The organism is Prosthecobacter fluviatilis, assembly GCF_055388355.1.
In genome coordinates this window covers 3,962,402-4,076,811 of sequence record NZ_AP043782.1, presented here as the reverse complement: position 1 = coordinate 4,076,811, position 114,410 = coordinate 3,962,402, and the positions used below count along the sequence as shown (strand labels likewise).

Sequence of the window (114,410 nt, the reverse complement as noted above, 5' to 3'; positions counted from 1 at the left end):
ACGAAGAGGACGGGATCTCCTTTGCTGCGGCACTGTACGCCCTGGTAGACGCTGGGGATGAAGCCGCTGCCCCAGCAGCCCTGGCCGCCGCTGGGCTGCGTACCGCTGGAGATGAGGGCGACGAAGCCGGGGAGGTCCTGATTTTCTGTGCCGAGGCCGTAGGTGGCCCAGGCGCCCATGGAGGGGCGGCCCTGGCGTGCGTGGCCGGTGAAGAGGAGCAGCTCTGCGGGGGCGTGATTGAACTGGTCCGTGTTCATGGAGCGGACCATGCAGATCTCGTCGGCGATGGTGTGAAAATTGGGGCAGGCGTCGCTCATCCACATGCCGGCCTTGCCGTAGCGGGCAAAGGTGCGCGGAGTGCCCATGAGCTTGGGGACGCCGGTGGTGAAGGCGAAGCGACGGCCTTTGAGGATGGAGTCGGGGCAGTCCTGGCCGCTGCGTTTCACCAGCTCGGGCTTGTAGTCAAAGAGGTCCAGGTGGGGTGGCGCACCTGACATGTGGAGGTAGATGACGCGCTTGGCCTTGGGAGCGAAGTGGGTCTTTTTGGGGATGAGCGGATTGTCCGCGACCATGGCGGCCCCGGCCTTCTGCTGCATGGCATGCATGGCGATGGCCCCGAGGCTGAACTGGCCCGCGTGGCCGAGAAACTGGCGGCGGGTTTTGAGCTGGAGCGAGTCGTGGAGGATGGGGTTCATGCGTGCGTGTCAAAGATACGCACGGAGGTGCAGCTCCTTTGCCAGCCGAGCAGGATTTACCATGCCTACCAGCGGTAGGAGGCGTAGGCCATGGCATTGTGCAGGTTGGCGGCTCCGTCGAGCATGTGCCCCTGATAGTTCAGGCCGAAGGCCCAGCCGCGGTTCAGGCTGAGCATGACACCTGCGCCGAGGCCGAGGCCGTTCTGCGACGCGCCGCCAGTGCTGGTGCGGGTGACGACGCCCGGCACGCCGGCGAGAGCCACATTGGCGGCGCTGGTGTCATTGAGATATTGTTTGTCCCAGGAGAGGCGTACCTGAGGAATGATGACGCCCCAGCCGCGATCAAACTGTGCGCTGCCCTGCCAGCCCACCCGGCCCTGCATGGTGTCTGAGCGCTGGCGGTCCACGGTCACGGCACCGGGGCCGTTCTCGGTGTAGGGATTGGTGTTGGCGTGGGCGTAGTTGACACCGACAAAAGGGCCATGAGTGAAGCGGCCGGAGGTGAAGTTGTGGCCTGTGTTGAACTGCACGGTGTGCACGGTGCTGTCCGGGCTGGAGAGTGCGGCGGCGCGCATGACCCTGTTGTCCAGCATGGTGGCGGCGTAGAGGAGGTCCAGGTAGGTGCCGCCGCGCTGATAGGTGGCATAGCTGGCGAGGGTGAGGCCGTCGGTATTGATGGAGGCGATGCCGCCAGACACGCGGGTCTGAGCAGTAAGCGCGCCCAGGCCAGCGCCGAGGGAAAGATGATCGGTGAGGGTCAGCTCCATGCCCAGGGTGCCGCCGTAGGTGTTGCTGCGGAGGGAAGAAGCGCTGCTGAGGCCGGCGTAGCCATAGTCGAAGGAGGAAAAGATGCGGAGCTGACCTGCGCGAGCACCGGTGGTGAGACCGACGATGCGGGGCGGCGAGCCGGGGCCGTCGCCTTCGCCAAGCACCACCTGCTCATCTTCCCCAGCGAGATCCACCAGCACGGTGTTTTGACTGGCGTTGCCGCCCTGGCCGGAGCGAGCACGGAAGAGGCGCATGGCGAAGTCTTCCAGCAAGGCGCTGGTGCTCTGGAGGGCGAGGCTTTGCAGGCTCTGCGCGGTGAGCACCGCATCTGGCGGCACCACGGGCACCACCAAGACCGCCTTGATGCCTTCGAGCAGGTATTTCACGGCGTCGGTGCCGCTCTGCGCCGCCCAGGTGCTGCCGTTGTTTGACGAGGTGAGGAGAGAGGTGCCGCTAACGCTGGAGTAGATGCCGCCGGCGTCGGTGGTGCCGTCTGCGATGTTTCGGAACAGGATGCCCGGCGGGCCTACATTGTTCAGAGGATCGGTGAGGGAAAGGACCACCCAGTAGGTGGTGTTGGCAGCCAGTGAGACGGCGGCGGGAAGGTCATTGCTGAAGTCCTGAAAGGTGCCCTCGGTAAAGCCCACCCGAATCTGCAGGCTGCCCACGAGTGTGTCCGGCGCGGAGCTGGCGGAGGTGAAAAATTCTGCCGTCAGGTAGCGGCCGCCGCCGTCATTGTTGCTCGCCTGCACGGTGAGAAAGAGGTCTGAGTAAGCGTCTGCGCCGGTGGTAAAGTCCCAGGCAATCCGCTGCGACTGGTCGTATAGATCCACATTGGGCAGCTGGTTGGGCTGACCATAGTTTGAGATCAAGGTATCAAAGACCTGTGCTCGGCTGGAACCGCCCAGGACAAGGACAGTGGCGGCAACGATGGCGGGGATGCGATCAAACAGCATGGATGAGATGTATAGAAAAGATGGGGGGAGCGATTCTATAATTCCGGGAGTTGTGACTGTTCAAGTCCAACTCACGGGGCCTGCACAAAGCGGCGCTTTTTTCACCTCCTCATCAAAAACTCATCCAGATTCATGACCACGTTTGCCACGGCGGTCCAGGCGGCGAGTTCAGGGATGTCGGCACCTTTCGGTGCCGCACCCAGAGGCTCGGTGGCCATCTTGGTGGCGTCGGGGAGGTCGGCGCGGTAGGTGGTGAGGGATTCTTCGTAGAGCCTGGTGAGTGCAGCGGATTCATGCGCGGCGGGGGCGCGGGAGAGGCAGAGCTTGAAGAGGAGGGCGAGTCGCTCGGGGGTGGTTTTGGCCTCGGCGACGAGGCGGCGGGCCATGGCCTGATTTGTCTCGATGAAGACGGGGTCGTTCAGCGTGACGAAGGCCTGAAGCGGGGTGTTGGTGCGGCTGCGGCGGATCATGCAGACTTCGCGGTTGCCGGCATCAAAGGTGGTGAAGCTGGCGTAGGGGCTGTTGCGGCGGACTTCGGTGTAGAGGCTGCGACGGTGAGCGTCTTCGCCGGGGCTGACGGTCCAGTCATTGCTGCGGCCAAAGGCGGTGGTGAGGCCGAGATTGGGCGTCATGGGGCGCACGGGCGGGCCGAACATCTTGGGACTGAGGAGGCCGCTGACAGCGAGGGCCTGATCGCGCAGCAGCTCGCCGGTGGGGCGGAAGCGCGGGCCGCGTGCGAGGAAGCGGTTGTCGGGGTCGCGCTCGTTGAGCTCGGGCGTGCTCTTGGAGGTCTGCTGGTAGGCGGCGGTGGTGAGGAGGAGCTTGAGCATGTGCTTGAGGTCCCAGCCGCTGTCCATGAGCTCGGCGGCGAGCCAGTCGAGCAGCTCGGGGTGCACGGGAAGGTCTCCCTGGCTGCCGAACTCCTCGCTGCTGCGGACGATGCCGGTGCCGAAGATGCTTTCCCAGAGGCGGTTCACCGTGACGCGTGCGGTGAGGGGATTGTCGCGGCTGACGATCCATTTGGCCATGGTGAGGCGGTTGCGCGGAGCGTCTTTGGGCAGGGGATTGAAGACAGCGGGGGTGGCCTCGGTGACTTCATCTCCGAGCGCCTGCCAGTTGCCACGGAGCTGGATCTTGGTGATGCGGCGCTGCTTGGGGTCGAGATCGCGCATGATGGGCACGGTGACGGGCTTGATGGCGGCGAGCTCTTTCTGGATCGCGGCAAGGCGGGTGCGCGGTGTGGCGGAGGCTTTGGAGATGTTGCGCACAAAGTAGTCCACCACGGTGTGCTGCTGCGCGGGGGTGCGCTTGTCCTTGGGCTGGGCGAGGGCGGCGACGACCTCCTGCGGGACCTTGGCGGCCTGCTGCACGCGGGCGTCTCCGGTGTAGCCGAGGCGGAAACTGCCGAGGGTGTGCTGCTTGAACTCGCTTTTCTGCGCGAGGGTGATGCGCAGGCGCGCGCCCTGCGGAATCATGACGGGAGTGGCGGCGAGGAGGGTGAGGGTGTGGGGCTTGTCGGTGGCTCCGGCGACGGCCCAGCCCTGCTGCTTTTTGTCCTTGGGCTTGAGGATGGAGCTGGCGGTGAAGCCGGCCTGCTCATAGTCCGCCAGCGCGGTGGTGAAGGTGACGGCCACGGGGCCGCTGGTGGCGAAGGTCTTGTCTTTGTCCGGCGCAGGGGTGGGGTCGCTTTTCCAGAGGGTCTGGCGTTTGTCATCAAGGAGGAGCACGCGGAAGCCATCGAGGCGCTTGCCGGTGCCGCCGTCGGTGCGGTTCCAAACGACGACGCGGTCCACGGGCTTGGATTCTTTGAGATCGACCTCCCACCAGGGGTCGTTGTCGGTGCCGGCGGTGTGGGCCACGCTGCCTTTGGCGTAATCACCTTCGGTGCCGCCGTCGTTGGCGCGGCGGGCGGCGGCATCGGTGTAGGTGCTGCTCTGCGAAGCCTTGCCGGAGGGGGCGATGTTTTGACTGCCGCTGAAGACCTGCACCTCGGCGAGCTGGAGCATCTTTTTCTGCCCGGGCAGTTCGACGCGCACATAGCGGGCCTGAGGAGGGGGAGCGGCATCGGCGCGGACGATTTCCGCCTTCACGTCGGTGAGGACGAAGTTGCCGAAACCAGCGGCTGGCAGGGTCTCGATGCGCAGGGCGCTGAGCTTGTCGCCGGTGGCGGGGAGTTCGACGGTGTAGGTATCGGTGTCGGTGTTTTTGGGGATGGAGACGGTACCGTCGGCAGCGATGGCAGCGGTCTGTTTTGACTGCGTACTCACCTTCGCGGGCGGCGGTGTCTGCCAGCCGAGATCGCGGGCAAAGCCCTGGTCCCAGACGTCGAGACCGGCGAGCCATTCGGGTGCTGGGGAGGAGAGCTGCTTTTCCAGCGAATCGATCTCGTGTTTCAGGCTGGCGCGTTTCTGGGCGAGTTCCGGGGTCTCAAAGCTGTGCAGTGGCACCTCGTCTTTCTTGTCGCTGTCGGCGCTTTGATTGAGGAAGGCGTAGAACTGGAAGTATTCCTTGATGGTGATGGGGTCGTATTTGTGGGTGTGGCACTGGGCGCAGGCCATGGTGGTGCCCATCCAGACGGCGAAGGTGGTGTTGACGCGGTCGATGATGGCGGCATTGCGAAACTCCTCGTCGTCCGTGCCGCCTTCGTTTTGCGTCATGGTGTTGCGATGGAAGGCGGTGGCGATGAGCTGATCGTCGGTGGGCTTGGGGAGGAGATCGCCGGCGAGCTGCTCGATGGTGAACTGATCGAAGGGCATGTTGGCATTCAGCGCACGGATGACCCAGTCGCGGTAGGCCCAGATCTCGCGTGGCTGGTCGCTGGGGTAACCGGAGCTGTCGGCGTAGCGGGCGAGGTCGAGCCACTGGCGGGCCCAGTGCTCGCCGTAGGCGGGACGGGAGAGGTAGTGGTCAACGATCTTGTCCTGCGGCTGGGAGGAAAGCGCCTCCAGCTCTGCGGGTGTGGGTGGCAGGCCGGTGAGGTCCAGCGCGGTGCGGCGGATGAGCGTGGCCTTGTCTGCCTGCGGGGAGGATTTGAGGCCCTCCTGCGCGAGCCGCTGCTGCAGGAAGGCATCGACCGGATTGGCGGGGCCGGCGGGCACGGCAGGTTTCACCACTTTTTCATAACTCCAGTGGTTTCCCCAGGGCGCGCCCTGTTTGATCCACTCGGTGAGCAGTGCGATCTGCTGAGGTGGGATGGTCTTGTGCTGCTTGGGCGGGGGCATGACCTCGTCCGGGTCCTTGCTGAGGATGCGCTGCAGGAGGGCGCTCTGCTCGGGCTTGCCAGGGACGACGGCGGTGGTGCCGTCGTTGTTTTTCTTGGCGCTGGCTTCGTCGTCGAGGCGGAGTCCGGCCTCGCGCTTCTTTTCATCCGGGCCGTGGCAGAAGAAGCAGTTCTCGCTGAGGATGGGGCGGATCTCCCGGGAGAAGTGGATGGGACGCGGGGTCTGCTGCGCAGAGGCGGTGGCTGCGGCGGCGAGAAGAACGATGAAGGGAACGCGGGTCACGCTGTGAGATACGCCACAGGTGCGCCATTCTTGATGCACAGCGGCATTCTCCATGCAGGGAGCGGAGGGTTTTCAGGCGCAGCCCCGGTTACGGACTGCTGCTGCCGTCCATCCGGTACTGAAGATCGGAGTCGTTCAGGGCGAGAAAACGCATGGCCCCGGTGATTTCGGCGTCGCGCATGCTGGGGATCTTGAAAACGCGGCCGCTGAAGACTCCGCTGCTGGGGGTGGTGCCATCGCACAGGTTGACGATGGTGGCGTGTTCATCTCCCGGCACGATGAAATCGGCGCCGGCGGCGCTGGCCATGGCGGCGACACTGGCGATTTCCTGAGCGTTGCGCTTGTCCTTCTGGTCTTCAGCGCCCTGCCGCGCACTGCCCATGGACATGATGGCGATGCTCATGACGATGGACAGAATGATGATGGTGATCAGCAACTCCATGAGGCTCATGCCGGGAGCGGAAGGGCATGATTTACAGGATTTGGAGACCTTGGTTGTCATTGTTCGCCCTGAATTATTCTAAATATTACTTTATTTATGGTATTTTTACAACTTTTTCTTGCCAACGGCCTTAACCACCGTCTGCAGAAAGCTGATTTCCAGCGGGATGCCCGCCCCTTCAACGCCAAGAGGGCAAACCCCGGCTTTACCTTCTGCCAGCGCCCGCTACCATGCGCGCCCTTTTCCCCAGCCAAATCATGTCCGCCGTTCCCACCGCCGCCCAGATCCGCCAGAGCTTCCTCGATTTCTTCAAGGAGAAGCAGCACACCATCGTGCCCAGTGACAACGTGGGCTACACCAGCCGCGACGGAGCGCGCATCTTTACCAATGCGGGGATGAACCAGTTTGTGCCGATCTTCCTCGGCGAGCGCAGCGCGGACGTGGACACCTGGCCGGGCGTGCTGCACAAAGGCCTGCCCACCCGTGCGGCGGACACTCAAAAATGCATCCGCGCCGGCGGCAAGCACAACGACCTGGAGGACGTGGGCCTGGACACCTACCACCACACGCTCTTTGAGATGCTGGGGAACTGGAGCTTTGGTGACTACTTCAAAAAGGAGGCCATCTCCTGGGCCTGGGAGCTCGTCATCGAGCGCTGGAAATTTCCGCCGACCCGCGTGTATGCCACGATCTACCAGCCGGACAAGTCCAAGGGCGACCCGGCCGAGCGCGACCAGGAGGCCTGGGACATCTGGGCGGAGAAGTTCCGCAGCATCGGACTCGATCCCGAGATCCACATCGTCAACGGCAACAAGAAGGACAACTTCTGGATGATGGGCGACACGGGCCCCTGCGGACCGTGCACGGAGATCCACATCGACCTGACCCCCGGACCGCGCGATCTCGACGAAGAACGCCAGAAAGCCGGTGCGAAGCTGGTGAACGGCAGCGACGCGAGCTGCATCGAGATCTGGAACAACGTGTTCATTCAGTACAACGCGACGCCTGAAGGCACCTTTGAGCCGCTGCCCGCGAAGCATGTGGACACCGGCATGGGCTTTGAGCGCGTGTGCTCGATCATCCAGGGCACGAAGGGTTTTACTGATTTTGAAAACGCCAAGATCAGCAACTACGACACGGATGTGTTCAAGCCGATCTTTGACGAGCTGACGAAGCTGAGCGGCAAAGTGTACCAGAGCACGCTGCCAAAGGCCAATGAGCAGGGCCACGTGGTGCCGGTGACGGAGCAGGAGAAGACGGATGTGGCCTTCCGCGTCATCGCCGACCATCTGCGCACGCTTTCCTTTGCAATTGCCGATGGCATCCAGCCCGGCAACAGCGACCGCAACTACACGCTGCGCCGCATCCTGCGCCGCGCGGTGAAGTATGGCCGCACGCTGGAGTTTAAAGAGCCGTTCTTCTTCAAGCTGGTGGATGTGCTGGCGGCGCAGATGGGTGATGTGTTCCCCGAAGTGCGCGCGAAGAAGGAACAGATCAAGAGCGTGCTGAAACTGGAGGAGGAGAGCTTTAACCGGACGCTGGATCGTGGGATAGAGAAGTTTGATGGCTATGTCGGCAATCTTGCGGTGCAGAGCATTGCTCCCGATGATGACTCATTCGAAGGTGGTTTAAATCGTGTTCTTGCATTGGAGCAAGGTGCGGACGTGCGAAACTGGCAAGCTGTCGTCAAATGGATCGTGTCGATGTCCCCTAATTGGTCCGCCTCTGAGGTTCCGCCAATTGCTGGAGACTTCGCTTTCCAGCTTTATGATACTTTTGGTTTCCCAATCGACCTCACCGAACTTCTCGCCCGCGAGCGCGGCTTGACCGTTGACACCGCAGGCTTCAACAAGCTCATGGAAGAGCAGAAGGAGCGCGCCCGCGAAGCTGGCAAGAAGAACAAGCAGGTTGTCTCCGTGTCTGAGATCGAGACGAAGGCTCCGACGAAGTTTATTGGCTATGACCAGCTCGAAGCCGACGTGCGCGTGCTCGAAGTCGTTGAGATGAAGGACAAGACGGCCGTGGTGCTGGATGTCTCCACCTGCTACGCGGAGATGGGCGGCCAGATTGGCGATGCGGGTCAGTTGATTCTCGGTGCGAACACTTATCCCATCAGTGCCACGACCAAGGTGGGCAACACCTGGCTGCACTTCCTGGAAGGCGATGAAGCACCTGCCGTCGATGCCACGGTGAAACTCATCGTGGATGCACCGCGTCGTCATGCCATTGAGCGCCACCACACGGTGACGCATATTCTTCATTGGGCGCTGCATGAAGTGGTGAGCAAGGACGCCACGCAGAAGGGCTCCTCCGTCACTCCGGACAAGCTGACGTTTGACTTTAACAGCGGTGCGCTGACTGCACAGCAGATCAGCGACATCGAGCGTCTGGTGAATGAGCGCATCGTGGCCAACGAACCGGTGTCCTGGACCGAAGTGCCGTACGTGGAAGCGAAGGCGAACAGCGGCATCATGGCCCTCTTCGGCGAGAAGTATGGCGACCTGGTGCGCGTGGTGCAGATCGGCGGCCAGCGCAACAAGCTGGACGGCTGGAGCATGGAGCTGTGCGGCGGCACGCACACGCGGAGCACGGGCGAGATCGGCCTCTTCCGCCTGGTGGGCGAAAGCGCCGTGGCCGCCGGGGTGCGCCGTATCGAAGCGATCGCCGGACTGGAAGCCTACAATGCCGCACGCGCTGATGCGGAGCTGCTGAAGCTGCTGGCCGGCAAGGTGAGCGCGCAGGGCGCTGCGGATCTGGAGAAGAAGCTGGACCAGATCCTGACCCAGCAGAAGGAACTGGAAAAGGCCTTCAAAGCCGCGCAGCAGCGCGAAGCCTCCACGAAGGCCCGGGAACTGATGGCCAAAGCCGTGATCAACAACGCGATCGTGGTGAACCTGGGCGATGTGGATGCGGACTATGCGGTGGGCGTGGCCGAGGCGCTGAAGGCCTCGTTCAACGGCATCGTGGTGCTGGGAGCCACGGGTGGCGGCAGCGTGGCGCTGATCGCGAGCGTGGCGAAGGAGCACCAGGGCAAGGTGCAGGCCGGGAAGATCATCCAGAGCATCGCGCCGATCGTGGGCGGCAAGGGCGGCGGCAAGCCGGACTTTGCCCGCGGCGGCGGCAAGGATGTGACGAAGGTGGACGCGGCGCTGACCGAGGCGCGGAAGCTGGTGGGAGCGTAGCGGTTTCCAAGCCGGAGAGGCATTCGCAGCCGGTGGGAGTGGACGGAAAGGCTGTGTGAAGACGTTTTCACACGGCCTGAACGGTGCGCGTACTGTGCGGAAGCGGCTGATGCCATGCGGGTCTGATGTTGCGCAGGCAGGGGGCTGCTTTTATGAGTGCCGCCATGGGAAAAGGAACGAAGAACCGGCTGCTGGAGACGGCCCAGGCCTGCACGGCCTACCTGCGTGAGCAGCATGGCGACAAGCTGGGGCTGGTGATGGAGTTCATCGCGGAGATCGAAGGCCGGGATGAAGATTCGACGCGGTGGAACCAGTTCAGCGATGTCAGGCGCAACCGCGCGGAGATGCTGCAACGCGTGGAGGCGGCGTTTCAGGCGTGGCTGGCGGGGGGCTGAAAGCGGCCTTGTCCCGCAGAACAAGGAGCCGCTCTGCAGCAACCGGCCTCTCCGGTGGCCGATGACCTTGGGCGTTGCGGAGCTCTTCCTTGTGGCACAGCAACAAGGCTACTTTTTCCGGCAGCAGCGCACCAGCCACGTCAGGGTCAGCGTGGTGGCGGCACCGGTGGCGTCTGCGATGAGGTCGCGCATGGTTTCGCGGACGCTGAACTGGATGCGCGTGTGGAAAAAGACATCTGAGAAGAGCTCTGCGAACTCCCAGAAGAGACCGACGGTGCAGGCGAGCGCAAAGGTGAAGAGGTAGCGGGCGAAGGGGGTGAGGCTGCCCAGCCAGTGCGCGAAGCAGTCGAGCGCATGCCAGAGAAAGAAGCCGATGGCAACCCCGCCGCTGTAATGCATGAGGAAGTCGAGCCGCTGACGCCAGGATGTGTGCTGGATTTCGTGATGGAAGATGAGAACCACCAGAGGTGCCCAGCCGGCGCGCAGGAGCAGGCTGGGCAGCGGCTTCATACGGGCTTCCAGTTCACCTTGGCGAGCTGCTCGCGGCCGTTGCGGTCATGATACTTCACGTGGCCGTGCTCCATGCCGTATTCGTGGACGCACTTGGTGACCTTGACGTCATAGCAGCAGTATTCGGCGATCTTGGCGACCTCTCCCTGCTGCCACCACTTGAGGGCGTCGAGGCCGTCTGCGGTCTTGCCCATGCCGAGGGTGGCGGCGGCGACGGCGTCGAGCTTGATGCGGTGGCCGAGGATTTTTTCGAGGTCGATGAGGAGATCGAGGCTGTGAGGGAGGTCGGAGGGGTCAAAGAGAAGGTCGTAGCCTTTGAGCACCTCGTAGTCGAAGCCGATGTGATTGAAGCCGACGACGAGGTCGGCCTCCTTGAGCTGACGGACAAGGAGGGGTGTCTCGTCCTGGGTGTAGATGCTGTACTCTCCGCGGCCTGTGCTGTAGGTGCAGGCGACGGAGATGCCCATCTTATGCTTGTTGCCCCAGCCGCCGACGTCGTTCGCCGTGCGCCGTGTTTCGAGGTCGAAATAAACAATGTCTCCAGCCATGATCGCGAGGGCGCAGCAGAGGCTTAGCCGATGCGATAGACGATGCGCGCCTTGTCCATGTCGTAAGGCGACATCTCGATCTTCACCGCGTCGCCGATGACGAGACGGATGAATTTCTTGCGCATCTTGCCGGAGATGTGGGCGAGCACTTCGTGACCGTTGCGAAGCTTGACGCGGAACATGGTGCCGGCGAGAACGGCGGCGATGGTGCCTTCGAGCTCGATGGCCTCCTCCTTCTGCTTTCCGGTTTCCTCCGGCTCAGGCGGGCGCGGAGGTGGTGCTGCGTAGCGGGGCGGGCCGCCGCGTGACGGGCCGCGATTGGGTGGGCCGCCGCGTGACGGGCCGCGATTGGAGGGGCCACTGCGTGATGGGCCGCGATTAGGGGGACGTGACATGCAAAAAAAAGTAGGGCGTGAGGATGCTGCCAGCAGGCGGGATTACAAGAGTAATTTTGTGCCGTGACCGGCAGGAAAGCAAAGCGGGCGGATTTCGGGCAGACAAAAATCTCGCCGCCCTGCGTCCTGTCCGTGAAACTCCCCTCGTATGCCCGCCGCCCCGACACTGCCCGAACTCTACGATGCCCACGCGGCGGGCCTGTTTCATTATTTCACCAGTTTCACCGGCAACGAGGCGGATGCGAAGGACCTGCTGCAGGAGTTTTTCATCAAACTGGCACGTCAGACCATCCCGGCGGGCATCGCCAACCTGCGCGCCTGGCTGCTGCGGCTGGCGCACCACCACGCCATCGACTGGCTGCGGCGGCACCGCGTGCGGCGGGACGCCGAGGAGGCCGCTCCGGTGGAGGTCTTTGCCACGCACGCGGACCCGGACCAGGCGGAGCTGGCACGGAGGCTGACACGTGCGCTGGCCCTGCTGCCTCTGGAGCAGCGCAGCGTGGCCCAGCTCAAGCTCTGGGACGGCCTGACCTTTGAAGAAATCGCGGAGGTGCAGGGCATCCCGCTGAACACGGCGGCCAGCCGCTACCGCTATGCGCTGGAGAAGCTGCGCAGCGAACTGCGACCGCTGTACGATGAACTGAAACCGTCATGAAAACGAATCGCGATGCTTTTGAAAACGACCTGAGCGCCCTGCGGCGGCGCACTCTGCCTGCGGAGTGGCGGGAGGAAATGCTGCAGGCTGCCGTGCAGAAACCACGGGGGATGCGCACACCGCGCTGGCTGCTGGCCTGCTGGGGGCTGGCCTGGACGGCCACGCTGGCGATGCACTGCACCATGCCCGGGGAGCAGGAGGCAGCGCAGGCGTCCAGCCCGAGTGAAGCCACACCCCCCAGGCTTTGGCAGGAGCGTGCCGCCGCCATAGAGGCCCTGCTGGCCGCCAACTGATTCTCTCCTTCATCTGCCCCTCCCTTCCACCCCATACCATCTCCTACCATGATCCGCCGTCTTCTTTCCAGCCGCTTTATCCGCATCCTCCTCTGGATGTTCATCACCCTCGTCACCGTCCTCGTCCTCCTCTATGTCTGGACAAACTGGAGCGGCCGCCGCCGCTGGGCCGCGACGACGGCCATGCTCGAACGCGAAGGCGAAACCCTCGACTTCCGCAAGCTGCTGCCCGAGACCCCGCCGCCGGCGCAAAACCTGCTGGCCATCGAGCCGCTGGACGGCATCACCGAAGCTGTTGATCACGATGAAGCCAAGGGGGCACCGGGCGCGAAACGCAAAGCCCTGGCAGAGATGAAGCTGAATTCCGTGGCCCCGCACTCGCGCGGCGTGGAGACCGGCAGCGGAACGGACATGCAGAGGTGGGCCACCTACCTGCGCGAGTCGAAGTTTCTCGATCTCCCCGCGGAGCCCGCCACCATCCCCGAGCCCGGTGCGGCGGTGCTGAAGGCGCTGGATGCCCGGTTTCCCGTGCTGAGGCAGCTTGCGGCTCTGGCCCCGCAGCGCAGCCAGGCCATGTTCACACCGGGAATGCGTGAGCGTGAGCTGCCGGAAATGCTCTTCGCGCTGGCCCTGCGGCACTACGCCGGTGCGCAAAATCTCGCACGCCTTCTCTGCCTGCGCGCACGCGCCGCCATGGATGCGAAGCTGGGGGCGGAGGCCATGCGCAGCCTGCTGGCCGCGGAGAAGATCGCCATCGCCTGCGAGTCAGAGCCCCTGCTAATCGGCTGCCTTGTGGGCTTCGCTGCGGAGACGATGGTGAATGAGAGCCTGTGGGAAGGCCTGCGCCAGAGGCTCTTTACGGACGCGGAACTGCAGACGCTGCAAAGCCTGATCGGCTCCCATGATCTGGACAAGGTCCTGCTGCAGGCATTCCGCGGGGAGCGTGCCTGCGCGGTGAGCTCCCTGGGCTGGATGCAGAACGCTTCGGGCAGCAGAAAAACCATGCCCTCAAAGGAGTTCCCTGAGTTTGCCAATGAGATCTTCGGTCTCTCATTGCGCCGGATCAAGATTGTGCCGGACGGATTGTTCCACCACTGGATGAGCGTCATCGCGGAAATGGAATGGAAGTACGCGGTTCGCCCTCTGCGCGACGGGGGAATCAGGGAGGCTCTCAAGGAGGGCGGCGCCATGAAGGCGGAACTGGATGCCCACGAAAGCAGGCCGGACTACTACCTGCCCCGCATGGCGCTGCCGGCCTTCTCCACGGTATGCGCCAATGCCGCGATGGTGCAGGCGCGCCAGCGCCAGGTGCTGACGGCCATCGCGCTGGAGCGCTTCTTTCTGAAGCATGGGAAGTACCCCGCCACGCTGCGCGAGCTGGTGCCGGAATGGATCCCGGCCGTACCGCCGGACCCGCTGAATGGCAGGGAAATGAACTACCACACCACGGCCGCAGGGCGCTACACGCTGTGGTGCGTGGGCATCGACGGCAAAGATGACGAAGGCCAGGTGAACAAGAACGGCGTGGCCATGAGAAGCCAAGCCTACCTGGGCGACTGGACCTGGAGCTACGAACCGGTGAAGACGGATGCCAAAAAGTAGCTGTGGAGCGCAGAATTGATTCCGCAGCACTCCGCAATCGCACACAGTTCCGAAACTTTCCTGCCGCTCTTTCTTTCTCTCAGCCGAGGTCTTCGTACTGGCAAAGTTCTCCATGCAAGTTCCGCCCGCTGAGCGCAGGCGACCTGCTGCGGAATCAATTCCGCGCTCCGAAGGCGCTTAATCAAAATCCAGCCCGAGATCGAGCGCGCGGCTGGAGTGGGTGAGAGCGCCGACGGAGATGGCGTTGATGCCGGTGGCGGCGACGTCCTTGATGGTGTCGAGGGTGATGCCGCCGCTGGCCTCCAGCCAGAACCTGCCGTTCACGAGTTTCACGGCCTGGCGCAGCTTTTCGGGGCCCATGTTGTCGAGCAGGAGCATGTCCACGCCTTCGAGGGTGAGGAAGCCGGCGACCTGGTCCAAGGTGTCTGCCTCAAGCTGGATGCGGACGCCGGGGCGATCGGTGCGGAGCCTGTGAATGGCGGCCTGGAGGGCGGTAAGGTCGCTGCAGGCGGCGAGGTGGTTGTCCTTGACCATGGCGTGGTCGTAGAGGCCCATGCGGTGGTTGGTGCCGCCGCCGTGCTTTACGGCGGCTTTTTCGAGCAGACGCCAGCCGGGGGTGGTCTTGCGGGTGTCCCACACCTGCACGGGGTGGGGCTGCACGGCCTGCACGTAGCGCTGCGTCTGGGCGGCGACGCCGCAGAGGCGCTGCAGGAAATTCAACGCGGTGCGCTCTGCGGTGAGCAGGGAGCGGGTGCTGCCGGCGACTTTCATGAGGACGCTGCCGCGCACGAAGGGGCTGCCGTCAGGGATGCAGACCTCCACTTCGAGGGCGGGGTCGATTTCTTTGAAGACGGTGACGGCGATTTCAGCACCAGAGACGATGCCGGGCTCGCGGGCGACGATCTCGGCCCGGGAGCGGGAGTCTGCAGGAATGAAGTAGAGGGAGGTGACGTCTCCGGTGCCGACATCTTCGGCGATGGCGGCGCGGATCAGGGCTAAAACAGAGGGTTCCATGGATGTGCGGAGGATAGGCCGGAGCGGAGAGGTTTCCAGTACGGGGAAAAACAGGTTGCCAAATTGTAGGAACTCTCCATCTTCCATGCCCCTCGCCCCCGGCCGGACTGTTTGAAGGCCTTGCGCAGCGCGGATTTAGGAGTGTGTCATGAGCAACATCATCGAAAAGATCAATCAAGAGCAGTTGAAGAAGGAAGTCGCCGCTTTCACCGTGGGTGACAGCGTCAAGGTCCACACCCGAGTCGTGGAAGGTGACAAAGAGCGTATCCAGATCTTCGCTGGCATCGTGATCGCCCGCAAAGGCCACGGAATCAACGAAGCTTTCACCGTCCGCAAGATCTCCTACGGCGAAGGCGTGGAGCGTGTGTTCCCGCTGCACAGCCCGAAGGTGGCCAAGGTGGAAGTGACAAAGTCCGGCCGCGTGCGCCGCGCCCGCCTGCACTACCTGCGCAAACGCCAGGGCAAGGAAGCGATGTCCGTGAAGGAGCAGACGCAGAACGAAGGCTGATTTTAACCGTGTGTGTTTTCCAAAGAGGGAGGGCTGAAAAAGCCCTCCCTTTTTTGTGCCTGCGTGCATCTCTGCGGGGGCTGCCAGTGTACCTCCAAGCGGCCTGCAGGTGCGCCTGCGCCGGGCCTTTTCGGCAGGCAATCGGGAGAAAAAAACCCCGGGCTCTGAAGAACCCGGGGCTGGCTGATTCGAATGCTGGGAACTGCGGTTACTTTTTCTTCTTCTTGCCGCCGCCAAGGAGGGTGAGCAGAAGCACGAGGGCGACCACGCCGACGCCGATGAGGATCATGTTCATCATGCTCATGCCCTCTTCCTCAGCAGGAGCCGCCGGGGCTGCTGCCTGAGGCTGCGGGTAGCCGGGCTGCTGGGGCTGGCCATAACCAGGCTGGCCGGGCTGCTGTGGATAGCCAGGCTGCTGAGGCTGACCATAACCAGGCTGACCGGGCTGCTGCGGATAGCCAGGCTGCTGCGGCACGGCACCGGGCTGCTGGGCTGGGTAGCCGGGCTGTGCGGGAGGCATGGCCCCTGGTGCCGGGGCAGCTCCTGGAGCGACGGCTCCCGGAGTGGTGCCTGCGGCGGCGGCGGCGAGTGCGGCGGCCACTTTGTCATCCATACCCGGCTGACCTGTGCCACCGATGGCGGAGGAACCGCCAGCGGCACCGGCGGCGGCTGGCTGGGTCTGCTGCGGCGTGCTGACCTGCTGGGCAAAGTAGGCATGACGGGCGCGGTAGTTGGTGAAGACGGCGCGGTAGAACTCCTTGGTCTTTTCGTCAGCGGCACCGGCGGCGGCTTCGCCTTCCATGATGGCCTCTCCCATCTTGGTGAGCGCCTCCTTGTCCTTGCCGGCCTTGGCGTCTGCACGGATCATGCGTGCAATGATCTCGTTGACCTTGGAGATGACACCCACATCGAGGCCCGAGAGGTATTCCTTTTCTTCAGCGACGGTTTTGCTGAGGGTCTTCAGGCTCTCGAGATCATACTTGTAGGGGGTGTACCATTTGCTGTTCTTGCGCTCCTGCTCGTAGGTGGTTCTCCAGTTTTCCTTTTCGCGCTTGATGGCGTCATTCACGCGCGTGAGATCGGGCTCGATGAGCTTTTTGAGCCCTTCCTCACGAATTCTCTGCAGGGCGGGCTGCTCCTGGATCATCTGCCCGAGCTGCTTGTCATACTTGGTGAGGACGTCGAGGATCTCCGTGACGGCCTTGGGGTAGTAAACGGAGGCGGTGTTGCCGCTCTTGGGGTCGACGAGCTTGTCGAACTCCTTGAGGGCGCCGGTGTAGTCCTTGGCCTGGATCTTCTCAAGCATGGCCGAACGGATCGTGTAGGCCTTGATGTTGAGGCTTTCGGCCTTGGCCTCTTCACGGGTGAGCCATTTGCCTTCGAGCTTGGCGCCGCCGGCGACGACTTTTTCCTTCTCCTCCTGAACCTCCTTGATGCGGGCTTCGATCTCAGCGGCTTCCTTGGTGCCGGGATAGCGGTTCACGAAGGGGCGCAGCTGGTCCTGGATGAGCTGCTCGTACTTTTCCGCCGTCATCAGGTCCGGTGTGGGGAAGGACTTGCGGATTTCGAGGATCTCGACCTCTTCGGGCTTCTGCTTGAGGATACCGCCTTCGGCGATGTCGCTGCGAGGGATGTCCTTTTCATCCATGATCTTGGGCGTCAGGTGATAACGCATGCGGATGGAGGTGGGCGTCTCGGAGAGAATGTTGCCTTCCAGCTTCTTGCCGTCTTTAAGGGTCACGATGTCGGCATGCAAAAAGCCGGCGCTGCTGGCAAGGGCTAGGAAGACACACTGGTAGCGGCTCAATTTCATGGGGATACGGGGTGGGATGAAGGTACGGGCGATGGTGGCAGGCACGCGGCAATTTTCGCGGGTTTTGAGAAATAACTCAAAACGGCACCACGAGTAAAGAACGAAGCTGATTTTCCTCCGTACGCAGGGTGAGGCGGGACTAGCTGGCGCGGCGTTTGAGCAGGATGCGCTTGAAGCGCGCGGCGCCGTCCTGGCTGACGCTCATGACCTCGGGGTCATTCACAAAAACATTGTGGATGATGCGGCGGTAGTAGCTGTTCATGGGCGGGAGGTCGGCGCTCTGGCCGGTGGCGCGCACCTTGTCGCCGAGCTCCTTCGCGCGGGCGACCATCTTGTCCTCGCGCATGGAGCGGTAAAACTCGACGTCCACGCGGACGCGCGGGGCGTCCTTGATGTGGCGCTGAAGCACGCGGTTGACGAGGTACTGGATGTCTTCGAGCGTCTCCCCGCGACGGCCGATGAGGGCGTCGGAGTCGTCCGTGAGCACCTGGAGCGTGGGGCCGTCGGGGCCGTTGTCTTCCTCGATCTGCACCACAAACCCGAGGTAACCGAGCATGGTGTCGAGAATGTGGTGGGCGTGTTCGAGGGGAGTCATGGCACTGCTACGCGGGTTCTGATTTAAGCGTCATGCGGGGGAAATGACGAATGAATAAATCCGAATGAGGGAAGAATGACAAATGACGGAGGCAGAGGCTGGAACACTGCGCGAGTGTGCCAGCCTTTTGCAACAGCTTGAGAGACCGGTCTTGCCGCGCTGAGCAGGACGGGGCGGGATGGCAGCCGCCGCCAGTTATTTCCTAGCCCCCGAGGCGTGGCGGCTTGGGGCCTTTTTTCTTGTCCTTGGCGGGGGCGCCGGTGTTGAAGAAGGGGTTTTGCGCTGTGGCGGCGGCTGCTGCAGGCTTGTGCGCCACTTTCTCCAGCTTGGGCTCGGGCATGTAGAGCTTCATGATGCGGGTCTGGAAGATGCTGAAGATGTTCTGCGTGGACCAGTAGAGGGCGAGGGCGGCGGCAAAGTCGTAGCTGATCCACAGGAAGAACAGGGGCATGAGCATGAAGATGCGCTGCTGGGTCTTGTCCACGGTGGCGGGCTGGGGGGTGAGCTTCATCTGCGCGACCATGGTGAGGCCCATGATGAGGGGCAGAGGATTGATGCTAATGCCAAGGAAATGGCCCTGGGTGTCTGCGGCGGCGAGGTCCTGCACCCACCAGAAGGACTGGCCGCGGAGCTCCGCCGCCACCTCCAGCACGCTGTAGAGACCGATGAAGATGGGGAACTGGAGGAAGAGCGGGAGACAGCCGCCGAGGGGATTGACGCCGTAGTCCTTGTACAGCTTCATGGTCTCGAGCTGCTGCTGCTGCGGATTGTCCTTGTACTTTTCCTGCAGCTCCTTCATGAGCGGGCCGAGGAGGCCCATGCGCTTCATGGTCATGGTGGACTTGGCATGGATGGGCCAGAGGCAGAGACGGACGAAGATGGTGAGGAGGATGACGGCGAGACCCCAACTGCCGCTGATGTCGTGCATCCAGCGCATGACCTTGGAGAGGGCGATGCTGACGATCTTGAAGTAGCCGTAGAACATCGCGTAGCTGCGCTGGTGACCGATGCGGCTGAGGCGGTCGTATTCCTTGGGACCAAGGTAGATCTGATAATGCTCGGTGACGGAGGCGCCGGGCGCGAGATCCACCACCGGCAGGCTCATGGCGGCGTCATAGGCGAAGTCTTCGATGTCCGCCTTGCCGATGTTGGCGGCGTCGATGGGCTGGGCGAGCTTGCGGCGGGAGGACCAGAACTTGGCCGGGGCATCCTTCTCGGCCATGCGGGAGAGGATGTGGGTGTAGAAGCGGGTCATCACGCCTCCGTAGCGCAGCGCATTGTAGGAGTGGCGGTACTCGGTGGGGGCCTCGCTGAAGAAGCCTTTGCCGAAGTATTTGGAAAGCTCATAGGCGGCGTCTCCGGCGTTGTTCCAGAAGAAGCCGTCGTAGCGGCCGTCGTCATGCTTGAGGGCGGTGGCGGCGCCAGCGTAGAGGTAGTACTCCTCGGAGCGATGCTGGGCGGTGCCGGTGTTTTTGAGGGTGATCTTGAGGTCAACGAGGTGCTCGTCCCCCTCGGCGCCTTCGGTCAGGGTGTAGGTCTTGGTGACGACGATGCCCTCGGAGGTGGTGCCTTCAAAGGTGGCGCTTTTGTCGCTCTTTGCGGTGAGCTTGTAAGCGATGGAGTCCATGCCTGCGGCCTCGCGCCGAAGGGCGCCGACGGGTTCGAGGCCATTCTTGTTGAGGAGGACGCGGTCCGTGCCAGCCAGGGCTGCACGGGCGATGCCGCCGCCTTTGGAGGTGAGCTCATAGGTGACGGTGCCGACTTTGAGGGAGTGGGTCTCCTCCGGGGTTTCGACAGGTGCGGGAGCCGCAGGGGCGGCACCGGTGGCGGGCGCTGCCGCAGGCGTGGCTGCGGCGGGTGCTGCGACGGCCTTTTTGGCGGCCTCTTCCTGCTTTTTGCGCGCCGCCTCGGCCTGCGCCAGCTTCTGGTTTTCCTGCACGTAGTACAGGTTTACACCCGCGAGAATGACGCAGAGTGTCACGATGATCCAGCTTTTACGGTCCATGAAAAATTGAGCTTTGGGTGAGAGAGGGGGTTTGGAAGCGCGCTTCTGGGTCAGGCCGAAGACGCGGGGCGGGGATCAATGACGAGCAATCCCGGGTTTGCGATTACAGTGTCTGAAAATATTCGTCATTCGGGATTTCGTGGGGGCGTCATTTCTTGGCGGGCACCGGATCATGCCCATGACCACCCCAGGGGTGGCAGCGGCCGATGCGGCAGAGGCCCAGCCAGGAGCCGCGAAGCACGCCGTGGGTTTCCACGGCTTCGAGGAAATAGCGCGAGCAGGTCGGAGTGTAGCGGCATCCGGAGCCGGGACCGCCAATGGCGTGAATGACGGGGGAGATAAACACTTGATAGCCGCGGATGAAAATTCGGATGATCCATTTCATGGCGCGGGTGGGGCAGGAGGCTTCCGAGAGATCAGGTTCATGCGCCGCGCCAGCCGCAGCCAGTCGTTTTCCAGTTCAGCCAGCGTGGCCTGAGGGGCACGCCAGCGGGCGATGATCACCATCTGCCAGCCCGGGGAGATCTCCGCCTGATGGGCGCGCACGATCTCGCGCAGCAGCCGACGGATGCGGTTCCTTGTCACAGCATTGCCCAGCCTGCCCCCGGTGATGAGGCCAAACTGGAACCCTTCGAGCTCCTCCACAGGCAATGCCCCGAGCACCAGATACTTTCCAGCCTGGCTGACTCCCTGGGACTTCACGCGCGCGAAATCACGCGCGAGCTTCATCCGCAGGTTTGAGGGAAGGCGCATGGGCAGGAGCGCGCCGCAGCGGGACTAGGAGTGCTGCTGGGTGTGACGCTTGAAGTGGACCTCAACGCCCTTGGGCAGGAGGCGCTTGCGTCCGGCGCGGCGACGGCGGCGCAGGATGTCGCGGCCATTCGCGGTCTTCGTGCGGGCGCGGAATCCAAACTGCTGCTTGCGCGTGCGCTTGGAAGGCTGGTAGGTCCTGAATGTCTTTGGCATGGGCTTGTGGGGTGGTGAAAGTGGGAAGCAGTGGATTCAGACCGGACAAATCACGGCCTCCCCTTGAAAAGGGGGCGCGAAACTAGCGGGAGTCTTCGATTTGTCAATCATGCGATGATTTCCAGTAAACTTCGGTTTTCTCAGCGTTACATTTTACCTCATGAACCGCCACCTCCTCGCCAGCCTCTTTCTGCCCCTCGCTCTCAGCGCCGCCGACACCCCCGCAGCCCTCCCGCTGTGGCCCAAGGGCGCCCCGGGCTCGGAGGCACGCACCGCCGAGCCGGAGACGGTCGAGGGCAGCAATGTGTGCAACGTGCACAACCCCTCGATCACCCCCTTTGTGCCGGCGGCAGACAAGGCCACGGGCACGGCTGTGATCATCTGCCCCGGCGGAGGCCACTCCAAGCTCTGCCTGGGCCATGAAGGATACGCGCTGGGAGAGTGGTTCCGGGACCACGGCATCGCTGCCTTTGTGCTGAAGTACCGTCTGGCGCGGGAGAAAGGCAGCACCTACACGATCCAAGAACATGCGATGGCGGATGCCCGCCGCGCCATCCGTACGGTGCGCGCCCGTGCGGCGGAGTGGCACATCCAGCCGGACCGCATCGGCATTCTGGGCTTTTCCGCAGGTGGAGAGCTGGCGGCGTTTGCCGCCATGACGAACGACCCCGGGAACAAGGAGTCTGCCGACGCCATCGAGCAGCAGAGCAGCCGTCCGGACTTTCAGGCGCTTATTTATCCCGGCACGTCGGGACTGTTTGATGCGAAAAAGGGCATGCCGCCGCTCTTCATCGCCGCCGGTTACAGCGACCGTCAGGACATCTCCGAGGGCATGGCCACGCTGTATCTGAAATACAAGACAGCGGGCGTGAAGGCGGAGCTGCACCTCTTTGCCAACGCCGGCCACGGCTTTGGCTACAAACACGATGCCAAACCCACCGCCGCCTCCCGCTGGCCCACGCGGTTTACGGAGTGGCTCACGGACAGCGGGCTGCTGAAGGAAAAGTAAGGGCCAGGCGGGCATGCCAGGCGGAAGAGGCTAATGCCCCTGGCATTCGGTTCGTTAGGTGTGCGTCAAAGCGGAAGGCTTCCCAAGGCTTTCTTCAGTCTCAGCGGCTCCCCACCTCACACCTTTCATGCGCCACGGCATTCGCTCGGTTCTCCTGCTCATGGCGCCATGGCTTGGGTGGCTGAGCACGCCGGCCGCAGAGCCTGAGGCCAGCGTGCCCAGGGGCATTTTGGTTCTCGATGACTGCGACGAGGCATACCAGGGCAAAGAAAAATACGAGGACCATCTGACCTTTGTCACTGCCGCCGGAAAGCCGGGCTTTCAGGTGACCGGCATCAACATGTGCGAATCGGTGGGCAGCCAGCATGTGATCGCGGCCGATGTGCAGCGCCAGTGCGTCTGGGTGTCTGAGAACGTGGGCGGCTGCATCAAGCGGTATGACCTGCATGGCAAGGTGACCGCCACCATAGCTGCGAAGGGCTGCGGGGCCATCGCGGTGCATCCTGAGACCGGCCATGTGTGGGCCCTTGTGTCCGAGACCGGCGACTTCACCCGGAGCAGGACGGTGGTGTTTGACGAAAAGGGAACGGAACGGATGTCCTACGACGCCAGCGGCGTTGACATCGTCCATAGCGGCAGAGACAACGCATTTTGGGTCGTGGGAAACCAGCTGCAGAAGATCTATGCCACCGACGGCTTTGTGGATTTTTCCCAGCGTATCACGCCCTGGTGCGGTGTCAGCGTGGATGTGGATCCGCAAACCGGAGCCGTCTGGGTCGCGACCCGGGAGCACCCCAACGTGGAGGGCAGCAGCAACCAGCTGCTGAAGTTTGACCGTGCCGGCAACAAGATTGCCGAGACAGCGCTGGGTGAAAAAGACCCCACGAAGGTGTCAGTGGCCCCGCAGGATGGCAGCGTCTGGGTGGCCTGCTTCCAAGATGAGCTGAAGCAATACTCCTCCGAGGGGAAGCCTCTCATGAAATGCGCTGTGCACGCGGTGTCGGTGCAGACCGTTCGTTCCGGAGATGTGTGGGCCATGACCAAGACGGACATCCGCAAACTGAACGCCAGGGGAGAAACACTCGTGAAGATCGACCTTGCTGGCAAAACCAGCCAGGGATGGATGGGTGTTTGGGAATGAAAGCCCGGGCCTCAGCCAGGGGCGGTCGCAGCCAGCGCAGGGACTGAGGGCACAGCCGAGGTGAATCGATCCTTTCTGTGATCGGGTGAGAGCCTGCCAGCAGGCCGTGGCTCCCGTGACTCCTCCGGCGCGATGAGGATGGAGGGAGAGCTTCGGGAGACGGTCACAGTCACATGCTCACCCTCCGAAACATGGATGCCGATCTGGCAATGGCTGGCCGCCATGAAGGTGCGCTGAAATGACTGTGGAGAGGCCGGCCAGTCTGCCGCAATGTCTTCGACTGCGGGCTGCGAGAGTGCGGAAGCCAGGCTTCCTGATCGCGTCGAAAGGAAATTCTCCTTCGTGGGCAGACAGTGTGACTCCAGCAACCAACGGCGCACCTCCTCCCGCGAAGCCCGAAAACGAAACGTCAGCACGCTTTTCAACTGCCGCTCCGGGTGCATGTCACCAAGGCCAAAGGGCTGCGCTCCGGCGGGCAGGTCTGCAAGGAGGCCGACCCTCTTCAACGCAGACCACTGCTTTGCCAGCGCGGGGTTCATCCGGATCTCGGCATCGGCCAGCTGCCGGCTTTGAGCCTGGGTGGAAGGTGCGGCAGCAGTATTTTTTCGCGAGGATTTCACCTTCACCTTGAAGACGGCTGAGGACTCCAGGGGCGTTATCTCGATCTCGCAGCCGTCCTTCGCCGTGTGCCTCCTGGTCTTTTGCGCATCGCCGCCCAGCCAGCTGAGATCTCCGTTTTCTCCAAAAGATTTGCGCAGCCAGTCTGCAACTTCCTGGCGCAGCAAATAGAAGTACACAGTGGTGTCGCCCGAACCGTCCAGGAAAGCGACTCTGCCGCCAGGAACCTCGGCCAGGCCCGCACTCGTGCGCACGGCATCCCACACATTTGAGCGGGGATCTCTCAGTCTCGAACGGGCAGCCTTCACCGCTTCCTGAGTCGTCATGTTTTTATCCTTCCAAACCAGAAGGCCCAGCATCTCGAATTTCACGCGCTTCCCGTCAGCCAGCATGGATGGCACGGGGCATGTCCATTCGAGAGGGTCCTCAAAGGAAACAGCCAGCACCTTGTCACGAAATTCAAGAGCCTGGGTGACTCCCGAGGCGGTGCCACTCAGCATCACCTGGCCGCTTTTTACAAACATTTGATCCAGGTGAAAGCCTGTCTCAGCGCTTGGCCTGATGCGCTCGATCGCAACGCGCAATGCACCGGCCATGGAATCAAACTGGCCCTGTTTCGATTTTTCATGGAGGCCGCCGACTTCAGCTCCTGCTGGCAGCACCTGCCCAGAACCATCCGCTGGCAGTGCCAGCGCCTCCTCCACGATGCGTTTGGCGATGGGGCCGCAGTCACCGCCGCCGGTCTTGGCCCCGTTTTTGACGATGGCAAAGGCAAGCTGCGGGTTTTCAAACGGCGCAAAGCCGATAAACCAGCCCAGATTGTCCTCCACGCGCTGCTTGTCCGCGTTGATGCGCCAGTTCTGCGAGGTGCCGGTTTTTCCGGCGATGATGACCTTGTCGCTCCGGGCCAGGCGGCCGGTGCCGGAGCCGCCGTTCACGGCGAGGCGCATGCCTTCGCGCAGCGGCTCCACATCAGCGGCGCTCATCACGCCCTGGGTCAGGTCCTCACGCCATGGGCCCGCTTCCTTCTGTTTGATGATGCCGGGCTGCGGCACCCTGCCGCCATTCCCCACCGTGGCCGCCAGCACCGCCATCTGCAGCGGCGTGGACAGCATGTAGCCCTGGCCGATGGACGCATTCGCCGTATGTCTGGCGGTCCACTTTTCCTGCGGATGATGCTGTTTCATCCAGGAAGGGCCATACAAGATGCCCTCATCTTCTTCATCCACGATTCCATAGGCGCTGTCGAAACCGACCTTGCGGCCCATGCTCTCGATCTGCTCTATGCCCACGGCATTGCCAAGCCGGTACCAGTAGCAGTTGCAGCTCACGGCCAGCGAGTCGCTCATGCCCAGCATTCCATGCCCGCCGCCGTTCTGCTCGTGGATCCAGCACTTCATGACACTGTTTCCATAGGTCACGGAGCCGGTGCAGCTGTATTTTTGCCCGCCCATGCCCGCTGCGCAGCCTGCAAGGCCGGTGAGCAATTTGAAGGTGGAGCCCGGAGCGAAGCCTCTGAGGCTGCGGTTGAGCAGAGGGACATCCAGATCGCTCAAATATCTGTCCCAATTCTCCTGGGTGATCGCTGGAACAAAAAGATTTGGATCAAACGAGGGCAGCGAGACGGCGGCCAGGATTTCTCCGGTGCGGGGGTCCAGCACGACTGCGGCGCCACGTGTGACACCCGCTTCTTTCATGGCCCGGTGCGCAAGAGACTGAATGCGCATGTCGAGCGTGAGAGCCACGTCCCTGCCCGCCGTGAGCGCGGCATCCTGCTGCTTTTCCAAGCCCGCGCCTCCCTCAAGCAGCGCGTGCTTTTCACCGGAGCTGCGGACATAGCCGATCATGTGCGCCGCCTGCGCCTTGAACGGATACACACGCACTTTCTCCTTTGAGCTTTCCGCCAGCACCACGCCGTTGCGGTCCAAAATGCGTCCGCGCTGGAGGGAGCCTTCAATGGCGTGAAGCATGGCCACAGGCAGGGTGAAGAGCAGGGCGCCACTGATCAGCACGACCAGCCAGCGCAGGGTGAGTCCCTCACGCCGGCAAGCGGGGTCGAGGATGGCTTTGACGCGTGTCTCCACGGGAGCGCAGCGGGTGATCGTCAATGCGCAGAGCGAAAGGCCCGGGGCGATGCGGTTGTGGCGGCTGAGGTCCAGCAAGGCCTGCGCGTAGTCGCTGGCACGTACGCCCTGGCGCAGCACGGCATCATCGCACGCGCGTTCCTGGTCGGCGCGGAGCTGGCGCAGGGTCAGCCAGGCCAGAGGATTGAACCAGTGCAGGGCCTTGACCCATTGGGCGAGCCAGAGAGCGAAGGGATCGCCACGCTGCAAATGGGCCAGCTCGTGGAGCAGGACGCCGCGCTGCTTTTCATGAGGCCATGTGTCAAAGCCCTGTGGCAGGAGCAGGCGGGGCCTGAAGACGCCCCAGACCATGGGCACGGAATCGGCGGGGCCGATGAGCAGGCGCGGACTGCGCCGCAGCCCCAGCTCACGCGCTGACTGCTCCAGCATGGAGCATGCACCTGGGTGCAGAGAAGACTCCAGACGCCGCAGCCGCCACGCACTGAGCGCGAGGCGCAGCAGCAGCAGGCCTGCGACAAGCATCCAGGCCATGGGCAACACCTCTACCACATCCTGCCATGAAATATTCCAAGAAATGGCGTGTGGGGCCGGTGCCTGCACAGGCAGGGCGGGACCGGCGGCAGGCGTGGTGGCTGGGCTGCCTTCTGCCGGCATGGCGGCCTCGGCATTGATGCTGAACTGTGGCGGCTCCATCACCGGCCACTCCATTTCTCCCGAAGCCTGGGGCAGCACGCGCCATGCGGGGAGGAGTCCCATGGCCAGCGGCAGCAGGGCCAGCGTGGCGACGGTGGTCATCCACAGGGCATAGCGCTGCGCGGCGGCCAGCCTGCGCAGCATGAGGCCGAGCAGCAGCGCCACGAGCAGAACCGCCGCGCTTTTCATGGCGGTGTGGGAGAGGAAATCGAGAAGAGGACTTGTGTTCATGGCAGGATCAGCGGCCTTCGCGTTTGGCTTCGTCGATGAGTTTCTGGATGCGCTGCGCCTGCTCGTCTGTGAGGGCGGCGTCCTTGCGGGTGAGGTGGGCGGCCAGGGCCTCGTCAACGGCACCGCCAAAGAAGGTGTCCAGCACCTGCCTGAGGGCGCTGAGTCCCGCGCGGGCTTTGGACTGTGCGGGGGCGTAGATGACCTCGCGGCCTTCCTTGCGCAGGCGCTTGACGTGCCCTTTCTCCTCCAGGATGTGCATGAGGCGGCGCACGGCCATGTCTGTGGGCGGTTCAGGGAGACGGGCCTGCACCGTGGCCACCGTGGCGCTGCCCTCGGCGTGCAGGACGTTCATGATCTGGCGCTCGCGGCGTGAAAGCTGGGATGAGTCGGACATTTCGTTATATTTTTAACGAATGAGGTCCGGCAATGCAAGATGAAACGTGAAATTTTTAGCGAATGATGTGATGCCGTGACGGAGACCACCCGGGTTAGCGCGGGCAATCCAGCCCACGAAGCCAACGCTCGTTTCGGGCAAGATTGCCCGAGCTACTTCCCCTGCTTCTTCCGCTTCTCCTTCCTGCCTTCCTTGCGTTTTTCCTCGCCGTTCCAACGCTGGTCCTCCCAGCGTGGGGGCTGCATGGTGGCGTTCCACTGGTCGAAGAGCTTTTGCAGGGCCTGAGCTTTCGCGGGCTCCGTGGCGGTGAGGTCGGTCTGCTCGCCGGGGTCGGTGCGCAGATTGACGAGCATGGGCTGCATGTCCTTGCCGGCTTTGACGAGCTTCCAGTCTCCCTGACGCACGGCCTGCTGGACGCCAAAGCGGAAGTAGAGCTCGCGCGGGGCGAGGTGGTCGGTCTTGCCCTCCAGCAGGGGGAGGAGGTTCACACCGTCGAGCGGGATGCTGGTGCTGGCGCCTGCAGCGGCGAGGGCGGTGGGCAGCACATCGAGCTGGATCACGGGCTCGTCGCTCACACGAGCTGCGGGGATGCGGCCCTTCCAGGCAGCGAGCCAGGAGACGCGGATGCCGCCCTCCCACACGAACCACTTGTGCCCGCGCAGGCCGCCCATCTCGGCGTTTTGATAGGCGCCGCCGTTGTCGCTGAGGAGGAAGATGAGGGTGTTTTCCTCCAGCTTGAGCTCACGCAGCCTGGCCATGACGGTGCCGACGGCTTCGTCCGCCTCGGCGGCGAGCGCGGCGTAGGGGGCGTCGTGCTTGGAGAGGTGCTTGAACTTCTCCAGCCACTTTTCCGAGGCGACGTGCGGGGAATGCACGGCGTTGAAGGACATGAGGAGGAACCAGGGCCTGTCGCGGTTTGACTCGATGAAGGCCGCCGACTCCCGCGCATACACGGGGGAGGTGACGGGTTCTCCAGGCATCTCCTGGACGAGGTCTTTGCCACGGTAAAAGGAGGGGCCTTTGCCTTCGCCGAGATTTCCCACCGTGCCCATGGCGTAGTCAAAGCCGCGTGCGGCCGGCATGAACTCGGCGCTGGTGTCTCCGAGGTGCCATTTGCCGATGATGCCGGTGGTGTAGCCGGCGGATTTGAGATGCTGGGCGATGGTGGTCTCGCTGAGGAGGAGTTCGCGGCCTGCCCTGGTGGGGTTGGCGTCATGACCGGTGCGGGCCTGATAGCGGCCGGTGATGAGGCCGACGCGGCCGGGAGAGCATACGCAGCCTGAGGAGTAGCCCTGGGTGAAGCGCACGCCGCCTGCGGCGAGCGCATCCATGTGGGGCGTGGGGGCCATCTTTCCGCCGTAGGCGCCTGGCTGCGCCCAGCCCATGTCATCGAGATAAAAGATGAGGATGTTGGGCCGGCTGGCCTCCGCCGCCGTGGCGGAGAGAGGGGCGAGGATGGAGAGGAGAAACAGCGGCAGGAGTGCGGAGAACTTCATGTGAGCGCTCTCCGAACGACGAGGCGGGCAGAATGTATCAGCGGATCACGCTTTGGCGGAGCGGAGGCGGAGGTGAGCGGCCTGAGTCACGGCGGCGGCCAGCTCATCGAGCTGCTCGCGGTCGGTGAGTTTCTGGTTGTGGGCGTCCTGGACGTAGATGGCGTCAATGGCGACGCCTTTTTCGGTGCTGATGCGTGCGTGGGTGACGTTGTGCCCGAGGCAGCCGATGGCCATGAAGATGTCATACAAAAGCCCCAGACGGTCCACGAGCTGGAGCTCCAGCACGGTCTGGTCGGGGGAGAGGTTGTTGTTGACGTAGATGCGCTGCGGGATTTCGGCGCCGATCTCATCGAGCATGGTGATGGACTTGCCGAGCTTCTGGGTGATGGCTTCGCTGAAGTCGAACATCTGCCCGCTGAAGGCCTTGCGGACGGACTCCTCGATGCGGTTGCGGGCGCTTTTGGTGGTGACGGCGGCGAAGTTGGTGTTGCAGACGCGGAAGGTGTCGAGCACGAGGTGGTCGGCGCGCTGGTAGAGGTCTGCGCTGAGGATGTTGATGCTTTCGGCGGCGAGGGCGCCGGAGATGCGCGCGAGGAGCAGGTGGCGGTCCCAGCAGACGACGGTGAGCTCGCTGTAGCCCTGGTCCACGTGGTCCACCCAGGCCATGACGGGGAGGAGACCGGCGGCGGCCTCCTCGCGGATGAGCTGCTCAAAGAACTGGCGGAACTGGCGGAGGTGGGTGGCGATGAGGTCGGCCTCGCGGAAATTGAAGTAGGAGGGCGGCATGTGGCGGAAGTGGGCGTCCACCTCCGCCTCGTAGCCGGAGCCGAGCAGGCGCTGGACCTGCTTTTGGAGGTCCTCCAGAGGGACCTGCACCTGGCGCATGAAGTCCGCCGGTGCATTCATGAAGCGCAGGGCGCTGTGGTAGAGCTGGCGGATGGAGGCCTCCTTGTAGCCGGACCAGCTCTTGTCGCTGGTGCCTTTGGAGTCCGCGTAGGTCATGAGGAGCAGGGTGTCCAGATTTTCCTTGGTGCGGACGATGTTGACGAAGTCCTCGATGACCTGAGGATCATCGAGGCTTTTCGTGGTGGCGGTGCGGTACATCAGGAGGTGGTTGTCCACCAGGAAGAGGAGCAGGCGGCGGCGCTCCCCTTTGACCTGGAGGCGGCGGGCCACGGCGGCGGCGAGGGTGGTGCTTTCGTCGCTGTGCGTCTTTTTGTTGGCGGCGCGTCCGGCGTCGTGCAGGAGGAGGGCGAGGTAGAGCACGTAGGGCTGCTGGAGATCGTGAAAGAGCTGCTGGAAGAGCTCCACGCCCTTGAGGCTGGGGTCGCTGAGCTCGTCGAGCTTGTCGAGGGTGCGGAGGGTGTGCTCGTCTGCGGTGTAGAGGTGGAAGAACTCATGCTGCACCAGGGTGGTGAGCGCGCCAAACTCGGGCATGTAGCGGCCGAGGAAGCCCACGCGGTGCATCTGCCGGAGGGTGCGGGCGGCATCTCCCTTGTTGGAAAGGATGGTCTCGAAGGTCTCGCGGTTGGCCTTGCTGTAGCGGAAGCTGGTGTCCACGAGGCGGAAGTTGTCCTGGATGAGCTGGAAGAGGTCCGGGCTGAGGCGGAGGTGGCGCTGCTGAGTGTGGAGGAAGAGGCGCATGAGGCGCTCCGGGTCATCCTTGAAAATGGAGGGGCCGTCGGCGTAAACGCGCTCGTGCTTGCGCTGGAAGCCGTCAAAGCTCTCCTGCTGCTTTTCCGCCTTGCGGCGTGCCATGAAGTTCATGAGCTTGCCCTTGCTGCTGGTCTCCAGCGCCTGGAGGTGGAAGCGGTCCATGACCTCGTTGCTGCGCTGGAGGATGTCGCGGGTGGCGGTGTAATACTCGTGCATCAGCGCCTCGATGCGGCGGAGGATGCGCTTGTGGCGGTAGCCGAGATTGGTGGCCACGGGGCCCTGGAGGCGGAGCGTGAGCAGGTCCTCGGCGCGCTTTTCGGTGTAGTGCATCTCATTGCGCACCCGGAGGATGAAGTCGTAGCCCTGCTCGACCTCCTTCCAGCCAGCCTTGGAGATGAGGCCGAGATTCACGAGATCCTTCGGGTTCAGCGTGCGGTGGCGGGCGTAGGTCATCCAGATGAGGTTCTGGTAGTCGCGGAGGCCGCCGCAGCCGTTTTTCACATGCGGCTCCTGCACGAAGGGGGTGTTTTCGTAGCGGGTGTGGCGTGTGTTCAGGTCGATCTGCCGCAGCCTGAGGAAGTCCGCCTCCTGGCCGTCCATGCACTCCTTGTCAAAACGCGCGCGGAATTCCTCATAGGCCTGCTTCTGGCCGGTGATGAAGCGGGCCTCCATGAGGGCGGTCTTGGTCTCCATGTTGTCGTTGGCGAGCTTGATGCATTCGCCCACGGAGCGGGAGCCGTGGCCCACCTTGAACTTGAGATCGTAGAAGTAGAGGAGGTAGTCGCGGATGAGCTGGACCACGTCAGTGGAGACCTTGCCGCTGTTTCCGGGAAACATGAAGGTGAGGTCCACATCGCTGCCGGGGCTCATGACGCGGCGGCCATAACCGCCATGGGCGATCACGCTGACGTTGAGCTTGGCACGGGCTGCGGCCGGGAGGGCGGCCACGCTTTCATCCCAGAGGATGCGCACCAGGAGGTCGATCATGTCCGAGCGCATGCGGCAGATCTCCGCGCCGCTGAAGCTGCCGGTGCGGTGGCGCTGCTTGATGCGCTGCTCCTTGATCTTGAGGAAGCGCCTGGCCTGGCGCAGGGTCTCGGCGCGCCCACGCGGCAGTTTGTCCTCAGGCGGGAAAAATTTCTGCGCGCTCTTGTTCAGGTGGCGCAGGTAGTCGCGTTCGGTCATCGCAGCGGAGGTCAGTAGGTGATCAAAGAGTGAACCGGACCGGGGCCGCTGACCTTTTCCCGCCCGCCGAGGAAGGCCAGCTCAATGAAGAAGGTGCTGCCAAGCACCCTGCCGCCCGCCTGGCCGATGAGATGCAGGGCGGCTGCGGCGGTGCCGCCGGTGGCGAGCAGATCGTCCGCGAGCAGGACCGTTTCCCCGGGGGTGATGGCGTCGAGGTGCATCTCGACGGAATTCGTGCCGTATTCAAGAGCGTAATCAACGCCCCGTGTCTGCCAGGGGAGCTTGCCCTTCTTGCGCACCGGAATGAAGCCCGCGCCGAGGCGTGCGGCGATGAGCGCGCCAAAGATGAAGCCGCGCGCGTCGATGCCGACCACCTTGTCCACCTTGGTGATGCCGGTGGCCTCGATCATGCCATCAATCGTCTGTGCGAGGAGGGCGGGATTGGCCAGCACGGGGGTGATGTCCTTGAAGAGAATGCCAGGTTTGGGGAAATCCGGCACGTCGCGGATCGTGCGACGGATGCTGTCGAGGGTGTCTGGGGCCATGCCCTGCGATCATGGAGGAGATGCGCGGATGCGCAAGCGATGGGAACATTGCGCCCGGAATTGCCTTCACCCTTGCAGAAACGCCGTAAGCCCGCGAGTATCCGCCCCCCGATCCGATGCCGTCCTCCCAGCAACTGCTTCTAGCCGCCACGCTCCTGTTTGTGAGCGCGGTCGTGCAGGCATTGCTGGCGCTGAAGGCGGGAGCCTGGAGGCAGGGGCGGGCGCAGTTTGTGCTGATGGCGCTGGGATTTGCGCTGCAGACGGGCTTCATCTACCTGCGCGGGGAGGAGGTGCGGCAGTGCCCCATCCGCAGCCTGCCGGACATCCTGGTCTTCATCGCATGGAGCATCGTGCTGCTCTATTTTCTCGTGGGGCCGGCTTTCCGGCTTTCGCTGCTGGGGGTCTTCACGGCGCCGCTGGTCACCCTGATGCAGGGGATGGCGTTTGGGAACGGCTTCGCGCCCTACCCGCCGAAGGGGCCCATCAATGCGCTGGTGGAGCTGCACATCGCGCTGGCGCTGATCTCTTACGCGGCCTTTGCCCTGGCGTGCATCACCGGGGTGATGTACCTGATCCAGGAGCGGCTGCTGAAGCGCCATCAGATCGGCGGACTGTTTTACCAACTGCCGCCCATTCAGGGGCTGGCGCAGGCCATCCAGCGCCTGGTGCGGCTGGGACTGCTGCTGCTGAGCATCGCGCTGGGCATCTCCTTTGCGCTGCACCTGCCGATGACGAAGACCGGGCACGTGGTCTTCGCGTGGACGGTGTGGGGGCTGTATGCGGTGATCTCCTTTCTGATGTGGAAACACTTCACCTCGCCCCGCCGGACGGCCTGGCTGGCGGTCGTCGGCTTCATCCTGCCGTTCATTTCCCTGTGGATCGTGACACATGCCTGAGCCGACGGACAAGCGCAGCGGCCTCGTCTGTGTGGGCCTGAACTACAAAACCACCCCGGTGGAGGTGCGTGAGCGCCTGGCCTTTCCCGAGACGCAGGTGCCGGACGCCGTGCAGCAGGTGAGCGGGCTGCCGGGATTTGAGGAATGCGTGGTGCTGAGCACCTGCAACCGTGTGGAGCTCTATGCCACCCATGGGCTGGCCAGCGGCAAGGACGGCCACGCTGCGCTGCGCGACTACCTGGTGCGCCGCTTTGAGCTGCAGCCCGAGCATGCCGAGGCGCTGGTGCTGTACAACCTCGACTCCGCCGAGGCGGCGCGGCATCTCTTCCGCGTGGTGAGCGGCCTGGACTCCATGGTGCTGGGAGAGACGGAAATCTTTGGCCAGGTGAAGGCGGCGTACAAGCTGGCGCTGGACACCGGCACGACCAGCCGCGCGCTGAACAAGCTCTTTCAGCAGGCCTTCACCGTGGGCAAAAAGGTGCGCAACGAGACCACCATCCAGCGCGGCTCCACAAGCGTGGGCAGCGTGGCGGTGGACCTGGCGGAAAAGGTGCACGACCTCAAGGAATGCCGTGTCATGCTGGTGGGCGCCGGGGAAATGAGCCGCACCTGCGCGCAGAGCCTGCTCTCGCGTGGCGCCAAGAGCATCATCGTCTCCAACCGCAGCTACGACAAGGCCGTGGAGCTGGCCACGGAGATGAAGGGCACCGCGATGAAATTCGACGAATGGGAGAACGCCCTGCATGAGGTGGACGTGATCATTTCGAGCACCAGCGCGCCGCATTTCGTCATCAAGCCCGAGCAGATCGAGCAGGTGATGCGCAAGCGCCGCTGGGAGCCGCTGCTGATCATCGACATCGCCGTGCCGCGAGATGTGGACCCGGCGGTGAACAACATCGAGGGCGTGTATCTCTACGACATCGACGCCCTGCAGGCCATCGCTGACGAAGGCCGCCGCGAGCGCGAGCGGCAGCTGGCCTCCTGCGAACGAATCATTGAAGAGCAGCTGGAAAAATACGGCTTTCTCACCCCTCCTGGGCACTCCCAGCAAAGCTTTCTCGTTTCATGAGCATCTCCAAAATCATCCTCGGCACCCGTGGCAGCGAACTGGCCCTGACACAGACCACCATGGTCACCGCCGCGCTGCAGTCCGCGCACCCGCACCTGCAGATCGAGCGCCAGATCATCCAAACCAGCGGTGACAAGCGTCAGGATCTGCGTTTTTCCGAGTTCAGCGATGTGGCGCAGGTGGACAAGGGCATCTTCATCAAGGAGCTGGAAATCGCGCTGGCAGACAAGCAGATCGACGCCGCCGTGCACAGCCTCAAGGACGTGCCCAGCGACCTCGCCGCCGGATTCACCATCGCCGCCGTGCTCCCGCGTGCGGCCATTGAGGACGTGCTCGTTAGCGCGCATCCCTACACGCTCGAAACGCTGCCCCAGGGTGCGCGTGTGGGCACCAGCAGCGTGCGCCGTGCCGCGCAGCTCAAGTTTCTGCGCCCGGATGTGGAGATCGTGGAGATCCGTGGCAACGTGCCCACGCGTGTGAAGAAGGTGCTGGGAGAAAACGCGCTGGATGCCGTGCTGCTGGCCGCCGCCGGCCTGCTGCGCCTGGGCCTGCTGAATGCGAACCTGAGCCGCATCCACATCGACACGCACACGCTCTACGGTCTGGTGCTCGACCCCGTGAAATTTCTCCCCGCCGCCGGGCAGGGCGCCATCGCCATCGAATGCCGCGCGGGAGATGAGGCCGCCATCGCCGCGATCCGTGCGCTGAACGATGCCGAAACGGAAGCCCGTATCACCGCTGAGCGCGAGTTTTTGAAGATCCTCGGCGCCGGCTGCCAGACCCCCGTGGGTGCGCATACGTGGATCGCCGAAGGGGAGCTGCACATGAGCGTGCGCGTCTTCAACGAAGCCGATCTTTCCCTGCCGCCTGTGGAGCGCGAGGCCAAGCGCCCCGTGGCTGAGGCTGCGCAGCTCGCGAAGGACCTGGCGGGGATGCTGCCGTAAAGCGCCACCCCATGCTGTGAAGAAGGCGCAGCCGCAGCGTGCGATTCGCGGCCCGTTTTGTAATCCGCCGTGATGGCTGAATAGATCCTGAGGACCTGCGTCGGACTCAGTGACTATGAAAACGAAATTGCTGCTTTTCTGCACCGCCGTGCTTGCCCTGGGCTCGCTGAGCTCCTGTGTCGATCCCTACTGTGGAGGCGGCTATGGTTACGGCTACGGCCGCTCCTACTACCGCCCGTCATACCACAGCGGCTACGGCTACTCGCGGTACAGCCATGGCTATCGCCCACATTCTTACGGCCACGGTTACGGTCACGGGAGCCACCACGGCGGCTATGGAGGCGGGCATCACCACTGAGCCCCCTAGCCAGAACCTCCGCACTCCGCGATCCGCCGGGAGATGAAGGCGCGCTCCACGGGAAGGGTGGCGAGCTTGTGGGCCTGCCTGAAATCGGCGAGCGCAGTCTCGGTCTGGCCGAGCTCGGCTGCGAAGGTGCCACGGATGGCGTGGTAGAGATGGGAGATCTCCAGCAGGCTGCGCTGCCTGATGCTCTGAAGGGCATCTAGCCCGGCCTGCGGGCCATGCACACGCGCCACGGCCACGGCGCGGTTCATGGCGGTGACTGGAGAGCCGGTGATGGCGAGGAGCTGATCGTAGAGATGCAAGATGCGCGGCCAGTCGGTGGAGGAAGCCGTGGCCGCCAGGCAATGCGTGGCGGCGATGCTGGCCTCGATGTGATACACGCTGAGCACGCCACCCTGCGAGGCCTGGTGCAGGCAGGCAATGCCGCGCCGGATCATGGCCTGATCCCAGGCCGAGCGGTCCTGCTCATGCAGGCGCAGGAGGTGCCCCGCATCATCGGTGCGCGTGTGCAGGCGTGCGGCATTGAGCAGCAGGAGCGAAAGAAGGGCGAGGGCGCGTGGCTCCTGGGTGGAGGGATGCTCGGTAACCAGCGTGAGAAGCCGGATGGCCTCGTGGCAGAGGTCATCGCGCACGAGGCGGTCGCCGGTGGAGGCTTTGTAGCCTTCATTGAAAAGCAGGTAGAGGGTGTGCAGCACACCGCCTAGGCGTGCGGAGAGCTCCGCCGGCTCCGGCACGGCAAAGGGGAGCGCGAGCTCGCGGATGCGCTGCCGTGCGCGCACCAGGCGCTTGGCCACTGCGGCCTCGCTGGTGAGGAAGGCGGCGGCGATCTCGGCAGGGCTGAAGCCGCAGAGCGTGCGCAACGCCAGCGCCGTCTGCGCCTCTGCTGCGAGCTCAGGATGAAAGCAGACGAACATCATGCGGAGTGTGTCGTCGGCAAAGGTTTCGTGCTTCATGTCTTGGGCCGGTGAGGCAAGCCAGCGCGCCTGCTCCGCGGCGATGCCGTCCTGCTTTTCGTTCCAGAGCTGCTCACGCTGCAGGGCATTGAGCGCGAGGTTCTTCGCCACCTGCGTGAGCCATGCGGCGGGATTTTCAGGCACGCCACGGTATGACCAGGTCTGCAGCGCGCGCAGCAGGGCCTCCTGCACCACATCCTCCGCCAGCTGCAGCCGGTGTGTACCGAGGCGCGCGGTGAGCGTGGCGACCACCTTCGCGCCTTCGTGGCGAAAGAAGTGGGCGGCCACCTCACCTGCACTGGTGCCCTGCCGGCTCATGGCTCAGTCACAGGTGAGCGCGGCGATGCGGCGGACCTCCAGGCTGCCACCGTTGCCAAACATGGGAGATGACTCGGCAATGCGCACGGCTTCGTCCATCGATGCCACATTGAGGATGAAGAAGCCGCCCACGGACTCCTTGGATTCAGCGGCGATGCCGTCTGACACGAGGCCGGGACCGGAGACGATTTTTCCCTCCGGGGTCAGCGGCTGTGCGGCGCTGAAGATGCCTTTTTGGGTGAGGTCATCGATCCAGTCATAGACCGTCTTCATGTGGGCCTGCATTTCTTCGGCGGAGTGTCCGGCGCTGCATGAGCAGCCGCGGACGAGAAACATGTACTGATGGGTGGGTTCGGTTTTCATGGGTCTGAGCAGATGGGGCGAAGTTTGAGCGAGGATTTGTGGCGCAGGTGTTTCAGCAGCAGCTTCGCTGCGCAAATGATCCATGCGCTGATGCAAAGCACGGTGAGGGAGCGCATGAGGATGTGTGCTGAAGCGTAGGACATCGTGAAGCCGGTGCCGAGCGCCACATACGCCGCGAGGCACATGGGGCACTTGGGCATCAGAGCGAGCACCGTGCCCGGGAGCAGCCAGCCGGCAACTTTTCTCATGCGCCCAGCAGGTCTCGTGCTCTGACAGCAGCGCCGGAAGCTCATGCTCTGGCCTCCTCAGAGCGGCAGCCGCATTTGGAGGTTGTGCCAGAGTCATAGCGGTCGTGGTGGCGCACCCACTGCATGGTCCATTCGAGGCTGTCCTCGTCACGGCCTTTCGGCACCAGATCGAGAATGCGGTAGGTGCCCATCATGAGCTCCACGCCACGGCCATACACCGAGTAGGTGTGGTAGATGGTGCCATCGGTCTCCTTTTGGAAAACGCTGATGCCAGGCGCCTCCGTGCTGCCAAAGGGCTGCGCGGTGTAGTTGTAGTCCACCTTGCCGCTCTCCACCTCCTGCTCCGTGAACGAGACGTGGAAGTCGTGGTTGAAGTCGCTGCCGTGGGAGGACACCCAGCCGAAGCTCCAGCCCATGCGTTTCTTGAAGGACTCGATCTCCGCCAGCGGCGCACGGGAGACGGCCAGCATCGTGACATCTCGCGCGGCCAGGTGCGGCAGCATGCCGTCGGTGTGGTCGGCCATGTAGGAGCAGCTGGGGCAGCCCTCCTCCCAGCCGGGCCCGAGCATGAAGTGCTGGATGACGAGCTGGCTCTTTCCGCAGAAGAGATCCGCCAGCGAAACGCGGCCACCGCTGCTTTCGAACCGATAGTCCTTGTCGATCTTCACCCAGGGGAGGGCGCGACGCTTGGCGCTGATGGCGTCCATCTGCCGGGTGAGCTGCTTTTCCTCCGCGAGGAGCGCCTTCCGGGCTTCAAGCCATTCGGCCCGCGATGCGATGGTGTGTTTCGTTTTCATGGTCGTTGGTGGTGGGGGAGTGTGCGTGTTCGTTTTTGGTTTGTCCCGGTCTGCTGCAGCGTTCCGTTCAATGACACGACCAACGAACCCGCCCGCCGAGGACAGGGGAGGACAAGATTTATGAAAATGTTTTCCTGAGGCCGTGGCGGATGGCGACCATGTGATCAAAGACGGCCACGCCTGGAAGCGCTGACAGCTCCAGAAGACACTGCCTCACCGAAACAGCCTGGGCGCAAACTCCGTGAGATAATTGCGCCACACGGGCCACGAGTGATCTCCCGGTGTTTCATGCCATTCGTGATTCACGCCGGTGGTCTTGAGTTTTTCGATGAGCTGGTGGTTGCGCTCGAGCAGGAAATCTTTCTCTCCGCAGGCGATCCAGAGAAGCTTGAGTCTGGCGTTGGTGCCGGTGGCGTCATCGAGGGCGGGTTTGATCTCATTTTCATCCACCGCGCCGCTGAAGGAGCCGATCCAGGCGAAGCGGTCGAGGCTGGTCATGCCGATGCTGAGGGCCTGCCAGCCGCCCATGCTGAGGCCGGCGAGGGCGCGCTGCGAGGGGTCTTTGGAGACACGGTAGTGACTTTCCACGAGGGGGACGGCATCGGTGAAGAGTTCGTTTTTAAACGCAGCGAGCGAGAGGGCGCGGCGGTCGGCCATGTCACGCGGCACCTGGCCGAGGGGGTGGCCGTCGATCATGAGGATGATCATGGGCCTGGCTTTGCCGGCGGCGATGAGGTTGTCGAGGATCCAGTGCGCCTTGCCGTGCTGCACCCAGGTCTCGTGGCGGTCGCCGGAGCCGTGCTGCAGGACGAAGAGCGGGTACTCCTTCTGTGTGCCTGCTTCATAGCCGGGCGGGGTGTACACCCAGGCGCTGCGCTGCTTGTTGAGGGCTTTGGAAAGGTAGGTGTGCTGGTGCACGGTGCCGTGGGGCACGTCCTGAAAGTCCCAGGGATTGGGCGGTGTGCCGGGAATGTGCAGGATGCTGGAGGTGGGGCTGCGCTGCGGCTTTTGCGCGGGATTGGCGGGGTCGATCATCGTAAGGCCGTCAACCATGAAGCTGTACTCCCAGACACCTGCGGGGACAGCCGGCAGGGTGAGGGTCCAGAGTCCTTCGGCGTCTTTGGTCAGTTCGGCGGGTTCCTTGTTCCACTGGCCACGCAGGGCCACACTTTGGACTTTCGGCGCGCGCAGGCGGAAGGTGACGCTGTGATTTTCCAGCACTTCGGGCGAAATGACCGGCCCGTTTTTCTGCTGTGCGAGGGCGGTGCTGGCAGTGACAAAGACAAAGGCGAGACCGGGAAGGAGCTTCATGGTGAGGCGATGCTGGCATGAAGGGCGGCGGATGGGAAGCGTGAATGCAGCGCCGGGGTGGGCCGGGAGGAGGCATTATTTTTGAATGCTGCCGACGGGGTGGCGTCGAATTCAGGTGAACCCAATGCGATTATGAAAACAAAACTCCTTTTCCTCCTCATAGCGATCCTCTCGCTGGGGTCGCTCAGTTCGTGCTATTACGGCGGCTACGGGTACGGCTACAACTACTACCGGCCGTGGTACTACGGCGGCGGGTACGGCATTTACAACAACTACTACGGCAGGCCGGGCTACGCCTATGGCGGATACCGCGGGCCTCTGTACAGCCACGCCCACCCCGGCTTTGGCGGCTTCCATGGCGGCGGCATCAGCGGCCATTACGGCAGTTTTGGCGGCCACATGGGAGGCTTTCACGGGGGCGGCTTTGGCGGTCACCACCACTAACCAAAATCGGCGGACGACCTAGGGCGCCAAAGTTGTATTTTCTGACTCACCTGTCATTGCTTGCTGTGCCTGAAGAGATCCGGATGGATCTCATGCGAACCACTGCCCCCATGAAAACCAAACTGCTTGCTCTCCTGACGGTCGTTCTTTCTCTCAGCACCTTCAGTGCGTGCATGACTACCCCGAGCAGGAACGATGATGATGGTCCTCGTGTTCGCCGCAGCTTGGGTGGTTATCGTGGAGGCGGCCAGGGGGGAGGCTTTGGCGGGAACTTCGGCGGCTTCTAGAACGTGATGTCTGAGATGGCTCTCCGGAGAATGATCTCCGGGCCGCCGTGCAGCTATTCCAGCTCCTGCTTTGCGAGAGTGTGCGCAAAGGGGCTGGTGGAGGCGAGGTTGTACTGACGGATGGCGGTGGCCCAGAAGGGGGCCAGCTCATGGTCGGCGGCGCTCCAGATGCTGTAGTGCAGATTGGTGACGGTGTCGGTGTCGTGCATGAGCGCCTTGAGCTCCTGGGCATTGAGCGTCTGAGGCCCCTGGGTGATGAGCCTGTGGCTGATCTCCTTGAGGTAGGCGGATGACACCTCGATGGTGCGGCGGCGGCGCAGCAGGCTGACGTGGAGGCCGTTCACGTAGGGGTCCAGGCAGACCTGCATGAGGCCGTAGTGGCGCTCCAGCTCCGGGGGGAGCTGGCTGCGGTCTTTGATCTCCTCCAGATTTTGCTGCATGGTCTTCAGCACGGTGGGCGGCTCGTGCTCCTCCGGTGTGAGGAAGAGGCCGAGGCGCCGCCCGCTGCGACCGCTGGAAACGAGGGCGGCCACGAGGATGGAGATGACCAGGGAGAAGAGGATGGGGCTGATCCAGATGAGGAAGGCCTTGGAGACAAACCAGCCGACCACCGCCCAGGCGAGGCCGAGCAGCGTGACGCTGAGGAAGGTGAAGAGGATCTCGCTCCAGTTCAGGCCGCCATCAATTTTGCGGCGCTGGGTGACCCAGCTGACGCTTTTGCCGATGAGCGTGTACACCACGAAGCGCGAATGGAAAATCATGAGCACCGGAGCCATGAGGGTGAAGACCACGGTGTCGAGGAGGCTGCTGAAGAAGGTGAGGAAGCGCAGCCGGAGCGGCTTGAACATGCGGCCGGTGATGACTTCATCCAGCAGGATGACGGTCTTGGGCAGGAAGATGAGCATGGCGGTGACGGCCAGAAGAATGTGCTCGGCCAGGATGGCCTGCGGCTGCACGTGCGGCGTGCGGGTGGCGGCCAGGAAGGTGGCCAGCACCAGGAAGAAGAACCACAGCAGCGAGCTGACGTAGCTGAGGATGCCGTGGAGGAAATTGATGCGGCTCATCGGGTGCCAGCCTTTGGCAAAGAGCAGCCACAGGTGCTGCATGTTGCCCTGGCACCAGCGGCGGTCGCGCTTGAGCATGTCCACCAGCGTGGGGGGGCCTTCCTCATAGCTGCCGCGCGTGGTGGGCAGCAGGCGCACGGCGTAGCCGGCTTTGCGCATGAGCGCGGCCTCGACGAAGTCATGGCTGAGGATGTGGCCGCCGAAGGGGGCGTTTGCAGGCAGGGGCGGCAGCGCGCAGTGCTCGATGAAGGGTGCGAGGCGCAGGATGGCGTTGTGCCCCCAGAAATTGGCCTCGCCACACTGCCAGTAGTCGAGCCCGGCCATGAAGGGCGGGCCATAGAGGGCCTGGGCAAACTGCATGACGCGCCCGAGCAGCGTGTCTGCGGCGATCTGCTTCGGAAACGTCTGCACGATGCCGATGCCGGGATTCTTTTCCATGATGCGCACCATGTTGGTGAGCAGTGCGCCGGACATGAGGCTGTCCGCGTCGAGCACGACCATGTAGCGGTAGCGTTTGCCCCAGCGGCGGCAGAAGTCGGAGACGTTGCCGCTCTTGCGGTTGATCTGCTTGCGGCGGCGGCGGTAGAAGATGCGGCCGAAGGCCTTGAGCTGGCGGCAGAGCTCCAGCCAGGCGGTCTCCTCCTCGATCCACTGGCTGGCCTTGTCGGAGTCGCTGAGGATGAAAAAGTCAAAGTGCTTGGACTGCCCGGTGGCCTCCAGGGAGAGGTAGATGGAGCGCAGGCCCTCATAGACGCGCGTCACATCCTCATTGAAGACGGGCATGATGATGGCGGTGCTGGCCGTGATGGGCTGCTCGAAGTCATCCGCGCTGAGGGAGAGCCAGAGATTGAGCGGGTCCGGCTTGGGGCGGTTCATCAGCCACACGCCAAAGAGCGCGGTCCAGAAGCCGACATTGAGCTGGTAATACAGGGGGATGAAGACCAGCAGCAGGCCCCATTCGGAAAGGCGCATGCCGTTTTCCGAGAGGAAGATGTAGGAAAGCCAGGCGCCCACGATGGTGCCGAGGCCGACGAGGGAGAAAAAGGTGGCGCGGCGTGTGCGTGATACGTGCTTGGGCGGCATGCCGGCGGTCATCGCAATGTTCGCGGTCTGGCTGCCAACGGGGGTGCTCATCCGAAGAGGGAGTAAAGGTAGCCCAAGACGCTGCCGACAATGATGACGAGCACCGAGTAGCGCAGGATGGGATGACGGCCGAGGCGGTCAAAGGTGTCGTCGGCCACGTCGGTGAACATGCCGAGGTCGATGTCACGCGGGGTCATCTTGCTGACCTGCATGCCGGGGCCGGAGGTACGGATGGCGGAGCGCATGGCCTCGGCCATGTCTTCGGGCATGTTCTTCTCGTCCAGAAAGAACTGCGGCCAGCGCGAAGGGCCGCCGGCGAGGTGGAAGCCGAGGCGGCCCGTGGCCTCGAGCTGAGCTTCGTTGAGATTGAGGTCGCTGTAGATGGAGCCGAGCCACTCGCGCAGCATCACCCGGGCCTGCTCGATGGAGTGAGCCGTGGGCGTGCGCGTGGGATCCTTCGCATGGGCCTTGGCCGCGTTGCGCAGGGTTTCGAGAATGAGCTGCGTGCGGCGGATGCGGTTGTGAAGCTGATACGAGCGGAAATAATCCGCGAGGCGTGCATACGCCTCGTTCCATTCTTCCTCGGTGCCTGTCGCGGGGGCAAACTGAATGTTGACTGCTTCCATGGAGGTTCAAATCCGAACCGCATGGAGAATGCGCAGTTTTGATGCCGTGGAAAGCCCGGGATTGCGGTTTCCGCATTTTTGATCTTGTCAGCGCCAGGAGGCAGGCAACCGGGCAGAATGAATGCCTCCGCAACGCCCTACGCGATGACTTCCTGGATCAGGCGGCCGCCGTTGACGATGTCCACCGGACGCACGTTTTCGACGACGATGCGCTTGCTGGCGTTGATACCGAGCAGGCGGTACATCGTGCGGGCGAGGTCTTCGGGGCCGACGGGGTTTTCATCGGGCTCGCCGCCGAGGGCGTCGGACTTGCCATAGACGAAGCCTTTCTTCACGCCGCCACCGGCCATGGCCACGGAGAAGACGCGCGGGTAGTGGTCGCGGCCGTTGGTGCTGTTGATGCGCGGGGTGCGGCCAAACTCGGAGCTGACGAGCACGAGCGTGGTGTCGAGCATGCCGCGCTCATCGAGGTCTTTGATGAGGCGTGCAAAGGCCACGTCAAACTGCGGGGCCTGGCTTTCAAAGGCGCTCTTGATGTTGGAGTGGTGGTCCCAGCTGCCGAAGTTGACAGAGACCATGCGCACGCCTGCCTCGACGAGACGGCGGGAGAGCAGGAAGCGCTGGCCTGCGGCGTTGCGGCCGTACTCGTCGCGCAGCTTGTCGGGCTCGGCGTTGAGATTGAAGGCTTCGCGGGCCTTGTCAGAGCTGATGAGCTTGTAGGCGGCCTGGTAGAAATTGTCCATGGCGCTGAGGCCGTCGGATTTCTCCGTGGTACGGAAGTGCTCGTCCACGGCGGAGAGGAGATTGCGGCGGCGGTCAAAACGCTTCGCATCAACATCCTTTGGCGAGGCGAGATCGCGCACAGTGAAGCCTCTGTCCGCCGGATCGCTGCCGAGGGCAAAGGGGCCGTAGGCGCTGCTCATGTAGCCGCTGCCCTGGTCGGGCGCGATCATGTTGGGGACGGCGACGTAGGGCGGCAGGTTGTTGCGCGGCCCCTGCTCGTGCGAGATGATGGAGCCGAAGCTGGGGAATTTGATGGCCGGGCTGGGACGGTAGCCGGTGAACATGTTGTGCGTGCCGCGCTCGTGGGCCGCCTCCCCATGCGTGACGGAGCGGATGAGCGTGATCTTGTCGAGGATCTTGGCGATGTTGACAAACTGACCGCCGACGTACTCGCCGGTGGAGCCTTTCACCGGACTGAAAGGCCCGCGGTAATCGGGCGAGGCAAAGGGCTTGGGATCCCAGGACTCATGCTGCGCCATGCCGCCGGGGAGATAGATATGGATGATGGAGGTGGCGATGGGCTTGTAGCTTTCCACCGCCGGCATGGCCAGATCCGCCGCCTGCAGCTTGAGCAGATTGGGCAGGGTGAGGCCCAGCCCGGCCATGGCACCCACCTGCAAGAAGTCACGCCGACCCTGAGGGGTGGTGAAAAGGTTGCTGTGATTGCCGGAGCAGAGACGGTGCATTTTCATGGGACGGATGAGGTGAGTTAACACCCGAACCTACCACGGGAGAGAGGGGCATGTTGCGCCCGCAGGCCACTCTGCCAAGACAGGCGCAATGATGCGCAAGGGAGGCGCAAGGGGTGGGGAAACCCCCGCTCACTCCCACCCGCGCAGCTTCACATGCACCTGGGCCACGCGGCCCATGTAGTGGTCCATGGAGAAATCCTTCGCGGCTTTGAGCATGTGCGCCTTTGCCTTCTCGTTGTCCCCCGTGGCTTCATAGTAGAGGCCGAGGTAGAGGTGGGCGTAGCAGCGGTGATTGCGCAGGCGTTCGCCTTCACCCTCCTCGGCGGCTTTCAGCACGGCCTCCTCGCTGCCTTTGCCGGCGAAAAGTTCGTGCACCTGCTTCATGGGGATGCGGCTGTCGCCTTCGATGGGGATGAAGACCTTGCGTGCCGCCTCCACGCCCTCTCCTTTGGCGATGCAGAGGAAGTGCCACGCGGCGTTTTCCACGTCGTTGCCGTTCACCGTCTGGTGCACTTCAAACTGCTCGCGTCCGCCTTTGAAATCGCCCGCATAGTAGAGCGAGAGCCCGCGCTGCCAGAGCTGCGGCTTGGAATCCGGCACCAGCGCGATGAGCTTGTCGAACGCCGCCACGGATTCCTTTGGCTTTGCGGCAAAGAAGAAGTCCACGCCCTGGCGGAAGAGCTCGTTGGGCGTGTCTTCGGCGCGGAGCAGCGATGGAAGAACAAGGGCGGTGATGAGGGCTAGCAGAGGCTTCATGGGGATTTACAGAACATGACACAAGACGTCATGAACTCATGCAACCATGCAGACGGACGCAAGATGTCATCCGTGCCACATCAGGGGCGGCGGCGCCTCACCGCACAAAGCGCCAGCCCCATCAGCACCAGCACCGCGCGGCCGGGCTCCGGCACGACGACGTAGATGCGGCCGTCGGTGGCGAACTGGCTGACATCCCACTGCAGGCCGCCGGCCAGGGCGGGGAGAAGGCTGATGTCGGTGAAGTTCACGCTGCGGTTTCCGGTGGTGACGACATTCCAGTCCACCAGCTGGAACCAGGTGCCTTCGGTCCAGGTGGTGGAAAGGGTGCCGGTGTTGTTGCTGAGGGTGAGCGTGCCGCCGAGGGTGATCTGCTCATTGGAGAGGAACTTGAGGGTGTCGCTGTTGCTCGCACTGCCGGAGCCGAGGGTCACGCTGAAGAGATTGAAGCTCAGCGTGCCGCTGCTGGTGAGGCCGCCGTAGATGTCCAGGCGCTGGGCGGCGGTCTGCGTGCTGGTGCCGGGAGCGAGGGTGCCACCGACATTGACCAGATTCAGGGTGCCGGCCACGCCGACGATGCCATTGCCTGCCAGGGTGCCGCCGCTGTTCACAGTAAAGCCGCCACTGCCGAGAGTGGCGGTGCTCTGGCCGGTGTTGCCGGAGCCAACCTGCAGCACGCCGCCATTCACCACAGTGCCACCGGTGAAAGTGCTGACGCCGGTGAGCACCTGCGTGCCGGTGCCGGTCTTGACCAGCGCGAGTTTTGCGCCTGTGGCACCGTCTCCGGTGTAGGTGGACTCGTTCATGGAGGCGTTGCCCGCTGGCAGTGCGCCGTAGTCGCGCAGCACGCCGGCGAAGTTCCCATTCGCACCACCATTCCCCACCGTCAGGGTGGCGGTGGTGCCGGCGCGGTTGTTCTGCACAAAGTGGTTGGTGGCGCTGCTGCCGTTGAGCGCGCCGATGCTTTGGCTGGTGCCAAAGAGATCGAGGATGCCAATGTTTGCTGCCGTGGTGAAGTTGAAGTCATTGCTGCCTGCGCCCAGGGTGCCGCTGGCGGAACCGTCTGACATGCGAATGATGCCGCGGATGAGGTTCACCGCGCCGGTGAAGTCGTTGGCGGAGTTGGTCAGCGTGAGCACGCTGTAGCGGTCGGTGGGCGTGGTGTTGTTGTAGTTGTAAGTGCCGGTGCTGCCCTGGTATTCAAAGCCGCCCGCACCCGTGAGCTTGCCGGTGATCTTGATGTCGCGGCTGACGCCGCTGCTGTTGAAGCGGTTGGCGGCGATGGCGTTGTTGTCCATCAGCGTCACCTGCCCGGCGAGGGTGAAGGTGCGTGGCACGAGGCCGTTGGTGGGCTCGCCTTCATACTGCACGATGCCGCCATTGAGCGTGATCTTCTTGGTGATGGTGCCGGAGCTGCTGTAGCGCCGCAGCTCACCACGGAACAGCGTGGCGCCAGGCTTGCTGGCCTCGACGATGATGCTGTAGTTGTCGTCGCCGAAGTAGGTGCTGTCCGCATAGACGTGGGCCTGCTCGATGTAGATGTCCCGCACGTTCTGCGCGTTTCCTGCGGTGCTGACCGCCCAGCTCAGGCCGTTGGCGTTGACGAAGGTGATGTTGTAGCCGTTGGCATTGATGGCCGTGATGCCCCAGCGCGCTCCGGTGCTCAGGTAGCGGCCGGCAAAGGTGGTGTCTCCCGTCATGGTGATGAGGCTGAAGGGGGACGATGTCATGCTGGCAGCGCCCGAGGAGACCACCGCGCCGACGTAGCCGCCTGCGATGGTGCCGGAGGAATCTGCAACGCCCTTCCCTTCCACCAGCAGGTTGTACTTCACGGAGCTGTAGTTGCTGGCGTCCGCCCAGTTCACATCCAGCGTGGCACCGTTCTTGACGGTGATCTGCGAGCCGTTGGCTCCAAAAGGATTGGTGGCGTTCACAGCGGTGGCACCGCTTTTCAGAATACCAGCCTCTACCACGGTGCCGCCGGTGTAGCTGCTGCCTGCGGCCACGGTGAGGATGCCGGTACCCAGCTTGGTCAGGCCGCTGCTGCCGCTCAGCGCGGTGTCCAGCGTCACATTGAAGCCGTTCGTGTCCAGCCTCGCCATGTACCCGTAGTTAAGCGGGGCAAACAGGCTGGAATAGCCGCCGGTGATGGCCGCACCGTACCTGAGGGTGCCACCTTCAAACACCACCTTGCTGGTGCCAAAGGCGGCAGTCGTCGTCGCGAGCACCGTGCCCCCCTGCAGGCGGGTGACACCGCTATAGGTGTTGGCACCGCGCAGCTCCAGCACGCCGTCGCCAGTCTTGATCAGGCCACCGGTGACAGTGCCGGTCACATAGCTGCCTACGGTGCCGATGATGATGCCGTTCACCACGATGGGGGAGGTGGCGTCTGCATACCACTCCTTCTCGGTGCCGGTGAGGTCCACGGTGAGGCCGCTGCCCAAGGTGAACGTGGTGCCGCTGGTGTTGGACACCACGCGGTTCGTGCCGCTCAGGGTGAGCACGCTGCCGTTGGCAGAGTCAATCGTGGTGATGGTGCCGGTGGCGGACTGGAAAAGACTGCTGGCGGAGATGTTTTCGACCACACTGAGGGAGTTCGACGCACCGTTGCTGAAGACAGCGTTGGCACCTGTGACCCACTCCTGCAGCGAGACACCTGCGACGCCAGCATCATCCCAGGCGAGGTAACCTGGGGTCGTCTTCCACTCGGCGGTTCCGGTGAAGGAATCTGCGGGGTCGAACACTAGAGTCGGGGTGGCGGCTTTGGCGACGACGTAGATGCGGCCTTCAGTGGCGAGGCGGGAGAAATCCCACTGCACGAGTCCGCTGTTCAACGCGGGCAGCACCCAGCTGGCGGTGTTGTCCAGTGCCACGCTGCGGTTGCCCAAAGCAACATTGCCAAAATCAAACAACTGGAACCAGGTGCCCGCCGCCCAGGTGGTGGAGTCTCCCGCGCCCGCCTTGACGGTGATGTTGAGCACGCCGGTGCTGCCGAGGCTGAAAGAGGAACCTGCGAGAAAGGTGAGGAAGTCGCTGTTGGCCAGGCTGCCGGAGCCGCTGCTGGCGCCCCAGAGGTCAAAGGAAAGCGTGCCGGCCACATTCAGCGTGCCGTCCACGGTGAGGTACTGCAGCCCGGTCTGGGTGGAGGTGCCGACGCTGAGGGTGCCGCCCGAGGCGATGGTGCTGGTGAGTCCGGCGAAGCCGACGATGCCGTTGCCCTGCAGCATGCCGCCATTGTTCACGGTGAAGGAGCCAAAGCCCAAGCGTGCGGTGCTCTGCCCGGTGGCACCGGTGCCGATCTGCAAGGAGCCGCCGTTGATGGTGGTGCCACCGGTGTAGGTGCTCACATTGGTCAGCACCTGCTGGCCCGCGCCGGTCTTCACGAGGGCGAGTCTGGCGTTCGTGGCACCTTCGTTGGTGATGGCCGTGTTGTCTGCGGGCAGTGCGGCGTAGTCACGCAGCACGCCGGCAAAGCTGCCGCTGGCGCCGCCACTCCCCACGGTGAGGGTGGAGGTGGTGTTCTGCCGGTTGTTCTGGACAAAATGGAAGGTGGCGCTGGCACCGTTCAACGCGCCGATGCTCTGGCTGGTGCCAAACAAGTCGAGGATGGCCGGGGCGGTGGTGGTGTTGAAGCTGAAGTCATTGCTGCCGCCGCCGAGCTTGCCGCTGGCGGTGCCGTCGGACATGCGGATGACGCCGCTGTCCAGCTTGATGGTGCCGGTGAAGTTGTTGGTGCTGTTGGTGAGGTACAGCACGCTGTAGCGATTGATGGTGGCGGAGGTGGTGTAGGTGGGGTCCCAGTCCGTGAGCGCAGCGGTGGCACCGATGTAGCGGAAACCGCCTGAGCCGGTGATCTGGCCGGTCACCTTGGCATCACGCACGGAATAGGTGGCGGAGATGCGGTTGTCAGCCAGCGCCGAGACATTCAGCGTCATCTGGCCGCTCAGCGTGAAGGTGGAAACCGCACCGTAGTCGATCTTCACCCCGCTGGAACCCTGATAACCCTCCAGCGCCACCAGGCCGCCGGTGATGACGGTCTTCTTGGCCACCGTGCGGGTGCCCAGCCAGTTCCCCAGCTCGCCCCAGATGGTGGTCGAGCCCAGCGTGTTGGCATTGATGTAAATGGAAAAATTGTTGTCGCCGAAGTTGTCCTGGTCCGCCCACAGGCGGCCCTGCTCCAGGCGGATGTCTCCCACATACACGTTGTTGGCGGCGGCTCCGCGCCAGCTTACGGCGTTGCCGTTCACAATCGTGAGCGTGTAATACTGGTTGGCGATGACATTGCCGCCGGAGTCGCGCACGCGGGCGTCGATGTTGGCCGGCACACCATAGCGCGTGCCGGTGGTGCCAAGTCGGCCGGAGATGGTGGTGTCTCCGGTGAGGAGCATGCTGCTGAAGGCTGTGGAGGTGTTGTTGTAGCTGCCGGAGGAGGTGAGCGCACCGACGTAGCCGCCGAAGACGGTGCCAGAGGTGTCCGCCACGCCCTTGCCCTCGATGGTGAGCTGATACGTTGAGGCGTAGTTGGCGGCGTTGGTCCAGTTGAGGTCCAGCGTGGCGCCGTTTTTCACGGTGATCATGCTGCCATTGGCACCAAACGGATTGGCCCCCGTGCCCGCACCGCTGCTCAGGATGCCCGCCTCCACTGTGGTGCCGCCGGTGTAGGTGCTGCCTGCCGTCGTGGTGAGGATGCCGCTGCCCTGCTTGACCAGGCCGCCGGTGCCGGTGATCGCACTGCCGAGGGTGATGCTGAAGCCGTTGGTGTCGAGAATAGCGGCGCTGCCAGAGAGCGCGGCAAACTGGGTGGAAAGGCCGCCGGTGATGGCCGCGCCGTAGCGCAGCGTGCCGCCCTGAAACGTCAGCGTGCTGGTGCCCAGCGCGGTGGCATTTCCCACCTGCAGCACGCCGGCGCTGAGATAGGTGGCGCCGGAGTAATTGTTCGCTGCATTGAGCTGCAACACGCCTGCGCCTTCCTTGATCAGCCCGCCGCTCAGCGCGCCGCTGAGCGTGGCATTGACGATGATGTTGGAGCCGCTCGCTGCATTCCACCTTTGCGCCGCTCCTCCGGTGGCCGGGTTCTGCTGGATGGTGAGGCCGGAGGCAAAGGTGAGGTCTGCCCCGCTGCTGTTGGCCACCACCGGATTCGCACCGCCACCGGAAAGCGTGAGCGTCTGGCCGCTGCCGCCGATGGTCGTCTTCGTCCCGGCTCCGGACTGGCTGATGGATGCTGCATTGATGGCCTCGGTCAGCGTGACCAGATTGGCGGCGTTGCCATTGGAAAACTCGGCGCTGCTGGTGGAGATCCACACGCTGGGCGTGCCGGAATCTGTCCAGGCCTGCTCAGAGGTGTTCCAGTTGGCTGTGCCGTCCAAGTCTGCATATACCAGCACCGCCGCAGGTGCGGCGGTTTGGGCAAGCAGAAGGCTGGAGGCGGAGAATGCGAGGACGAGGCGACGAAGACGCGAAACGACGGACATGGGGGCTTTTTCGGAATGCGCGGGGGACGCGCAGTGGGGGAGGGGACTTTCGCCATAGTCCTTCCAACCCGGGTGTTCAACCTTGTTTGAAAACGCAGGAAATTCCCTGTGGCGGCTTCCGCTACGAGGCGTTTCTCCACTCCTTTATCCCGACCTTTTCACCACCATGCCAGCGGCAGCGGGAGGATGAGCGCCACGTCTGCCAGCACACGGTAGGCTTCCACGGAATAGCGTCGGCGCGCAGCCTGCACCACGGAGTGCAGCAGCACCGCGCCGAGGGCTGCGCGTGCGGGGCCAAACAACGAGTGCTGCAGCAGGCCCAGCTCAACACCCCAGAGCACCGCCAGCACAAAGCCCAGCGTGCCCAGCACCAGCCGTGCATGCCTGTGCTCGTCCTGCAGCCCGGCCTCGCGGCAGGTGATGCCATGCAGATTGCACCCAAAGAGAAGCGTCAGCAGCAGGCACTCCAGCACGGGCTCGGCGATGGTCTCCGGCATGGCGAAAAAGCGCGTGCTGGTGGTGCAGCCCATGGCAAAGAGCAGCGCGGCCGTGAGCTCCTTGGGCAGCACATTGCCCATGCGGATGTCGAGCTGCCGCAGAAAAGACAGGACCATCACCCCCAGCACCAAGAGGCTCAGCGTGAACTTGGTTCCGCTGGAGATCGGCATGCGGGAGAGGAGCAGGACGCCGCCCAGCCCGGCACAGGATACAAACACATCCCGCGAGACCCGGCTGCCCTGCGCGGACCACGAGGCCAGGTAGAGCGCCACAAGAAGCGCCAGCGCCAGCGCCTGCCACAGCACGCCCTGGGGAATGACGCAGAGAGCCATCCACCCCAAAAGCAGCAGCGCCGGCGGAATGACACCCAGCAGCAGCACACGGCGGTGGCGGTGGTAAAAGGCATGCCGCACATCCAGCTCGGCGACATTTTTCACCGCCAGGGTGTCCAGCGTGCGGTCCAGCAGGTAAACCACCCAGCAGGCGAGCGCCAGGCCTGCGCCCAGCAGCGGCGTGAGACGGATGCCATGCGCATGCGCGAGCGCCGCCTGCCACAGCACCGCCACGACGGGCGCCTCCAGGCTCAGCACATGCGGCCACAGCCACCAGGGCGTGCGCCGGACGTCTGCGGGTTCGCGGGCTGGAGTTTCGGCAGTCAAGGCCTCCCCTGTAGTGCGCAGCAGCCAAAGTGAAAAGGGAAAACCGACCGCACCCACAGGACCTGCGCCAAACTTTATGCTTGGCAGCTTAAACTTCGCGCTGCATCCGAAGTGGAGTTGCGGTGCCGATGGCACGCGGCACTTTGCACCCACCCCCTTTCATGATAGGCGACGACTACTTCGAACTGCGCTCACGCATCGGCACAGACCTCCTGGCTCTGACGGCCGCCCTGCGTGAATCCGGTGGCGACCCCGAATCTGCGGCGATCCTGGACAACCTCATCGCGAGCCTCAAGGAGCCGTTCGTTTTCGTCGTCGTCGGCGAGGTCAATGTGGGCAAGTCCACCTTTCTCAATGCGCTCTTCGGCCAGGATTTCTCCAGCACGGGCGTCGTGCCCACGACGGGCAAGATCCTCTTCTTCCGCCATGGCGAAGAGCACAGCGTCCAGCCCGTGACGCCCACGCTCGACGAGGTGTATGCCCCGGTCGATTTCCTGCGCGACTTCCACATCGTGGACACCCCGGGCACCAACTCCGTGGAAAACGAGCACCAGCTCATCACGGAGCGTTTTGTGCCCATCGCTGACCTCGTGATCTTCGTCTTCTCGGCGATGAACCCCTGGGGCGCCTCTGCGTGGCAGTTCCTGGAAAAAGTCCACCGGGACTGGATGCGCCACGTCATCTTCGTGCTCCAGCAGAGCGACCTGCGCAGCCCGGAGGAGATCCAGGTCATCACGGACTACATGGGCCAGCTAACACGCCAGCGCTTTGGCCGCGACTTCCCGCTCTTTGCGGTCTCCGCGAAGAAGGCCTTCCTCGCACGCGATGCCGGCATCGAGCGCGAGCGCCTGCTCCAGGACAGCGGCTTTCACGACCTGGAGGCGCACATCTCCTCCATCGTGCGCCACAACGCCGCACGCCTCAACAAGCTGGCCAGCACCATGCGCCTGGCGCGCCAGATCCTGAGCGACATGCGCGAGCGCCACGTGGCCAGCATGCACCAGGCGAAGCGCAGGACCGTGGTGCTGCAGGAGCTGCAGACCGAGCGCGAGATGCAGGTGGACCGCACGCTGAAAAAAATCCTCCCTGCGCTGGATGCCACCGAGCGCGACTACCACGAGTCCGTGCTGCGTGTGGCCGGCCTGGCCAATGACGCCCTGACCACACGCAAGGCCTTTCAGCGCAAAGACGCCGATGACGAGAGTGAAAACAGCGCCCGGCCGCAAAGCCTGGACCACCGCCTCTTTCAGGAGCTGCAGCACCGCACCGGCGACCGCTGGCGCCAGGTCTCCCTGGTGCTGGAGGAGGATGTGCACCAGTTCGAGCGCTACCTCTACGCCCAGGGCCGCGGCACCCTCTTTCCCCCAGACGTCTCCCTCCCCGCCCACGACTACGGCGAGGAGGAGAGCGAGCTGCGCCGCCGCTTTGGCACCCATGTGGACTCCTCGCTGCGCCGCTTTGTCATCGGGCTGAAGCTGGATGAAGACATCGAGCCCGGGCTGGAGAGCGCCCGCGTGACCGCGCGCTGGCTGCCCCGGCTGGTCGTCCCCGTCATTCTCGGCACCGCCCTGTGCGGCTGGCTGGATGACCTGACCAGCGCGGGCATCGCCCTCGGTGCCGGGCTGCTGCTCATGGCCGTGGTGTACCTCCTCACCCAGGTGAGGCTGGCCACCGCCCGCAACGCCATCCTGGACAAGCTGGAGGAGTCCTCCGCCAAGCTGCGCGAGATGCTCTCCAAGCAGGTGACCGAAGACGTGACGAACAGCTTCACCAAATTTCTCGACACGCTCAACCCCGCCCAGGCCAGCGCCGCGCAGCTGGAGCACGAGCAGGCCGCGCACGTCGCGCGCCTGCAGCAGCTCTCGGACTCCTTCAGCGTGATCGAAGAGCAGATCCGCGTCCTCATGCCCGCCGGCGGAAAGTAGAGGAAAGGGGAAGCTGGCAGTTGTTGACGATAGCTGGCGGTTGTTGGCAATGGTTTCCCAGCAGAGCAGGAAGACTGGTGCGTCCGTGGATCGGTGAATCAGTAGCCAGTGAGCCCGCGCTGAAGTAAATTCGGCCGTGCCGTCGGCTACCTCCTATGATGTGCCGTAGCGGTCCTGTCAGACCTATCCGCCCCACTCAACGCCCCCCGTATCTCCCCAAACGCGCCTCCCCCTCCTCAGCGTCTCCGGCCCTCCAAACAACCGCCAACCACAGCAAACCATCGCCAACCACAGCCAACTCTCCGCCTCGGAGCTCAAAGCCGCCCTCATCGCCGAGGCCCGCGCCTTGGGCTTTGACGACTGCCGCATCGCCCCTGCGCAGCCGGCGGCGCATCGTGCGCTGTTTGAGCAGTGGATCGCCGCCGGCAAGCACGGCGACATGGCCTGGCTGGCCCGCACCCCCGAGCGCCGCACCGACCCCACGCTCGTACTCCCCGGCGCCAAGAGCGTCATCGTCCTCGCGCTCAACTACTACCAAGGCGGCACCGCGTACCCCTCCGGCAAACAACCGCAAACCACTGCCAACAACCGCCAACAACCGCAAACTCCGTATAGGATCGCCCGCTACGCCTGGAACAACGACTACCACGACCTCATCCAGGACAAACTCCGCACCTTGAGTGACTTCCTCACCGCCCACGGCGGCACCCAGCGCCCCTATGTGGACACCGGCCCCGTCCTCGAGCGCGACTTCGCCAGCCTCGCCGGCCTCGGCTGGGGTGGGAAAAGCACCATGCAGATCCACCGCCACCTGGGCACCTGGTTCTTCCTGGCGGACATCCTCACCACGCTGGAGCTCCCGCCGGACAGCCCCGGCCCCGACCGCTGCGGCACCTGCACGCGCTGCATCGTCGCCTGCCCCACCCAGGCCATCACCGCCCCACGCAGCCTGGACGCGCGCCGCTGCATCTCCTACCTCACCATCGAGAGCAAAGGCGCCATCCCGCTGGAATTCCGCCGCGCCATCGGAGACCGCATCTATGGCTGCGACTCCTGCCTCGATGCCTGCCCCTGGAACCGCCACGCCCAGGCCTCCCACGAAGCCACCTTCCAAGCCCGCGCCAGCATCTTTGCGCACACCCTGCGCGACTTCCTCTCCCTCACCGACGAGACCTTCCGCGCCCTCTTTGCCAAATCCCCCATCAAGCGCATCAAACGCCCCGCCTTCCTCCGCAACGTCTGCGTTGCCCTCGGCAACACCGGCGGGCCCGAGGACCTGCCCGCGCTGGAGAAAGCAGCGGGGGATGAGAACCCGCTGATCTCCGAACACGCGGCGTGGGCCATCGCGGAGATCATGGCGCGCGCGGAAGCCAGCGGCCAAGCCGTTGGCCATGGTTTGCCGTAGTTGGCGGTGGTTCTCCAGAGCCTAACCAGTGCCGTAGCCGCCCTCCCTGAAACGAACGCCCCGGCGTCTCCGTCTCAGGCTCTCTGGCAGCCATCGCCAACCACAGCCAACCATCGCAAACGCGCCACAGGCGCCCCCATCCTTGACAGCCCTCCCGTCCCTGCTACCATCGCCTGCTCTCGACATCGAGAACGGCGAGGTAGCAAAGTGGTAATGCACTGGTCTGCAAAACCGGTATGCGCGGGTTCAATTCCCGCCCTCGCCTCCACCAACCTTCTCAAAAGGTTGCACAAGTCTCCCACGAAGCTCTGGCAAAAGTGCGCACCATGATCTAACTCTCTCGCCTCACTTGGTGATATGAGCAATGCCTACACCGTGCTTTGGAACAGCGACCGCATCAGGATCGCCCGGAAGCACGACCTCATCGGCAGGAGCATCGACTTTCTCTTTGGCGGCCCTCACACCACCCAGCCCAGTTTCATCCGCGCCGGGGTCAAGGCCGGAGAGATCATCTATCCCGTGGCGGTTCGAGACGGCGCCCTTCACATCCTCTCCCAGATACGCGTCAGGGCCATCCTCACGGTCGATGACTTCATCGCCGAGCACCCCGATCTCTATCCTCCCGAGGAGCGTCAGGGGCGGCGGGCTTTCGAGATCCTCGACCTCGGCGTCCAGCTCCACCCCTGGCTGCGCGCCCTCAACTGGACCGGTTCAGATCACGTCCTGCTCGCAGAGCGCTCCACCCCCTTCAGCCTCGAAACCGTCCTCCCCTCCGAGATGCTCACGCGCATGACCCTCCGTTTCAACAAAGTCGAAAGGCCCGTCAGCGGCGTGGCGGACGGACGCCTCACCACCACCGTCGGCCTCCAGGGCCTGTTTCGCCTGTCCTTCTCTTCCGCCGCGGACTTTGCCAGTCTGTATCAGGCGTGACCCCGAACAGAGAAAGGGGAAATGGGTGAGGGTGCAAAGTAGTGAAGCCAAGAAACCGAGTCTAACCCATGGCGACCGAAACTGAATACGATAAGGCCTTTGAAGAATTACTCGAGACCACTGCAACCTTGCTTCATTGGTCGCAGACTCTCAAAGAGCGGAGTATTTCTCGGACAGTTGTCCTCTTCTCGACGCTACTGCTCGAGGCGGCGGCCAACTGTTGCCTGATGTCGTTGAAGTTGCCCTCCGCATTGTACAACGATTTAGACAAGCTCCCCACAATGTCGAAGTTTGACTTCTACTTGTTTACCAGAAGCGGTGGAAAACGGGCCATCGATCGGAGGGCTAAATATGCACAGGACGCAGCGGACTTGAAGGTGCTTCGAGATTGCACAGTACACCCAAAGCGGTCACGGGTTGTATGGACTGACATCACCGACACCGAGCAACATGGAGAGAAGGATGTGACAAGCAGATTGAAAATTTCCCGAGCAATGGATGGTTGGACTATACAGGATGCCCTGACTTGTTTCAGAGTTGCTAATACTTTCCTCGAACACTTCTTTTTGGTCGATTGTAAGCTTACCCAGCGGGAGACGAAGGTTATTTTGCTTGCCCCTATCGTTGAATCAGAACCGGTGACAGAAATATACTGGCACCCTGACTCTGACTCACTCGCGTATGCAGCGAGGACTTGGAAGATTCCACTGCGATACGTGGGAATACGTCCTCGATAAGCATGTTGCGGTACATAAAAAATGCAGGCAATGACTCCTGATTAGGGCCAAGATGGATATAACTAATTCAATACCGGCGTGAATAAGATGCCAGGCATGAATGGCACTTGATTAAGGGCAGGATTCGTTTTTTGGCAGGTTCATTTACAGGCATATGTATTAAAATTTTTGTGTAACATTATTTGAACATTCCAACGATGCTTGAACTCCACTTCACATGGCTGTTCAAACTTCTTTCCTCCCTCATTTCCCTCACCTGCTTCAGGGCAGGGCCAAGCCTTCCCTGGCCAGCCTGCTTGCCCGGGGCATCGAGCACTTCCGCCACCTCTCCTTGCCCGATCTTTCCGCCCTGATCGGTCCCTTCTTCCCTCAGGATTTCTTCTCCAGTGCTCCTGATTCCAAACCACTTCGAGAGTCCATTTACACCCCCACCACCCTCTTCTGGGCCTTTCTTTTCCAAGTGCTCAACCCGGGCATGGCCTGCCAGGGCGTCGTCGCCAAAGTCCGTGCCTGGCTCATCAACCGTCCGCTCGATCCCAAGCGTCCTTCCCTGAGAACCGGGGCTTTTTGCCAGGCGCGTTGCGCTCTGAGCCTTCCGTTTGTCCAGGCTGCCTGCGAGGCTCTGCGCTCCAAACTCACCGCACAGGCACCCTCAGCCTGGCTGTGGTGCGGACGTGAGGTCAAAGTGCTTGATGGCACGAGTTGCTCGATGCCTGACACCACCAGGAACCAGGAGCGCTGGCCGCAGCCCCCTGCTCAGAAGCCGGGTTGCGGCTTTCCGGTTGCCTCCATGCTGGGTGTCTTCTGCCTCTCGACGGGTGCCTGGCTGGGCCACGCGCTGGGCAGGTGGTGCCGTCATGACCTGGGCCTCTGGCAGCAGGTGAGCCATCTGCTCAAACAGGGCGATGTGCTCCTCGGCGACGCCGGCTTCTGCGCCTGGGCGCTCATGGCCGAGCTCAAGGCGCGTGGCGTTGACACCGTCCTGCGCCTGCATCAGGCACGCCCCAAGGACCTGGGAAAAGGCCGCTCTTTGGGCGGCCATCAATGCCTGCAGAGCTGGCACAAGCCCAAACATCGACCTGGCAAGTGCCCGTGGGATGCCCGGCAGTGGGAGGCGCTGCCGGAGCAGCTCGAAGTGCGCATCATCAAGGTGCCCATTGAGCGCAAAGGCTTCCGTACCCATTGCGTGTGGATCGCCACCACGCTGGTCGATGCCAAAGGGTATGGCGTGGAGCAGATCGCCGAACTCTACCACCGCCGCTGGAGCATCGAGCTGTTTTTTCGGGACATCAAAACGACGATGAAAATGGATGTGCTGCGCTGCAAGACTCCCGACATGATCGAGAAGGAGATCCTCATGCATGCCTGCGCCTACAACGCCATCCGGCTGCTCATCCTGCACAGCGCCAGCGCGCACGGCCGTGAGCTTGGGCGGGTCAGCTTCAAAGGCGCGCTTGACGTGCTGCGCGAATGGCTGCCGCGTGCCGCACTCTATGCTGACAAGCCTCGCAAACTGGAACAGTGGCGGGATGAATTGCTCAAAGCCATCGCCTCAGTGATGAACCCCCAACGCACCGGACGACGCGAACCCAGGGCCAAGAAACGACGCCCCAAAACCCATCAGCTGCTGACGCAGCCGCGCCGCGAGTTTCAGGAAATCCCCCACCGCGACAAGTATCGAAAGGCGGCTTAATCAAGTGCCATTCATGCCTGGCATTTTATACGGGGGCTGCTCGTCAACGCATTCCAACAACAAAACCATCCATGCGCTACATGCGAACTGTAAGTCGTTCGCCAAACTCCATGTCCCTAATGATGCAACAGAAGCCGCTCCTCGTTGGTCCATGGCGAGGCACCTACTTTTACGATGATGCTGAGATGCGCCTACATGCACCGGCGGGCGTGGACTTTGAGCTGAACCTGACCCAGACACGCTGGCAGCACTTTTGGGGCCGCTTCAGCGGGCATGTCAATGACATCTCGTATCCAGGTGTTCCGGGCGAGGGCAATATCCGAGGGCGGTGTGCCGGCCGCAAAGTGAGGTTCACGAAGCTGCTGCCTGAACTTCATCTGACCTGTGACGAGGGGATGATGTCCATCCAAGATTTTCGGGCCGCTCATGACCTCCCGTGGCAGCGCCCCGAGGCACACCCGCCCATTTACTATGACGGCACGGTGGCCGAAGATGGGAGCATCACAGGGACTTGGCTGCTCAAGGCTGCGACGCTTCGATTGGACTCCCATGGCTCCAAGATTTCATGTCCTCGAACCACCGGAACATTCCAGATGAGGAGAGCATGAAGTTTTACACTATATAGGCACGGTTAGCCCTCTAAAATATGGAATACACCGAATTCGAGTCCTTCATCGACCAAGCGACCAAATACCTCAAGTCAACCAACGAGAAGAACAAGCGCTTGTTTGGTATCGGTGATTACGCCAGCTATGAGTATGACCTGTTTCGAAACGAGATTTGGTGGAGCGACCGCAATGAACCGAAGGTTCGGGCGAAGGTCACGATTGTCGGATCGATTTCTACGAAGTCCGGCACTTGGTTATGGTCCTGGGCGAATCCACATTTCAAGGATGTGGAGATTGGACCCATTCATGCGGTCCGGGACTTCGGAGAGAAAGAAGGCATCACTAAGCTTATTGAACAGAGGTGGTCGGCAGAGGAAATCGATGGTTGGGAGATGACCTCGGTTTCAGCAAGGCTGCTTGAAGCACAAGGCGCGTATAGGTCGCCAAGTGCCAGTGGAGGTTTGTTCCTGCTCTACGATGGACTCGAGTTTATACCGGACGAAGAGAAGCAAGATTATCGCCCTCTCAAACGACCGGCAGAACAAGGTGCTGATAGCAGCTCCCACCCGCAATGAAGAAGCAGCGTCCCATCCATTCACCATCGCCAGCCTGTCCTCTTTACTTCGGGTCCGTCTTCCGTTCATTCCGTAGGCACTCAGTTCTGGAATCTCTACGTTCTCCGAGTCTCTGCGTGTCCTCTGTAGCTTTAGCAAAGAAGGAAGCTTTAGCGAAGGGGGCGGTGCAAATGAGCAAGAGGCCAAGCATTCAGCCCACTCCCGTCATATGGATAGCATGCCTCAGGGGCTCACACACACCGGAATCCCCGCTCAATACCCATGCGCAAACTGGATGTCGAGCGTCTGCATGTAGGTGTGCAGACCCGCATCCTGCACCGGCAGAACGATGGCGTCCTCGTCGCTTTCGTTGTGATGGGAGTGCCACCAGCCGGGCGGCGTCACGAAGGCGCCACCGGCCACCCAGTTGGCGCGGACGGGGTCAATGATGTTGCCATCGGCATCCAGATCGCGGCCGATCATGGTGTAAACACCCTCCGTGGCCTTCACGGCGAAATCGAGGGCGATGGAGTTGTGCCGGTGCGCCTTCTGTTTGCTCTTCGCAGGCAGCAGATTGTACAGCGACCACATGGAGTGCGTCAGCGTCTTCGTCTGCGGGCAGTCAGGATTCGCCAGCAGGATGCCGTTGCGGTTCTTGTCCTTCCCCTCGTTCTCCTTTCGCACCTTCTCCAGCTCGCTGGTCAGCAGCTCACGGGAGAAATACAGCGGCCGGAACCTCGGGCGGGTGGGCCTGGCACCCAGGAAATCCATCAGCGGCTGGTCGTTCACCCAGTAGAAAGCGCTGTCCTCACTCGCGCAGTGCCGGATCTCGCCGGTCACAGGCAGCGCAAACAAATCGCCCGTTTTCCAGCTCAGCTTCCTGCCATCGATCACGCTGAAACCCGCGCCGCGAATCACATAAAAGACCTGGCTGCTGGCATGGCAGGAGGTGGCCAGCTCCTCACCTGGGGCGATGTGCACGAAATGGGCCAGAAGATTCGGCCCGGTGGCAGGGTGGCTCGTCTGCAGCTTCTGGGACAGATCCAGCGGAATGATCTTGCTCTCGGCGAGGTGATGCATCGAGGGCGGAAACACCTCAATGCCGATCTTGGGCATGCGCGGATTCGCCGCGCTGCCATACTCGAAGAACAAGCCGTGCTTTTCCCATTCTTGGTTGCAGGTCGGGGCGGAGTCTGAGGGGGTGGCAGTCATGGCGTTGGGCTGGGTGTCAGGCGAAGTATAGGCAGCATGGAAGCGGCAAGGGAAGCCATTTTGTCGGTCGCGGCTCGTGCCTGGTGCCAGCCACTCACGTGCGAAAGCCGGTCCCGGCACGTTGGCCGCTGTCTTTGAGTGCCTGTGTCAGCCACTGCGCAGCCGATGCACCCGGCCCCTCAAGCTCAATCGCCTGCCGATCCCATGCTCTCCTCCGCCTCAGAGCAGGGTGATGCCATGGCGCTGGCAGAGTGCGCCGGCAGTCTCCGGATTGAAGCGGCCGCTGCGCGAGAGCTCGTCTGCCTCGCGGAAGAAATGCTCGTGGCCCCCTGGCGTGGCGGCGGAGATGAACTCTGTTTCGGCCGCAGAGCGGTTCGCAAACGCATGGGGCAGGCCCGAGGGGATGTGAATCGTGTCTCCCGGCAGGAGCTCCAGCTGCTCATCCGCGCGCTGCACGGTCAGGCGGCCGCGCAGCACGTGGAAGTGCTCGGTTTCCACATGCGTGTGAGGCGGGGCACCGGTGCCGGGAGGACAGACGATGCGCGCCAGGGAGAACACGCCGGCTGTCTGCGCCGCGCCGCCGAGCACGGTGACCTGGGTGCCGAAGACGTCGAGCGCCGGGGTGTCCTGGGCGCGGAGGAGCATGGATGAGGGAGGGGAGGTTTCGGTGCTCATGGTAGATGGTCAGAAAGACTGACTATATTGACAGTTTCTCTGACTAATGTCAAGCTGGCATTGCCTTCATGAGCCTTTCCCCCACTTCTTTTCCCGAGCAGGCGCGCACGCTGGGCGCCCTGCTGCGCCTGCCGTATCAGCGGCTTTCGAAACGTCTCTATGCAGAGATGGCGGCGGGCGGGTTTGGGGAGATCCGGCCCTCCCACAGCGTGGTGTTCCGCCACCTGGCCCCGGAAGGCTCGCGGCTGACCGATCTCGCCGAAGTCTCAGGCCTGACCAAGCAGAGCATGGCCTATCTGGTGGAGCATCTGGCGAAACATGACTATGTGACGGTGGGTGCAGATCCGGTGGACCGGCGTGCCAAACGGGTGCTGCTGACCCGGCGCGGAGAGGTCTTCATGAAGGCCCTGCTCGCAGCCAGCACGCGCCTGGAGGAGGAGCTGGGGAAAAAAATCGGCCGCAGCAAGCTCCAAACCCTGCGCAGCGCCCTGGCCGAGCTGGACGAAGCGATCCTGACGCTGCCCGAAGAGCCGGAATGATGACGGGCAGCATCTGCGATTGAAACTGTTCCAAAGAACAGCTATCCATGCGGCATGCCTGCTCCCTGCCGACGCTTTGCTTTCACCTCCACTGGGCTGTGCTGCCGACGGTGTGGCTGCGGGCGGAAAGGCGTGGAAAGAGCGGCGGCGCGGAGGGCGGAGACGTAGAGACCCACGGCACCCATGATGGACGTCACGCGCAAACTCGAAATCCTGGCCGATGCGGCGAAGTATGATGCTTCGTGCGCGAGCAGCGGCGCGGCGCGGAAGGATTCCCGGGGCAGCCAGGGCGTGGGCTCGACGGGAGGCATGGGCATCTGCCACTCCTACACCCCCGACGGGCGCTGCGTCTCGCTGATGAAGGTGCTCATGACGAACGCCTGCCTGTACGACTGCCACTACTGCATCAACCGGCGGTCCAGCAACGTGGCGCGGGCGCGCTTCACCCCGGACGAGGTGGTGCAGCTGACGCTGGACTTTTACAAGAGGAACTACATCGAGGGCCTCTTTCTCAGCAGCGGCATCATCCGCAGCGCGGACTACACCATGGAGCTCGTGATCGAGGTGGCACGGAAGCTCCGGGAGGAGCACCAGTTCCGCGGCTACATCCACCTCAAGACCATCCCGGAGGCCTCGCAGGCGCTCATCGCGCTGGCGGGGCGCTATGCGGACCGCATCAGCATCAATGTGGAGCTCCCGAGCCAGCAGAGCCTGAACACCCTGGCCCCGGAGAAAAACCTCGCGCGCACGGAGGAGGCGATGGGACATATCCGGGGAAAGATCGAGGAGCGCCATGCCGAAAAGCGCCGCCCCAACGCGCCCCGGCCTCCGCCTTTTGCGACCGGCCAGAGCACCCAGATGCTGGTGGGGGCCGATGCGTCCACCGATGCCACCATCCTGGGCTGTGCGGACAAGCTCTACACCGCGCACCGCCTGCGCCGCGTCTATTACTCGGCCTTCAGCCCCATCCCGGAGCCCTCCAGCATCCTGCCGCTGAAGGCCCCGCCGCTGATCCGCGAGCACCGCCTCTACCAGGCTGACTGGCTGCTGCGCTTTTACGAGTTCAAGGTGGAGGAGATCGCCTCCGCAGAGGCTCCGCAGCTGGATCTGGCGCTGGACCCCAAGCTCTCCTGGGCGCTGCGGAACCGGGCCAGCTTCCCTGTGGATGTGAACCGTGCCCCGCGCGAGATGCTGCTGCGCATCCCCGGCCTGGGCGTGCGGAATGTGGAGCGCATCCTGGCGGCACGGCGCTACACGCGGCTGCGGCTGGCCGACCTGGTACGCCTGCGGCTGCAGATGAAAAAGATCCTGCCCTTCATCGTCGCAGCGGACCACCACCCGGCCCGCCTCGGGCTGGACAGCGACTCCCTGCGCGCGCGCTTCCTGCCACCGCCCGAGCAGCTTGAGATCAACTTTGGCGCTCCGCCCGCACCGACCCCCGGCGACCTCCTTTCGGCGAGATCGGGGGAGCTCTGATGCCAGCCCATGCGCACCATCGTCATCGAGCCCGAGTATGAAGCCTGGCGCAGCACCGCCCGCCAGCTGCTGGCCCAGCGGGTGCCTCCCGAGGACGTGCTGTGGGTGGACGACGCGCAGGAGTCCCCGCTGTTTGCCCAGGAGGAGCCTGCCCTCATGCACCCACCGGGCGCACAGGCCATCAAAGTGCCGCCCGCCTTTCTCGACCTGGCCCGCAGCGCCGCTGCGCACACCGATGCAAGGCGCTGGGCCATGCTGTACCGCGTGCTCTGGCGGCTCACCGTCGGGGCGGAGCGCCACGTCCTCTCCATGCCCACCGACCCCGACATGCGCCAGCTCCAGGACTGGTGCAAAGCGGTGGGGCGGGACATCCACAAGATGCACGCCTTTGTGCGCTTCCGTCTTGTGGGCACCTCGGCGGCCACGGGACGCGAGCAGTTCGTGGCGTGGTTTGAGCCCGAGCACCGCATCGTGCGGCTGGCCACGCCGTTTTTTGAGAAGCGCTTTGCCGGCATGGACTGGTCCATTCTCACTCCCTATGAGTGCGCGCACTGGGATGGCACGCGGCTGCATTTCACCGCAGGAGTGCCGCGCAGCAGCGCTCCGGATGAAGACGCGCAGGACGAGCTGTGGCGCACCTACTACCGCAGCATCTTCAATCCCGCCCGCGTCAAGATCAGCGCGATGCAGTCGGAGATGCCCAAGAAATACTGGAAAAACCTGCCCGAGGCCTCGCTGATTGCCGATCTGATCGCAGGCAGCGCCCAGCGCGTGCAGGGCATGCTGGAAACTGAGGAGCGCGGTGTGAAGCCCGCCCCCAACAATGCCTACCTGAAGTCCCTGCACGCCATGAACCAGCAGCAGGAAGCCGCCGCCACCCCGGACTCCGACGTGCCATGAAAGGCGTGAAAAAGCAGCACCTGCCCAGCAAGCCCTGCCTCACCTGCGGCCGCCCCTTCACCTGGCGCAAGAAGTGGGAAAAGGTCTGGGACGAGGTGAAATACTGCAGCGACCGCTGCCGACGTGACAGGCCGGGCAGCAAGGGCTGATACCGTGCCGGAGCTGCGCCGCACGCAGGCCACCGAGGAGGCGGGATGGACGAGCGGGGCTCCCGCGTCAAAGCAGCTTGGGCATCATGGCGATGGCCATCAGCACCTTGGAGAGTTTCATGCCCAGGCGGATGGCGATGGCTTCGGGTGATTTGCCCCGGGCGAGGAGGCTCTGGATCTCCTTCTCTCTGGGGGTGAGGCTGGTTTTATGGCTCATGCAGGTGCTGACAATGCCGCCGCCGTCCGCGTTCATTGGCTGGCTTTTGGCCCCGACTTCCTTCGAGTAAAGAAAAAATGCGTTCACCACGAACTGCTGGCGTGGGTTCTGCGAGGGGGTATCGTGCTGCCCTGCCAGTTTGAGCAGGGCTCCTTTACCCTTTTTTCTTACCTACACATGTGCGGAATCGTTGGATACATCGGCAATCGTCAGGCCAGCTCCATCCTTTTGGACGGGCTGCGTCGTCTGGAATATCGCGGCTATGACTCGGCGGGCATGGCCCTGAACGGTGGCGGCGAAAATCTCCGGATCTTGAAACGCGCCGGCCGGATCGACAATCTGCGCCAGGCAGTCACGGAGGCCAACCCGCTGGGCACCATGGGCATCTCGCACACCCGCTGGGCCACCCACGGACCCGCTACGGATGTGAACGCCCACCCGCACCCGGACCAGAACGGCAAGCTGGTGCTGGTACACAACGGGGTGATCGAAAACTACCAGACGCTGCGCGACCAGCTGACGGCGAAAGGCCACACCTTCCTCTCGCAGACAGACACCGAGGTGCTCTCCCACCTGGTGGGCACCTACTTCGACGAGTCCAAGGAGCCGGACGGCACGCTGCGCCTGGTGAATGCCGTGAAGGCCGCCCTGGCCCGTGTGAAGGGCACCTACGGCATCGCCGTCATGCACGCAGACCTGCCCGGCGTGATCGTCGGCGCCCGCCTCGGCAGCCCGCTCATCGTCGGCCTGGGGGACCATGAGCACTTCCTGGCCAGTGATGTTTCGGCTGTGGTGGCCCACACGCGCGATGTCGTTTACCTCAACGACTACGACATCGTCACCATCACCAAGGACCGCTACGACGTGCAGTCCCACCAGGGTGTGCCGGCGGAGGTGAAGGTGAGCCGTGTGGAGTTCAGCGCGGATGACGCGGAGAAGGGTGAGTTCCCACACTTCATGCTCAAGGAGATCTACGAGCAGCCGAATTCCCTGCGCAATGCGATGCGCGGCCGCCTTTCGCGCGATGAGTGCACCGCCATCATGGGCGGGCTGAACATGAGCCCGAAGGAGCTGGTGCAGATCGACCGCATCATCCTCGCCGGGTGCGGCACCGCCTACCACGCCGCGATGGTGGGCGAGTACCTCATCGAGTCCCTGGCCCGCGTGCCCACGGAGGTGGAGATCGCTTCCGAATTCCGCTACCGCAACGTGCCCGCGAACAAGAACACGCTGCAGTTTGTGATGAGCCAGAGCGGCGAGACGATCGACACCCTGGCCGCCATGCGTGAGGGCCAGCGCAAGGGGATCCGCTGCCTCGGCATCGTGAACACCGTGGGCAGCACGATCGCCCGCGAGAGCGACGGCGGCGTGTACATCCACGCCGGGCCGGAGATCGGCGTGGCCGCGACGAAGACTTTCACCTCCCAGGTCACCATCCTCACGCTGCTGAGCCTGCTGCTGGGCCGCATCCACCACCTTTCCAGCGTGGACGGGCTGGAGATGATCGACGAGCTGGAGGCGCTGCCGGACAAGATCGTGCAGATCCTCAAGCAGGCGGACAAGATCAAGGCCATCGCTGAAAAGCACTGCCACGCCGAGGGCATGCTCTTCATGGGCCGCCAGATGAACTACCCCGTGGCGCTGGAAGGCGCGCTGAAGATGAAGGAGATCAGCTACATCTACGCGAGCGGCCACCCGAGCGCGGAGCTGAAGCACGGCGTCATCGCCCTGGTGAAGCCGGACATGCCCTCCGTCTTCATCGCCCCGGACGACGCCGTCTTCGACAAAAACGTGAGCAACATCGAGGAAGTGCGTGCCCGCAAAGGCCCGGTGATCGCCGTCACTACGGAAGGCCGCACCGAGCTGGAGCGCATCACCGATGACGTCATCTACGTGCCGGACTGCCCGTCCTACCTGACGCCGATCCTGAACGTCGTTCCGCTGCAGCTCCTGTCCTACTACACCGCCGTTGCGCGTGGTTGTGATGTGGATAAACCGAGAAATCTGGCCAAAAGTGTTACAGTGGAGTAAAATAATGGTGTTAGCTCCCACCTATGCCCGCTCTCCCACCCCGCTCCCGCCGTACGATTTGCCTCGTAGCGCTGGGGTTGTGCCTGGGTGGGGTGGCCTCAGGGGCGGATGAGCCAGCGCAGGAAGAAGCCGTAACGGCCATTATTCTGAGAAACCAGACACCGGCGGATTTTCTCGACGCGATCGGCCAGCGCACCAAGGCGCGCTGGCGGCTGCTGTTTCGCCCGCCGCCGCCTACCCCGCCGACAGACCGCGGGCGTGCGTCCCTGATTCTCGGCAGCCTGATGGCGGACAGCTTTCTCATCTGGCAGGCGGGGGACTCCCAGCAGTTCCGCAACAACAACCAGGAAGTGCTCAGCTACTGCCGCACGCTGGGTCTGGGGGAGAAACTGCTGCCCCGCCTGATGGCCCAGGGCAAAATGGCTGAAAGCGACGAGTGGAAAGAGCTGCGCAACGAGATCGTGGACAGCCACCAGGTGCTGATCCGCCTGCTGCACGAGCAGAAGGATGACGACCTGGCGGTGATGATCGATCTCGGCCTCTGGCTGCGGCTGCTGGAGATTGTCTCCACGGTGGTCGTGGAAAATGCCACCTCCGAGGTACGGCCGCTATGCATCGGCTCGCCCGTGATCCTCCAGGAGATCCGCGATGACTTCAACCGCCTCGGCATGCCCAAGCATGAAGAGCCGATGATCAAGCACATCGGAGTTGCGATTGAGGAAATCAGCAGCCTTTGGCGCAGCACCACCCCGGGCACGCCCACGGCGGAGCAGGTCACCAAAACCCATGAGAAGTTCAAGGAGATCATGCAGGTGATGGTGGAGAAGCAGCCGTAGAACGGCCTGGTGGTGCAAAGAACCGTCGTCTTCGTTCATCGTCACGCACTCGCTTCGAAGCGAGCCGCTCAGAAAATGACGAATGAGTAAATCCGAATGACGAACCCCGAAGGCTGACACAAGTTCATAGCCACCCGGGAGCAAGCAGCCTCACCACCGTGAGACCTGCATTCCACCTTAGTTATTCGGATTTACTGATTCGTCACTGTGCAAACCATCCTCATCATCGGTCAGGGGCTCGCAGGCACAGCGCTGGCCTGGCATCTATGGGAACGTGGTGTGCCTTTTCTTGTCGTGGATCGCGATGAGCCGGTCACATGCTCGAAGGTGGCGGCGGGGCTGATCACCCCCATCACCGGGATGCGCTTGACGGTGAGCTGGCGTTATACAATGTTTTACCGTGAAGCGCTGATTTTTTACCGCCGCTGTGGCCAGCGGTTGGGCCAGCGCTTTTTCTTCCCACGCGGCTACGTGCGGCTGCTGAAAAGCGAGGCTGAAATGGCCAAATGGCAGAAGCGCCGGTGCGACCCGGACATGCAGCCTTTTCTCCACCCGCAGCCACCGAAGCTGGATGCGGAGGTCATTCACAGCCCGGAAAACGGCTTCCAGCAGCGCCATGCCGCCTGGCTGGACACCCCCGCGTACCTGCGTGCCAGCCGTGATTTCTTCGCCTCGCTCGATGCCTGGGTGAAAGCCGACGTGCAGCCCGCCGATGTGCGGGATGACGGCACCGGCGTGGAGTGGCAGGGGCGGCGCTTTTCCCACGTCATCTGGGCACAGGGCTGGAGCGCGGAAAAGCACCCGCTTTTCAGCTGGGTGCCTTTTCAGTCTGCACGCGGCACCATCCTCACGGTGCAGGCTGAGATGCAGGGAGAGCGGCGTATCCTCAACCGCAGCTGCTGGCTCCTTCCCCGGCCAGATGGCAGCCTGCGCGCCGGATCGACCTACGAATGGAAGTTTGAGGATGCCAACATCCCCGACCCCGCCCAGGTGGCACAGCTCGAGGCGAATCTGCACAGTCTGCTCAAGGTGCCGGCTGCCATCACCGCCGCACAGACTGCCGTGCGGCCCATCATCAAGAACCAGCAGGCGCTCATGGGCACCCACCCCTCGCATCCACGCGTGGCCTTCCTCAACGGCTTAGGCTCCAAGGGCTCGCTGCGCAGCCCCTGGCTGGCGCGGCACCTCATCGAGCACCTGCTGGACGCAAAACCTCTGGACCCCGAGCTGGACCTGCAGCGCAACGGGGTGTGAGGGGAGGTCTTTGGCCCCCGCCTTCACGTCCCGCAAAAGGTCTGGTACTCGCCCGGTGCAAGCCCCGATGGCTGGCGGTACTCCGCCTGTCCCTCGCGGTCCTCATAAGGCCGTGCCAGCACCTCCAGCAGGCGCTGCATCACACTCAGGTCCGCGCGCTCAGCCGCAGCCGAGAGGGCCCCCTCCACCTGATGATTGCGTGGAATGACGGCCGGATTGTGCGTACGCATCTGCTCAGCCACTGCCTCCATGGACTGGGGCTGCTGTCTCAGCCGGGCCTGCCACCGTGCATGCCACTCCGCGAAAGCCGCATCGTTGTACAACATTGTATTACCCGACTGGCTCAGCTCGCGGAATGTGTTGGTGAAATCCGCTTTTTGATCGCGCATCCATGTCAGCAGGCTTTCGATCAGGGCGCGGTCCTCCGGCTCCTCGGTGAAGAGCCCCAGCTTGGCGCGCATGCCGGAGAGCCAGCGCTGCTCAAACATCGTTTTAAAGGCCGCGATCTCCGCATTGGCCACCTCCACGGCCTGCTTTTCATCCGCATGCAGCAGGGGTAGCAGAGCCTCCGCCAGGCGGGCCAGATTCCACTGCGCGATCTGCGGCTGGCTGCCGTAGGCGTAGCGCCCGTGGCGGTCGATGCTGCTGAACACAGTGGCGGGGTCAAAGGCATCCATGAAAGCGCAGGGGCCATAGTCGATGGTCTCGCCGCTGAGCGCCATGTTGTCCGTGTTCATCACCCCATGGATAAAGCCCACGCACTGCCATTGGGCGATGAGCGCAGCCTGACGCTGCATCGCCGCGCGGAGCAGGGCCAGGCCAGGTTCGTCCGTCTCGGCGCAGTCCGGGTAGTGCCGCCGGAGGGTGTACTCTGCCAGGGCGCGCAGCGCCTCCTTGTCCCTGTGAGCCGCCGCCCACTCAAAGGTACCCACGCGAATGTGGCTGGCGGCGATGCGGGTGAGCACCGCGCCCGGCTGCACCTCCTGGCGCCAGACTTTCTCCCCCGTGGCCGCCACCGCGAGACTGCGCGTGGTGGGGATGCCCAGCGCGTGCATGGCCTCGCTGATGATGTATTCACGCAGCATGGGCCCCAGTGCCGCACGACCGTCCCCACGCCGTGAGAAAGGCGTGGGCCCGGAGCCTTTGAGCTGAACGTCGAAGCGCCCGCCCGAGGGCGTCACCTGCTCTCCCAGCAGGATGGCACGGCCATCGCCGAGGCCGGTGAAGTTTCCGTACTGATGCCCGGCATAGGCCTGCGCCAGCGGCTTTGCGCCCTCCGGCAGTTCATTGCCAGCAAAGACCGCCGCCTGCTCTGCGAGCACGGCCCCGTTGAGCCCCAGCTCCTTTGCCAGCGCGTGATTGAACACCACCATGCGCGGCCCCTTCACCGGCGTGGGGCCGAGGTGCTCGTAAAACAGCGCGGGGAGCTTGGCATAGGTGTGCTCCAGGTGCCAGCCAGCCAGACCGGGCGCGGAGACGGAGGATGAAATCACAGACTCAGACATGCAGGGAATACGCCCCCCATGCGTCATGCGGGGCGGCAAGTCCAATGCTCATGGAGGGCTGGCAGGCCATGAGTGCCGGGGACGTCCCCACATCCCGCATGCAAAAGGCGGATTCCTGCTGCAAAGAAGCGCACCTGACCGCCCATGACACCCGCCCCCCACAAACCCCACCTCGCCAGCCCCAATGGCGGCCTGCCCTCCTCCGTGCTGTGGGCCCAGCTCATGCTGAAGGACCGCCTGCAGCCGGGAGATGTGGTGATCGACGCGACGATGGGCAACGGGCATGACACGCTTTTCCTCACGCAATGCGTAAGCCCCGGCGGCCATGTGTATGCCTTTGATGTGCAGGCGCCCGCACTGGTGGAAACGGCGAAGCGTGTGCCGGCGGAGATGACCACCCTCATTCACTCCGGCCATGAAACCATGCGCGAGCACGTGCCGGCGGAGCTGCATGGGAAAATCAGCGCCATCATGTTCAATCTGGGCTACCTGCCAGGCACGGATAAGACGCTGATCACGCGCACTGAGACGACGATGATAGCGGTACAGGCCGCGCTGGAGCTGCTGCGGCCGGGGGGGCTGCTGACCATCGCCGTGTACCCCGGGCATGAAGGCGGGGCCGAGGAGGGGCGCAGCATCGCCGCGTGGGCTGCGGGGCTGGAGTCGCGCCGCAACGAGGTGCAGCACCTGCGCCCGATCAACCGGTCCGCCTCGCCACCGGAGCTGTGGGTGGTGTGGAAGAGGGGATGAGGTACGATGGGCACTCGTCAGAGGCACAGCAAACACCCTGGTGCAGGCCCAATTCCAAACCGATAGACAAAAAACGTCAGGCTGCTGGGGCGGCATGGCGGGTTGACTCGCAAGCCGTGGGTGTTGGCGGAGCGCTGATCGACAGGCAGGAGTGCCTGTCGTACTTCCGAACTGCGACATCGCCGGCAGAGCATCAATGTCTGCCTATCTTCCTTTTCCTCTTCCTCCTCCCGGAAGGCTGCAAACCAAGGGAGGAGAAGGATTCTCCGCACCACAGACGCAGCCGAAGAAAAGTATAGATACGTTTGTGTGGCATGGGCACTCCCTGGCCCGAGGTACTTGCAGAAACGTACTTCACGGCCTAGCTGAACGCCACGCGCCATGGCCAACCTCGACTACCTCAGCATCCTCTCCGTGGCCGTGCCGGTGTATCTCACGATGGGGGCCGGGGCGCTGGCACGACGCACGGGGCTGCTGAAGCCGGAGGCGGACACCAGCCTCATGAAGCTCTCGGTGATGATGCTGACGCCCGCGCTCATCATCGAGCGCGTGGTGGGAAACCCGGCCGTGATGCGCCTGCCGCCGGTACTGGTGGCCGCAGGGCTGGGCTATGCGCTGGTGGCGCTAGGAATCGCCTTCACGTATTTCGTGGCGCCGCTGGTGGGGCTGAAAAAAGGCGAAGGCCGCCGCACCTTCAGCGTGGCCTGCGGGCTGCAGAATTACGGCTTTGTGGCCATCCCGATTGTGACGGCCCTGTTTCCAGACAAGGGAACGCTGGGAGTGCTCTTCACCTTCACGCTGGGGGTGGAGCTGGCCTGCTGGACGGCCGGGGTGGGCCTGCTGACGGGGCTGGACAAGGCACCCTGGCGGCTGGCGCTGAATGCGCCGGTGCTCACCATCCTGACCTCCCTCCTGCTGAACTTCACCGGTCTGCATGCGCATGTGCCGCAGGTGGCGCACAACACCTTCACCATGCTAGGTGCCTGCGCGGTGCCGCTGGCGGTGCTGCTGATCGGCGCGTCCATCGCCGATCTTTGGGGACAGGGGGCCATGCAGTGGAAGGTGGCCATCGTGAGCCCGATCCTGCGCCTGGGCATCATCCCCGTGGCCTTTCTGCTGGCGGCCTACCACCTGCCCATCAGCCTGGAGCTGAAACGAGTGATCGTGGTGCAGGCGGCCATGCCTTCGGCGGTGTTTAACATCATGATCGCACGCCTCTACGGCGGCCATGCCTCCACCGCCGTGCAGGTCGTCATAGCCACCACCGTCGTGAGCTGCATCTCCACGCCTCTCGTCATCGCCTGGGGTCTGAAACTCGTCGGCGCATGAATCTTCCCTGGTATCTGCTCTTCCCGCTCGGCTCCGCCATCGGCTACGCGATCGCTTCCTTGCTGCTGAAAAAGGCGCTGGTGGAGGGCGCGCACCCGATGGCGTGCTTTCACATCAACAACTGGACAAGCACGCTGGCGTTTTTTCCGCTCGTCTTCTTTGAGACGCAGCCTGTCTCCTGGGATCTCTGGTATGTGCCTGTCGGCCTGGGAGTGCTGTTTTTCACGGGCGGGTGGTTTACCTTCATCGCAATGCAGCGCGGGGATGTGTCGCTGGTGACGCCGGTGCTGGGGTCCAAGGTGGTGTTTGTGGCGCTGGGAGCCAGCCTCTTCATCGCGGGCAGCATGAAGCCGCTGATGTGGGTGGCGGCCATCATCACCACGGGCGGCATCTTTCTCATGAGCGCCACGGATTTCAAAACGCCGAAGGGCGCGCGCCTCGCGGGGCCGGTGGTGATGGCGCTGATCAGCGCGGCGCTCTACGCCTTTGCGGATGTGTTTCTGCAAAAATGGGCCCCCACTTTTGGTCCGAAGACTTTTCTTGCCCTCATGTCCGGCACGACCGGGGTGCTCTCGCTGCTGTCGATGACGCTGCTGCCCAAACGCCCGCCGATTCCCTGGAACCGCGCCACGCAGTGGTCGCTCGGCGGCAGCGCGCTGATCGCCGCGCAGTCGATGACGCTGGGTCTCTCGCTGGCGTATTTCAATGACGCCGTGGGTGTGAACGTGGTGTATGCCACGCGTGGCATGTGGAGCCTGGCGGTGGTGGCCGTGCTGGGGCCGCTGCTGGGAAATCGCGAGCGGCATGAGTCTGGCAAAGCCTACGGCATCCGTGTCGTGGCCGCGCTGCTGATGATGGCGGGGGTGATTTGTGCGGTGATCTCGCGGATGCAAAAGTAGCCCAGTTCCTGCGGAACGGGGAAGTTGTTGCAAACACCAACGCTTTGAAAATTTGCGCGATATGAATGCTGCGGAGCGCTCCCTTGTTGCAAGCAACAAGGCTACTTTCATTCCGCTCCAAGGCAGCCTTCGGAAATGATTTGATCACTTTTGCGCCGGGTTGTGTCTAAATTGCCGTTGTTCACCCTCAAACCCCCTGAATCTCATGCAAACGTCACTGCGCCTTCTGCTGGTCGTGTGGCTGGCAGTCTGGACAGGCACTCCGCTGATTGCGGCCACCACGTCCGGCACCAAGAAAAAGCAAGCCACTGCCGGGCAGAGCACTGCTGCAAAGAAGTCGGGGACGGAGAGCGATGCCACTCCCGCGAAGTCCACTGCGGCGAAAACCGACGCCAAGGACAAGGATGCCGCCAAAGCCAAGGCGGATGATGACGAAGCCGCCGCCACGCCGACGCATGCGCTGGTCTCCACGCTCAGCATCGAGGACATCCGCGGCTTTGAACAATATCCGAAACAGATCCAGAGCCTGGTGCAGAGCTGCCTCGCTCTCACGCATTTGGAGCTGGGCTACCTCTACGGCTCTCATGAGCCGAGCAAGGGCGGCATGGACTGCTCCGGCACCATTTATCATGTGCTGCACTTCCAGGGACTGAAGGACGTGCCGCGACAGTCTGATGAGATGTGCAACTGGGTGGACAAAAAATCGCAGCTCCACCTCACGCCCACGGCCACCAGTTTTGACAACGAGGAGTTCGCCGCGCTCAAGCCCGGCGACCTGCTTTTCTGGACCAGCCCCACCGAGACCACGCGCAAGCTGCCTGTGACCCACGTGATGGTGTATCTGGGCAAGCTCAAGAAGACCGGCAAGCGCATTGTCTTCGGCTCCAGCGACGGCCGCAGCTACATGGGCGAGCGCCGCAGCGGCGTGAGCGTCTTTGACTTCAGCCTGCCCCAACCCGGCAGCACCAAGCACTTCTACGCCTACGGGCCGTCTCCGGGACTGCTGCCGCCTGAGCCCAAGCCCATCGAGCCTGAGCGGCCGGTGATCGCGGCAGTGACACCAGCGGCTGTGACCAAGGAGATGCCGGTGGTGAAAGAGACTGCCGTGGTCAAAGAAGCATCGCCCCCAAAAGTGGTTGCATCTGTGACTCCGAAGACGTCTGCACCGAAGGACTCGCCAGTCGCTGCGACCAAAGAACCGGCTGAGCCCAAGGAAGAAGTGCGCAAGGCTGTGGCCGTCACCACCGACACACCGCTGGAATCTACGGCGAAGAAAACTGCCGTCGTAGAGAGCAAGGCCGACGCTCCCGCCAAGACCTCCACCACCTCCAAACCCAAAGCTGCGACGACCAAGAAACGCAGCACCACGGTGGCGACCTCAACCACCCGCCGTCGCACACCTGGGGCTCCGCCGAAGAGTGCCTTCGAGCAGAGAGTGGACCGCGCGGTGAGTTCGGTGAGAAGGTTTTTTCAGCAGTGAGAGTTACGAATAACCTGGATGCCATAAAAGTCCGAGTTAGAGCCGTCAGCAAACCAGCCAATAGGCTGCCGAGCGGAAACATCTGGACCAACCCATGAGGAATCATGACGAACTTCGTCCCTGCCAAGCCAGCGCTGCGTCGCGGCGTCGTACGTGCCCCGAGTCGCGTACCACAACTCCGCTTCAGCAGCCTGTGCATCAGTGAGGAGGTAAAGCCGATAATAGTAGTGACGACCAAGCTCATCCATGTCGTGGAATACGAACCATGCCTTTTGGCCATCATACTCTGCCAACCCATGCAATGGACCATCCCACCAGTCGAAATGCCAGAGGAAGTGCACCCGCGTCTCGTCTAATCGAGAGAGCATATCGAGTCCGTGCGGAATAGGTTGTTGGTTTTCGTTCACGAGATGGATGGTGATGCCTAAGCTTCAAACAGTGCTAAAGTCTGAGTCAGGGGAGACAGAAGCATCATGCACCACGCTGACCACACGGCCGCGAACAGCTTGTGCTTTGACCCAGCCGTTGATCTTTCCCAGGTTATTGCCGATCAGAAACTCGTCGCCGCGAATCTCCCGCACCAGATGCAGCAGGTAGCTGCGCTGCCACTGCACGAGCACCACGTCATCGACCTTCACCTCACGCGCATCCACCGGAGACAGCGTGACCAGATCTCCGCTCTCAATCCGGCCCCGCATGGAGCCGCCTTGAGGGCGAATGTGCGCGTCCTGTCCGGCGGACAGTTGTTCGAGTGCTTCATTGACCCAGCCCATAGGTGCTTTGATGTATGAGAGAGATGGTTATGGCACCTTATGAACTTTCACATGTTCAAATTCAGCCAATCGTCCGCCAGAGCATGAGACAGGTGGCCACAGAAGCCACAACAACGGCTTCGTTTACGATCACGTACCCAGCGGCGGGCTGTTTGAAAGCCGGGTAGTCGATGAAAGCCCGCGTGAGAATTAGCCCCTGCGGAATAATGGCCAGAATGAGCAAGGCCCATGTCCGATGCGGGAGAACAGCCACCCCAAGCAAAAGGAAGCATTGGATGTAAAGGATATGAATATCGATTTCTTGGAAAATGCGCTTCATGCCAAAGATCATTTGCTGCCTTCAACAAATCCAGAACCCACCGATGACAAACCAACCGGCGATTGCGGGTATATCGAGCAGAAATGACCAGATCATCCAAGTAGTGCTCACCGCCAAAGCACGCCGCTTGTTGGTCAGCCGCCGGTCGTAGAAAAGCATGATGAGCAAGAGCCATTCGATCATGCGCAGCGGTATCAGTCCAAGCAGGAAAAGAGGACTGCCCAGTGCAGGCGTGATCATGTGCACGTACGGATAGCCAAAGGCGATTCCAATAATCGTCCGCGTCAGCCCAATCACGAACCACTGGGATGGATTCTTCTTGTAGCACTTTGAGATCAGGTGGGCGGCAATGCAGTATCCCACCAGCTTGGTGACGCCGAAGGCTATTGCCCCGAGTTCTGGATGGTCCATTCCGGCTGGCATAATAGTGTAGTTGAACGGGTTTCGGTTAGACGGTGTGCCGCATTGTTCACTGATAGCTTCATGAAGAGAGGCACTTTCGTCCTGGGCTACTTGCTGATCGGCTTCTCATATGGGCCCAAAGGATCTGAACTTTCGCTGTCTTTGATGCGCTTCAAGAGAGCTGCGTCCGGTTCGTAAACACCTTTGTCGTGCTCGTAGGCCAGCCAACGTCCGGTCTTCTTGCTTTTGCCGACATGGATCTGTCGAGGGCTTTTGTCATCACCGGCTCCAAATGACATATTCCATTCCACTTTCGAACCGTCTTTCGGATCTTTGGCTGTTGCAGGAGGGTTTGCTGCAGCCTTCCAGTAGGCCTCATTAGAAGCAGCCCGCTCTTTCAGGCGGAAATCCTTGTTGTGCCGCTGGCACCAAAAGGTCTCCAAAATGACGCCGGACATGTCATCGGGATGATGAAACCCGAGCTTGTTCATGTACTGCGCCAACGGCCCACCTCCCCAAAGACCCCACTCGTTCCGCATCCACATGCCAAGTCCGAAATGGTACTCGATCATTTCATCTTCAGCCTTCATGGCGTCAATCTTCGCCAGCTCATCCTTTGGAAGCAATTTTTCCAACCGCTGATGTGCTTCTTCCAGAGTCTTTGGAGGTGGCATTTCCGCCTTCTTTGCCTGCACTTGAGCAGGCTGCTTTTCTGGTGCTGCCTTCTTCTCATCGGCAAACAACAGGCTGCCGGCAGCCAGTAGAAAAATGAGAGTGGTGATGCGCCTCATAAGCTAAGTCGCCTTTGCATTGTGCTCCACCAACCAAGCGTGACATCTTTCAAGAATGATCTGGTGTATATTGGATCGATCAGCACCATTCCAATACCACTGAACAGGCTCCTGCTGCAAGTCATCGTAGGCCCAGCGGAGGAGATAGAAGTCGTAAATGTCTTGCTGATAATCTTCAGCTATGCACAAATCACATAGCAGTCGAAGAGATCCCTGCATCAATGATGGTTGAACCACAATGTCCAAGACAAGGTCTTTGGCATAGGCGGAAATGGCAGCAGCCCCGACTGGAATGGATATATCCAACTCTCGAAGAGCCTTCGTGGCATAATCACGAACCTCAAAGGTAGTGAACGGTGGGATAAGACCCGCGAGAATCCGCAGTGACGGCGAATCGTAGCCCTGGCACAGAGCCTCCAACGCCCACTCGACACAATCTGATGCTTCACCTCGATGGGTGCCGCAGAACATGATGACCTTGCCGGGCAAAGAGTGCATGTACGATATTGAATTGGACTGTGCGAAAAAGTTTACAGAACGCGTGATTTGAATGCCCGTATATATCACGTTCTCACCTCAGCCACTCATCCCGATGCTCCGCCACGAAAGCATCGTCATTCAAATGCGGGTAGGCGACATAGACGCGGTCGATTTCTTCCATCTGGCCGGGGCTGAGGGATTCGTGTTCGTCGAGGCACCAGAGACCCTCCAGCAGGCCCTGGCGGCGGAGGACTTCGTGGAGGCCGGCGATGCAGCCGTGGAAGGCGTTGGCGGAGTCGAAGAAGGCGGCGTTGGCGTCGGTGACTTCGATGCCGAGGCGCAGCAGGGCGGAGGTGGCTTCGGCGTTGCGGCACTGTTCCAGAAGCTGCACGGCGCGCTGGGTCCACACGGACCAGTGGCCGAGGAGGCCGCCGACGATGCGGCGCTCTTTGCCGCCGACACGATAGGGCGTGAGGAAGTCGGCGACGATGTTGTCGTCGTTGCCGGTGTAGAGGGCGATGTCATCGCGTTCGGCTTCGATGACGGCGCGGACGACATCGAGGGTCTGGTAGCGATTGAAGGGAGCCATCTTGATGGCGACGATGTTTTCGATCTCGGCAAAGCGTCGCCAAAAAGAGTAGGGCAGCACGCACCCGCCGACGCTGGGCTGCAGGTAGAAGCCGACGACGGGCAGGACCTGCGTGACGGCGCGACAATGGGCGATCATTTCATCCTCGGTGGCGGTGCGCAGCGCGCCGAGGCTGAGGAGTCCGGCGTGGTAGCCGAGACCGCGCAGCAGCTCGGCCTCCGCCACGGCCTGCGGTGTGGCACCGCAGATGCCGCCGATGCGCACGAGGTAGCCGGGGGCGCGGTCCATCTCTTCCTTGGCCAGTTCGAGCACGGGTTTGAAGAGGCCGAACTTGGGATCGCGGATGGCGAACTGGGTGGTGTGCACGCCGACGGCGAGGCCGCCGACTCCGGCGGCGATGTAGTAGCGTGCGAGTGCGCGCTGGCGGCGCTCGTCGAGCTTTCTCTGCGCGGTGAGCGCGAGGGGATGCGCAGGGATGGCGATGCCGTGCTGGAGCGTGGGGCGAAAGTCGAAGTTGTTCATGCTGTTTTGCTTCGCATGCTGACGGCTCAACCTTTCATCTCTCCCCATGCTGCGCCATCTTCTGTTTTCGCTTTTTGCCGTCGCCACTGCTCTTCCAGCTGCGGACGAGTTTCCACTGGTCCCCGCGCAGGAATGCCACCCGCGCGCCGGCCTTTCAAATTTCCTGGCCAAGGCAAACACCCCGGGCGCTGAGGTGAAGATCGGCTACCTGGGCGGCTCCATCACGGCGCAGAACGGCTGGCGGCCGAAGACGCTGGCGCACTTCCAGAAGGCGTACCCGCAGGCGAAGTTCAGCGAGATCAATGCGGCGATCGGCGGCACGGGCTCAGACCTGGGGGTTTTCCGCCTGAAGCAGGATGTGCTGGATCAGAAGCCGGACCTGATGTTTGTGGAGTTCGCCGTGAATGACGGCGGTGCCGCGCCGGAGCAGATCTTCCGCTGCATGGAGGGCATCGTGCGCCAGACATGGAAGGCACTGCCTGACTGCGACATCTGCTTTGTCTACACGATCACGGAGGCGCTGGTGCCTGCGATGCTGGAGGGCAAATTCCAGCGCTCGGCGAGCGCGATGGAGAAGATCGCGGATCACTACGGCATCCCGACCATCCACATGGGCATGGAGGTGGCAAAGCTGGCCAAGGAGGGCAAGCTGGCGTGGAAGGCCAAGCTGCCGAAGACGGACGAGGAGAAGAAGGCGCTGGAGGGGAAATTTGTCTTTGCCCCGGACAGCGTACACCCGCACCCGGAGACGGGGCATGAGCTGTATCTGGCGGCCATCGTGCGCTCGCTGGAGCCCATCACTGCCGCCTCCAAGAAGACCGGCCCGCACACGCTGGGGGCACCCTTCATCGCCACGAACTATGAACAGGCCAAGCTGCTGCCGATCACGGCTGCCACGCTGTCCCCCGGTTTTAAGCTGCTCGATTCCAAGACAGATGACTTTGGCAAGCGCTGGGCCAACCGCATGACGGCACTGCACAAAGGCAGCCAGCCCGGAGACACGATCACCTTCAAGTTCAAAGGCACCCGCTGCGCCATCTATGACATCGTGGGCCCGGACTGCGGGCAGGTGAGCGTGACGCTGGATGACAAGCCGGCGAGCTTTGTGCCGCGTATCGACGCCTACTGCACCTACCACCGCCTGAGCACGCTCATGATCGGCACGGATCTGGAAGACAAGGAGCACACGGTGAAGATCGTGATCGACTCCAAGGAGCTGGACAAGGCCGCCATCCTGGCCAAGAACGGCAACAAGATCGACAAACCGGAGCGCTTCGCCGGAACCAGCTTCTACCCTGGGGCGATCCTGCTGGTAGGCGAACTCGTGCGATGAGCGGTCTCGCTCCTTGGTATATAGTGCTCAATAGACTAAGATAAGTTCGAGTTAGGTGAGTACTTATGCTTTACCAATGCTGCTCGTACCTTGCCATTTATCAGTTCCGAACATTGTTCTGCGCTGAGTATTCGGTGAACAGCTGTTAAGAGTCGTTTAAAGTCTGATTCAATGTCCTAGGTCAAGGGAAGGCGTACTGTTATGGAATTCATAGCCAGTCCGTTTTTCTATGAGCCACGACCCTGCCCGCGTCGAGCAGCTCTTCAATGAGGCGCTCGAACGTGCGAACCACATTGAACGCCATGTTTTCCTCACAGCAGCCTGTGGGAAAGACACGGCATTGTGGAATGAGGTCTGGGACCGGCTGCGAAACCACTCCGGCGATGGTGGCCGGCAGCGCCGGACGCGCGGGATCCGGGTGCCGAAAGCGCCCGCCAGCGGCCACCTGGGAGAAAAGCCGGGAGACATGATCGGCCCGTACCGGCTGCTGCAGGTCATTGATGACAGCACCAGCAGCACCTTGTGGATGGCAGAGCGGAATCAGCGCGTGGCGGAGTTTGTGGCCATCAAGATCGTGGCCGCAGCCGCCAATGATTTCCTGATCCGCTACGAGGCGCAGAAGCATGCGCTGGCGCTGCTGGACCACCCTGACATCGCCCGGCCTCACGCCTGCGGCATGACTCCGGCTGGCAGGCCCTATCTCGTGACCGAGCTGCTGCATGGAACGCCCATCACGAAGTTTTGCGATGACCAGAAGCTGTCGCTCCTCGCGCGTGTGCGGCTTTTCATCCAGGCCTGTGATGCCATCCATCACGCCCACCTCAAAGGTGTAGTGCATGCAGACCTGCAGCCGTCCAACATCCTGGTCAGATGGGGGGACCAAGGGCAGCCGGTGGTGAAAGTGACGGACTTTGGCATCGCCAGGGCGATGAACTATGCCCTCGTGGCCCCAACTGGCCAGCTGCGGGCGCCAGTGGCCTACTTCTCGCCGGAGTATGTTTCGGTAAAATCGATCGACGCCCGCACAGACATCTACGCGCTGGGCATGCTGCTGTACGAGCTGATCACCGGCCGACTGCCCATCCCCGCGCCCAAGGCCGCCGCAGAGCACCTGAATGAGGTGAAGAAGGTCGTGTGCGAGACACTCCCGGAAAAGCCATCCGCCCTGATGCGCTCGCTGCCAAAGGCCCAGCTCACCGGACTGGCCCTGAACCGCAAGGAGAGCACGGCCGCCTACCCTGAGCTGCTGGAGGAGCATTTCGACTGGATCGTCATGCGTGCCCTGGAGAAGCGCCCTGAAAGCCGCTACGTCACCGTGGATGCCATGGAGAATGACTTCCTGCCCTACCTCAAGGAAGCGGCAGCCAAGGAAGAGAAACAGGAGCTCCAGGGCACTGCCTTTGGCACTTTCATCAGCGAGCACCGGGCGTGGTTCGCACTCGCGGCCGTGATGGTGCTGCTGCTGACGTGTGCCATGGCAGTCATGGGCTGGCTGATGGTGAAGGAAAAGCAGGAGGAGCTGCGCGTGTCCACCAAGCGGAAGACCGAGTCCTACTCCATGACCGCGCGGTTTCTGCAGGAGATGTTTGCCCTCCTGACGCCGGAAGCGGTGAAGGGAAAGGACACCACGCTGGTGAAACGCATGCTGGACGCTGGTGTCGAGCACCTGGACTCTCTGGCCGCAAACCCTGAATCCGGGGCCCGCGTGCAGGAGACGATCGGGCTGACCTATCTGGCACTGTCACAGCCGCAGGACGCGCAGCGGCAGCTCCAGGGGGCGCTGGAGAAGCGCAAAATCGCACTCGGGGGCGCACATCGCGACACCCTGCGGTCCATGCGGCAGCTGGCCACAGCCATGAAAGCCGAAGGCCGGTTTGTAGATGCGGAAACACTGCTGCGCAAAACCCTGACCGCCCAGCAGAAGACCCTGGGCCCGGACCACCCTGACACCTTTGTGACGATCTCCGTGCTGGCCGCAGTCTGCGACGAACAGGAGAAGCATGTGGAGGCTGAGACTTTGTTTCTCAATCTCTACCAGGCCCAGAAACGTGTGCTCGGTGCGGATCACCTGGACACTCTCGCGACACTGGGTGAGCTGGCGAACTCCTACACCCAGCAGAACCGGCATGCCGACGCCGTGAAGAGGCGTGGCGAACAGCTGGAAGGAATGCGCCGGGCGCTGGGTGCCAGCGACCCGCGCACCCTCGTGACGATGAACATCGCCGCGCAGGCCAGTGAAAAGGCGGGCCTGCCCTCGGAGGCGGAGAAGCTTTATTTCGGGGCGCTTGAGATCATGAACAAGTCCCTGGGAGTGGAACACCCCGACACCCTGGTGCAGGCAGATCAGGTGGCCCAGATGCTGGGAAGACGTGGGCGGCATGCCGAAGCGCTGCGGCTCCACCACGAATGTCTGGACGCGAGACGCCGTGTGCTAGGCCCGAAGGACCCGCAGACCCTGCTCTCAATGAGACATCTGGCGAACGAGTATGAGACACAGGGCAGGCATGCTGAAGCCGAGGCCTCCCAGCAGCAGGTGCTGGAGATATTGAAAACGGCTTTCCCTCCTGAGCACCCTGAAATCCTCATGCAGATGGACACTGTCGCACAGGCCTATGATGCGCACGGACGCTACGCCGAGGCTGCAAGCCTCCGGCAGCAGTCGCTGGCGGTGAGACAGCGCGTGCTGGGCTTCAGCCATGTGCAAACGCTGCGCTCCATGCAGAGGCTGGCCACCTCTCTCGATGCCGCAGGGGAGCACGCACAGGCCACCGCGCTGCAGCTCGAAACGCTCGAAACCATGAAAACGGCCTATGGCCCGGGAGACCCCGATGTGCTGGCGCAGATGCATGCCATGGCTGCAATGCACGAACGCCGCAGCGAGCATGACCAGGCTGAAAAGATCTACCTCGATCTGCTGCAGATCCAGCAGCGTGTCCTTGGTGCCGGGCATGCAGAAACACTCGCCACCTTGTCCGGCCTGGCCGAAACGTACCGCCACGCCGGCAGAACGGAAGAGGCCGAGGCGCTGTATCAGCAGGTGCTGGACCTCCAGCGCAAGCGCACCCCTGCAGACGCCGCCGGCCTGGCCGCAGCTGCGGCTGATCTGGGGAGCCTGTGGCTGCAAAAGGGACTGTCTGCCAAGGCGGAACCGCTTCTCAGGGACTGCCTGGAACAGTGCGTCCAGCAGCAGCCTGAACATTGGCTGCGCTTCAACGCCGAGAGCCTGCTGGGCGGGGCTCTGCTGCAGCAGAAAAAATTCGCCGAAGCCGGCCCGCTGCTGCAGTCCGGCTACGAAGGGCTGAATGCACGTGCAGACATGCTCGCGCCGCAAAACCGCTTTCGCCTGCGCAGCGCGATCGAGCGGCTGGCCCAGTTCAGCGATGCCACCGGCAACGCCGTCCAGGCAGCTCAATGGCGGCAGAAGCTTGCCGAGTTTGATCAGCCCCGTGGCGGCTCCGGCGCTCCCAAACTCAGCCTGAGCTTACGCTGAAAGTGACCGGCACTGTCTGCATGGACAGCCGAAAGCAAGGGACCGCCCTGATACCGCCCAAGCCAGGCGACGGAATTTTTTGAGCTGCCTGCGTTTACGCCTCTGCCTCATCACGACGACACAGCCGGTCGCCCCAGAAGGTGGCGACGAGCAGGCTGCTGAGCGCGAGGAGCGCCAGACCATTGAGCACATGGAAGTTGGTGACCCAGAAGCTTTTGCCGGTGAGGATCACAAAAATGCCCAGCGCCACCTGCACCGTGGGCATGAAGAGCAGCAGGGTGGCGACGGGGCGCATCTGCGGCAGGGTGACGAGCCAGCGCCGCGCACGCGCAGCGACGAAGATGATCAGCACCGCAACGGTGAAGCCCCAGTACTTGTGGGCAAACAGCAGAAACACATCCTGCGGCTGGAACGACGGCAGCCACTGGCCCTTGGTGGTGAGAATATCGCTCGCAGCCAGATGTGTGCGCTGCGTGTGGCGCAGACTGGCCCCCAGGACCAGCTGCGCGAAGACGCAGAGGAACAAGGCCAGCGACCAGAAGCGCGCGCGTGCGGCTTCTGTGAGGCTGAGCAACAGCCGGCCCTCAGTCCAAGTGCGCGACGAGGCAAAAGCAATGAACACGAGGACACAGTAAAAGATCTGCCCCAGCATCCCATGGACAATGCCGAATTTGTCCGACATTTCCTGGACGCGAGCCCCCCCGAGAGCGGCCTGAATCATCACGAGCATGAGGCTCAGAGTGGCGAGTCCGCGGAGCAGCACCCATTTTCTCCCGATCCATGTCATCGTCAGCCAGGTGAATCCCAGAAAAGCGATCAGGACGGCGACCGAATAGACCCGCAATTTGATCAGGATGAAAAAGCCGATGCCGCAGAGGATGATGCTCACAGCCTCGACCAATGCCGGTTTGTTTTTGAAGAACTGCCAGAAGTACATGCCCAGAGCGAGCCAGCCAATCGTCATCCCGATCCAGCGGTGCCCATGCTCCAGCAGCAATGCGGGTACCTTGTACCAGCCTTCAGGGTTGATCTTGCCGTAGCACAACGGCCAGTCAGGCACCGCAAGGCCGACGTCTTCCGTGGTCACCGCAGCCCCCCACCATATCAGAACGATGCCGACGGCGAGTGTGAACAGGGCATAACGATGAAAGGCGCGGGAGGGCATGACAGTCAGATCAGGAACGCGCGGCGAAAGCAAAAGGGCAAAATAATGAGGTCATTATTTTGCCCTTGGGTTCTGCCATCCGGAGGGATGGAAATTAATGAGCAGCAGGCTTGGCAGCGGCGGCATCAGCAGCGTCGGCCTTCTTTTTGGCGGATTCAGACTGCTCCTTGGCCCAGGCGTCGTATTCGGCGGCGGGGACTACTTCAAGAATGGCCTTCATCTGGGCATGGCCGGGTCCGCAAAGCTGACCGCAGATGATGTCCCATGAGCCTTCCTTGGTCGGCTTGAACCACATGTGGGATTTCACGCCTGGAGTGGCGTCCTGAGCGGCACGCATCGGCACGAGCGCGAGGTTGTGAATCACATCCTTGCTGGCCACGTCCACGATGACCGGACGGCCGACGGGGAGCTTCATGGTGCCGGGGTTGACGAAGTCGTCCTTGCCATTGGGGTCATGCAGGTCCTTGCCCATGGTATTGGTGGCTCCATCCACGTTGCGCAGATCCCAAGTGCTGAGCATCATGTCGGTGCCGGGGTATTGAAAATTCCAGAGGAACTTCTCGCCCAAGGCGCGCATACGGATGGTGTCGGGGGAGGTGGGGTACTCGTCAGCCTGGCGGGACCAGAGCGGGAAGGCGAAGCCGAGCAGCAGAATGGCTTCAACGATGACGACGCCGATTTCGATGTGGGTCGTCGCGTGGCCGCGGAAACCATGGTAGTCGGCCTTTGCTGTTTTCTTCTGGCGGAAGCGGTAGAAAGCGATGGCAAGGTAGATGGACCAGCCCACGCCGAGCACGACCATGAACCAATGGACAAAACCCAGCATGTGGTCAACCAACCCCCCGTGTTCCGAGGCGTTTGCGGTCTGGCCCAGCCAGACGTTGATGGAATCGATTTTCAGTGACATAAGCGAGAGAAGAGAATCAGACGGCGGTAAGGGAAGGGTGGGAGCGCTGGCGGCGCACAAAGAAATAAACAAAGGAGGCCGCGCAGAGGAACATGAAGGCCAGCACGCCAAGCATGAAAAGAATGGCGAAGCCCTGGGCCTGGCCAACGAGGCTGCCCTTGTCTGCCATGCAGGTGGCGCAGGCGAGGATGGAGGATGGTGATGCGAAAATCATGGCTCAGACGATGATGGTGCGCATTTTCCTGACGAGATACCACACCCCATAGGCCAGGAGGGCCAGGCAGAGCAGGCCCGCATAGTTTTTCAGGGGCGCAGCACCGGCGGCGGCGGCTTCCTCAGGCATGAAATGCATCCACAGCCAGAACGCGGCGTCGCACAAGATGGCGAAGACGAGAAAGACGATGTGGAAGTGCTTGAGCGACATGACCGGTGTGAGAGAAGGATTTTACTGCTGCTCAACAGGGGCGTAGAAGCCCTTGAACTGAAGCGGGTCGTCGTGGGAGAAGATGAAGAGCGCGAAGAGCACCACAGCGAGGACGACGGTGAAAACGAGGATCTTGTAGATCATGCTGCGCTCGTGATTGAGGTGCATGAAGATCAGCGCAACGAGGGTGGCCTTGATCGTCGCCAAGATCATGCCGACGAGGATGTTCAGGCTGTGCGTGGGCAGCTCAACATAGGAGAGCCACACGGTGGCTCCGCTGGCGAGGATCAGGATGCCCCCGATGATGAGGTACCATTTGATCGATTTCTGAATTGCTTCGACGTTGTCGGCCATGGCAGTGAAAAGGTGGGGGATTACAGGAGGTAAAGCAGCGGGAAGAGGAAGATCCAGACGAGGTCAACGAAGTGCCAGAAGAGGCCGCCGACTTCGACGCGGTTGGCGAGATGCTCGGGATCCTGGCGGAGGCGCTTGCCGTCAAAGGCCAGGAAGTAGAGCAGCACCAGGGCACCTGCGATGACGTGCAGGCCGTGGAGGCCAGTGAGCGTGAAGTAGATGGCGTAGTAGGTGTTCAGCTTGGGCGTGAAGTTGGAGAAGAAAGTGATGTCTTTTTTTTCCAGAACCACGGTGGGGTGGTGCGCATGAGCGTCACCATGACCTTCGGCAGGAGCGTGGGCTTCAGCTCCGTGCTTGTCACCGTGAGCCTCGCCAGCGGCGGGCGGAGTGGCGGAATGCAGCTTGAAGAAAAGCGCATCTTTCTGAAGTGTGGCGGAGCGGCTCTTGTCACGAGTCGGGTAGTCCTTCTCGAACTTGGAGATGTGGTGGTCGCGGTTCTCCACGAAGGCTTTCTGCCAGGCTTCACCCAGATAGCGGTGATCAAAGGCGAGGGACTTTTCCGACTGTGCGACGCCGCGGGCGTCCACGCCATCGACTTCGAGGGTCATCTTGTCATCGGCCAGCTTGCCGGTGGCGGTGGTGCCGTCGCGGAAGGTGATGGTGGTGTCGGTGTAGCCAAAGATTTCAGAGGGCTTGGCAGTGATTTTGACCGGAGCGGTGGCAACGAGCTTGATGGATGCGCTGCCCTTGTTCGCGGCGGCGGCTTTCTTGACTGCTTCAGCGCGGAGAGCCTCGAAAGAAGCTTCGTCCAGGCTGATTTCCTGACCGCCTTCAGTCTTGAACTTGGGTGCCGTGCCTTCAATCAAGGGAAGAACATGGGAGACAGGGTCGGCGTTCACAGCGCTCGTCTTGAGCGGAATGGTGAGGTTGAACTCGCTCACGCCGTCAAACTTCACCTGGTAGCCATGGGGAAGGTGCCCAGTAAGAAGCGTGCCGTCGGTCAGCTTGACCGCGTAGTGGGCAAACTTGGCCTTGTACTCAAGGGACTTGTTGAACATGAAGACACCTGCACAAATCACGGTGATGGCCATGTTGATGCGGTACCAGCCGAACTTGCGCAGCTTGAGCATGGCCCAGGCCATGACCACCGTGACGGAGGAGGCGATGAGAACCACGGTGTTGATGAAGCCGAGGGTCACGTCCAGATCATGCACCGGCCATGGATAGTCGGCACCGACGCGGAGGAAGATGTACGCGGAGAACAGGCCGCCGAAGAGCATGACTTCCGAGGCAAGGAAGAGCCAGATGCCGATCTTGGCGTTGTAAAGACCGGTGTCTGGACGGGCGTGAACGGTGTAGGGGATGTCCATTGAAGTAGTCGCGGTGCGCGGTTGGAAGTTCGCGGTTTAGTGATGAGCCTGTGCTTTTTCAGCGATGGCCTTGGGGTCAGGTTTGCCGGGCTCGGACTCCCACTGCGGGTAGAAATCGGAAGAGTGGCCAGGAACGCTGTACTCGTAGGGGCCGCGATGGGCGACTGGGTCGAACAGGAAGTTGCCATGCGGAGGCGGTGTCGGCGTGGCCCACTCCATCGTGGTGGCGTTCCATGGGTTGTCGCTGTTGGACTTTTTGCCGCCCTTCAGGCTGAACCAGAAGTTGATGATGAAGGGCACCTGACCGAGGGCGAGGATGAAAGCCCCGACGGACATGACGATGTTGAGGGACAGCATGTTGTCCGGGATGTCGAGGCCGAAGAAGGCGCCGACTTTGTGGGTCAGAGACGTCGTCCAGTGGGACATCCCGCTGGTGTTTTCAAAGTACTTGCCGCCGTCATACCAGCGACGGTGGAAGCCGGCCATGCCCTGCACAAACATCGGGGCGAAGACCAGGTTCATGCCGAGGAGCGAAGGCCAGAAGTGGAGCTTGCCCAGCTTGTCGTTCATGAAGCGGCCGGTGAATTTCGGGAACCAATGATAGACGCCAGCGAAGAGGGCGAAGATGGTGCCGGGGGCGACAACGTAGTGGAAGTGGCCGATCACGTAGTAGGTGTCGTGCATGGCGAGGTCGATGAACGAGAAAGCCAGAGGCAGACCCGTCAGACCGCCGATGCCGAACATGGGCAGGAACGCGGAGGCAAAGAGCATCTGCGTGTTGAAGCGAATGGAGCCGCCCCAGAGGGAAACCATCATGCAAGTCAGCAGCACCACAGACGGCACGGAGATGAGCACCGTGGTGATCTGGAAGTAGGTGGACATCATGGTGCCCATGCCGGTGAGGTACATGTGATGCGCCCAGACGAGGAAGCTGAGGAAGCCCAGGGTGAGCACGGAGTAAACCATGGACTTGTATCCCCAAAGCGGACGGCGGGCGTTGCAGGGAATGACGTCTGTCAGGATGGCGAAGGCCGGAAGGATGAGAACATACACCTCAGGGTGCGCCAGGAACCAGAACAGATGCTGGTAGAGCAGCGGGCTGCCACCACCGGAGATGTCCAGATGCTTGCCACCTTCCATCAGGCCGGTAGGCAGGTAGAAGGAAGAACCAAACACGCGGTCGGAAAGCTGCAGGATGGCCGCCACTTCAAGAGGAGGGAAGGCGAGCAGGAGGAGGAAGGCGGTTACAAACATGGCCCAGCAGAAGAAGGGCATCTTCATCCAGGAAAGGCCCTTGGTGCGCAGGTTGATGATGGTGGCGATGAAATTGACGGAACCCAGAAGGGAGGCGGAGATGTTGAAAACCATCGCGGTGAGCCACCAGGTGTGACCGTGGCTCCAGATGCTTGTGACGCCGATGTTGGCTGTGGAGGCCAGAGGCGAATACATCGTCCAGCCGGTCTGCACGGGGCCGGTGCCGACGAAGAAGCTGTACATCATCAGCACGCCGCTGATGAAGAAGAACCAGTAGCTCATCATGTTCAGCTTCGGGAACGCCATGTCGATGGTGCCGATCTGGAGAGGCATGACGAAATTGCCGAAGGCGGCAAAGCCAAGAGGCACAATGCCGAAGAACACCATGACCGTGCCGTGCATGGCGCCGAGCATGTTGTACAATTCGCCGTTCAACGAACCGTCTGCATTCAGCCAGCGGCCAAACATTTCCTCAAAGACGCCACCGATGACAGGCAGATGGCGGATGACATCCACCGCTGGCACGGGAAGGCCGGGATAGGCGATGCTCCAGCGCATGAGCAACATGAGGAAGAAGCCAAAGAGCAGGAACATCAGGCCGGTGAGGCCGTACTGCAGACCAATGGTCTTGTGATCGGTGGAGAAGATGTACTTCCAGATGAAGCTTTGTTCATGATGCCCGTGGGCATGATCGTCATGCGAGTGATCGTGGGCGTGAGTGGTGGCGGCGGCGCTCATAGGCTGGGTGTCAAAGGGTCAGAGGGGGTGGGCGTTCGCGAAGTCGAACTCGAAATCGGCGGTGGCCTTGCCGTCACGGACGGTGACGGTGTGGGTGATGCTTTGCGAAAATTGCGGATGCCAGGCTTCAATGACATAGTCACCATCAGCGAGCTTGCGCGGGATGGAAAAGCGTCCGTCGGTGCCTGAGACAGCACTGTGGGCACCTTCATGCACAAAGATCCAGGCGTTCATCCAGCGATGTACGTCACACTCGAGGCGGTAGATGCCGGGAGAACTGAAGGTCTTCACGTTTTCGTCCCCACGGGAAGGCTGGCCAAAGTTGTCGATGTTGGAGCCTTTGCCAAGCCCTTCGTATCGCGCGATGCGGATGTTGTGAAAAGTCAGGTCGCTGTTGTGAAAGCGGACTTCCTGACCGGCCTGGATCGATACCGTGTGTGGCACGAACTCGCACTTTGTCTGGTCGATCAGAGGCGCGGCAGGCAGGTTGCTGGCGCGCTGGCTGCCACGGACGGTGATCACCGCATCTGCCAGAGAACCGTCAGCGGCCACTTTCCAGGTGGAATCAACGATGTCTCCATGGCCGGTGCAGAAGGGATTGCCACCGACGTCGATGACCTTGCGAAGTTTCGCGGCATCAGCGCCCTTCAGAATCACTTTGCCAGTGATGCTCGGGACTTCGGCGATCTCCACCGCAGGAGCCAGCTTCACTTCAGCAGCGGCTTCAGGCGCCTTGCCGCAGCTTACGTTCGCGATCAGCATGACGGCTCCGAAGGCAGCCCAAGGTGCCTTGCGGGAGACGGTTTGCTTCACACGGGTCATTGCAGTTTGAAATTACTTGGCGGCAGGTGCGGCAGCAGTAGCGCCAGGGCCGGCTGGGATCTCACCAGGGATGTTCTTCTCAGCAAAGGGCTCCAGCTCGGCTGCAGTCCACTGCGAGGCACGCTTTTCTTCGTCACGCACCTTTTGCACCATTTCCTTGGTGATCATGGTGGCTTCGTTGCCCCAGGAATTACGGATGTAGGTCAGCACGTTGGCGAGGTCTTGGGAGGACATGGCGGCACCAAAGGCCTGCATGCCGCCGGGGGTGTTGAAGCCCTGGCCTTTGACCGTCACAGGACCCGTAAGGCCATGCTGCACGATGCGGACAAGGCGCTCGGTGCCGCCCAGGACGTATTCAGATCCGGCCAAGGGAGGGAACTGGCCGGGAAGGCCGCCGCCGTTGCCCTGATGGCAACCACCGCAGACGGAATAGCCGCTGGCGCCTTTTTTCATGGCCAGTGCGAAGGGGTCCAGCGCATCGCCAGCTCCGGCTCCGCCTGGACGGGGATCTCCGCCATTGGCAGCAGCGAAGGGATTGCTGACGTTGAAGCTCCAACCGCCAGTCATCGGACCGAGCTGACCGCCAGCGATGATGGCGACGATCATGAGAAGGAACATGGCCCACAGGGGTGCGGGCTGGCTTTGGGGAGCGAGATCTTCCTTCTCGCGCTTCACAGCACTGTGAAGGCGGTCGAGATCGGTGCTGTCAGGATGGGCGGGTGCGCTCATGGGGGCGTGCGGGGTCGCAAGAGGGGCTACTTTTTGGCGGGAGCGGCAGCGACGGCTGCAGACTGTCCGGGGACGGGGTAATCCTTTTTCAGGGAGAGAAGGTATTCGGCAAGGCGTTCGGCCTCAGGAGTCGGAACGATTTCATAACCGGCAGGCGGCGCGAACTTCTTCGGCAGTTTCACAGCATGCTCTGAAACAGGGCCCTGGATTTTCTGCAATTTGAAGAGGCCGGTGTAGGCAGGCATCGTGCTCCAGTCATGCACGGAACGCGGGGAGTAGAGATGCTGATAGATGGCGGCCTTGTCCTTGGCGCGCCAGCCGAAATTGGCGAGGTCCGGACCGACACGCTGGATACCGAGCAGGGCGTATTTCTCACCGAGGTAGTCACGCAGAACGCTAGGGCGTGCGGGTGCTGCAGGGCGTGCTTCCTGATCCTGTCCCCAGCCTTTGTACCAGCCATCGAGGCCGAGCTGAACCGGACGAATCATCTGGGTGTGGCACTGATTGCAGCCTTCACGGATGTAAACGAGCTGGCCCTGGCCATTGACGGGTGCGGGAGGGAAATAGCCTTCGACGCCGTCCTTGTCCTTGTCATAAGCGACGGGGGTGAGCTGCTCATACTGCATCGCCGGAAGGACGATGAGACACAGCCAAGGCAGGCCAAAAGAGGCGGCGAGACCGAGAATGAATGTGCGGAAGTTGGTCATGCGTGGGCTTCGTTAGGAAGGGCGTGATCGTCGTGGTCGTGTTCAAGCAGGGTCGGTGCCGAACTGCGGCGGCCAAGACCTGCAACCATGAGCAGAAGGTGAAGAAGGAACATGCAGTTTGAGAAACTGATGAGCGCCCAGGCCACTGCGCGGGAAACAACATAGGGGCGGGAATTGATCACATGATTCATGAAGGTCTGGTCCCAGTGCTCAGGATTGTTCAGATCCGCACCCTGCTGCCAGCCGGCCACGAGGCTCATGATGACGATGGTGCCGATGCCATAGACCGAGAACCAGAAGTGGTTGCGGATGAGACGGACGCTAAGCCACTCACAGCCGGAAAGACGCGGCACGATGTAGTAGATGGCACCAAAGACGCACATGCTGAAGAAGCCGTAGACGCTGACGGTCTGGAATGCGTACCAGGACTGCGTGAACTGCAGATTCGCTCCGGTCCAGAAGGCGGAATTCAGGGCAAGAACGAGGCCTGAGACAGGATAGAAGAGAGCTCCGAAGAAGATGAAGCGAAGCGTGGGGCTGGTGGCCACGGCACTGTGCTTGCCGATGGTGGTGAGGTGGTGGTTGAGACCGACAAGGCCCACAGGAATGAGGAGAAGGACCCCGGCGCAGGCACCGACGGAAGACATCCAGGCAGGCAGCGGGCCGCCCATGTATTTCTGCATGCCCGTCCAGCCGCCCAGAACTGCGAGGCTCCAGAAACCGGCGGATGCCAGCTGAGCCGAAGCAATCGGCTGTCCGGTGATCTTGGGAATGAAATAATAGGCTGCGCCGACACCGACGGGGACGAAGAACAGCAGGATCACTGCGTGGATGTACCAGGCATCAATGCCAGCACCGATGGCACCCAGGCCAGGCAGGCAATGAAGGGCGACGTTGGCGGTGATGAAGATCCATGGGAACCAGAAGCAGGCGCCAAGGATGTACCACGTGCTGACCATGAAGCCTTCAGGACGGAAGGCGCGGCCAAACATGCGGGCGATGGGCCAGGCATAGCAGAGGAAGCATGCCAGCAGCACAGGCCAGACAAACTTGGGCATTTCGAGCCACTCGATGGATGTGCTCTTTCCCATCAGCACGGCCACAATGCCGAAAGTGATGGTGATGTTCCAGAAGACGCCAGCGGTGATGAGGAGGCTTTTGCCGCCTTTGAGTTCCTGACCGGAACGGCGGGCCATGACCCAGAGCATCACGCCAAGGGCTGCCTGAACGCCCCAGCCATAGACGAGCGCATTGATGTGCGCAGGCTGCAGACGGCCGTAGGTGATGTAGGGGCAGTTTCCGAGGAACTCAGGCTCCACCAGCTTGATCGCGGCCAGAACGCCGAGAACGGTGGAGAGCATGAGCCAGAAGGCTCCGTTGGTGAAGAGGAAGAGCACAGGGCCTTTCACCGACTTGTCGATCGCCGCGCGGCGAAGGTTGTCGGCCTGAAGGTCTGTGTCAGGAGTGGCGGGAGTGGTCTGCATGACTTACTTGGGCGAAGCGGGTGCGGCAGGGGCGGAAGCAGGCGCTGCCGGAGCGGCAGGAGCCGGGGCGGAAGCCGCAGCGGCCTGTTTGAGCTGGGTGGGGGATCCTGGGACAACCTGGGTGCTCACTCCGGGTTTCTTAGCGCCGAGCGCAGCGAGGGTTTTCTCAAAAACCACCTTCTTTTTGGCGGCGTCATCCAAGCCGAGACTTGTCATATTCTTGGCCTGCGCGGCGAGAATCTCAGCAGTGTTGTTGCGGCGTTCCTGCTCACGCGGATCGAAGCCCTGCTTCGAGTCAGTGAGGGCCTGGATGAGGATGAAGAGCACGGCGAAGCCTGCAAAGGCCCCGAGCACCCACACAAAGGTGGCGCCGGCTTTTTTGGGTTGATCTGGCTGCGACATGGAAAAACGGGGGATCAGTTGATGACGTTCACGGACTCAATGAGGCGCGGGTCACGCCATGGATACAGGCTGTATTTGGCCAGGCCACGGAGGTAAAGGAAGCCCATGATGCCAAAGACGGCGCAGAAGGCGGCGATATCCTGAATCCAGGCATAAGGAACCACGACACCGACTCCAAGGGAAGGACCACGCTCAGGGATGACATTCCAGTAGATGTCCACGAGGTGCATGAAGAGGATCCAGAGACAGCCGAGGCTGATGACCACCGGGTTCTTTTTGCGCTTCTGCGAGAGCAGGAAAAGGAAGGGAACGATGAAATGACCCAGGAGGATGAAGATGGAGACAGCCTGCCATCCTTCCGTGTTACGGATGAGGTAGAAGCGGGTTTCTTCCGTGATGTTGGCGTACCAGATCAGGAAATACTGGCTGAAGGCGATGTAGGCCCAGAACACCGTGAAGGCGAAGAGCAGCTTGCCCATGAGATGGTAGTGCTCATCTGTGACCACCTTCTGCAGGTAGCCCAGACCGCGCAGCCAGGTGACGACCAAGATCGAGACCGCCATGGAGGCCCAGGCGCAGCCCGCGAAGATGTAAACACCCCACATGGTGGAGAACCAGCTGTAGTCCAGGCCCACGAGCCAGTCATAGGCGGCAAAGGTGACGGTCAGCGCGAAGGGCAGCAGCACAATGCAGGAGAACTGGCGGGACCAGATCGTGTGCTTGATGTCTCCATCCTGCTCCTGTTTGAGGGACTTGCCACGAAGGGTGCTGGCGATGAACCAGAGCACGAGGAAATAGGCGAAGAAGCGGGTGTACCAGGAGAATCCGGTGGGATTCAGGTTCATGTAACCAAACTTTGTGACCAGCACGTGCAGGTGGGGATTGGGCTCAAGGTGAACCTTCTTGCCATCACGCTCCACTTCGCCGCCATGCTCCACCATGTGATGCAGCGCCTTCTTGACGGAAATGTTTTCCGCTTTGGCGATCTGTGCAGCGTCACGATGATGGTTCATCCACTCATAGAGCGGAGTCTGCACAGCCGGGAGGAGCAGCGGAGAGGAAAGAATGGCCAGCGGGATGACCATGTTTGCCAGATTTTCCCAGAGGCGGCGCACTGCCACACCCCAGCTGGAGTTCGAAGCGCTGTGGAGCAGGATCCAGAAGCAGCCGCCAACCACGAAGGTGAAGCAGAAGAAGACCGCAAACAGCCAGGAGTAGGCAAAGGTGTCTGTGTTCTTGAAGAAGAACCAGAGGGACGCAAGGAAACCGAGCCCGCCGAACAGGCCGAGCGTGCCGATGAGCTTGCCGCCCTTGGCTGGTTCGAATTTTTCTCCGCCCTGGGGCAGATCGTTGAAGTTGACGTGGTGACTCATGCCGGGATTCGCGTGATCGTGCCGTTACTGGAGGGGAAGGGTGACGCCAGACTCTTTAGCGGCGAGTTGCAGAGAGCGGATGTAGGCCACAATGGCCCAGCGGTCGCGCAGGGTGATGTTGCCGCCATAGCCGCCCATGAGGCCTTTGCCGTTGGTGATGACGTCGAAGATGGCGCCATCCGCACGATAGGCTGCTGCGTTGGCGGGGTCCAGATTGCCAGGCTGCTGGAAGTTGAAGGCGGTGAGGATGCCGTATTTGGAGGTCACGCCTTTGCCATTGCCGGAGGTGCCGTGGCAGATGGCGCAGTTGATGTTGTAGCGCTGCTCACCACGCTTGATGAACTCAGCATTGAAAACGCTTTTGTCGCCTGTGATCTCGGCTGGCAGTCCGTCGCCGTAGAAATCACCGACCTTGCCAGTGTCGTAATATCCCAGGCCGCTGGTGAAGGCGACACGGGCAGGCTTGACACCTTTCGCCGCCGGTTTGGCGGGAATCTCAAAGCCCATGGGCAGCGTGCCTTTGACTGGCAGGCGTGCACCACGGCCATCGGCGAAGAACTCGCTGGCGGCCTGATACTTGACCTTGGCCTGGTGGTCCATGTCAGGAAGGATTTCAATGGGAGGCAGCTCCGACTTGGAACCACGGAAGCCAAACGCGCTCACAATGATCGCGCCGACAAACAGATAGCTGAGAAAGAAGTACTTCATGGTGCGGGTAAGCGAGGCTTAGATTTCGTCCTCCACGAGTTCGATGTTCTTGCCGCCGGCTTTTTCGAGAAGGCTTTTGGTGCCTTCCTGGGAGAATTTGGGGTCGCGGGCTTCGATGCAGACGAAGAAGCCGTCGTCCGAGAACTTGCTGAAGTTCTTCGACACAAACAGCGGATGGTTCCAGCGGGGGAGACCAATGAGAGCCAGCAGGCCAAACAGGGTGGTGAAGGCGCTGAAAAGGATCGTCAGCTCAAACATCACGGGGAAGAAGGCCGGCAGCGTCCAGATGTCCGTGGGCTTGCCCTGAACCACAGTTGGGTAGGTTTCGACGATCTTCTGGAGAAAGCCGAGGCCGATGTGGCTCCAGAAATTGGTCTGGGTGATGGTTTCCAGCGTGAAAGCAATCGTGGTGCCGGTGATGCCACCGCAGAAGACGAAAACAGGCAGCTTGGAGCGCGGGTTGCCCATCGCGTCATCCATCCCGTGGATCGGGAAGGGGGAGTGTACGTCCCAGCGCTGGTAACCTGCATCGCGCACATGCTCGGCAGCATGGTAGAGGTCCTTCACGCTGTCGAATTCAGCGAGGTAGCCGTGGACTCGTTTGAGGGTGGTGCTCACAGTCGGGGTGCGGTTGAAAGGTTAGGCAGCAGCGGGTTTGGCGACGTGACGGTCAGGATAGTCCATGAGGTCCTCCTCCTGGATGCCTTTCTCAGCATGGTCGTCCTTGTGCGGGTCAGACTGCGGAAGGACGCCTTTGACTTCACCGATGGCGATGACCGGCAGGAAACGCAGGAACAGCAGGAACAGCATCATGAAGAAGCCGAAGGTGCCGAGGAAGGTGTACTTATCGACCCAGGTGGCCTCATAGACGCGCCAGGAGCCCGGAGTCATGTGACGCTCAAGCGTGGTGGCGATGATGACGTAGCGCTCGAACCACATGCCGGCGTTCACGAACATGCAAACGATCATGACCACCCACACATTGTGACGGCACCAGCGGCTCCAGAAGAGCTGAGGAGCAAACACGTTGCAGCCAAACATCCAGTAGTAGGCCCAAGTGGAAGGACCGGTGAGGCCGCGAAGGGTGAAGGCATCAGCTTCATACGGGTTGGCACTGTAGTAGGCCACGAAGAGCTCCATGCAGTAGGCGTAGCCGACGATCGTGCCCGTGAGCAGGATGATCTTGGCCATGTTGTCCACATGCTTGGGGGTGATGAGATCGTCCAGGCCGTAGATGCGGCGCACCGGAAGCATGAGGGTGAGCACCATGGCGAAACCGCCGAAGATAGCACCTGCCACGAAGTAGGGCGGGAAGATGGTGGTGTGCCAGCCGGGAACGACAGAGGTGGCGAAGTCGAAGGACACGACTGAGTGCACGGAAAGCACCAGCGGTGTGGAGAGAGCGGCCAGCAACATGTAGGCCGTCTCATAGTGGCTCCAATGGCGGTTGCCACCGCGCCAGCCGAGGGCGAACAGACCGTAGAGGAATTTTTTCAGCCCCGGGCGGCAGCGGTCGCGCAGCGTGGCAAGGTCAGGCACAAGGCCCAGGAACCAGAACACCGCAGAGACGGAGAAGTAGGTGGACACCGCGAACACGTCCCAGAGCAGGGGGGACTTGAAGTTCTGCCAGATGGCGTTGGCGTTCGGGATGGGAGCGAGGAACCACACCATCCACACACGACCGACGTGGAAGGCGGGGAAGAGACCGGCGCACATCACGGCGAAGATGGTCATGGCTTCCGCAGCGCGGTTCACAGAAGTACGCCACTTCTGACGGGTGAGGAACAAGATGGCGGAAATCAGGGTGCCGGCGTGGCCGATACCGATCCAGAACACGAAGTTGGTGATGTCCCAGGCCCAGGCGACGGGCTGCTTCTGACCCCAGACACCGACGCCGGTGGAAATGAGGTAGGTGAAGCAGAAAACCATCAGTCCGGTGAGCAACACGGAAGGAACAAACAGGATCCACCAGAGGGCGGGCTGCTTGTTTTCCACGATGCCGCAGATGCGGTTCGTGATCCAAGAATAGGAACGGTTGTTCAACACCAGCGGCTCGCGGTCGAGGATACGCGGGGTGTTTGATGCTGTAGCGGAGGCGTCCATGTGTCCGGGTTAGTATTGATTGTTGCTCCACACGGCGATGTTTTCGGCGCCGGGCATGTTCTTGTTCGGATTACGCAGACGTGCGAGGTAGCTCGTGCGCGGGCGGGTGCCGATGTACTTGAGCAACTGGTAGTCGCGTGGCGACGCCTTCGACTTGACGACGGCGGATTTCGGATCGGCCAGGTCGCCGAAGATGATCGCATCTGCAGGGCAGGACTGCTGGCAGGCGGTCTTGACGGTGTCGGTCGGCACGCGGAAGTTTTTGGAGTCGCGCTGTTCCTGCTTCTGCAGGATCTTGGCGGATTCGAGGCGCTGCACACAGTAGGTGCACTTCTCGATGACACCGCGCATACGGACGGTGACGTTCGGATTGCGCTGAAGGCGGATGCTTTCGTCCTCGCGCTTCTCACCCAGCGGACCGGCATAAAGGTTGCCGACTTTGAGGCCGAGCACGGAGGTTTCGATCAGCGGATTGCGCTTGTTGTAGTCGAACCAGTTGAAGCGGCGGGCGGTGTAAGGGCAGTTGTTTGCGCAGTAGCGGGTGCCGATGCAGCGGTTGTAGGCCATGGCGTTGAGGCCATCTGGCGTGTGGACGGTGGCGTTCACAGGGCAGACGGTTTCGCACGGGGCGGACTCGCACTGCTGGCAGGCCAGCGGCTGGTGCACCATTTCGGCGTTTTCCAGCTGCTCGGGCGTGGCATTGTCTTCGGCCCAGGTAGTCTCCTGGTCAACGCCAACGCTGCCGTCTTCGTTCTTGCGGGAACCCCACTTTGGCACCGCGAAATAGCGGTCCATGCGGATCCACTGCATCACACGTCCTTTGCGGACCTGATCTTTACCAACGACGGGGATGTTGTTTTCGCTCTGGCAGGCAACGATGCAAGCCGTGCAGCCAATGCACTTGCTGAGGTCGATCGTCATGCCCCACTGGTGCTGCTTCTCGTAATCGAAGCCGTCCGGGTTTTTCTCGGACTTCACACCGACCTGGCCCTTGTAGAAGGAAATGTTTTCCGGGATGTGGCTGTCCATGCCGGTCTTCTGCGCGAAGGCCGTGTCCTTGTTGAAGGTGTCGAGCGTGCCTTCACGATACAGCGCGCGTCCTTCCATCGTATTGTGCTCCTGGGTGATGGCCAGTTCAGCGATGGTGGGGAGGACTTCGATCTTGGCACCGCTCAGGACGAACGTGCCGGGCTGCTTGCGCAGGGCGTAGGCATTTGCACCACGGCCGCTGCCGACCACACCAACGCCCGTCTGTCCGTAGCCGAGAGGCAGGGTGATGGAGTTGGAAACATGTCCCGGTGCTTCGATGGCAGGGATCTCAATGGCGGTGTCGCCGACGGTGATCTTGACGTGCTGGCCCTCCTTGAGGCCCAGGCGGCGGAAGGTGACAGAACCAATCCAGGCCGCATTTTCCCAGGTCAGCTTTGTCACTGGATCAGGCGCTTCCTGAAGCCAGGCGTTGTTGGCATACCGGCCGTCATAGACGCTGGAGTCTGCCACGAGCACCACTTCAGGCGCATCATCCGTGGGAGCTGCCAAAGGCGTGGCTTTGGCGACGATGCCCGCAACGGCAGCGACGTTCGGAGCCGCAGTGGCTTTGGCATAGGCGGATCCTTGGAGGAAACCGTCACGCAGGGTGAAATTCCATTTCTTTTCGTCGAGGCTGCCAGCAACGCTTGCGAAGGTGTCGCGCACAGCGGTGTAGGCGGCGTCTTCGGCCGGAGCAGCAGGGGCTGCACCGGCGGCGGCAGGCGCTGCAGCTTCGGCAGGGCCAAGCTTTTTGCGACCGAGAAGCGCCAGAAGGACTTCCACGCCGCTGGCACCATCATACAACGGTGCGATCATTGGCTGGACGATGGAGTAGGTGCCATCAGCTGCACGCACGTCTCCCCAGGTTTCGAGGTAGTGAGCCGCCGGAATGTGCAGGGCAGCCTGACGTGCCGTGACATTTTTCTGCGTGCCGACGTGGATCAGTTTCACGCCCTTGTCTGCAACCAGCTTGGCCAGTGCTGCAGCATCCGGAGCATCGTAGTAGAGGCTGGACGGAGTGAGGGAAAGGAGCGTCTTGACCTGACCACCGCTGATGGCGGCCTGCAGGTCGGCGAAGGTGCCGAGTTCAGGGGAGGCAGGGGCCTGGAGCAGCTCGATGGTCGAGCCATAGGCGCCAAGGGCATTGTTGATCGAGGCGACGAGCGCATGCACTTCAGCGCCGTAGCGGGAACCGGCAAGCACCACAGCCTTGCCTTTGTTGTCGATCAAATCATTCACCGCAGGGACGATCCAGTCCTTGAGGCTGGCGGGCGCAGTATCGGCCAGCGCCTTGGCGGAGGTGTCTCCGAGCTGGGAAGCGATGAGGGCGGCAGCCACGGGGATGAGGCTGGCAGGGAGCGCCTTGCGGTGGTCGGCCATGCCGCCGGTCAGGGTGTAGCGGTTTTCCAGAACGTAGAGGCGGTTCATGTCCCGCTCTGGCGTCTTGGTGTCCGTAGCGCGCTTCTTGGTGAAGGCAGAGATTGGCTCGCCGGCCACAGGATCGACACCGATGAAGTCGCAATCCAAAGAGAGAATGCGCATCGCGGAGCCGAGCTTCAGGAAGGGCTTCACGCCCGCGCCCAGCACTTCCTTGCTGGCAGCAGCCTGGCCTTCGCCACCCACGGCTTCGTACTGGAACAGTTTGACCTGAGGGAAGGCGGCCTTCACTTCGCCCAGCAGACGCTGGTCGGTCGGGGAGGAGGAGGAGCCCACCACGATGCCAAGGCTGGCACCTGAGGATTTTTTCGCTTCAGCAACGGCTGCGGAGAGCAGCTCGTTTGCCTTGGCCCAGGGGAGCTCCTTGCCAGAGCCCATGGGCTTCTGGGAGCGCTCCGGATCATAGAGGTCCAGCACGGAAGCCTGAGCAAAGCTGCTGATGCCGCCGCCAAGGGGGTGCAAAGGATTGCCAGCGAGATGGGTCGGACGACCTTCATGCGTGGTGACCACGAGAGGCACCGCAACGCCGTTCAGCGGCATGCTGGTGGCGTAAAGCAGCGACTTGCCCGGCACCATCCACTCAACGTGCTGGGTGTAGGGCAGGATGTTGACGAGGGGACGGCGGCAGCTGGCCAGACCCATCATGCCCACGCTGGCACCCATGATCTTCAAAAATTCGCGGCGGCTGTTCTCGCGCTCTTCTTCATTGAGCGTGTCCCCCTCGGGGAATTCACGGCCCAGGTTTTTCAAGAAATCTTCGCGACGATCCAGTTCGGCGACACTGCGCCAGTAGCGCTTGGCGTTCTGCGGCTCCTCAGGATGCTTCCAAATGCGTTTCATGTGTCAGAAAAAGGGGCGCGGGGGTTAGCGATGGCAGGTGGTGCAGGATTCCGGCGGCTGAATCTGCCAGTGCTTCTTGATCTGGGTGCCCACTTCAGTCTGGGTCACAGTCTTACCGTAAGTTTTTTCCGCGAGAGCGACGATCTGCTCGAGGCTGTCCGCCTTGGCGCCTTCGCCAGCGATGGTGGATGCGATTTCGGCAGCCGGAACCTTCTTGTCGAGAAGGGTCTGGTAGAATTCGCCACGCTTCAGGTCGCTCGCCTGGTAGTCCAGTTTGGTGACGAACTCCAGCGGACGGAGGTTCTTCTCAGGGTTGCGGTGGCAGTCAAGGCACCAGCCCATGGACTGCGGCTGATCATGACGGACGACTTCCATTTCATTGATCTTGCCGTGGCAGGACACACAGGAGATACCGCGGTTGAGATGGGCGCTGTGGTTGAAGTAGACGTAGTCAGGCGCCTTGTGAACCTTGACCCAGGGGATGGAGCTGCCGGTTTCGTTGGCCTTGATGACCATCTCCAGCTTCGGAGAGCTGCTGCGGATGTTGCCTTTGCCCGGACCATGGCAGTTGAAGCAGGTCTGATTCGTAGGCACGTTCGAGTGGCTGGAGGTCTCAGCGAAGCTGTGGCAGTAGCGGCAGTCTAGCGCAAGCTGTCCAGCATGGATTTTGTGTGAGAACGGCACCGGCTGCGTCGGTTCATAGCCTACGCGAGTGTATTTCGGTGTGAAGTAGTAGGCGACGCCGACACTCACGCCGAAGGCAATGAACACGACGGCAATGGCGAGCTTGAGCGGCAGCCAGTTGGTCCAACGCGGAAAAAAGTTACCCATAGAATGTGTCGGCAGATGAGCTTGTGAAAAATTTCACAAGGAGATTCAGAATAGGGAGACGTGAGCATGTTTGCAACCGTCATCTTGTTTTTTTTGAACTTTTATGCGCAAAGCTTGTTTATTGCGATTCTGTCGCAAAAAAATGCCGTTTCGAGCGCGCTTTCTCCTTTCCGGCCCTCAACCCCACTCCACCCAGAGCAAATTGTGCTCAAAATCCAGGGTGACGCGATAGTCCTCCAAAAGATAGGTGCCCAGACGTGACGGGCCGGGCATGACATCCACCTGGGCGAAAGGGTAGTAGGAGCCAAACAAACCGAGCGCATTGAACTCCAGCACCCGGACATTCGCATCCTTAGGTGTCTGCGCGCCACCGACGCCCGTGATCAGGTAGTTTCCACCCACATTCCAGCCGCCGTTTCGGTAGCCGAGCACTTCAGCGACGCGGCGGTCCAGCTGCACACCAAAGACGGAGCCCGAGTCAACAACGGCCTCCCAGGAAAGCTTGCCATATTTCAGGAGCGTTGTGGGCACGCCGTGCTTCATGCTGAGGCCCGCTTTGTGCATGTGCTTGCGCACGGGCCCTGGAAAGCTGCGGGTGAACCCGAACTCCACCTCATCTTCCAAAAAGTCGAGCGTGAGGTACTTGCAGTGCCTGGAGACCAGATTCACGCCGAGCAGGGAAATGCCCAGATGCTCCTTCAAGATGCCGCTGCCCACGGCGGTGCGCTGCATGCGGATGATGCAAGGCAGGTTCTCCAGACGCCATGTGCCGATCTGCAATGACGGGATCAGCGCCGCCATGCCCGGCTCTTTTCCCAGCACACCTGACATGGTGGGGCGTACCTGCGGCACGGTGCGCAGACCGTATTCCACCGCCTGCTCGGCATCGAAAACGCTGTTGGCCGCCCCGGTGTCGAGCATGAACTTTTTGGGTTTGTGGCCATTGAGGCTCACTTTGAGGTAGGGAACACCGCGCTCATAATGCATCGGAACCTTGAGCACCCCTTCCGGAGGCGGGACGCTGTGGGTGCGGATGCTCATGCCACCCTTTGCAGTCATCTTGATCTCGGAGGCTGAAATCGCCTGGGCATGCAGCTGATTTTGCAACTCCGCCGGCACGGCCTCATTTTTCACGGCAAACGAGTCGGCACAACCTGTGAGAACTGTCATTGCAGCGACCGTCAGTGCCATCCTCGGGATGGAGGTGAAAAGCAATGAATTCATATTAGGCAAGTCTTTCAGCGTGTATGGCTGGTGTCAACCAGCTGCGCTCACAAGAGTTGCGTTCAACGCTCCAACCAGAGAGCACTGCGCCGAAAATCCACGGTCAGGCGCGTGCCCTGCCAGAAGCGTGAACCGATGCGCTTGGGCCCTGGCATGACATACAGGGTGGCCCCAGGGTAGGTTTCTCCGCACAGCGTCGTCGCAGGCACTTGGATTGTGCGCGCTCCCACTTGGTCCGCCCGGACACTGCCGCCCACACCGCTCAGGATCAAACCTTCGCCCATGCTCATGCCATCGTGCGCATGGCCCAGACGGGCGGCGGTGCTTTGATCGATCACGATGCCCCAGGTCGAGCCCGAATCCACCACCGCATCCCAGGAGACTCGGCCAGAGCTGACACGAATGACGGGCATGCCGTTCACCCAGCGCAGCGGGGTACGAGTCGCCATGCTGCGGGTGGGCTGGAAAGGCCGTGAAAATCCCAGCTCCACGCTGTTGCGTTGATAATCAAGAGTCATGAAGCTGCAATGCCTGCGCAGGTGATCCATGCCCAGAATAGCGCTGCCGATACCGCCGGGCCTGAAGCCGGAAATACCACGCACCAGACAAGGCACGTCCGTGGTGTGCCATAGGCCGAGGTCCATCGTGCTCATCACCGCCTGGCTGGCCCCGGCAGTGCCATGCACGCCTCGGATCTGGAGCCTGCGGCCGCCGGAGGGCAGGAGACCACAGCCGGTGGCCACGTCAGGCTCAAAAACACTCAGCGTGGCGCCAGTGTCCAGCAGCAGAGGGATGGGGGGCAGGCCGTTGATGCTGGCCATGACATGCGGCGTCCCTGCACGCAGCTGCATCGGCACCGCCACGTCCGCTACGGGCCCCTGCGGCATCACCGGCGGGTACGGCAGCATGCAGGACGGCAGCAAACACACGATCCAGAGAACGGGCAACGTTTTCATGCAGCGGGGCGGGATGTTCGCGCCAATCCATGCGCACAGATCCCTCCGTTCTGTAAAATGAGACGATGATTCGTTCAAATCGCACACAAATTCTTGTGCCGTGCGTCGTACTGTCGGAGACTTTCGTTTTTTCAGTTCCTTCCATTCTCTCCTGATCTGAATGACCGCCTATCTGATCCGCCGCCTTCTGCTCATCCCGCCGACGCTCATCGGCATGACGCTGGTGGTGTTCCTCATCATCCGCTTCACGCCCGGCGGTCCCATGGAGCAGGCGCTGCTGGAGGCGCGCATGAAGACCGAAGGCCAGCGCGGCGGTGCCGGTCGTCAGCAGTCCAGCGGCCTGACGCCCGCCCAGCTGCTGAAACTCCAGGAGCAGTACGGCCACGACAAGCCTTTCCTCATCGCCTACGCCGCATGGCTGGGTGCCTGGCCCAAGGAAACGAACCGCTCCCGCGCAGACTTTGCGGAAGGCAAGACGGAGACCGAGGTGAAAATCCCCGGCACCGCCAGCGTGGCGAAGGTGAAACGCAGCAGTGACAACAGCGCGGAAATCCTGCCTGACAAAGACCTGGATCTCTCCTCCTGGCGTGCGCGCATCATCACCCCGGAACAGCAGAAGGTGGAATGGGAGAAGGCCAATCCCGGCCAGAAGCTGGACAAGCCGCAGCCCTACGTGGCGCTGATCTACCAGCCTAAGTTTGCCGGCGTGCTGGAGGGCAACCTGGGCGACTCCACCCGCTACAGCGAGCCGGTCTGGACCATGATGAAGCGCCGCTTTCCCATCTCCCTCTTCTACGGCATCGTCTCCATCCTGCTGACCTACCTGGTGTGCATTCCGCTGGGTGTGTTGAAGGCCATCAAGCACCGCACGCCCACGGACACCGCCACTTCAGTGCTGATCTTCTTTGGCTATGCCATCCCGGAGTTTGTACTGGGCGTGTTTCTGATGGTGATCTTTGCCGCGCGCCTGCGCTGGTTTCCGCTGGAGGGCTTTGTGAGCTCCAATTTTTCGGAGCTGGGGTTCTTCGGCAAAGTTTATGACCTCTTCCACCACGCCTTTCTGCCGCTGTGCTGCTACATGGTGGGCAGCTTTGCCGGCCTGACGATGCTGGTGAAAAACAACCTGCTGGACCAGCTGGCCAGCGACTATGTGCGCACCGCCGTGGCCAAGGGCGTGGAGTACAAGCGTGCCGTGATCGGCCATGCGCTGCGCAACTCCTTCATCCCCGTGGGTGCCACGATGGGCCAGGCACTCACGGTGCTGGTGGCGGGCAGCTTCCTGGTGGAGCGCATCTTTGACATCGACGGCTTCGGCCTCATGGGCTTCAACGCCCTGCTGGAGAAAGATTACCCCATCGTCATGGCCACCGTCACGGTCAGCGGGCTGCTGCTCATGCTGGGCAACGTGCTCTCCGACATGATCACCGCGCGGCTGGACCCCCGCATTCGTTTTGAGTGATGAACCGCAAACTCTCCATCGCTGCCATCATCGTCGGTGCGCTCGCCATTCTCGGCGAGCTGTGCGGGCTGCTGCTTCCCACCGTTTCCTGGTTCTTTGGCGTCGGCCCAAAGTTTGGCTGGGCCAGTTCTGTGCTGCTCATCGCAGGAGGCATTCTCGGCCTGCGGTTTTTACCGCGTGAGATCCGCTGGACGCCGGTGACGTTGCAGCGCTTCCGCCGTTTCCGCAGCATCGGCCGCGGCTGGTGGTCCTTCCGCATTCTGCTGGTGCTCATCGCGCTGGCGCTGCTGGATCAGGCGCTGGTGGGCAGGCGCGCGCTGATGGTGCGCTGCGATGGCAAAACGTATTTCCCCGCCTTTGTGCAAAAGCGCTATCAGTCGCAGGACTTTGGCATGAGCGGAGAGCAGGAGGCCAACTACCGCGAGCTGAAGGAACGCCTCGCAAAGGAGAAGCGTGGCTTTGTGCTGATGCCGCTGGTGCCGTGGGATCCCGTGCTGGACACCGACTCGCTGCAGTCCATCGCCCTGGAGCAGCGGGATGGGAAATGGTACAAACCCGGCGATGCCGAGCCCTACTCCGGACGCGCCCAAACATTCTACACCGACACGCCGGCGCAGAAGCACATGGACAGCCGTTTCCGCCACGGCGTGCCGGATGGTGAATCCCTCGGCTACACACGCACTGGCGCGCTGGCCGTCTCCGCCTTCCACAAGGCGGGAGCCAAGGAACGCGAAAGGTGGACCGGTGAGATGCCGCAGGAGGAGTTTGAGAAAGCAGCGACCACGTCCTACCAGATGATCGTTTATCCGGCCATTCCGCCGCTGTGGAAGGCGGGACACTACCTGGGTACGGACAGCCGCGGCTGGGACGTGCTGGCGCAGATCTACGGCGGCTGGCAGCTGAACCTGAAGGCGATCCTGCTCTACATTCTCTTCACCTATGGAGTGGGTACCCTCATCGGCCTGCTCATGGGCTATCTGGGCGGGGTGTTCGACATCGCCATGCAGCGCTGCATTGAGATCCTGGATGAGCTGCCCTTCCTCTACATCGTGATGATCCTCATCAGCATCATCGGCGTGGCGAACATGAACCTGCTGGTGCTGCTGGGGGTGATCTGCTTTTTCTCCTGGACGAGCCTGACCTATTCCCTGCGCGCCCTGGCCTACAAGGAAAAAGAACGCGACTACGTCTCCGCCGCGCGCCTGCAAGGGGCGAGCACCTGGCGCATCCTCACGCGCTACCTGCTGCCCAACATGCTGGCCACCATCGTGACGAAGATCCCCTTCAGCGTGGCCGCCATCATCTCCTCCCTCACCGCGCTGGCCTTCCTGGGCTTTGGCCTGCCTGAGACTTATCCGCAATGGGGCTGGCTGTTTGACGACGGCACCAGCCATCTCTCCGCCGTGTGGATCTCGCTCTCGATGTTCACCGCCATGGTCTTCATCCTCCTGCTCGTCACCTTTGTAGGCGAGGCGCTGCGCGAGGCTTTTGACCCGAAGAAGTTCACCACCTATCAATGATGCCTGCCGCACCACGTTCTCTGCTGGCCCTCTCCGCCGCGCTGCTGCTCGGCGGCGCGCTGCATGCCGCAGACTTCCCGCCCTATGACGGCACCAAGGAGCGCGAGGCCTTCTGGAGCTTTTACAACAAGAAGGTGCTCGCCGATCTCCAAGGCCAGGAGAAGGACCTGCCAGGCCTGATTGCCAAGGAAACCGACACCGCCAAAAAGGCCGAACTGGAGACCCAGCTGGCCAGCGTGCGCGAGCGCCTGAAAAAACCGGAGTACTTCACCTTTGCCAAGCCGGAGGACGTGCCGGCAGATCTGAAATGGGAGAACGGCATGGACGAGCCGGAGATCGGCGACTCGCATGCCAAAAAAGGTGGCACCATGCGCCTGTACATCCTCTCCTTTCCGCCCACGCTGCGCGTGCTGGGAGAGAACAGCAACAGCTCCTTCCGCGGCTATCAGTACGACGATGTGGAGATGGGGCTGATCAGCCTGCACCCGGAGACCGGTCGCGTGATCCCCGCCATCGCCAAGGAATGGGCTGTGGCACCGGACAACCGGACGGTGTACTTCCGGATCGACCCGGACGCGACCTTCTCCGACGGCACGCCGATCGAGGCGGACGACTTCTTCAACCAGTTCTACATGCAGCTGAGCGAGTACCCGAAGAATCCCTTCGGCAACCAATGGTACTCGGAGAACTACGCCAACATCACCCGCTACGATGCTCGCACGCTTTCCATCTCGCTCACGGAGCCCAAGCCGCTGGCGGCCTACTACGTGAACACTTCGCCGATGTCCCGGCGGTTCTACTCGGAGTTTGGGCCGGACTTTGAGCAGCGCTACCAGTGGCGCTGCCGGCCCACCTCGGGACCCTATGTCATCCGCGAGGAGGACATTCATTTCGGCAGAGACATCACCCTGACCCGCGTGAAAGACTGGTGGGCGCGGGACAAAAAATTCTCGCGTTACCGGTTCAATATCGATCACATCGTGTACCGCGTGGTGAGGCTGCAGGAGAAGGTGATGGAGCTCTTCCGGCAGGGCGAGATCGACGTGGAGGAGCTCATGATGGGCATCCCGGAATACTGGTATGAGCGGATGGAGATCCCCGAGGTGCACAAGGGCTACATCCAGAAGACGAAATTTTACAATGTCTGGCCGGGCTCCCACGCAGGGCTGTGGCTGAACTGCGCCATGCCGCCGCTGAACAACAAGGATGTGCGTCTGGGCCTGAGCTACGCCACGAACTACCAGAAGGTCATCGACTTTGACCTGCGCGGCGACTTCCAGCGCCTGACCTGCTTCAGCAAAGGATTCCCGCTCATCGGCGACCCGCCCATCACCGCCCGCCCCTTTGATGTGGAAAAGGCACGCGAGCATTTCGCCAAGGCCGGATACACCAAGCTGGGCAACGACGGCGTGCTGATGAACGACAAGGGGGAGCGCCTTTCGCTGACCATCCTGCACCGCAAGGTGGAGATCGTTCAGCGTGTGATGCAGCGCCTGAAGGAAGAGGCGCTGAAGGCTGGCGTGGAGTACAAGCTGGAAGGCCTGGAAAGCACGGCCTACTTCCAGAAAGCCACGCAGAAAAAGCATCAAATAGCCTCTGTGGCCTTCAGCGTGACTCCGCCGATCCCCGACCATTACCAGGCCTGGCACTCGAAGGACGCGCTGATGGAGGATGGCAAGACGCCCAAGCCCAACACCAACAACCTCTCCTGCTTTGCCGATCCGCGCATGGACAAGTTCTGCGAGGATGAACGCCACGCGACGACGATCGAGGAGATCCGCAAGGCTTCCTGGGGCGCGGACCAGATCATCTACGACGAAGCGCCCTGGATCCCGGCCTACGAGCAGAACTACTACCGCTGCGCCTACTGGCGCTGGGTGAAGTGGCCGGAGAAGACCTTCAACGTGGCCGTGAGCGAGCTGCCGATGTCCAACCACGTGCACTGGATCGACGAAGATGTGAAACGCGAAACCGAGGCCGCCATGCGCAGCGGCAAGTCCTTCCCGGAAACCGACCTGGTCTTTGACCAAAACCTCAAAGCAGGAGGAGCGAAGTGATGCCGGCCCCGATCCTAGACGTACGCAATCTGCGCGTCGGCTTCCAGACCGACAACGGCCTGCTCACCGCCGTGGATGACGTCAGCTTCAGCCTGGAAGCTGGCAAGACGCTTGGCCTTGTGGGCGAAAGCGGCTGTGGCAAAAGCGTGACCTCCATGAGCCTGATGCGCCTGCTGCCCCAACCGGCGGGGCGCATCCTGAATGGTCAGGTGCTGCTGGAGGGGAGGGACCTGGCCACGCTGCCGATCGAGGATATGCGCAAGATCCGTGGCAACGACATCGCCATGATCTTCCAGGAGCCAATGACCGCGCTGAACCCCGTGGAGCGTGTGGGCAAACAAATCATCGAGGCGATCCAGCTGCACGAGCCCACCACGCCGGACAAGGCGTTGAAACGCGCCGTGGAGCTGATGGAGTGGGTGGGCATCCCCGCGCCGGAGCAGCGCGTGAACGAATACCCGCACCAGCTCAGCGGTGGCATGCGCCAGCGTGTGATGATCGCCATGGCCCTCTCCTGCCACCCGAAGGTGCTCATCGCCGACGAGCCCACCACAGCGCTGGATGTGACCGTGCAGGCTCAGATTCTGGACCTCCTCAAACGCTTGCAGAAGGAAACAGGCATGGCGGTCATCCTTATCACCCACGACCTCGGCGTGATCGCCGAGACCTGCGACGATGTGGCCGTGATGTACGCCGGACGCATCGTGGAGCGCGGAGCGGTGCAGGACATCTTTGCGCGTCCGCTGCACCCCTACACGCAGGGCCTCATCCGCTGCCTGCCCAAGCTGGATCACCCGCCGAAAACCGCGCTGCCGGTGATCCCTGGCATGGTGCCCAGCCTGAGCGAGATGCCCGTTGGCTGCCGCTTTGCCTCGCGCTGCCCCAACAAGCACAGCAGCGACGTCACCTCCGCCCGCCAGCCCTGGAAGGAATGCGGCGGCGGCCACGGCGTGGAAGCCTGCGCCTGCTTTGCCTCCCAACTCTCTGCGTCATGAGCCTTCTCTCCGTACAAAACCTCAAGATGCACTTCCCGGTGCGCGGTGGCGTGTTTTACACGACGAAGGCAACATGCAAGGCCGTGGATGGCGTGAGCTTCGAGCTGAATCCGGGCGAGACACTTGGCCTTGTGGGCGAAAGCGGCTGCGGCAAGAGCACTGTGGCGCGCTCTGTGGTGCGCCTGCTGAAGCCGACCTCCGGCGGCGTGAATTTCAATGGCACGGACATCTCCACACTCTCGCAGAACGCATTGCGTTCTGTGCGCCGCGAGATGCAGATGGTCTTCCAGGACCCTGCGGAGTCTCTTAATCCACGCCACACGATCGGCCAGATTTTGGAGGAGCCTTTCGTGATTCAAAAGATGGGCACCCGCGCGGAGCGCGGCGAGTGGGTTGCTGAGCTGCTCCAGCGTGTGGGCCTGCCGGCAGATGCGGCGCATCGCTACCCCTTCGAATTCAGCGGCGGCCAGCGTCAGCGCATTGGCATCGCCCGCGCACTGGCTTTGAAGCCCAAGCTCATTGTCTGTGACGAACCCGTCTCCGCGCTGGATGTCTCGGTGCAGGCGCAGGTGCTCAACCTGCTGCTGGAGCTGCAGCGCGACTTTGGCCTGGCCTACCTCTTCATCGCCCACGATCTGAGCATCGTGAAGCACATGAGCGACCGCGTGGCAGTGATGTATCTGGGCAAGATCGTGGAGCTGGCTCCTGCCGCTGAGCTTTATCAGAACCCACGCCATGCCTACACCAAGGCGCTGCTGGATGCCATCCCGGTGGCGGATCCCGCGCAGCGCCGCACGCGCCAGCTCCTGCGCGGCGACGTGCCCTCTCCGATCAATCCGCCCGCCGGCTGTGCCTTTGGCCACCGCATGAAGCACCCGAACTGGCAGCAGAGCGTGAGCATGGACCTCACGCTCAAGGAGATCGCGCCGGGACATTTTGTGCAGCCTTGCCCGTGCTGCACGTGATGGGACTTGCCATGTGCTATGTGCTCTGGAGCATAGGCGGCTTCTTATGACGATTGACGATGTCTGAACAGACATTCCATGTCCATGCTGTCACACTCGGCCTAGGCGATGACCTGGAGCTGCTGGAGTGCCATGGCTTTCCCGAGGTGTCGAGCCTGGGAGACAGGCCCGGACGTGCCGCCGTGGGATTGCGCACCAAGATCGCCACGCTGCTGGCAGATGCCGAAGCGGTGCCTGCGGCCTCGCTGCACCGCCGCATGACGGGCAAAGACGCACGGGTGGAGCAGCTCACGCTCAGGCTTGAGCCGGCCAAAAAGCGCGCCGACTGGAAAGAGCCGGTGGAGCTGCGCTTTGACTACATCTCGTGGACCGAAGCGGAGGATCTGCACCTGGCCTTTGTGCCTGTGCTGGGCGTGCAGGTCATGGCCGCCAAGCCGGAGCAGATCCCTGCGCGTGTGGAAGCGCATGTGCGGCTGACGCTGGTGGACCGGGTGAAGAAGGTCACCCTGCAGAGGCTGGTGGTCTCGCAGTGTGTGAAAACCCTGCATGTGGATGCCCTGAGCGTCACGGCGGCCATCCCCACTCCACGACAGCTGGAGATGGAAAAAGAAGGCGAGAAGCAGACCAAGTCGATGCTCAAAGAGGTGGCGCTGAAGTTCACACGGCACCACACCGCGCCCGGGTTTGAACTGGAGGCCACGCTGCACCTGCTGCGCGAGTCCCTGGATGCGCGGCAGCCGGCCAGCGTGCTGCTGATCGGTCCTGCCGGTGTGGGAAAAACGGCTGCGGTGAGGGAGCTGGCACGCACCAGCGAGAGAAATGTGTGGAGCACCAGCGGGGCCCAGCTCATCGCGGGCCAGTCTGGCTTTGGGCAGTGGCAGGAGCGCTGCCGGGAGCTGTGCCGTGAAGCTGCAGCCACCAAGGCCGTGCTGCACCTTGGCAGTCTTCTGGAACTGATGGAAGTGGGGCAGCACAGCGCCAATGCGCAGAGCATCGCCAGCTTTCTGCGGCCGTGGATCGCGCGCGGTGAGCTGCTGGCCGTCGCCGAATGCACACCGGAGCAGCTGGCGGTGATCGAGCGGCGGGATCCGCACCTCGCAGGCGCCTTCATTCACGTCCGTGTGTCCGAACCTGCACCGGAGGTGACGCGCAGGATTTTGGGAAGCGTCTTCCACCATCTGGCACGAAAGGACAGCGACCACGCGCAGTCCGCAGCCGCGCTGGACTGGCTGCACCGCCTGCACCGGCGCTACGCCACCTATTCCGCCAATCCGGGGCGTCCCATCCGCTTTCTGACCACGCTGGTCACAGAGCAGCCCTCAGACCAGAAAACGCGGCTGACGCCGGAGCAGGTGACCGCCGCCTTCATGCGGGAGACGGGTCTGCCGGAGGTGCTGCTCAGGGATGAGCTGCCCCTGGACCTGGACACCACACGCACATGGTTCACGCAGCGCGTCATCGGGCAGCCAGAGGCGGTGGAGGCGGTGCTGGATCTGCTGGCCACGATCAAGGCGCGGCTGAACCGCCCCAGACAGCCGCTGGGCTCCTTCCTGTTTGTGGGCCCCACCGGCACCGGCAAGACGGAGCTGGCGAAGTCGCTGGCGGAGTTCCTGTTTGGCAGCGCCAGCCGCCTGGCGCGGTTTGACCTCAGCGAATTCAGCGATGCGGTCTCGGTGCAGCGCCTGATCGGCGGCATGGGCCAGACAGAAGGCCTGCTGACCGCGCGCATTCGCGAGCAGCCTTTCAGCGTGCTGCTGCTGGATGAATTTGAGAAGGCGGACCCGGCGTTCTTTGACCTGCTGCTGCAGATGCTTGGAGACGGGCGTCTCACGGACGCCGCAGGCCGCACGGCGGACTTTTGCAACACGGTCATCATCATGACCTCCAATCTGGGCGCGCGTGAGTTTCAGCGTGGCTCCATGGGCTTTGCCTCCGATGGGCAGGGTGATGATGGCGGCGCTCACTTCGACGAAGCTGCACGGCAGTTTCTGCGACCGGAGATTTACAACCGCCTCGGAGGCATCCTGCGCTTCCGCGCGCTGAGCCGGGACCTCATGCTGCGTGTCACGCGCCGGCATCTGGACCTCCTGCGGCAGCGCGATGGCATACGCCTGCGCGATGTCGATCTGCGTCTGGGCCCCGGTGTGGAGGAGCATCTGGCGGCCCTGGGGCATGACCCCAAATACGGCGCCAGGCCGCTGAAGCGTGTGCTGGAGCGCACGCTGATGGTGCCGCTGGCGGAGGTGCTGAACGAAGTGCGCCACCGCCAGCCGCTGGTGGCCACCGTCAATCTGAACAGGGGCCGGCTGGTCATCGAGGTCCGGCAGCGTCAGGCAGCCGAAGATGCCGCAGCCACCCGGCGTGCAGTGGAGCTGGCGGATGACGTGCTGGCTGCCCGCCGGCGTCTGTCCAAACTGGCGCGCAGCAGCACGGTGTCGGCGCTGGAGAATGAAGTGCCGCTGCTGGCCCTGCTCGAACGTCGCGGAGCCAAACGCGGCTGGCTCAGCCCGGAGGAGCAGACACGCCTCGTACGGCTGGGGCATCTGCGTCGCGCGCTCGCAGAGCTGGAGACGCTGGTGCAGCGCATGGACGCCCTGGAAACCGAGACGCTTGGCACTTTTCACCTGGCGGGTGGTTTTGACGCCACCACGCTGCAGCAGAGCCAGTCTGAAATCCAGCACGACAGGCTGCGGCTGCAGCGGGATTTTTTCCGCTTCAGCTTCCCTCAGCCGGACGAGATCGTGGTCGCCATCTACAGCGAGCACCGCGACTGGATGCAGCAGCTCATCAGCATCTATCTGGATCATGCCACCGCGCTGGGTGGCAGGCTGGCAGGGTTTGAGTTTGTGCTGCCTCCTGCCGGACGTGATGCGCCGGATGCCCAGACCCGGCGCGAGCCGGCGAAAAAAACTGAAGAACCGATGGCAAAGCCGCCCGGCGGTTGGGTAGGAGCGATCATGCACCTGCGCGGGGATCTGTTTCACCCGCGCTTCAAGCAGGAGACAGGTCTGCACGAGCTCGTGAGCAAAGGAGTGCGGCGGCTCTGCCTTGTCGAGGCCGCTGCCACCAGCCTCTCCGACTACGTGACGCCGACAGGGATTCACCGCGCCGGGTTCATCACAGACAAAGGCGTCAAACCGCAGCGCCTTTTCAATGTGGATGAGCAGAAGATCACCGACAGCATGATGGGTGAGTCGGCCTGGCCACGGCCTGAGCCGGAAGCGGCCA

The 114,410-nt window shown here is 62.4% G+C and carries 97 protein-coding genes, 1 tRNA gene and 1 pseudogene (2 of these 99 running past the window's edge); 38 read left to right on the top strand and 61 right to left on the bottom strand.

What is annotated here, in order from left to right:
• The 4 genes from ACZ5WW_RS15960 to ACZ5WW_RS15945 all read right to left on the bottom strand — a co-directional run.
• Positions 1-695: the start of a DUF1501 domain-containing protein gene (locus ACZ5WW_RS15960; protein WP_184339516.1), read on the bottom strand. It extends 757 nt beyond the left edge of the window; 695 of the gene's 1,452 nt are visible here — the first part of the coding sequence; the start codon lies at positions 693-695; the stop codon falls past the left edge of the window.
• Between the two features lie 65 nt (positions 696-760).
• On the bottom strand, positions 761-2,419 hold the full coding sequence (locus ACZ5WW_RS15955; protein WP_377166489.1) for an autotransporter domain-containing protein: 1,659 nt from the start codon (positions 2,417-2,419) through the stop codon (positions 761-763).
• Positions 2,420-2,520: 101 nt separating this feature from the next.
• On the bottom strand, positions 2,521-5,922 hold the full coding sequence (locus tag ACZ5WW_RS15950; protein ID WP_377166491.1) for a DUF1553 domain-containing protein: 3,402 nt from the start codon (positions 5,920-5,922) through the stop codon (positions 2,521-2,523).
• A gap of 88 nt (positions 5,923-6,010) precedes the next feature.
• A complete protein-coding gene (locus ACZ5WW_RS15945) occupies positions 6,011-6,373 on the bottom strand; it encodes a hypothetical protein (RefSeq protein ID WP_377166493.1) in 363 nt (120 codons plus the stop codon).
• A 248-nt stretch (positions 6,374-6,621) separates the two neighbouring features.
• On the opposite strand from ACZ5WW_RS15945, the gene alaS reads away from it, so the two are divergent.
• Entirely contained in the window at positions 6,622-9,546 is a 2,925-nt protein-coding gene (alaS, locus tag ACZ5WW_RS15940) for an alanine--tRNA ligase (RefSeq protein WP_377166495.1), read from the top strand.
• Positions 9,547-9,710: 164 nt separating this feature from the next.
• Positions 9,711-9,941 carry a hypothetical protein gene (locus ACZ5WW_RS15935; protein WP_377166497.1) on the top strand — a complete coding sequence of 77 codons (231 nt, stop codon included), beginning with the start codon at positions 9,711-9,713 and terminating at the stop codon, positions 9,939-9,941.
• Between the two features lie 108 nt (positions 9,942-10,049).
• Here ACZ5WW_RS15935 and ACZ5WW_RS15930 read toward each other — a convergent pair whose 3' ends face one another.
• From ACZ5WW_RS15930 to infA, 3 genes are read right to left on the bottom strand one after another with little or no spacing between them, the layout of a single operon-like run.
• Positions 10,050-10,451, bottom strand: coding sequence for a DUF2238 domain-containing protein (locus tag ACZ5WW_RS15930; protein WP_377166499.1), 402 nt, complete (start codon positions 10,449-10,451; stop codon positions 10,050-10,052).
• Positions 10,448-10,999, bottom strand: a complete 552-nt coding sequence (locus ACZ5WW_RS15925) for a ribonuclease H-like domain-containing protein (RefSeq protein ID WP_377166501.1) — start codon at positions 10,997-10,999, stop codon at positions 10,448-10,450. Before ACZ5WW_RS15925 ends, ACZ5WW_RS15930 begins: the two co-directional genes overlap by 4 nt.
• 23 nt (positions 11,000-11,022) lie before the next feature.
• Positions 11,023-11,394: a translation initiation factor IF-1 gene (infA, locus tag ACZ5WW_RS15920; protein ID WP_377166503.1), complete on the bottom strand. Its 372-nt coding sequence runs from the start codon at positions 11,392-11,394 to the stop codon at positions 11,023-11,025.
• Positions 11,395-11,542: 148 nt separating this feature from the next.
• Between infA and ACZ5WW_RS15915 the strand changes: the two genes are divergently transcribed.
• From ACZ5WW_RS15915 to ACZ5WW_RS15905, 3 genes are read left to right on the top strand one after another with little or no spacing between them, the layout of a single operon-like run.
• Positions 11,543-12,049: an RNA polymerase sigma factor gene (locus ACZ5WW_RS15915; RefSeq protein WP_377166505.1), complete on the top strand. Its 507-nt coding sequence runs from the start codon at positions 11,543-11,545 to the stop codon at positions 12,047-12,049.
• Positions 12,046-12,342, top strand: coding sequence for a hypothetical protein (locus ACZ5WW_RS15910; RefSeq protein WP_377166507.1), 297 nt, complete (start codon positions 12,046-12,048; stop codon positions 12,340-12,342). Before ACZ5WW_RS15915 ends, ACZ5WW_RS15910 begins: the two co-directional genes overlap by 4 nt.
• Before the next feature lie 48 nt (positions 12,343-12,390).
• Positions 12,391-13,944 (top strand): BTB/POZ domain-containing protein, encoded by a 1,554-nt coding sequence (locus tag ACZ5WW_RS15905; protein WP_377166509.1) that lies wholly within the window; start codon positions 12,391-12,393, stop codon positions 13,942-13,944.
• Positions 13,945-14,121: 177 nt separating this feature from the next.
• Here the strand turns inward: ACZ5WW_RS15905 and nadC are convergent, their stop codons facing one another.
• A complete protein-coding gene (gene nadC, locus ACZ5WW_RS15900; protein ID WP_377166511.1) occupies positions 14,122-14,958 on the bottom strand; it encodes a carboxylating nicotinate-nucleotide diphosphorylase in 837 nt (278 codons plus the stop codon).
• Positions 14,959-15,106: 148 nt separating this feature from the next.
• Here nadC and rplS point away from each other — a divergent pair, with 148 nt between their 5' ends.
• The gene (gene rplS / locus ACZ5WW_RS15895) at positions 15,107-15,466 is read left to right on the top strand and encodes a 50S ribosomal protein L19 (protein ID WP_377166513.1); all 360 of its coding nucleotides are present in this window, start codon (positions 15,107-15,109) and stop codon (positions 15,464-15,466) included.
• A gap of 208 nt (positions 15,467-15,674) precedes the next feature.
• On the opposite strand, the gene ACZ5WW_RS15890 is transcribed toward rplS, so the two are convergent.
• The 6 genes and pseudogenes from ACZ5WW_RS15890 to rpmH form a co-directional block, all read right to left on the bottom strand.
• The gene (locus tag ACZ5WW_RS15890; protein ID WP_377166515.1) at positions 15,675-17,279 is read right to left on the bottom strand and encodes a PTPDL family protein; all 1,605 of its coding nucleotides are present in this window, start codon (positions 17,277-17,279) and stop codon (positions 15,675-15,677) included.
• 139 nt (positions 17,280-17,418) lie between these two features.
• A complete protein-coding gene (locus tag ACZ5WW_RS15885) occupies positions 17,419-17,874 on the bottom strand; it encodes a Jag family protein (protein ID WP_377166517.1) in 456 nt (151 codons plus the stop codon).
• Positions 17,875-18,076: 202 nt separating this feature from the next.
• Positions 18,077-19,879: a membrane protein insertase YidC gene (gene yidC / locus ACZ5WW_RS15880; protein ID WP_377166519.1), complete on the bottom strand. Its 1,803-nt coding sequence runs from the start codon at positions 19,877-19,879 to the stop codon at positions 18,077-18,079.
• Between the two features lie 148 nt (positions 19,880-20,027).
• Positions 20,028-20,264: a membrane protein insertion efficiency factor YidD gene (gene yidD, locus ACZ5WW_RS15875; protein WP_377166521.1), complete on the bottom strand. Its 237-nt coding sequence runs from the start codon at positions 20,262-20,264 to the stop codon at positions 20,028-20,030.
• Positions 20,261-20,632 (bottom strand): ribonuclease P protein component, encoded by a 372-nt coding sequence (rnpA, locus tag ACZ5WW_RS15870; protein WP_377166523.1) that lies wholly within the window; start codon positions 20,630-20,632, stop codon positions 20,261-20,263. Before rnpA ends, yidD begins: the two co-directional genes overlap by 4 nt.
• 78 nt (positions 20,633-20,710) lie before the next feature.
• Positions 20,711-20,845 (bottom strand): annotated as a pseudogene (gene rpmH, locus ACZ5WW_RS15865) (50S ribosomal protein L34); the annotation flags it as partial.
• A 160-nt stretch (positions 20,846-21,005) separates the two neighbouring features.
• On the opposite strand from rpmH, the gene ACZ5WW_RS15860 reads away from it, so the two are divergent.
• A complete protein-coding gene (locus tag ACZ5WW_RS15860) occupies positions 21,006-21,854 on the top strand; it encodes an alpha/beta hydrolase (RefSeq protein ID WP_377166525.1) in 849 nt (282 codons plus the stop codon).
• Positions 21,855-21,981: 127 nt separating this feature from the next.
• Entirely contained in the window at positions 21,982-22,995 is a 1,014-nt protein-coding gene (locus ACZ5WW_RS15855) for an NHL repeat-containing protein (RefSeq protein WP_377166527.1), read from the top strand.
• 11 nt (positions 22,996-23,006) lie between these two features.
• Here ACZ5WW_RS15855 and ACZ5WW_RS15850 read toward each other — a convergent pair whose 3' ends face one another.
• The 5 genes from ACZ5WW_RS15850 to ACZ5WW_RS15830 all read right to left on the bottom strand — a co-directional run bounded on the left by ACZ5WW_RS15850 (position 23,007) and on the right by ACZ5WW_RS15830 (position 31,897).
• Positions 23,007-26,621, bottom strand: a complete 3,615-nt coding sequence (locus ACZ5WW_RS15850) for a penicillin-binding transpeptidase domain-containing protein (RefSeq protein ID WP_377166529.1) — start codon at positions 26,619-26,621, stop codon at positions 23,007-23,009.
• Positions 26,622-26,628: 7 nt separating this feature from the next.
• Entirely contained in the window at positions 26,629-27,015 is a 387-nt protein-coding gene (locus ACZ5WW_RS15845) for a BlaI/MecI/CopY family transcriptional regulator (protein WP_377166531.1), read from the bottom strand.
• Between the two features lie 152 nt (positions 27,016-27,167).
• A complete protein-coding gene (locus tag ACZ5WW_RS15840; RefSeq protein WP_377166533.1) occupies positions 27,168-28,511 on the bottom strand; it encodes a sulfatase-like hydrolase/transferase in 1,344 nt (447 codons plus the stop codon).
• Positions 28,512-28,556: 45 nt separating this feature from the next.
• A complete protein-coding gene (glnD, locus tag ACZ5WW_RS15835; protein WP_377166535.1) occupies positions 28,557-31,352 on the bottom strand; it encodes a [protein-PII] uridylyltransferase in 2,796 nt (931 codons plus the stop codon).
• 11 nt (positions 31,353-31,363) lie between these two features.
• Entirely contained in the window at positions 31,364-31,897 is a 534-nt protein-coding gene (locus tag ACZ5WW_RS15830; protein WP_377166537.1) for an adenine phosphoribosyltransferase, read from the bottom strand.
• A gap of 116 nt (positions 31,898-32,013) precedes the next feature.
• Here ACZ5WW_RS15830 and ccsA point away from each other — a divergent pair, with 116 nt between their 5' ends.
• From ccsA to ACZ5WW_RS15810, 4 genes are all read left to right on the top strand, one after another.
• A complete protein-coding gene (gene ccsA, locus ACZ5WW_RS15825) occupies positions 32,014-32,793 on the top strand; it encodes a cytochrome c biogenesis protein CcsA (protein ID WP_377166539.1) in 780 nt (259 codons plus the stop codon).
• A complete protein-coding gene (hemA, locus tag ACZ5WW_RS15820; protein ID WP_377166541.1) occupies positions 32,786-33,862 on the top strand; it encodes a glutamyl-tRNA reductase in 1,077 nt (358 codons plus the stop codon). Before ccsA ends, hemA begins: the two co-directional genes overlap by 8 nt.
• Positions 33,859-34,806 carry a hydroxymethylbilane synthase gene (gene hemC / locus ACZ5WW_RS15815; protein ID WP_377166543.1) on the top strand — a complete coding sequence of 316 codons (948 nt, stop codon included), beginning with the start codon at positions 33,859-33,861 and terminating at the stop codon, positions 34,804-34,806. The genes hemA and hemC overlap by 4 nt, the downstream gene beginning before the upstream one ends.
• A 115-nt stretch (positions 34,807-34,921) precedes the next feature.
• Positions 34,922-35,164, top strand: coding sequence for a hypothetical protein (locus tag ACZ5WW_RS15810; RefSeq protein ID WP_377166545.1), 243 nt, complete (start codon positions 34,922-34,924; stop codon positions 35,162-35,164).
• Between the two features lie 5 nt (positions 35,165-35,169).
• Here ACZ5WW_RS15810 and ACZ5WW_RS15805 read toward each other — a convergent pair whose 3' ends face one another.
• From ACZ5WW_RS15805 to ACZ5WW_RS15785, 5 genes are all read right to left on the bottom strand, one after another.
• The gene (locus ACZ5WW_RS15805) at positions 35,170-36,441 is read right to left on the bottom strand and encodes an RNA polymerase sigma factor (RefSeq protein WP_377166547.1); all 1,272 of its coding nucleotides are present in this window, start codon (positions 36,439-36,441) and stop codon (positions 35,170-35,172) included.
• Between the two features lie 3 nt (positions 36,442-36,444).
• A complete protein-coding gene (locus ACZ5WW_RS15800) occupies positions 36,445-36,804 on the bottom strand; it encodes a YciI family protein (RefSeq protein ID WP_377166549.1) in 360 nt (119 codons plus the stop codon).
• The gene (locus tag ACZ5WW_RS15795) at positions 36,801-37,052 is read right to left on the bottom strand and encodes a hypothetical protein (protein WP_377166551.1); all 252 of its coding nucleotides are present in this window, start codon (positions 37,050-37,052) and stop codon (positions 36,801-36,803) included. Before ACZ5WW_RS15795 ends, ACZ5WW_RS15800 begins: the two co-directional genes overlap by 4 nt.
• A gap of 41 nt (positions 37,053-37,093) precedes the next feature.
• Positions 37,094-37,849, bottom strand: a complete 756-nt coding sequence (locus tag ACZ5WW_RS15790) for a DUF899 domain-containing protein (protein WP_377166553.1) — start codon at positions 37,847-37,849, stop codon at positions 37,094-37,096.
• A 213-nt stretch (positions 37,850-38,062) separates the two neighbouring features.
• Entirely contained in the window at positions 38,063-39,160 is a 1,098-nt protein-coding gene (locus ACZ5WW_RS15785) for an alpha/beta hydrolase-fold protein (RefSeq protein WP_377166555.1), read from the bottom strand.
• Positions 39,161-39,292: 132 nt separating this feature from the next.
• Between ACZ5WW_RS15785 and ACZ5WW_RS15780 the strand changes: the two genes are divergently transcribed.
• Positions 39,293-39,604, top strand: a complete 312-nt coding sequence (locus tag ACZ5WW_RS15780; RefSeq protein ID WP_377166557.1) for a hypothetical protein — start codon at positions 39,293-39,295, stop codon at positions 39,602-39,604.
• Between the two features lie 340 nt (positions 39,605-39,944).
• Here the strand turns inward: ACZ5WW_RS15780 and mdoH are convergent, their stop codons facing one another.
• The 6 genes from mdoH to ACZ5WW_RS15750 form a co-directional block, all read right to left on the bottom strand.
• Positions 39,945-42,089: a glucans biosynthesis glucosyltransferase MdoH gene (mdoH, locus tag ACZ5WW_RS15775; RefSeq protein WP_377166559.1), complete on the bottom strand. Its 2,145-nt coding sequence runs from the start codon at positions 42,087-42,089 to the stop codon at positions 39,945-39,947.
• Entirely contained in the window at positions 42,086-42,664 is a 579-nt protein-coding gene (locus ACZ5WW_RS15770) for a hypothetical protein (protein WP_377166561.1), read from the bottom strand. Before ACZ5WW_RS15770 ends, mdoH begins: the two co-directional genes overlap by 4 nt.
• 137 nt (positions 42,665-42,801) lie before the next feature.
• Positions 42,802-44,139 carry a DUF1501 domain-containing protein gene (locus ACZ5WW_RS15765; RefSeq protein WP_377166563.1) on the bottom strand — a complete coding sequence of 446 codons (1,338 nt, stop codon included), beginning with the start codon at positions 44,137-44,139 and terminating at the stop codon, positions 42,802-42,804.
• 129 nt (positions 44,140-44,268) lie between these two features.
• Complete coding sequence (locus ACZ5WW_RS15760) at positions 44,269-44,895, bottom strand: tetratricopeptide repeat protein (protein ID WP_377166565.1); 627 nt, start codon at positions 44,893-44,895, stop codon at positions 44,269-44,271.
• 80 nt (positions 44,896-44,975) lie between these two features.
• Positions 44,976-50,369, bottom strand: a complete 5,394-nt coding sequence (locus ACZ5WW_RS15755) for a beta strand repeat-containing protein (RefSeq protein ID WP_377166567.1) — start codon at positions 50,367-50,369, stop codon at positions 44,976-44,978.
• A gap of 158 nt (positions 50,370-50,527) precedes the next feature.
• Complete coding sequence (locus ACZ5WW_RS15750; RefSeq protein WP_377166569.1) at positions 50,528-51,526, bottom strand: hypothetical protein; 999 nt, start codon at positions 51,524-51,526, stop codon at positions 50,528-50,530.
• A gap of 161 nt (positions 51,527-51,687) precedes the next feature.
• Here ACZ5WW_RS15750 and ACZ5WW_RS15745 point away from each other — a divergent pair, with 161 nt between their 5' ends.
• From ACZ5WW_RS15745 to ACZ5WW_RS15720, 6 genes are all read left to right on the top strand, one after another.
• Positions 51,688-53,451, top strand: coding sequence for a dynamin family protein (locus tag ACZ5WW_RS15745; protein ID WP_377166571.1), 1,764 nt, complete (start codon positions 51,688-51,690; stop codon positions 53,449-53,451).
• Positions 53,452-53,731: 280 nt separating this feature from the next.
• Positions 53,732-54,856 (top strand): tRNA epoxyqueuosine(34) reductase QueG, encoded by a 1,125-nt coding sequence (queG, locus tag ACZ5WW_RS15740; protein WP_464694255.1) that lies wholly within the window; start codon positions 53,732-53,734, stop codon positions 54,854-54,856.
• A gap of 193 nt (positions 54,857-55,049) precedes the next feature.
• Positions 55,050-55,124, top strand: a tRNA-Cys gene (locus ACZ5WW_RS15735).
• An 89-nt stretch (positions 55,125-55,213) separates the two neighbouring features.
• Positions 55,214-55,786 (top strand): hypothetical protein, encoded by a 573-nt coding sequence (locus tag ACZ5WW_RS15730; RefSeq protein WP_377166573.1) that lies wholly within the window; start codon positions 55,214-55,216, stop codon positions 55,784-55,786.
• 954 nt (positions 55,787-56,740) lie between these two features.
• The gene (locus tag ACZ5WW_RS15725; RefSeq protein ID WP_377172269.1) at positions 56,741-58,216 is read left to right on the top strand and encodes an IS4 family transposase; all 1,476 of its coding nucleotides are present in this window, start codon (positions 56,741-56,743) and stop codon (positions 58,214-58,216) included.
• A 646-nt stretch (positions 58,217-58,862) separates the two neighbouring features.
• On the top strand, positions 58,863-59,399 hold the full coding sequence (locus ACZ5WW_RS15720) for a DUF6882 domain-containing protein (RefSeq protein ID WP_377171894.1): 537 nt from the start codon (positions 58,863-58,865) through the stop codon (positions 59,397-59,399).
• Between the two features lie 252 nt (positions 59,400-59,651).
• Here the strand turns inward: ACZ5WW_RS15720 and ACZ5WW_RS15715 are convergent, their stop codons facing one another.
• Together ACZ5WW_RS15715 and ACZ5WW_RS15710 are read right to left on the bottom strand one after the other, a co-directional pair.
• Positions 59,652-60,590, bottom strand: a complete 939-nt coding sequence (locus ACZ5WW_RS15715) for a cupin domain-containing protein (protein WP_377171892.1) — start codon at positions 60,588-60,590, stop codon at positions 59,652-59,654.
• A 219-nt stretch (positions 60,591-60,809) separates the two neighbouring features.
• A complete protein-coding gene (locus tag ACZ5WW_RS15710) occupies positions 60,810-61,265 on the bottom strand; it encodes a cupin domain-containing protein (protein ID WP_377171890.1) in 456 nt (151 codons plus the stop codon).
• Between the two features lie 68 nt (positions 61,266-61,333).
• On the opposite strand from ACZ5WW_RS15710, the gene ACZ5WW_RS15705 reads away from it, so the two are divergent.
• The 4 genes from ACZ5WW_RS15705 (at position 61,334) to ACZ5WW_RS15690 (ending at position 64,329) form a co-directional block, all read left to right on the top strand.
• Positions 61,334-61,804, top strand: a complete 471-nt coding sequence (locus ACZ5WW_RS15705) for a MarR family winged helix-turn-helix transcriptional regulator (RefSeq protein WP_377171888.1) — start codon at positions 61,334-61,336, stop codon at positions 61,802-61,804.
• Positions 61,805-61,990: 186 nt separating this feature from the next.
• The gene (locus ACZ5WW_RS15700) at positions 61,991-63,280 is read left to right on the top strand and encodes a putative DNA modification/repair radical SAM protein (protein ID WP_377171896.1); all 1,290 of its coding nucleotides are present in this window, start codon (positions 61,991-61,993) and stop codon (positions 63,278-63,280) included.
• Positions 63,281-63,289: 9 nt separating this feature from the next.
• On the top strand, positions 63,290-64,180 hold the full coding sequence (locus tag ACZ5WW_RS15695) for a TIGR03915 family putative DNA repair protein (RefSeq protein WP_377171886.1): 891 nt from the start codon (positions 63,290-63,292) through the stop codon (positions 64,178-64,180).
• Positions 64,177-64,329: a DUF2256 domain-containing protein gene (locus ACZ5WW_RS15690; RefSeq protein ID WP_377171882.1), complete on the top strand. Its 153-nt coding sequence runs from the start codon at positions 64,177-64,179 to the stop codon at positions 64,327-64,329. The genes ACZ5WW_RS15695 and ACZ5WW_RS15690 overlap by 4 nt, the downstream gene beginning before the upstream one ends.
• A 67-nt stretch (positions 64,330-64,396) precedes the next feature.
• Here the strand turns inward: ACZ5WW_RS15690 and ACZ5WW_RS15685 are convergent, their stop codons facing one another.
• Positions 64,397-64,633, bottom strand: coding sequence for a helix-turn-helix transcriptional regulator (locus tag ACZ5WW_RS15685; protein WP_377171880.1), 237 nt, complete (start codon positions 64,631-64,633; stop codon positions 64,397-64,399).
• Between the two features lie 90 nt (positions 64,634-64,723).
• On the opposite strand from ACZ5WW_RS15685, the gene glmS reads away from it, so the two are divergent.
• The 3 genes from glmS (at position 64,724) to ACZ5WW_RS15670 (ending at position 68,667) form a co-directional block, all read left to right on the top strand.
• On the top strand, positions 64,724-66,577 hold the full coding sequence (glmS, locus tag ACZ5WW_RS15680) for a glutamine--fructose-6-phosphate transaminase (isomerizing) (RefSeq protein WP_377171878.1): 1,854 nt from the start codon (positions 64,724-64,726) through the stop codon (positions 66,575-66,577).
• Between the two features lie 23 nt (positions 66,578-66,600).
• The gene (locus ACZ5WW_RS15675) at positions 66,601-67,413 is read left to right on the top strand and encodes a hypothetical protein (protein WP_377171876.1); all 813 of its coding nucleotides are present in this window, start codon (positions 66,601-66,603) and stop codon (positions 67,411-67,413) included.
• Between the two features lie 207 nt (positions 67,414-67,620).
• Positions 67,621-68,667: an NAD(P)/FAD-dependent oxidoreductase gene (locus ACZ5WW_RS15670; RefSeq protein ID WP_377171874.1), complete on the top strand. Its 1,047-nt coding sequence runs from the start codon at positions 67,621-67,623 to the stop codon at positions 68,665-68,667.
• 23 nt (positions 68,668-68,690) lie between these two features.
• Here the strand turns inward: ACZ5WW_RS15670 and ACZ5WW_RS15665 are convergent, their stop codons facing one another.
• Positions 68,691-70,172 (bottom strand): protein adenylyltransferase SelO, encoded by a 1,482-nt coding sequence (locus tag ACZ5WW_RS15665; RefSeq protein WP_377171872.1) that lies wholly within the window; start codon positions 70,170-70,172, stop codon positions 68,691-68,693.
• A 144-nt stretch (positions 70,173-70,316) separates the two neighbouring features.
• On the opposite strand from ACZ5WW_RS15665, the gene mnmM reads away from it, so the two are divergent.
• From mnmM to ACZ5WW_RS15645, 4 genes are all read left to right on the top strand, one after another.
• Positions 70,317-70,922 (top strand): tRNA 5-(aminomethyl)-2-thiouridylate-methyltransferase MnmM, encoded by a 606-nt coding sequence (mnmM, locus tag ACZ5WW_RS15660; RefSeq protein ID WP_377171870.1) that lies wholly within the window; start codon positions 70,317-70,319, stop codon positions 70,920-70,922.
• A 381-nt stretch (positions 70,923-71,303) separates the two neighbouring features.
• Complete coding sequence (locus ACZ5WW_RS15655; protein WP_377171868.1) at positions 71,304-72,251, top strand: AEC family transporter; 948 nt, start codon at positions 71,304-71,306, stop codon at positions 72,249-72,251.
• Complete coding sequence (locus ACZ5WW_RS15650) at positions 72,248-73,150, top strand: EamA family transporter (protein WP_377171867.1); 903 nt, start codon at positions 72,248-72,250, stop codon at positions 73,148-73,150. Before ACZ5WW_RS15655 ends, ACZ5WW_RS15650 begins: the two co-directional genes overlap by 4 nt.
• A 205-nt stretch (positions 73,151-73,355) precedes the next feature.
• Positions 73,356-74,630 carry an NlpC/P60 family protein gene (locus ACZ5WW_RS15645; protein WP_377171866.1) on the top strand — a complete coding sequence of 425 codons (1,275 nt, stop codon included), beginning with the start codon at positions 73,356-73,358 and terminating at the stop codon, positions 74,628-74,630.
• Here the strand turns inward: ACZ5WW_RS15645 and ACZ5WW_RS15640 are convergent.
• The 7 genes from ACZ5WW_RS15640 to ACZ5WW_RS15610 form a co-directional block, all read right to left on the bottom strand.
• Complete coding sequence (locus ACZ5WW_RS15640) at positions 74,621-75,037, bottom strand: hypothetical protein (protein ID WP_184342432.1); 417 nt, start codon at positions 75,035-75,037, stop codon at positions 74,621-74,623. The genes ACZ5WW_RS15645 and ACZ5WW_RS15640 overlap by 10 nt on opposite strands.
• Positions 75,038-75,061: 24 nt before the next feature.
• Entirely contained in the window at positions 75,062-75,403 is a 342-nt protein-coding gene (locus ACZ5WW_RS15635) for a S24/S26 family peptidase (protein ID WP_184342434.1), read from the bottom strand.
• A 61-nt stretch (positions 75,404-75,464) separates the two neighbouring features.
• A complete protein-coding gene (locus tag ACZ5WW_RS15630; protein WP_377171864.1) occupies positions 75,465-75,722 on the bottom strand; it encodes a hypothetical protein in 258 nt (85 codons plus the stop codon).
• A 21-nt stretch (positions 75,723-75,743) separates the two neighbouring features.
• Positions 75,744-76,133, bottom strand: coding sequence for a hypothetical protein (locus tag ACZ5WW_RS15625; protein WP_464694159.1), 390 nt, complete (start codon positions 76,131-76,133; stop codon positions 75,744-75,746).
• Between the two features lie 98 nt (positions 76,134-76,231).
• Positions 76,232-76,915 carry a DUF6794 domain-containing protein gene (locus ACZ5WW_RS15620; protein ID WP_377171860.1) on the bottom strand — a complete coding sequence of 228 codons (684 nt, stop codon included), beginning with the start codon at positions 76,913-76,915 and terminating at the stop codon, positions 76,232-76,234.
• Positions 76,916-76,918: 3 nt separating this feature from the next.
• Positions 76,919-77,413: a hypothetical protein gene (locus ACZ5WW_RS15615; RefSeq protein WP_377171858.1), complete on the bottom strand. Its 495-nt coding sequence runs from the start codon at positions 77,411-77,413 to the stop codon at positions 76,919-76,921.
• Positions 77,414-77,486: 73 nt separating this feature from the next.
• Positions 77,487-78,506 (bottom strand): dihydrodipicolinate synthase family protein, encoded by a 1,020-nt coding sequence (locus ACZ5WW_RS15610; RefSeq protein ID WP_377171856.1) that lies wholly within the window; start codon positions 78,504-78,506, stop codon positions 77,487-77,489.
• Positions 78,507-78,552: 46 nt separating this feature from the next.
• Here ACZ5WW_RS15610 and ACZ5WW_RS15605 point away from each other — a divergent pair, with 46 nt between their 5' ends.
• On the top strand, positions 78,553-79,839 hold the full coding sequence (locus tag ACZ5WW_RS15605) for a GDSL-type esterase/lipase family protein (RefSeq protein WP_377171854.1): 1,287 nt from the start codon (positions 78,553-78,555) through the stop codon (positions 79,837-79,839).
• 229 nt (positions 79,840-80,068) lie between these two features.
• The gene (locus ACZ5WW_RS15600; protein WP_377171852.1) at positions 80,069-83,329 is read left to right on the top strand and encodes a tetratricopeptide repeat protein; all 3,261 of its coding nucleotides are present in this window, start codon (positions 80,069-80,071) and stop codon (positions 83,327-83,329) included.
• Between the two features lie 94 nt (positions 83,330-83,423).
• Here the strand turns inward: ACZ5WW_RS15600 and ACZ5WW_RS15595 are convergent, their stop codons facing one another.
• The 20 genes from ACZ5WW_RS15595 to ACZ5WW_RS15500 all read right to left on the bottom strand — a co-directional run bounded on the left by ACZ5WW_RS15595 (position 83,424) and on the right by ACZ5WW_RS15500 (position 104,186).
• Positions 83,424-84,494: a COX15/CtaA family protein gene (locus ACZ5WW_RS15595; RefSeq protein WP_377171850.1), complete on the bottom strand. Its 1,071-nt coding sequence runs from the start codon at positions 84,492-84,494 to the stop codon at positions 83,424-83,426.
• Positions 84,495-84,588: 94 nt separating this feature from the next.
• On the bottom strand, positions 84,589-85,401 hold the full coding sequence (locus ACZ5WW_RS15590; protein ID WP_377171848.1) for a cytochrome c oxidase subunit II: 813 nt from the start codon (positions 85,399-85,401) through the stop codon (positions 84,589-84,591).
• Positions 85,402-85,417: 16 nt separating this feature from the next.
• On the bottom strand, positions 85,418-85,615 hold the full coding sequence (locus ACZ5WW_RS15585) for a hypothetical protein (protein ID WP_377171846.1): 198 nt from the start codon (positions 85,613-85,615) through the stop codon (positions 85,418-85,420).
• A gap of 3 nt (positions 85,616-85,618) precedes the next feature.
• Entirely contained in the window at positions 85,619-85,825 is a 207-nt protein-coding gene (locus tag ACZ5WW_RS15580; RefSeq protein WP_377171844.1) for a hypothetical protein, read from the bottom strand.
• A gap of 21 nt (positions 85,826-85,846) precedes the next feature.
• On the bottom strand, positions 85,847-86,179 hold the full coding sequence (locus ACZ5WW_RS15575; protein WP_377171842.1) for a cytochrome C oxidase subunit IV family protein: 333 nt from the start codon (positions 86,177-86,179) through the stop codon (positions 85,847-85,849).
• Between the two features lie 20 nt (positions 86,180-86,199).
• Positions 86,200-87,549, bottom strand: a complete 1,350-nt coding sequence (locus ACZ5WW_RS15570) for a cytochrome c oxidase subunit 3 (protein WP_377171840.1) — start codon at positions 87,547-87,549, stop codon at positions 86,200-86,202.
• A gap of 36 nt (positions 87,550-87,585) precedes the next feature.
• Positions 87,586-89,541 carry a cytochrome c oxidase subunit I gene (locus tag ACZ5WW_RS15565; RefSeq protein ID WP_377171838.1) on the bottom strand — a complete coding sequence of 652 codons (1,956 nt, stop codon included), beginning with the start codon at positions 89,539-89,541 and terminating at the stop codon, positions 87,586-87,588.
• An 18-nt stretch (positions 89,542-89,559) separates the two neighbouring features.
• On the bottom strand, positions 89,560-90,363 hold the full coding sequence (locus ACZ5WW_RS15560; protein WP_377171836.1) for a carboxypeptidase regulatory-like domain-containing protein: 804 nt from the start codon (positions 90,361-90,363) through the stop codon (positions 89,560-89,562).
• A gap of 12 nt (positions 90,364-90,375) precedes the next feature.
• On the bottom strand, positions 90,376-91,092 hold the full coding sequence (locus tag ACZ5WW_RS15555) for a c-type cytochrome (protein WP_377171834.1): 717 nt from the start codon (positions 91,090-91,092) through the stop codon (positions 90,376-90,378).
• 26 nt (positions 91,093-91,118) lie between these two features.
• A complete protein-coding gene (locus tag ACZ5WW_RS15550; RefSeq protein WP_377171832.1) occupies positions 91,119-91,799 on the bottom strand; it encodes a cbb3-type cytochrome c oxidase subunit II in 681 nt (226 codons plus the stop codon).
• On the bottom strand, positions 91,796-93,283 hold the full coding sequence (locus ACZ5WW_RS15545) for a cbb3-type cytochrome c oxidase subunit I (RefSeq protein ID WP_377171830.1): 1,488 nt from the start codon (positions 93,281-93,283) through the stop codon (positions 91,796-91,798). The genes ACZ5WW_RS15550 and ACZ5WW_RS15545 overlap by 4 nt, the downstream gene beginning before the upstream one ends.
• Before the next feature lie 3 nt (positions 93,284-93,286).
• Complete coding sequence (locus ACZ5WW_RS15540) at positions 93,287-93,685, bottom strand: hypothetical protein (RefSeq protein ID WP_377171828.1); 399 nt, start codon at positions 93,683-93,685, stop codon at positions 93,287-93,289.
• Between the two features lie 14 nt (positions 93,686-93,699).
• On the bottom strand, positions 93,700-95,058 hold the full coding sequence (locus ACZ5WW_RS15535) for a hypothetical protein (RefSeq protein WP_377171826.1): 1,359 nt from the start codon (positions 95,056-95,058) through the stop codon (positions 93,700-93,702).
• 24 nt (positions 95,059-95,082) lie between these two features.
• Positions 95,083-95,766, bottom strand: a complete 684-nt coding sequence (locus ACZ5WW_RS15530) for a c-type cytochrome (protein WP_377171824.1) — start codon at positions 95,764-95,766, stop codon at positions 95,083-95,085.
• Positions 95,767-95,784: 18 nt separating this feature from the next.
• Positions 95,785-96,384 (bottom strand): DUF3341 domain-containing protein, encoded by a 600-nt coding sequence (locus tag ACZ5WW_RS15525; RefSeq protein ID WP_377171822.1) that lies wholly within the window; start codon positions 96,382-96,384, stop codon positions 95,785-95,787.
• Between the two features lie 21 nt (positions 96,385-96,405).
• A complete protein-coding gene (gene nrfD / locus ACZ5WW_RS15520) occupies positions 96,406-97,869 on the bottom strand; it encodes an NrfD/PsrC family molybdoenzyme membrane anchor subunit (protein WP_377171820.1) in 1,464 nt (487 codons plus the stop codon).
• Between the two features lie 9 nt (positions 97,870-97,878).
• Complete coding sequence (locus ACZ5WW_RS15515) at positions 97,879-101,175, bottom strand: TAT-variant-translocated molybdopterin oxidoreductase (RefSeq protein WP_377171818.1); 3,297 nt, start codon at positions 101,173-101,175, stop codon at positions 97,879-97,881.
• 24 nt (positions 101,176-101,199) lie between these two features.
• Positions 101,200-102,006 (bottom strand): cytochrome c3 family protein, encoded by an 807-nt coding sequence (locus tag ACZ5WW_RS15510; RefSeq protein WP_377171816.1) that lies wholly within the window; start codon positions 102,004-102,006, stop codon positions 101,200-101,202.
• A 177-nt stretch (positions 102,007-102,183) separates the two neighbouring features.
• Complete coding sequence (locus ACZ5WW_RS15505) at positions 102,184-103,230, bottom strand: retropepsin-like aspartic protease (RefSeq protein ID WP_377171814.1); 1,047 nt, start codon at positions 103,228-103,230, stop codon at positions 102,184-102,186.
• Between the two features lie 62 nt (positions 103,231-103,292).
• Positions 103,293-104,186: an aspartyl protease family protein gene (locus ACZ5WW_RS15500; RefSeq protein ID WP_377171812.1), complete on the bottom strand. Its 894-nt coding sequence runs from the start codon at positions 104,184-104,186 to the stop codon at positions 103,293-103,295.
• 160 nt (positions 104,187-104,346) lie between these two features.
• On the opposite strand from ACZ5WW_RS15500, the gene ACZ5WW_RS15495 reads away from it, so the two are divergent.
• The 6 genes in view from ACZ5WW_RS15495 to ACZ5WW_RS15470 are tightly spaced (at most 59 nt apart) and all read left to right on the top strand, a layout consistent with a single transcriptional unit that may run on beyond the window.
• The gene (locus ACZ5WW_RS15495) at positions 104,347-105,645 is read left to right on the top strand and encodes an ABC transporter permease subunit (protein WP_377171810.1); all 1,299 of its coding nucleotides are present in this window, start codon (positions 104,347-104,349) and stop codon (positions 105,643-105,645) included.
• Positions 105,645-107,165, top strand: a complete 1,521-nt coding sequence (locus ACZ5WW_RS15490; RefSeq protein ID WP_377171808.1) for an ABC transporter permease subunit — start codon at positions 105,645-105,647, stop codon at positions 107,163-107,165. The genes ACZ5WW_RS15495 and ACZ5WW_RS15490 overlap by 1 nt, the downstream gene beginning before the upstream one ends.
• Positions 107,162-109,222: an extracellular solute-binding protein gene (locus ACZ5WW_RS15485; RefSeq protein WP_464694158.1), complete on the top strand. Its 2,061-nt coding sequence runs from the start codon at positions 107,162-107,164 to the stop codon at positions 109,220-109,222. The genes ACZ5WW_RS15490 and ACZ5WW_RS15485 overlap by 4 nt, the downstream gene beginning before the upstream one ends.
• The gene (locus ACZ5WW_RS15480; protein ID WP_377171804.1) at positions 109,222-110,217 is read left to right on the top strand and encodes an ABC transporter ATP-binding protein; all 996 of its coding nucleotides are present in this window, start codon (positions 109,222-109,224) and stop codon (positions 110,215-110,217) included. Before ACZ5WW_RS15485 ends, ACZ5WW_RS15480 begins: the two co-directional genes overlap by 1 nt.
• Entirely contained in the window at positions 110,214-111,182 is a 969-nt protein-coding gene (locus ACZ5WW_RS15475) for an ABC transporter ATP-binding protein (protein ID WP_377171802.1), read from the top strand. Before ACZ5WW_RS15480 ends, ACZ5WW_RS15475 begins: the two co-directional genes overlap by 4 nt.
• A gap of 59 nt (positions 111,183-111,241) precedes the next feature.
• A protein-coding gene (locus ACZ5WW_RS15470) for an AAA family ATPase (protein ID WP_377171800.1) crosses the window boundary here: on the top strand, positions 111,242-114,410 show its 5' portion. The gene runs 53 nt beyond the window's last position; only the first 3,169 of its 3,222 coding nucleotides appear in the window; the start codon lies at positions 111,242-111,244; its stop codon lies beyond the right edge, outside the window.

Excerpts from the sequence above, each read along its gene's own strand:
- ACZ5WW_RS15550 (WP_377171832.1), bottom strand. The coding sequence starts at position 91,799 with ATGACCAACTTCCGCACATTCATTCTCGGTCTCGCCGCCTCTTTTGGC.
- ACZ5WW_RS15590 (WP_377171848.1), bottom strand. The coding sequence starts at position 85,401 with ATGTCACTGAAAATCGATTCCATCAACGTCTGGCTGGGCCAGACCGCA.
- ACZ5WW_RS15925 (WP_377166501.1), bottom strand. The coding sequence starts at position 10,999 with ATGGCTGGAGACATTGTTTATTTCGACCTCGAAACACGGCGCACGGCG.
- ACZ5WW_RS15580 (WP_377171844.1), bottom strand. The coding sequence starts at position 85,825 with ATGTCGCTCAAGCACTTCCACATCGTCTTTCTCGTCTTCGCCATCTTG.
- ACZ5WW_RS15480 (WP_377171804.1), top strand. The coding sequence starts at position 109,222 with ATGCCGGCCCCGATCCTAGACGTACGCAATCTGCGCGTCGGCTTCCAG.
- ACZ5WW_RS15860 (WP_377166525.1), top strand. The coding sequence starts at position 21,006 with ATGAACCGCCACCTCCTCGCCAGCCTCTTTCTGCCCCTCGCTCTCAGC.
- ACZ5WW_RS15620 (WP_377171860.1), bottom strand. The coding sequence starts at position 76,915 with ATGAGGCGCATCACCACTCTCATTTTTCTACTGGCTGCCGGCAGCCTG.
- ACZ5WW_RS15710 (WP_377171890.1), bottom strand. The coding sequence starts at position 61,265 with ATGAGCACCGAAACCTCCCCTCCCTCATCCATGCTCCTCCGCGCCCAG.
- nadC (WP_377166511.1), bottom strand. The coding sequence starts at position 14,958 with ATGGAACCCTCTGTTTTAGCCCTGATCCGCGCCGCCATCGCCGAAGAT.
- ACZ5WW_RS15790 (WP_377166553.1), bottom strand. The coding sequence starts at position 37,849 with ATGAAAACGAAACACACCATCGCATCGCGGGCCGAATGGCTTGAAGCC.
- ACZ5WW_RS15910 (WP_377166507.1), top strand. The coding sequence starts at position 12,046 with ATGAAAACGAATCGCGATGCTTTTGAAAACGACCTGAGCGCCCTGCGG.
- ACZ5WW_RS15785 (WP_377166555.1), bottom strand. The coding sequence starts at position 39,160 with ATGAAGCTCCTTCCCGGTCTCGCCTTTGTCTTTGTCACTGCCAGCACC.
- ACZ5WW_RS15730 (WP_377166573.1), top strand. The coding sequence starts at position 55,214 with ATGAGCAATGCCTACACCGTGCTTTGGAACAGCGACCGCATCAGGATC.
- ACZ5WW_RS15745 (WP_377166571.1), top strand. The coding sequence starts at position 51,688 with ATGATAGGCGACGACTACTTCGAACTGCGCTCACGCATCGGCACAGAC.
- glmS (WP_377171878.1), top strand. The coding sequence starts at position 64,724 with ATGTGCGGAATCGTTGGATACATCGGCAATCGTCAGGCCAGCTCCATC.
- ACZ5WW_RS15765 (WP_377166563.1), bottom strand. The coding sequence starts at position 44,139 with ATGAAAATGCACCGTCTCTGCTCCGGCAATCACAGCAACCTTTTCACC.
- ACZ5WW_RS15475 (WP_377171802.1), top strand. The coding sequence starts at position 110,214 with ATGAGCCTTCTCTCCGTACAAAACCTCAAGATGCACTTCCCGGTGCGC.
- ACZ5WW_RS15760 (WP_377166565.1), bottom strand. The coding sequence starts at position 44,895 with ATGAAGCCTCTGCTAGCCCTCATCACCGCCCTTGTTCTTCCATCGCTG.
- ACZ5WW_RS15645 (WP_377171866.1), top strand. The coding sequence starts at position 73,356 with ATGCAAACGTCACTGCGCCTTCTGCTGGTCGTGTGGCTGGCAGTCTGG.
- ACZ5WW_RS15595 (WP_377171850.1), bottom strand. The coding sequence starts at position 84,494 with ATGCCCTCCCGCGCCTTTCATCGTTATGCCCTGTTCACACTCGCCGTC.
- hemC (WP_377166543.1), top strand. The coding sequence starts at position 33,859 with ATGAGCATCTCCAAAATCATCCTCGGCACCCGTGGCAGCGAACTGGCC.
- ACZ5WW_RS15945 (WP_377166493.1), bottom strand. The coding sequence starts at position 6,373 with ATGAGCCTCATGGAGTTGCTGATCACCATCATCATTCTGTCCATCGTC.
- ACZ5WW_RS15725 (WP_377172269.1), top strand. The coding sequence starts at position 56,741 with ATGGCTGTTCAAACTTCTTTCCTCCCTCATTTCCCTCACCTGCTTCAG.
- ACZ5WW_RS15795 (WP_377166551.1), bottom strand. The coding sequence starts at position 37,052 with ATGAGAAAAGTTGCCGGCTGGCTGCTCCCGGGCACGGTGCTCGCTCTG.
- ACZ5WW_RS15885 (WP_377166517.1), bottom strand. The coding sequence starts at position 17,874 with ATGACTCCCCTCGAACACGCCCACCACATTCTCGACACCATGCTCGGT.
- ACZ5WW_RS15585 (WP_377171846.1), bottom strand. The coding sequence starts at position 85,615 with ATGATTTTCGCATCACCATCCTCCATCCTCGCCTGCGCCACCTGCATG.
- ACZ5WW_RS15610 (WP_377171856.1), bottom strand. The coding sequence starts at position 78,506 with ATGAACAACTTCGACTTTCGCCCCACGCTCCAGCACGGCATCGCCATC.
- ACZ5WW_RS15805 (WP_377166547.1), bottom strand. The coding sequence starts at position 36,441 with ATGAGCCGGCAGGGCACCAGTGCAGGTGAGGTGGCCGCCCACTTCTTT.
- ACZ5WW_RS15905 (WP_377166509.1), top strand. The coding sequence starts at position 12,391 with ATGATCCGCCGTCTTCTTTCCAGCCGCTTTATCCGCATCCTCCTCTGG.
- ACZ5WW_RS15955 (WP_377166489.1), bottom strand. The coding sequence starts at position 2,419 with ATGCTGTTTGATCGCATCCCCGCCATCGTTGCCGCCACTGTCCTTGTC.
- ACZ5WW_RS15830 (WP_377166537.1), bottom strand. The coding sequence starts at position 31,897 with ATGGCCCCAGACACCCTCGACAGCATCCGTCGCACGATCCGCGACGTG.
- ACZ5WW_RS15675 (WP_377171876.1), top strand. The coding sequence starts at position 66,601 with ATGCCCGCTCTCCCACCCCGCTCCCGCCGTACGATTTGCCTCGTAGCG.
- ACZ5WW_RS15915 (WP_377166505.1), top strand. The coding sequence starts at position 11,543 with ATGCCCGCCGCCCCGACACTGCCCGAACTCTACGATGCCCACGCGGCG.
- rnpA (WP_377166523.1), bottom strand. The coding sequence starts at position 20,632 with ATGCGCCTTCCCTCAAACCTGCGGATGAAGCTCGCGCGTGATTTCGCG.
- mnmM (WP_377171870.1), top strand. The coding sequence starts at position 70,317 with ATGACACCCGCCCCCCACAAACCCCACCTCGCCAGCCCCAATGGCGGC.
- ACZ5WW_RS15505 (WP_377171814.1), bottom strand. The coding sequence starts at position 103,230 with ATGAATTCATTGCTTTTCACCTCCATCCCGAGGATGGCACTGACGGTC.
- ACZ5WW_RS15930 (WP_377166499.1), bottom strand. The coding sequence starts at position 10,451 with ATGAAGCCGCTGCCCAGCCTGCTCCTGCGCGCCGGCTGGGCACCTCTG.
- ACZ5WW_RS15715 (WP_377171892.1), bottom strand. The coding sequence starts at position 60,590 with ATGACTGCCACCCCCTCAGACTCCGCCCCGACCTGCAACCAAGAATGG.
- ACZ5WW_RS15540 (WP_377171828.1), bottom strand. The coding sequence starts at position 93,685 with ATGTCGCAGCCAGATCAACCCAAAAAAGCCGGCGCCACCTTTGTGTGG.
- ACZ5WW_RS15605 (WP_377171854.1), top strand. The coding sequence starts at position 78,553 with ATGCTGCGCCATCTTCTGTTTTCGCTTTTTGCCGTCGCCACTGCTCTT.
- yidC (WP_377166519.1), bottom strand. The coding sequence starts at position 19,879 with ATGGACCGTAAAAGCTGGATCATCGTGACACTCTGCGTCATTCTCGCG.
- ACZ5WW_RS15665 (WP_377171872.1), bottom strand. The coding sequence starts at position 70,172 with ATGTCTGAGTCTGTGATTTCATCCTCCGTCTCCGCGCCCGGTCTGGCT.
- ACZ5WW_RS15695 (WP_377171886.1), top strand. The coding sequence starts at position 63,290 with ATGCGCACCATCGTCATCGAGCCCGAGTATGAAGCCTGGCGCAGCACC.
- ACZ5WW_RS15575 (WP_377171842.1), bottom strand. The coding sequence starts at position 86,179 with ATGGCCGACAACGTCGAAGCAATTCAGAAATCGATCAAATGGTACCTC.
- ACZ5WW_RS15485 (WP_464694158.1), top strand. The coding sequence starts at position 107,162 with ATGATGCCTGCCGCACCACGTTCTCTGCTGGCCCTCTCCGCCGCGCTG.
- ACZ5WW_RS15780 (WP_377166557.1), top strand. The coding sequence starts at position 39,293 with ATGAAAACAAAACTCCTTTTCCTCCTCATAGCGATCCTCTCGCTGGGG.
- ACZ5WW_RS15655 (WP_377171868.1), top strand. The coding sequence starts at position 71,304 with ATGGCCAACCTCGACTACCTCAGCATCCTCTCCGTGGCCGTGCCGGTG.
- ACZ5WW_RS15850 (WP_377166529.1), bottom strand. The coding sequence starts at position 26,621 with ATGAACACAAGTCCTCTTCTCGATTTCCTCTCCCACACCGCCATGAAA.
- ACZ5WW_RS15700 (WP_377171896.1), top strand. The coding sequence starts at position 61,991 with ATGGACGTCACGCGCAAACTCGAAATCCTGGCCGATGCGGCGAAGTAT.
- ACZ5WW_RS15755 (WP_377166567.1), bottom strand. The coding sequence starts at position 50,369 with ATGTCCGTCGTTTCGCGTCTTCGTCGCCTCGTCCTCGCATTCTCCGCC.
- nrfD (WP_377171820.1), bottom strand. The coding sequence starts at position 97,869 with ATGGACGCCTCCGCTACAGCATCAAACACCCCGCGTATCCTCGACCGC.
- ACZ5WW_RS15565 (WP_377171838.1), bottom strand. The coding sequence starts at position 89,541 with ATGAGCGCCGCCGCCACCACTCACGCCCACGATCACTCGCATGACGAT.
- ACZ5WW_RS15570 (WP_377171840.1), bottom strand. The coding sequence starts at position 87,549 with ATGGACATCCCCTACACCGTTCACGCCCGTCCAGACACCGGTCTTTAC.
- ACZ5WW_RS15490 (WP_377171808.1), top strand. The coding sequence starts at position 105,645 with ATGAACCGCAAACTCTCCATCGCTGCCATCATCGTCGGTGCGCTCGCC.
- ACZ5WW_RS15555 (WP_377171834.1), bottom strand. The coding sequence starts at position 91,092 with ATGAGCGCACCCGCCCATCCTGACAGCACCGATCTCGACCGCCTTCAC.
- ACZ5WW_RS15770 (WP_377166561.1), bottom strand. The coding sequence starts at position 42,664 with ATGGAAGCAGTCAACATTCAGTTTGCCCCCGCGACAGGCACCGAGGAA.
- ACZ5WW_RS15840 (WP_377166533.1), bottom strand. The coding sequence starts at position 28,511 with ATGAAGTTCTCCGCACTCCTGCCGCTGTTTCTCCTCTCCATCCTCGCC.
- ACZ5WW_RS15690 (WP_377171882.1), top strand. The coding sequence starts at position 64,177 with ATGAAAGGCGTGAAAAAGCAGCACCTGCCCAGCAAGCCCTGCCTCACC.
- ACZ5WW_RS15510 (WP_377171816.1), bottom strand. The coding sequence starts at position 102,006 with ATGGGTAACTTTTTTCCGCGTTGGACCAACTGGCTGCCGCTCAAGCTC.
- ACZ5WW_RS15515 (WP_377171818.1), bottom strand. The coding sequence starts at position 101,175 with ATGAAACGCATTTGGAAGCATCCTGAGGAGCCGCAGAACGCCAAGCGC.
- hemA (WP_377166541.1), top strand. The coding sequence starts at position 32,786 with ATGCCTGAGCCGACGGACAAGCGCAGCGGCCTCGTCTGTGTGGGCCTG.
- ACZ5WW_RS15530 (WP_377171824.1), bottom strand. The coding sequence starts at position 95,766 with ATGAAGTACTTCTTTCTCAGCTATCTGTTTGTCGGCGCGATCATTGTG.
- ACZ5WW_RS15705 (WP_377171888.1), top strand. The coding sequence starts at position 61,334 with ATGAGCCTTTCCCCCACTTCTTTTCCCGAGCAGGCGCGCACGCTGGGC.
- ACZ5WW_RS15800 (WP_377166549.1), bottom strand. The coding sequence starts at position 36,804 with ATGAAAACCGAACCCACCCATCAGTACATGTTTCTCGTCCGCGGCTGC.
- ACZ5WW_RS15845 (WP_377166531.1), bottom strand. The coding sequence starts at position 27,015 with ATGTCCGACTCATCCCAGCTTTCACGCCGCGAGCGCCAGATCATGAAC.
- rplS (WP_377166513.1), top strand. The coding sequence starts at position 15,107 with ATGAGCAACATCATCGAAAAGATCAATCAAGAGCAGTTGAAGAAGGAA.
- ACZ5WW_RS15600 (WP_377171852.1), top strand. The coding sequence starts at position 80,069 with ATGAGCCACGACCCTGCCCGCGTCGAGCAGCTCTTCAATGAGGCGCTC.
- ACZ5WW_RS15810 (WP_377166545.1), top strand. The coding sequence starts at position 34,922 with ATGAAAACGAAATTGCTGCTTTTCTGCACCGCCGTGCTTGCCCTGGGC.
- ccsA (WP_377166539.1), top strand. The coding sequence starts at position 32,014 with ATGCCGTCCTCCCAGCAACTGCTTCTAGCCGCCACGCTCCTGTTTGTG.
- ACZ5WW_RS15935 (WP_377166497.1), top strand. The coding sequence starts at position 9,711 with ATGGGAAAAGGAACGAAGAACCGGCTGCTGGAGACGGCCCAGGCCTGC.
- ACZ5WW_RS15635 (WP_184342434.1), bottom strand. The coding sequence starts at position 75,403 with ATGGGCTGGGTCAATGAAGCACTCGAACAACTGTCCGCCGGACAGGAC.
- ACZ5WW_RS15560 (WP_377171836.1), bottom strand. The coding sequence starts at position 90,363 with ATGACCCGTGTGAAGCAAACCGTCTCCCGCAAGGCACCTTGGGCTGCC.
- alaS (WP_377166495.1), top strand. The coding sequence starts at position 6,622 with ATGTCCGCCGTTCCCACCGCCGCCCAGATCCGCCAGAGCTTCCTCGAT.
- ACZ5WW_RS15495 (WP_377171810.1), top strand. The coding sequence starts at position 104,347 with ATGACCGCCTATCTGATCCGCCGCCTTCTGCTCATCCCGCCGACGCTC.
- infA (WP_377166503.1), bottom strand. The coding sequence starts at position 11,394 with ATGTCACGTCCCCCTAATCGCGGCCCATCACGCAGTGGCCCCTCCAAT.
- ACZ5WW_RS15545 (WP_377171830.1), bottom strand. The coding sequence starts at position 93,283 with ATGCAGACCACTCCCGCCACTCCTGACACAGACCTTCAGGCCGACAAC.
- ACZ5WW_RS15500 (WP_377171812.1), bottom strand. The coding sequence starts at position 104,186 with ATGAAAACGTTGCCCGTTCTCTGGATCGTGTGTTTGCTGCCGTCCTGC.
- ACZ5WW_RS15720 (WP_377171894.1), top strand. The coding sequence starts at position 58,863 with ATGGAATACACCGAATTCGAGTCCTTCATCGACCAAGCGACCAAATAC.
- yidD (WP_377166521.1), bottom strand. The coding sequence starts at position 20,264 with ATGAAATGGATCATCCGAATTTTCATCCGCGGCTATCAAGTGTTTATC.
- glnD (WP_377166535.1), bottom strand. The coding sequence starts at position 31,352 with ATGACCGAACGCGACTACCTGCGCCACCTGAACAAGAGCGCGCAGAAA.
- ACZ5WW_RS15615 (WP_377171858.1), bottom strand. The coding sequence starts at position 77,413 with ATGCACTCTTTGCCCGGCAAGGTCATCATGTTCTGCGGCACCCATCGA.
- ACZ5WW_RS15890 (WP_377166515.1), bottom strand. The coding sequence starts at position 17,279 with ATGAAATTGAGCCGCTACCAGTGTGTCTTCCTAGCCCTTGCCAGCAGC.
- ACZ5WW_RS15625 (WP_464694159.1), bottom strand. The coding sequence starts at position 76,133 with ATGGACCATCCAGAACTCGGGGCAATAGCCTTCGGCGTCACCAAGCTG.
- ACZ5WW_RS15535 (WP_377171826.1), bottom strand. The coding sequence starts at position 95,058 with ATGAGTCACCACGTCAACTTCAACGATCTGCCCCAGGGCGGAGAAAAA.
- ACZ5WW_RS15650 (WP_377171867.1), top strand. The coding sequence starts at position 72,248 with ATGAATCTTCCCTGGTATCTGCTCTTCCCGCTCGGCTCCGCCATCGGC.
- mdoH (WP_377166559.1), bottom strand. The coding sequence starts at position 42,089 with ATGAGCACCCCCGTTGGCAGCCAGACCGCGAACATTGCGATGACCGCC.
- ACZ5WW_RS15855 (WP_377166527.1), top strand. The coding sequence starts at position 21,982 with ATGCGCCACGGCATTCGCTCGGTTCTCCTGCTCATGGCGCCATGGCTT.
- ACZ5WW_RS15630 (WP_377171864.1), bottom strand. The coding sequence starts at position 75,722 with ATGAAGCGCATTTTCCAAGAAATCGATATTCATATCCTTTACATCCAA.